This is a genomic window from Ruegeria sp. BF6 (assembly GCF_056538665.1).
Genome location: NZ_JBQFTN010000005.1, coordinates 1 through 113467, shown reverse-complemented (window position 1 = coordinate 113467; position 113467 = coordinate 1). Strand labels below are relative to the sequence as shown.

The window sequence follows — 113467 nt, the reverse complement described above, 5'->3', positions numbered from 1 at the left end:
GCCGGATCGAGATTTCTTCGGCCAAGGCCATCGAAAAGGACGTGGTCGACGCCAAAGCCGTGAACTGAGGCCGTTGACCAACAGGCGACAGTCCCGCCTCTCTGGGCTGTCGCAGACTGCACGCCCCGCGCACCTCCAGGCGCGGGGCGTTGTTTATTGCGGCAGAAAGCGTCCGCTTTGCACAACAAAACTGACGTTTTAGATGCAAGAAAGATGTTGGCCTTTTTCTACGGCTCAGGTGCGCGTCCTACGCGGATTACACCTTCATCTGCATTTCGGACAAAATACTGCACCAGATTTCCGCTCGGACCAAACAGCAGTGCCTTATCTCCGAAAAGACCGGAACCGCCAAACCGGGCAGTGACGGTTTTTGTTTCAGGTCCGGGAATATCATTTGCCTCAGTACGCTGCCCGCCTGCTATGCAGCTGACATAGGTGATCAGAGCCCTACCGGATGAGTCGATGGGGACATCCATTTTTGTCGGCGTTGCAAACGATTTGTCAAAACCGGGCCCGCGTACCGTGCAATTTGCGGCAATCTGTACGCCGTTGTCCTCAGCGCTGAAGGCAATCGCGCGTGTTTTGACTGCGGCTGGTGGTGACGTGACATCCAAAGGTTCTGTCTCAGGAGAAGTCGGACCCGTTGTAGTGTTGCATGCGGCCAGTGCAAGGCAGCCAAAAAGAAAGAGAGCGCGCATTAATTAATCCATTTCCAATGCTTTAGAGATGACTAATACGGTGTGATCCCAGAGTTCAAGGTCGATTTTGCCCATACTGGAAACCGTTCTGAAACCCAAAAAACCCCACGCAGTTCTTACGCGGGGTTTTTCGCACGAAAGGACAAAACTCAGTTCCCGGCTGTCACCGATCCGATCGACCAGAACATCGTCTCGCCCGAGGCATCGTCGACGCCGTCATTGTCGGTCATCACGAACGCCTCGCCCGAGGGCAGGATGGCCAGACCTTCGATCTTGTCCAGAACATAGCCTCCGGTTGAGGTCAGGTCGGGCAGCAGGTCGCGGACCTCTTGCTTACTGACCACCGGCAGTTCGCCACCCAGCGGGGCCGGGGTCATTTTCGATAGCGGGATGCGGTAGATTTTCTTGGTAACGGCGCGGTGGTCGTGCTGGTTGTCGCGCTCGATGACATAGACATGGTCCCCGAATGCCACGATCTCCGACAGTCCAACCCAGCCTTTTTCCGGGTCGGCTTTGGGATAGTGCACGGCACCCCACTCCTTGGTGTCCAGATTGTAGGCGACCAGTTTCACGTGGTTCTCCGGATCGTCCTTCCATTCGCGCTGAACGGCCATCCAAAGGGTGTCGCCGACCTTGGTGATGCCTTCGAACCCAAAGCGTTTCTCAACCGCCATCAGTTCCGGCGGCAAGCCGATCTCGCCCTTGCGGTCCTTGATCAGGCCATCGGCCGAGACGTGGTAGATCGCGTGCGGGATGACGCGGTCTGTGCGACCTTCGGAGGCGACGTAGAAGCCACCCTTGCCGTCCAGCGTGATGCCCTCAAGGTCCAGCTTCTGCGCCGGGTTGCCGTCCTGACGGTGGATGCGGATCACGTCCACGATGCGGGCGGGTTGCTGGCTGGGATCGATCTTGAAGATCGACGGCTGGAAGCCATAAAAGCTGTCATTGACCGCATAGATCATGCCGTCTTCATCCGCGGCCAGACCGGACAGAGCACCCCATCCGATCAGTTCATCCGCGCCTTCCGAGGTCAGATGCGGATAGGTGGCTGGGGCGTCCTGAAATTCAAAGATGCTGACATGCGCCCGTGGGCCGCCATCTTCGATCAGGTCTTTTTCATTGGCCGAGATCAGCAGGTTCCGCTCGGGGATTGCCACATAGCCTTCCGGACCAACGCCCGAGGGCAGCAGTTGTTTCAGAACCGGGCTCGCAGGGTCGGTGGCATCATAAACCCCCACGACCGAGGCGCGCTCGGCCCCCACAAAGATCATCGGAGTACCGCCAAAGGTGGCTGCGGTCACGCTTTCGGGCTCGACCCCTTTGCTGTCCGAGCGTTTGTCGGGGTAGTGGCCGATCTGAATGATGGCCTTTTCGAAATCGGTGCCGTTTTCGTAAACAACGGTGCCGTCCTTGTGGAAGATCGTCCAACCACGCGAGCCGCCCTCATAGTCGCCTTCATTGGCGGTGGCGAAGTGGTTGTCGTCGATCCATTTCACCGCGTCCGGTTCACGCAGGCGGCCCGGCTGGCTTTCGGTGAAGATCAGCGCGCCGCGCTCGTCGGTGGCGTCGATGCCATCCAAGTCAACGCTACCTGCCGAGAAATGGCTGAACACGTTGCCGTCTTTGTCGACGACCGCGATGTGGTTGTTTTCCTGCAGAGTGACGACAGTTTCGCCCAGACTATTGATATCCACGAACTCGGGTTCGGGGTCGGTTGGGGCAACGTCTGCCAGACCTGTAAGCGAGGCCATTTTCATACCTGCGCAATCCAGTGCGCCGTCTTTCAGCGGCACCAGAGCCAGCGACCCGGCGGGCAGCTGCGGGATTATGCCGTCGTTCAGGTCTTCGTCACGTTCATTCTCGATGGCGACGGCGACAAAGCTTCCATCCGGAGCGATGGCGACGCTGTCGGGCTGGCCGCCCAAGTCACAGGCCCCGGTTTCCGCCTTGCCCGCGATATCGGCAGAGATCAGCTTGCCCGACGGTGCGGTATAGCTTTCGGATGTATTGACACCCACAAAGGCCGTCGCGCCAAGGATCCCCACGGATGTCGGCTCACCACCCACGTCCATCGTACCCAAAGGTGCCGGGTTCGCAGGATTGGTTATGTCAACCATGCCGATCACGCCCAGCGGGCTGTCGGTGTAGACCAGCGTCATTCCATCCGCAGTCGCAGCGATAATCTCGGGCGAGGTCTCACGGGTGGTATCGGCCCCTTCGGCCATGTTCTTGACGACCGGGAAGGACGCAATTCGGTTGAAGTTCATCTCTGCCGTGGCCTGACCGGCGGTCAGGGCAAGGGCAGATGTCAGGCAGACAAGGCGCAATGACATCGGTAGGTATCCCCTTCTTACTTGGATGCGAGAGGGATGACCGCCGTTGATTGCGCTTTTGTGACGGTTGTGATTCAGTTTGATGACAAGCGCATTAAGAATGGCCACCGCCCGAAAGCGGTGGCCGGATCGGATCAGACCGACATGCAGATGTATTTCATCTCAAGATAATCTTCCATGCCGTGATGGCTGCCTTCACGGCCCAGGCCGGACTGTTTGACGCCGCCGAACGGCCCAAGCTCGGTCGAGATGATGCCGGTGTTCACGCCGACGATCCCATATTCCAGCGCCTCGGCCACCTTGTAGACGCGGCTCAGGTCCTTGGCATAGAAGTACGAGGCCAGACCAAAGATCGTGTCATTGGCCATCGCGATAACGTCATCTTCGTCCTCGAATTTGAACAGCGGGGCCAGCGGGCCAAAGGTTTCGTCCTGTGCGACCATCATGTCCTGAGTCACACCGGTCACGATGGTCGGCTGGAAGAAGGTGCCGCCCAGATCATGGGGCAGTCCGCCGGTCAGAACCGAACCCCCTTTGTCGGTGACGTCCTTGATATGCTCTTCGACCTTGGCGACCGCATCGGCGTTGATCAACGGACCGGTGGTGGTGCCAGAGGTCAGGCCGTCCCCGACTTTCAACGCGTCGACTGCAGCTTTCAGTTTGGCGGCGAATGCGTCATACACCCCGGCCTGAACGTAGATGCGGTTGGCACAGACGCAGGTCTGGCCATTGTTGCGGAACTTGCACAGCATCGCCCCTTCGACGGCGGCATCCAGATCGGCGTCGTCGAACACGATGAACGGCGCGTTTCCACCCAGCTCCATCGAGCACTTCATGACCTGATCGGCGGCTTGGCGCAGCAGGATGCGTCCCACCTCGGTCGATCCGGTGAAGGTCAGTTTGCGCACACCCGGGTTTTCGCAGAATTCCTTGCCGATCTCGCTGGCGCGCGACGACGGCACGACGTTGAACACACCCGCCGGGATGCCGGCCTTTTCGGCCAGAAGGCCAAGAACCAGCGCGGACAGCGGTGTTTCGGCCGCAGGGCGGGCAACAAAGGTACAACCTGCGGCCAGAGCAGGCCCAGCCTTTCGGGTGATCATCGCGTTGGGGAAGTTCCATGGCGTGATCGAGGCCGCCACGCCAATGGGCTGTTTCAGAACCGTTATCCGCTTGTCACGCTGATGGCCGGGGATGGTTTCGCCGTAAACGCGTTTGGCCTCTTCGCCGAAGAACTCGATGAAAGACGCGCCATAGCCGATCTCGCCAACAGCTTCGGCCAACGGTTTGCCCTGTTCGGCGGTCAGGATCTTGCCCAGATCCTCGGCGTTTTCCATCATCAGGTCGTACCAGCGGCGCAGGATCACGGCGCGTTCTTTGCCGGTCAGCTTGGCCCATTCCTTCTGCGCTGCTTCGGCCTGAGCAATGGCCCCGGCCACCTGCGCGCGGCTGACATCGGCGACCTCGGCCACCACATCACCGCGGGCGGGGTTGGTCACCGCAAAGGTACCATTGTCGCCATCCACCCACTGGCCGCCGATATAGGCTTTGGTCACCAGCAGATCGGGATTCTTCAGGATCGATTTCAGGTCGGTTGTTGCGTCCAGCATAGGTCAGCCTCCGGCAGGAATATTGTTCACGCGCACCCAATCAGGTGGGCTTCGGATTGTCTATGTCCACTGTGCCCCGCGGATCAATCCAGATTTGATCAAAAGGCCGGAATTGCAGATGTTCAACACATCGCAACCGGCGGCATCATGGCGCTATCTTTTTTGTGATGAGTTTGCCAAAGTCTGCATGATTTTTGGACCCGAGGGGATGTAAATGAGCATAACATTCCCTATCTTATTGGGTAAATGAACAAAAAAAGGGGATAGTGCAGATGTCGAACCACCAATTTGACGCCTTGATCGAAGAGACTCAGACCAAAGTCCGGGAAAGCCAATCGCAGATTGAAAGCCTGACCAGCCGGATCGAGGCTGCGCGCGCCAAGATTGGCACGGCCGAGGCGGACATCGACATCGAAAATGCCACGCTCGAAGATGTACACGCCCATACCGAGGTGATGAACGCCAATATCGCCGAGCTGATCATGGGTCTGGACGACGTCACCAGCGCCTTTTCCAAGGATTTCGACGAAATGCGCTCGAAATCCGGGTGGGAGACGTTTGTGGGCATCTTCTCGAAGGGAAAATCCGAGTCGATGCGGCAGGAGCGGATGCGCACCGCCAATATCGACGATAAACTGCAGGACTTGATCGCCAAATCCGACGTGATCGTGAAGCTGCTGGAAGGCCAGCTGTCCGTGTTGGAAGAACAGCGCGTGAAAGTCGAGGACAACCTGACCGGCACGCTGGACGACCGCGAGGCCACCGTGGCCGAGCTGGAGGCTCTTCGCGCCGAGATTCAGGGCATGGACCCGACGATCATCACGCTGGAAAACAAGATCAGCGTCGAACAGGACGCCGCCGCGCGGACCCAGCTGGAAACCGAACTGGCCGAGCTGAACAAGCAGTATAACGCCAAGGTTCAGGAAGAGCAGGTCAAGCTGGCCAAAAGCCAGACGCTGGAGCGCTATATCGAAAAGGGCAAGACCTGGGTCGATTCACTGCAAAACCAGGCGGCAACGCAAATGGTGCTGATCAACAAGCTGCAGACAGACACCCAGCAGCGCGTTGTGCTGTACGATGCCCTGACCAAATCGCTGAAAACCGCGCAGCAGCAGGACGTGGCCCACCGCATCAACGAGATCGGCGTGCAAACCGACCAAGAGGCGCAGACGGCCATGGCCGCCATCGGCACCGCGACCAACCAGAAAATGGCCGACATGCTTGAGGCGCACGAGGACCACATGGTCTTTGCCCGCGACGTGCTGGAGAAAAAGGCCAAGGCGGATGAACGCTTTGCCCGCCGGTTTGCCTCGATTGTCGAAAAGCACGATAAGAATTTGTATGGCGGATGAAGCTATCTGAGTTCAGGATAATTGGGTTGCCCAGATCAGTTCCTGAGTGGGTTTTCCAAATGGTCATCGTTACGCTGATCGTACTGGCCGTTATTTGGATGTGGCCCGAAACAACGGCTAAGTGGGTTGGAACTTATTCCGCCGTATGCGTGGGTAGCCTCGCCAACTTGTACATCTTGGTCAGAAAGAACAAAAAATCAGAAGAACGCCCAGAGGATGACTAACCCCACCCAAGATCATGTCGGCCTGACCGACACCTTCGCTTCGCGCCGCTATTTTCGAAAATTCGAGGTGATCACCGTCCACCTCTTGCGTGTGGCCGCGACGATGGAGGCTGAGGGCGCGATCTCGAAACAAGAGGTGCGGATCGTGTCGCGTTACCTCTCGGGGCTGCTCTACACCTTCCGTGCGCTTTCCATGAAATACCTGCTGGTCGGGCGCGATACGGGGCGGTTCTTTGGTAGCCTTGCGATGGACAAGCGTGACAGTGGGTTTCCGGTGGCGGCCGAGCTGCTGACCATGGCCAATGACGCGCAGCAGGCGCAGGTGCATTTGGCGAATATGCCCTCGGAAGATGATCTGAAAACCGACATGGTGCGGACGATCATTGGCGACCAGGAAATCCCCACCAAACTGCAATTCGCGCTGTCCCAAAGGCTCTATTACGAAGAATTGCTGAAAGGTCAGCTGTTCTGGGCGCGCAACGATCCTGAATGCCACTGGATCGGGAATGAGGGTGATCGGCGCAAGTTCATGATCCATTGGGCGGTCTATGACAGCCAGATCAACCTGCCGGTCATCTACCTGATGCAGCTAGAGGACAGCGGCAAAACCGCCCTACCCAAGGACCAACGCCGCTGGCCCGAGGTGCAGGCGCATCTGATGGCGCAGTCCTTGGGTGGCCTGAAACTGGTGACCATCGCCAAGGGCTTCGATCAGGATTTCGACGACCTGCACCCAAAGCATCTGCGCCGCATCCATGTGGGCCCGATGTATTCCTCGGCCTATACCGAGCAATCCGGCCCTCTGCGGCAGGTTCTGGAGGATGCGCAATCTCCCCAAGGTCAGGATTGGGCACTGGCTTGGACCACAGAAGAGCTGGAAAGCGAAGAGGTGATCGAAGAGCGTGCCGGGTGGTTCTCGACCGTCGAACGCGAAGTCTTTGCGCTGGACCCGTTTGGTGGGCAGGGGGCCGAGACCGGGGCCACGCGGACGCAACGATCCATCATCCTGCCCCAGCGCCCGTTTCAGGTTCTGGCCGAACGTAACCCGCCGGGTTTTGCCGATGTGCGCAAGTTCGTCGTCAGCAAGACCGGACAGGTGTTGAGATATTGAAGACAGCAAAGGCGATTTTGAAATGAGTTTGACGTCAGATCAGATGGAATTGCGCGAAGAAGACATTCGCAAACACTATCCGGCTGCGACCGCCTTGCTGAACGGGTTCGAACACGCCCCGCGGATTGCCAAACCCGTCGAGGCCACCATTGAACGGTCCCCGGGCGTGTCTACTGGGCGTCGATTCCGATCCACCACACCGGGGCTTGTGACCCGTCGCACCGTGCGGGCGGATGGGGTGCATCTGGTCGAACGGATCGAAGCCTCGGATGAGGGCGATGCGTTGGTCTCGCCGCCTCAGGCCACCACGCAACAGGCGATACGACGTGCCATCGCAATCGCTCTGGCCGTGGCAGAAGCTTATGCGGAACAGACGCCGCTGGCCGACCTGAAACGCGCTAATCTCGCTGGCGATCTACCTGCTGCCCGCAAGACCGAATTCTCGGAACTCCTGACAGCTGAGGCTCTGATCACGTCGCATACCTTCGGCAATGCGCTGGCCTATCTGATGTCCTCACATCTGGGCGAGACCACGGTCGATATCGGTGAGATCGAAGAGGTCTTGACCGACAACGGCCAACTCGCCCTGCACGGCGCATTGTGGGAGCTGGACCAAACGCTGGCCAAACATGCCCCCGACGACGCCCACCTGATCGCCGCCACCAGCGCCTATGCTGAACAACTGATGGAGAAGGCCGCCCTGCGCGCCCAGTCCGCAGGCCATCTGGCCCCGTTCCAGAACGCCGCATGGCATATCGAGGCTGATGACCTGACAATCCGGGGCTTTGAACCAGCCTCCAAAGCCAAATCCACCACTCTGACCATGACGTTCAAGAAACCGAACGAAGTAGTGGGCAACCATATCGCCAAATATCAGGCGATGAAGCTGGCCAAGATGCTGATGGCCTATGACTTTGACCGCCGCCTGAACCCGTTTGCGGAACTTGGCGGGTTCATCTTTACCTTCATGGGCGACGGCAAACCGGGCACCGGCAAAACCACCCTGATCCAGATGATGGCCGGGCTGATCAACGATTACTGCCAAAACGCGGGCTATCCGTTCCGCTATCAGAACCTGAGCACCGACAATATCGACAGCTATCAGGGCAAATCCGGCCAGAACGCCAAGGCGTTCATCAACACGATCATCGACCCCTCGGTCATCGGTTTTGGCACCATTGACGACATCGATCAACTGGCGGGCAAACGCGGCGACCGGCAGTCGTCGGCCGGGCAACTCGAAATCACCGCCGTGCTGATGGAGAGTTTTGCGGGCGCCAACACCGTCGTGCGCGGGAACTGCACCTTTGGCATGTTCTCGAACTACCCCGAGAATGTGGACGACGCCCTGCGCCAGCGGGCGGGCGCGCGGTTCCTGGTGGACGGGCCGCAAACGCGGGAGGATTACATCGACATCCTGCACCTGTTGATGGGCCGCAACCATGACATCCCGCTGGGCGAGCACGACGCCTATGCCGCGCAGGAGATCAAAAAAGCTGTCGCCGCCAGCTTCGAAAGCCACTCCCGCCCGCATGAGGACGCTTTGCTGCAGGTCTATGATCGGGTGTCCGGTGAGATCGGCCAGATGGACACGATCGCCAAGCTGGGCAGCTACCTCAAGGCGATCCAGCAGGCGGATGAGCGCTTCACTGGCCGCGCGATCAAGAACATCACCGACGCGGTCAAGGTCCGCGCGATGGATTTCGAACTGCCTGACGAATGGATGGAGAACCCCGACCTGTTCCTGTTCCGCGACTACGACACCAAGAAGGCCATGATCGAGGACCTGCGCCAGCCAATCACGGTTGAGATGGTGATGCAAGAGATCAACCGCTACGCCGACAGCGAGTTCCGCTATGCCGACAAGAGCGACGAGGTCGCCATCGAAAACGCGGTGCGTGAGATGGGCCGGATGGAAGAGGCCAAGCGGCGGTTCAGAAAGGAACTGGAATGAATGATGTTCTACCGCTTATTGCGTATTACTCTTTGAGTGTCGCGATTTCGGCGGTCGTGGGTTGGCACGCTGGAAAGCTCCGTTTGAAGAGAGACGAACACACCGGCATGGGAGCGGTATTCGTAAGTTTGTTACTTGTATTCATTGTGGTGCCAATTGGGCCTGCGATTCTGTCATCAATACTATCGGATGGGTTCGGTAGCGTTCCGTTTTTACTGAAATTTTGGGGCTGGCTCCTTCTTCTTTCTACCGGTTCTGAAGGAGGGTCCGAATTCCTACTACTTCTCGTGGTTTCTAGTGTTGTAGTCTGCTTGTTGAACCACGCCCTAGGGCGTCGTGCGGCAGCTGAAGGCATTGATTCGATGCGAGAAACTCAAAGCCGAATAAACGCTCAGAAAAGCCATCTGGAAAAAGCGCGCACGCGGCATTCATTGAAGGATGGTCTGAAATGATCCGCCTCATCGAAAAAGGCCTGATGTTCGGCAACCTCGTCCACATCTCCAGCCCGGCTCTGGTCGAGCGGTATAACCGCGCGCTGCAGCATCTGGCGGGAAAGACCACGGCGCTGACGGATTTCCATGTCGATATCTCCGGCTATTCGCCGGAGGTGGGGATTGAGTTGGAGGACGACCTCTACCTCAACCCCAACGGGGTCAACCGGCAGTTCATCCTGCTGACGACCGAGCAGAAACGCGCGCCGCTGCTGAACGTCAAATTCTCGACCTCGCGCGATATCCTGCGCGAGTTTATCGAGATGAACGAGGCGCAGCTGTTCGCCCTCACCGCGACCGATGCGGTGGCCGGAGAGTTGGTGAACTCGGTGTTCAAACTCACCACGCCGCGCGACCTGCTGAACCTGCGCAAGATCGAGATCGAGGCCGACACGGTCGGTGGCACCCTGCGCAAGGCCGAGCAACTGGCAGGCATGGTCGAACGCTTCAAGTCCGAAGAGGACGCCTGGTTCGACGATGTGCTGATCGCCAGGATGATCGAGACCGCCAAGGAAACCGGCGACGTCACTCGCAACCCCGTCCACCTGCGCCACACGGCGTTCGAGCAGCGCAATTTCTGGACGGCGCATTTCGGCGGGCTCTACCTGTTTCCCGATCTGGATGATCCGGCGGCGATTTGCATGGGCGACCGACCCGATGACATGCCAATCGACCAGGTGTTCGACCCTGCGCAACGGCATCGGATTGCAACCTTCCTGAACGACAACAACCTTGTCGAGACGATCGTCGAGGCGCGCGGTGTGAACTCTGCCGCCGTCCTGCAGCAGAAGATGGACTTTCTGACCGTCCACGCCGCCGCCGACGCGGGTGTCGACCTGACCGGGCTGGACCGCAGCGATATGCGGCGTCTGGCGCGAAACCATGCCGACCGTCTGCCCGAGGCCTTTCACGGACTTTCCCAATTGCTGCGCTGGGCCAGCGAAGGCGGGCCGTGGCCGCGCATCACTTCGGACCATCCGGCATATTTCTACACCCTGCGCGCGGCGGAAACGCCGAACCGTGATCTGGTCAACATGTTGCTGGCCGAGCTGGCCCCACTGGACCCGCGCCAGATGTTCATCTGCCATAAGGAATTGTTCTACAGCACCTATTCCACCTGGCCCGAGGCTAAGAAAGCCTATGTTGCCGACTTTCTGGAACGCGAGTATCAGGTGGACAAAGCAGGCGCCCGCGCCGCGCTGTTCGGCCATGAACCGGACATGAGCGGCACCGACCGGATCAGCGATGACATTATCGCGCGCGTCGGACCCTGGGGTGCTGTTGGGAGAAACTGAATGATCGTCGCAATCCGTTTTCTGATTCCACTGCTGATCATTTTGACGGTGATCTATGTCGGACTGTCGATCTATTCCCGACTGGTGCGGCGGCGCAAGCTGATTGCGCATTGGGAAAAGAAAGGGCTGACCGGGGATCGCGACGCCTTTGTCGCGCGAGGATTGAAGAAATACGACAGCTCCTTTCGCAGGAAACTGCTGCTGGGCGTCTATGTCGTTCCGCTTGGGGCAATAGCCCTGCTGATCTATATTACGAATTTTATGTGAGGACCGGATAGATGGTCTATGTCAAATGGGCGTTCATCATAGTTTTCTGGGGCTTGGTCGCCGCAGTGTTGGAATACACCCTGCCGCAGCAGGATGTGGTTCGGATCGTGAAGACCGAGGTTCGGCGCGTCGATTTTGGTGAGAACTCGATTTTCTGGGCGCAGCAGGATACCGGTCAGGAAGGGGCGCAAACCACCAACCGCGATGTGCGCTTCGTCGAGACCTTCCGCCCCAACGGCAAGCCGCGCGTTTATCGGAACGAGGATACCGGCTGGGGATGGCCGCCCTATTTCAAGCTCGACAGTTCGAATCTGCAGGCGGAGCTGACCAATCTCGTGTCGACAGCTGCGGATCCTCAATGGGTGGTGATACGCCATTATGGCTGGCGCAATCAGCTTATGTCGATCTTTCCCAATGTGGTTTCGGTCCGTCCGGTGGACAGCCCGGATGTGCGGCTGATCCCATGGTTCAACATCATCTTTCTGACGGTTTTCTTTGCCGTCGTCTGGGCGATCTGGGTGCGTTGGCGCAGGTTCCGGCAGCGCCGCATCGACCCGATGCTCGAAAACGTCGAAGACAGCTTCTACGCGGCGGGTGATGCGATTGAAGAAAAGCACACCGGGTTCCGACGTTGGCTAGACAGCTGGAAATCAAAATGACGGTGGTGCAACGGGCCTGATCTGGTCATCCCATTGCGGCCAGATCGTTAGCGGACAATGAACTCAGCGTGAAGCGCCCCGGCAGCCTTGATCGTTTTCAGAATGTCGATCATGTCGCGGGGCGAGACTCCCAGCGCATTCAGACCGGCCACGACCTCGGACAGGGTGGTGGCCTCGGGGATTTCGGCCAGTCCGGTGCCTTCTTCTTCTTCGATCCCGGCGAATGTACGGGGGACAACAACCGTTTCGCCGCGCGCAAACGGGTTGGGCTGGACCGCGATCGGAGATTCCTCGACCGTCAGGGTCAGATTGCCTTGGGATACCGCCACGCGCGAGATGCGGACCTCTTGCCCCATGACGATGGTACCTGAACGCTGATCGACAACTACGCGGGCCTTGGTTTCCGGCTCGACCAGAATGTTTTCGATCCGGCCCAATGCGTGCGCCGTAGATATCGCCTGCGTAGCCGCGATGTTCAGCTCGACCGTCCCGGAATCGCGCATGATCGCCACTGCCCGGTTGAACTCGGTGTTGATCGCAACTTCGATTCGGCTGGCGGTGGTGAAATCCGGCTCGCGCAGGGCCAGCCGCATTTGCGTCAGTGTCGAGAGGTCAAAGTCAATTTCGTGTTCTACACGCGCACCGGATGGGATCACGCCAGAGGTCGGCACACCTTGCACGACCGAGGCAGCCTCGCCCTCGGCCACGGCACCGCCAGCCAGAACCGTGCCCTGCGCCACCGCATAGATCTTCCCGTCGGCGGCATTCAACGGTGTCATGATCAGGGTGCCGCCCAGCAGACTTTTGGAATCGCCAATAGCCGACACCGTCACATCAATCTGCCCGCCGACCCGCGCAAAAGGCGGCAGGCTGGCGGTGACCAATACGGCTGCGACGTTCTTGGGGCGAAAATCCTCTCCGTTCACGTTGACGCCCAGCCGTTCGAGGATGTTCGACATGATCTCTTCGGTGAAGGGCGAGTTTCGCAACCCGTCGCCGGTGCCGTTCAGCCCCACAACCAGACCATATCCCACCAGATCATTGCCCCGCACCCCGTCGAAATCCACAAGGTCTTTCAGGCGGATCGCACCAGCGCAGGCAATTCCGGGCAGCAGCATCAACAGGAAAACAAGGAGTTTCATCTCAGGAAGTTCACCAGCGACAGGTTCGCGTTGCGAACGGTGACGGAATAGAGGCTTTCCAACTGGAACTGCACGGTTTGCAGCTGCGCCGCGGTTTCATAGGGGTCCGCCGCGATCAGCTTGTTCCAGCTGTATTCCAGGCTGGTTTGCGCCGCACTGTTGCGCGTTGCGGCCTGTTCGACCCGCGCCTCGGCCGACCCCACCTGCGCGCGCAGGTTGACGATTTCGTTCTGGGTATTGGCCAGATCGACGCCCAATTGCGTGAACAACGCCGTTCGTTGATTGCGCGGAAGGTTCAGCGCGTCATCCGACACCAGCGCCGCAACGGCAACGTCCCGCAACGCGTCCTTGATTGCAGGGTTCGTCGCAGTGATGGGGAGATGGACGCTTTCATTCTCTGAGATCTGCATTGCCGCCAAAGCGGTGTCCGACCCCTGATAGATCACCGCGTCAAACCCGGCCGGGTCGTTGAACCAATCCTCTGCCGCCTGCCGGATATCAGACGCTGTGGTGTGTCCGGTCAGTTCTACCTCTAATGCAGCCAGCAGCGTGTCGGTTGAGGGCAGGGGGGAAACGTCGGTAGCCACTCCGGAAAACAGGCTGCGCCCGCCGGCTCGCGTGTTCAGCGCAGATATGATTGTGTCCAACTCGTTGCGCGCCTGCACGGACGCGTTTTCATGGCTGACCGCCTGGTTCGACGTACCAAAAGACAGCAGGGACGCGGTGAACTCGCTGACAGATCCGTCAATTGTCGTCAGGCTAAGCTGCATGGCGTCGGTGAATAGTCCGGCTTCGGCAGTCGAGACCCTATAGGCGTCCAGCCGCGACAGGCTGCGATCCAGATCCAGCAGATGTGAGTAATCCCCGTCGAGACGTCCGGACACGTCCTGAACCTTGCCGGTGGACATCTCATAGGACAGGGTTTCGATCTGGCTTTTCAGCTCGGCCGAGCGGGTCTTCAATGTCATGCCCCGCGCCAGATCACCGATAGACGTCAAATTCATCATCACAACCTCAACAGAGTGTTCATCAGTTCATCCACCACCGAGATGACCCGGGCATTGGCGGCATAGGCCTGCTCGATCTCCATCAGGCGCTGCAGTTCCTGATCCGTATCGACGCCATCTTCGGCCTCAATCCGGGCCATTTCCAATTGGGCGCTGTTGGCGAAGGTCAGGCGCTGGCCGGCGGTGTGGGCGTTTGTCCCAGCTTTGGATGAAAGCGCCTCGGTCAGGTCAGAGGCGCGCATGGCACCGGTGCCGAAGGGCGATCCCGCAACTGGGCGCGCGTCGCTGAGAATGGCGCCAAAGGCCTGCAGCTGTGTAGCATCACCTGGATCGCCGGGGGCCACAGCACCCAGCCCGTCGCGCAGCCGCCAGCTGTCGCCGCCATTGTCCGGATCGACAATCGTCTTCAAGCTGATGCGTGAGGCCAGCCCTGCCAGGGCCGTCACATCGAACCGGTTACCTGCATCGGTGAACAGGCCCGCGTCGGTGGGCAGCGAGGTGGGGTCCAGACCGGGGGTTTCGAATCGTTCGATCAGATCCCGTGCGACGGAGTCCAAATTGGCCTGCGCTTCAACCGCCAACTCGTCGCGGATCTGGAACTGCGCCATCAGCGCGCCTCCACGTATTTGGGCAGTTTCGCCACTGGTGCGCACCGGGTTGCCGTTCATCTCCAACCCCGACAGCAGACCGTTGCCCACTGTCATATGGGGCTTAGTGTCGCTCGTGGTGGTAAAGGAAAACTGCGCCGCCGTGCCTTCCAGCAGGATCAGGCCGCCATCGGAATAAAGCGAGACCAGATCGTTCGCCCGTGGCACCGCGTTGACCGGCACCAATTTGTTGACCTGATCGATCAGCACCTGCCGTTGGTCCAGCAAGGCCCCGATGTCACCGCCCGCATGTTTGACCGACGGTATTCTGGCGTTCAGCTTCTCGATATCCTTGAGGGCCTGATTCAGGCTGTCCACCTGTTTGCCAATGGTGCGATCCGCGTCCGTGCGCAGTTGCCGCACGCCTTCGGAGGCGGATTTGATCCTGCTGGCCAGATCGCGACCGGTGCGGGCGACCTGATCCAACCGCTCGGACGAGTCGGGCAGGCTGGCCGCGGTGATCAGGCTGCTGTCGAAATCCGCCAGTTGGGCGGCAAGCGATGACAGATCGTCAGCTGTGCCGATAAAGCCTTCGACGCCAGCATGAAAGCTGGACACGGCGGTTTGGTAGGCAAGACTAGCGTCAGTGGCGCGGCGGTTGGCGGTCAGGACCGGATCCTGGTTGCGCACCACGCCAACCGTTCGCACCCCGTGACCCGAGATCGCATTTGTCGTAAGCTCCAGCGACCGGCGGGCAAAGCCGGGGGTCAGCGCGTTGGCGATATTGTCCGACACAACCGACGTGCCTCGGGCCGCAGCCGTCAGACCGCTTACTGCATTGTTGAATGCCGTCGTCATATTCATTAGACAGCCCCCCTTTCCGGGTCAAAACTCAAATCAGCGTTTGATGTTGGTGGTTTCCTGCAGCATCTCGTCGACCGTTTTGATCACCGTTGCGCTTGAGGAATAGGCGCGTTGGGTCTGAATCAATGAGGTCAGCTCGGTCGCGATGTCGGTGGTCGATTCCTCGCGTGCAAAGGACACCAGATCGCCGGTCGGCCCTTCGCCTGCGTTCCACAGGAAGAAGGTACCGCTTTCACGGGACGGCGCGTAGGTCTGGCTGTCCAGTGCGGTCAAACCGTTGGGGTTGGGTACATCCGCAAGCGGAATCTGGAACATGCGGCGGCTGACACCGGTGTCATAAAACGCGTAGACATAGCCATTCTCATCTACTTGAACGCTGGTCATCGTGCCTACGGCCGACCCATCACGCGTGATCGAAACCGGAGCGAAAGTGTCGGACAGTTGCGTGATGCCATCGGCGTCGCCGATCTGGCCGATATTGACCTCCATCGGGCCACCGGCCACGTTCACCACAAGGCTGCCCGTGGTCGGATCATAAGCCCCACCAGATACGGTCGTCACACTTGCCAGCGTGCCGCCAGCAGTCCGGCTGTCCGTGAAGGTCAGGGTATATTCCCCGATCACCGCCCCACCCGACGCCGAATCGCGCAGGATCATGGTCCATTCATTGCTGCTTCCGGCTGCGGGAACGGTTGGCACAAGCTCGATATCGACGCTTTCGGACTTGCCCAGGTTGTCGAAATACTCAACCGACAGGGGCTGCGTATCACCCGGCGCGCCGGCATCGGTTGCCGTTGCCGGCAGGTTCATGCGCAGGTTCATTGCCGTGGTCGGAGAGCCGGACAACTGATTGACGCTCAGCTGGATGGGTTCCAGTGCCGCCGGAGTGTCCCGTGGCACCGCCGGAATCGTTCCATCCGGATTGGCCCGCCAGCCCAGCAGGACAAGGCCGGATTCGGTAACCAGATACCCTTCTTCATTGGTGCGGAACGATCCGGTGGTGGTCAGCTGCATCTCATTCGATCCGCCTGCGATCTGCGAGCTTGGGCGCACCGGCAACATGCCCCGACCTCGCACGGCCAGATCGGTTGAGTTGTTGGTGGTCACCAGCGATCCGCGCTGGTCGATCAGCCGCTGGCTGGTGGTTCTGACCCCGCCCGCTGAATAGCTGCCGCCCTGGCCCGACGTGACCATCGAATGAAAATCCGTCTCGACTCGCTTGTAGCCGAAGGTCGAAGAGTTCGCGATGTTGTCTGAGATGGTGGCCAGCCGGTTGGCGTTGGCCTTCAATGAGGCCACACCGGCATTCAGCGAGGAGGAAATCGTCATTAGCACGCCCTTCTGTTGCGTCAAACATTGATGCAACAGCTAACGTACTGCCCCTTAACAGCGCGCTAACAGGTAAAATGCCGTGTATCCTCTGGCCTTTAGGTCTCGCGCAGGAAGATGATCTCGATCCTGTTGTTGCGTACGGCCATCGGGTTTTCATTTGACATTTCCCGGTCAGCGTGTCCGGTGACGCGATCCAGCCGCGAAGTCTCAAACCCCTTATCTTCAAGCAATTGGCGCACCACCTGCGCGCGTGAGGTCGATATTTCCCAGGACGGATCGCGCGCCAAAACCACGGGCGAGGCGCTGACATGGCCTTCGACCGCCACGTCATTGGTCACCAGATCCGACGACCGCGCCACCAGCAGCGCCAGCGCTCGCATCATCGGTGTCGGTTCATCCGTACCCGATTCGAACAGCGGCTGATCCTCGGTGTCGAACAGCTCGACCACCAGACCTTCGTCGGTGACGCGCGTGACGATGTGTTTCAGAACCTTGTCCGAGACCATGCTTTCGCCGGTATGTCCCAGAAGCTGAGCCTCGAGCGTCGAGAAATCGTCGGACACTTCTTTGCCACCATCCGGATTAACCCCGATCGACCCGCGTGCCTGCCGGGCGACCGTGGGATGCCGTTTCGCCGCCCCCGAACCATCCATAACCATGGTCTTTTCGGAAAACATGTTGTTGCCACCAAAGGCGCCATCACCGCCACCTGAGACCGGATTCACCGGAATTGTCGGCGAGAAATAGTCCGCCAGCCCTTTGCGTTGTTTTTCTGTCGTTGCGTTCAGCAGCCACATCAACATGAAGAACGCCATCATGGCCGTGACAAAGTCGGCATATGCGACTTTCCACGCGCCACCGTGGTGACCATCGCCACCTGACACACGTTTCTTCTTGATGATGATTGGCGCCGCATTGGATTGCGCACCCATCTCCACCACCTTTTTTATCACCCGAGTACAGGTGTAGCCGGGCAGGTCTTAAGGTGGGCTTAACACTTAAAACTGTCCGGACTTCTCTCGCGCGGCAGGTTGGCGCTGGCCCGCCGCAGGATCAGTTGCAGGCGGTTGAAGCTGTTATTGATTCCATCGGTTTCAGGCTTGCCAAAGAAGGCATCCAGTTCCTCATGTACGCGAACGGCCTGATCCAGAAGCGGGTCTGCGCCCTCGGCATAAAGCCCGGCTTTTATCATCACTTCGGACTGCTCATAGCTTCCGACCAATTTGCGGGTTTCCGAGATCATTTGGTTTTCTTCGTCCGACGCCGCGTCGGGAAGGCTGCGCGAGACTGAGCGGCTGAGGTCGATGGCTGGAAACCTACCACGCTCGGCAATGTCACGGCTGAGCACTATATGGCCGTCCAACACGCCGCGCAGAATGTCGGCGACCGGTTCATCCATGTCCGACCCGGCGACTAGAACGCTGAACACGGCGGTAATGTCCCCCTGATCGGCAGTGCCGGGGCCAGCGCGTTCGCACAGCCCGGCAATCAGCGATGTGACCGACGGGGGAAAGCCGCGCAACGAGGGAGCTTCACCCATCGCGACGGCAATTTCCCGATGTGCCTCGGCAAAGCGGGTCACCGAGTCAGCCAGAAACAGCACGTTCCTCCCCAGATCACGCAGGTACTCGGCCACCGACATCGCCGACCAGGCGCAGCGCCGCCGCGCCAGCGCAGATTGATCCGATGTGGCCGCCACCACGACCGAACGTTTCATCCCTTCGGCCCCCAGCGCTTGCTCGACAAACTCGTTCACCTCGCGCCCGCGTTCGCCCACCAGTGCCACCACGACCGCATCCGCCTGCATCGATTTCGCCAGCGTTGCCAGCATCGTGGATTTGCCGACGCCCGAACCCGCGAACAGGCCAATCCGCTGCCCCTGCACTACGGGCAGCATGGTGTTGAGCATGGCCAGCCCGGTCTCCATCCGTGCACCAAGCGGTTTGCGTGCCACGGCCGGGGGCGGTGCGCGCATGATGTCCTGTTCCTGCGCACCCGACAGCAGGGGCTTACCGTCCAGCGGTTTGCCGAACGGATCGACCACGCGCCCCAGCCAATGCATGCCCGGCGCAAAAGCGGGTGTCTGGTCCAGAATCACCCGGTCGCCCAGACAGACCCCATCGGGGGCGGTAGTCGGCATCATGTGAATCACCTCAGCCTCAACATGCAGCACTTCGCCCGACAGATCTGGCCCGCTGCGCCGCCGCAGCGTCAGGTGGTCGCCGATCCGCGCCTGCCCCTCAAGCCTCTGTATTTCAATGACTCCCCGCGCCACGCCGGACACGCGGCCCATATGGCGCACGGCGGACAGACGGTCGAATTCGCATTTCAGAAGCATCGGGTCGAGATCGGACATCGTGGGTTCTCCAACGGGTTTCTGAAAACGCTTTCTAAAGGAATCGGGGTTAAGCCTTGATTGAAATTGATCGAGGGAGAAGCCCCGATGTTCTATGACCTGAACGTCTTTAAGACAGCGCACGCAATGGCAACTCATGCCGGGCAACGGCAGGCCGTCATCGCGCGCAATATGGCCAATGCGGATACGCCGGGCTACCAGCCGCGCGATATCGAGGCCTTTCAGAAAGCATTCGAAAATTCGGGCCGTGAAGTTGCCATGACAGCCACGCGGGCTGGTCACCTGAATGGTGCCTCGGGCCTTCAGTCCTGGGCCGAGTTGCAGACCGCGCCCTCGGGCGACCCCAACGGTAACGGCGTGTCCATTGAGGAAGAGATGTTCAAAGCGGTCGAGGTCAAGCGCCAGCATGACCGCGCGCTGACCATCTACAAATCCTCGATGAGCATTCTGCGCAGCAGTCTGGGCCGGTTATAAGGAGGCTGAAAGATGAGTGATTTTTCCCATTCCCTCGCCGCCTCGACCAGCGCCCTGCGCGCGCAATCTGCGCGGTTGCGGCATGTGTCCGAGAATATCTCGAACGCCGACACGCCGGGCTATCGCCGCAAAACCGTGCCGTTTGAAACGGTGCAAAAGAACGGGCGCGAAGTTGTGCAGGCCGGGCGCGTCAAGCTGGACCACCGTGACGGGTCTCGGGTCTACGATCCCGGCCACCCGATGGCGGATGAAACCGGCCATTATCGCGGCTCGAATGTCGACCTGATGATCGAAATCGCCGACGCGCGCGAGGCGCAGCGCAGCTACGAAGCCAATCTCAAGATGTTCGACCAGACACGTCAGATGTCGTCGAGCCTTATGGAACTCCTCAGAAAATAAAGGACATCAGAATGGATATCCGATCCCTGACTGCGGCTCAGAACTATGCCGTTGCGCGCCCGGCCACGCAGGCAGATCCCAACCATGCCGGACTGGCGCAGGGGCTGCGCAGCACGTTTCAGGACTTTGCCGCAACGCTGAAACAAAGCGAGCAGGTGTCCCAGGCAGCCATGACCGGGCAGGCCGATCCGCACGCGCTGGTTCAGGCGTTGGCGCAGACCGAGCTGGCCGTGGAAACGGCCGTGGTCGTGCGCAATAAGGTGGTCGAGGCCTATCAGGAAATCCTGCGGATGCCGGTCTGATGTCATGCTGAGCGAAGGTCTCTTCTATGACATCGTGCGTCAGGCGCTTTGGGTCGCGGTGATCACTTCGGTCCCGATCCTTGCAGTGGCGCTGGTGTCGGGCCTGATCGTCGGCCTGTTCCAGGCGCTGACCTCGGTACAGGAGATGACGCTGACCTTCGTGCCCAAGCTGATCGCCATTGTCATCGTGTTCTGGATTTCCATGGGCTTCATGACCCAGACACTTGTGACCTTCTTCACCACAACCCTCATCCCACTGATTGCAGGAGGCCGCTGATGGATACCGCCTATGTCACCCTGTCCCGCCAGTCCGGACTGATGAATGAAATGCGCCTGGTGGCGAACAACATCGCCAATGCCAGCACCACCGGGTACCGCGCGCAGGGTCTGGTGTTCTCCGAATTCGTCCGCGATCTGCCGGGCAACCCGTCCCTGTCGATGAGCCGGGCCGAGGCACGCAATACCTCGCTGCAGCAGGGCCTGTTGACCGAGACCGGAGGCCAGTTCGATTTCGCCATCGAAGGGGACGGATTTTTCATGGTCGAAACTGCGGCGGGCAACCGTCTGACGCGGGCGGGCGCCTTTTCCCCGAGCGCCGATGGCGATCTGGTCACGATGGACGGCCACCGGGTGCTGGATGTGAACGGCGCGCCTGTTTTCATCCCTCCGGATGCTGCCTCAATTGATGTGGGCAGTGACGGCACGCTCAGTATCGAAGGGAAACTTCTGGGGCAGATCGGCGTCTACCGGGTGGTCGACCCCAGCACGCTGGTGCGCGAGGGCAGCACGCATTTCCGCGCCGAGGGTGAGATTGAGCCGGTGGAAAACCCGGTGGTTGTGCACAGGTTCCTCGAAGGATCCAACGTCAACGCCGTTCATCAGGTGACCCGGCTGGTGGAAATCCAACGCGCCTATGAGCTGGGGCAAAGCTTTCTGGAAACCGAAGACGAACGTCTGCGCGGCGCGCTCAAGGCGCTGATGCGCTGATTTGTGAAAAGGAGATTTGAACATGCGGGCTTTGAAAATCGCAGCAACGGGCATGACTGCGCAGCAGATGCGGGTCGAGACGATCTCGAACAATCTGGCGAACACGAACACCACCGGCTACAACGCGCGTCGGGCCGAGTTCGCAGATTTGCATTATCAGCAGATGGCGCGGGCGGGGACGGTGAATGCCAATGACGGCACGGTTCTGCCCACCGGGATTCAGTTGGGTCTGGGCGTGCGTCCGTCGGCCGTCACGGTGCAGCTGGCGCAAGGCGGGTTGTCGGCGACTGGCAATGATCTGGACGTCGCTATCGAAGGGCGCGGCTATCTTGAGGTGACGTTGACCAACGGTCAGTCCGGCTTTACCCGCGATGGTAGTATGAAGCGCTCGGCCGAGGGGCTGATCGTGACGTCGGACGGATACGCAGTAGCGCCCGAGATCACAATTCCCGACGACGCGCACTCGATTTCCATCAACGCCTCGGGCGAGGTCTATGCCTATTTCGACGACGCGCCCGAGGGGCAGCTGTTAGGGGAAATCACGCTGGCCAGTTTTTCGAACGCCAAAGGGCTTGAGGCGATCGGCAGCAACCTGTTCAAGGAAACCGAAGCGTCCGGAGCGCCAGTGGTTGGTACTCCGGGTGAGGACGGGCTTGGCACCTTGCGGCAAGGTTATCTTGAGGACAGCTCGGTCGATGCGATCCGCGAGGTGACCGAACTGATCGAGGCACAGCGCGGATATGAGATGAACGCCCGGGTCATTTCCGCCGTCGATCAGATGATGGGCGCAACGACACAGGTGCGGTGATGCGGTTTCTAATCCTGGTACTGGGGTTGCTGATGCCGGTGTTCGCACTGGCCGATATTGTCGTGCCAACCCGCACCATCCGCGCCAAGGAAATCATCTCGGCCACCGATCTTGAGATCAAGGCACAAAATGTGCCCGGAGCGGTGGCCGACCCCGAATTACTGATCGGGCATGAGGCCCGTGTCGCGCTTTATCCCGGGCGTCCGATCCGCGATGGGGATGTCGGCGCGCCGGCATTGGTGGATCGTAACGATCTGGTCGTCCTGATCTTCGACCGCAATCCGCTGTCGATCACAACAGAAGGTCGCGCGCTGGGGCGCGGGGCCGCCGGGGAGCGCATCCGGGTCATGAACCTGTCCTCCCGTACAACCGTGACTGGTCTTATCCGGCCCGACGGCCAAATCGAGGTGAAATGATGTCAGCTCTTTCGAAATCTCTTTTGCTTACGGTTCTTGCCGTGTCGGCCTGCGGTCGGGTGGATCATCTGGGTAAGCCGCCCAGTTTCACCCCGAATGAGGACTCGCCCGAACATGTCGCCATGTTGTGGCCGGGCCTGCCGTTGCACACGCAACCGCAGCGCAACGTCGACCGGTCCTCGTTGTGGAGTGGTGGCCAGCAATCGCTGCTGGGGGATCAGCGGGCGATCAAGAAGGGTGACATCCTGACGGTTGTGATCGAACTGGACGAGAAAGCCGAGTTCTCGAATGATACGGAACGCTCGCGCTCGGCCTCGGAAAGCCTGGGGATCGTCGGCCTGTTCGGCCTGCCGCAACGCGCGGACAAACACCTGCCGGAAGGCGCATCACTTGCGGATGCGGTCGAGATCGACTCGTCTTCGGAAAGCACGGGCGAAGGATCGGTGAAACGTAAGGAGAAGCTGACCCTGCGGGTGGCCGCCACCGTGGTCGACGTGTTGCCGAACGGAGTGCTGTCGATCTCGGGCTCGCAGGAACTGCGCGTGAATTTCGAACTACGCGAGCTTCTGGTCGCAGGTTATGTGCGGCCGCAGGACATCTCTCGCAAGAATGAGATCACCTATGACAAGATCGCCTCGGCCCGCGTGTCTTATGGTGGGCGAGGACAGATTACCGACGTGCAGCAACCGAGATACGGCCAGCAGATTTTGGATGCCGTGTTGCCGTATTAAGGAGCAATGTGATGAAGAAATTATTGCCCGCCGTTTTTCTGCTGCTCGGTCTTGGAGCCGGTATCGGTGCTGGCGTCATGTTGTCACCTTCGGAAACGAAAGAGATCGCAACGCAGGAAAAGGCGGAAAAACCCAAGGAGAAATCCCCCGAAGCCAAGGATAAAAAGGCGAAAAAAGCCGACGAACCGAGCGACTATGAGTACCTCAAGCTGACCAAGCAGTTTGTAGTTCCGGTTGTTGACTCCGAGCGTATCGAGGCGCTGGTCACCATGTCGCTGAGCCTCGAGATCACCCCCGGCATGACCGAGGCTTTCTACGCGGTCGAGCCAAAGCTGCGCGACGGGTTTCTGCAGGTCATGTTCGACCACGCAAACATGGGCGGTTTCGACGGCGCTTTCACAGAATCCGATAACCTGAAAGTGCTGCGCAAAGCACTGCTTGAGACGGCGCGCCGGGATCTGGGGGATGACGTCTCTCAGGTTCTGATCATGAGTGTCAGTCGTCAGGACGTCTGATCCGGACAGCCCCGTGCCCGGAGACCACTAGACCGACAGTTTCTTGTTCCGCGCGCATTTGCGAGCTTCTTTCCGGGCCGCTGAAAGGTTCGCCACAGCCTGCCGGCGGCCAAATGCCGTGCGCAACGCTGCCATCGCCGCCAGTTTTTGTGCCCGCAGCCGGGCGAGATCCATGTTCAGCTGGCGGCGTGTGGCCGATTCCCATCCATTCCACAGAACGTCCGTGCCGGTGACGCGGTATCCTTCGGCCAAGGCGCTGACCTCGCGGGATTGCTGCACCTGATCATCCAGCCGCGCCAGTTGCTGTTGCACCCTTGCCTCGGCTTCGATCAGCGGGCGCAGGGCGTTGTACTCCTTCTGGAACGCAGCGTCGGTGACTTTTTCAAGGTCTGAAAACTCGTCCTGTCTCATCTGATCTGTCCCTTTGCCCGTTTGCGCATCGCCTCGGCAAACCGGATTGCGGCGGCCACGGGGCGATAGTGTTCTTCGGCGATTTCCTGTCCGATCTCGACGGCTGCATGAAGCGCGCGCGCAGTGGGCGGATCGGAGTGAAGGGGAACTCCGGACTCGGCGGCCCGTGTACGGATCGCGGCGGCCACTTCGTCTACGCCCTTGGCAACGCAGACCGGCGCCGAGTCCGCCGTTCGAGCCCATTTCAACGCCACCGCAAAATGAGTCGGGTTGACGATCACCACATCCGCCGATGGCACATCCGACATCATCTGGTTCGTCGCGATTTCCTGCGCCCGCTGACGGCGTTGCTGTTTCATATGCGGGTCGCCTTCGGCATCTTTGGTTTCGTCCTGAATCTCTTTGCGCGACATCCGGTTTTTGCGCATGTGTTCGGCGTATTGCCACAGGTAGTCCACCACCCCGATCGCCAGAGCCACGGTGATGACAATGAACAAAAAGCGAAACAGCAGGTTCATCATCAGCATCACCGAGGATCGTGCGGGGGCCGCGCTGGCCAACAGGATCTCGCTCAGATTCGCGCGCAGGAATAGGCCCAGGCAGGTGCTGTAGATCGCCAGTTTTAAAAAACTCTTGGCAAACTCGAACAGGCCCCCGCGTCCAAACTTGTTTTTGGCGTTGGACAGGATCGAGATGCGGGACAGCTTCGGTTTCAGTTTGCTGGGCGCAAAGATCAACGCGCGCTGGGCGATCAGGTTCAGCAAAACGGCACTGGCCGGCAAGGCAAACAGGACCGACACGGACAACAAGGCGGTTTTCAGCATCCCACCAACAGGACTGGCCGCCGGGCCGTCGGTCACCAATGGGGCAAGTGTATCAGCCTGATCAATCAGGACGACAAACAGGGTGCCCAAGTTCTGCACGCCGAACTGACCAGCTGCAAACAATGCAATGAGAAATCCGGTGTAGGCAGCCACAACGGACAGGTCGTTGGACTTGGCAACTTCGCCCTTTTCCCGGGCTTTCTGAAGCTTTTGCGGTGTCGGCTCATAAGACTTGTCACTGTCGTCATCTGATCCGCTCATCGTACAACCTCAAGCGGGTTCACCATGTAGGTGAACAGGGCGTCGGACCACACAGACAGGATCAGAGGGGTGCCCGCGAATAGCAGGAACAGCCCCGCAAAGGTGATGGCGGGGGCACCGACAAAGGCCACCATCAGCTGCGGCATCGCTCGGTTGATGACGCCCAGCGCCAGGTTGTAGATCAATGAGGCCATGACAAACGGCATGGCCAGCTCAAAGGCCATGCCGAAACTGCGCGCGATCTGCTGCACGCCCCATTGCGACAGGTCAGGCGCCATCGGGGCCGTACCCGTCGGAAATAGGGTGTAGCTGTGGATCAGAAACTCAGCGACGCGTATGTGCAGGCCCAAAAGCACCGCCAGGGTCAAGCCCGCCAAGGTCAGCAGGTATCCCATCGCAGGGACCGGGTCGGCTGCGGCCCCGCCCAGAATTTGAGACAGCGAAGTCGCCTGCGCCGCGATCGACCCGGCCGTTTGCAGGGCCAGTACGAACATGCGCAGGCCCAGGCCCAATACCACGCCGATCAGAGCCTCAACCACAATCATCCGCGCCATTGGAAACAGGTCGGTTGCCGTGCCCGCAACCTGCACTGCAGGCGCCACGATCAGCGTAAACGCCACTGCGATCCCAAGTTTGACGCGGGTCGGGATGCTGCGCTCTCCGAAAGCCGGCAGCAATGAGACCATGGCGGAGACACGCAGGAAAATGGCAAACAGGTGCCACAGACCCTCGCCCAACTGGGGCAGAAGCTCTGGCGGCAGCGCGATCACGCGGGCACCGTTCCGACCAGCGCAGGGCGTGCCTCGAGCCCGATTTCCTCGAAGGACAGGACCGGGTTGGCGATACCGCGCGCGTGCATGATGGTGCGCAGCAGCCTGCGCCGCCGGGTCGAGGTCACCACCGCCGGAAACACCCCGTGATCGGCAGACTGCGCGACACTGTTGACCACGCCATCGGCCAGCTTGTTAAACAGGTTCGGCGGCAATGCGACGTCCAGACCGGCATTCGGCGCGTCGATCTGATAGGTGGCGAAGGTGTCTTCCCATTCCGGCGCCAGCTGGATCAGGGGGATTGAGCCATCTTCGCGTTTCATCTCGGCCACCAACTGGAACCCCAGCCGTTGCCTGACCAACTCGCAGATACCTTGGGGCTGGGTTGTGGTCAGGCGCGCCTCGGCCACGCTTTCCAGGATCAGGGCCATATTGCGGATTGAAACGCGCTCGTCCAGCAACAGCCGCAGAACTGCGTGCAAAGTGTCGATCGGTACCTTGTCGGGGATCAGCTCGTCCAGCAATTTGCGGTTGGCCTCGGCGCGAACCGTATCGCTGAGCCGCGTCATCTCGGACAACAGGCGGCGCAGGGATTTCAAGGTCAGCAGGCGCGAGAAGTTCTGTTTGATGATCTCCAGTAGGTGGGTCGCCAGAATCTCGGGCGGAGAGACAATAGTTGCCCCGCTCATCGCTGCAGCCTCCTGATCCTTGGGTAGGATCCAGCGGGCCGGGGCACCATAGACCGGCTCGGTCACGTCATTGCCTTCGGGCAGCATATCGCGATCTTCCTGCACCAGTGCCAGCACCAGATCAGGGTTCAACACGCCACGCGCCTGCTCGACCCCCTGCACCTTGACCACATAGGTGCCCATAGGCAGATCCGCGCGGTCGGTCAGGCGGATATCGGGCAGGATCAACCCGAAACTTGAGGCGACATAGGTCCGCATATTGGCGATCCGCGCGTCCAGACCGGTGCCGGGGTTCAGGACCATGCTTACCAGATCAGGGGCAAACTCCAGATGCACGTCGTCCAGATCCAGAATGTCGCCGATGGCCTGCGAGATCGGCGTTTCATCCCGCGGCGCGGGGTCCATCGCAGCCTCTTCCCCGGCCTTTTGTTTGCGGTGCACGTTGAAGGCGGCGTAGCCCAGCACGCCCGCGCCCAGAATGAACGGCAGAAAGGGCAGGCCGGGCACCAGAGCAAACAGCACCATCAGGATCGCAACCGTTCCCAGCGCCGCCGGGTGTTTTCCCAACTGCGAGAAAATCGCGTTGTCGGTAGCCCCTTGGGTGCCGCCGCGCGCCAGCAGCAGGGCGGAAGCGATGGAAATGATCACTGCCGGGATTTGCGACACCAGCCCATCGCCAACGGTCAGGATGGCATAGGTCTCGAATGCCGAAGAGATCGGCATCCCGTGCACGATCACGCCCATGATCAGACCCATGACAAGGTTCAGCAGGGTGATTAGAAGCCCGGCCACCGCATCGCCCTTGACGAATTTCGATGCGCCATCGAGCGAACCGAAAAAGGTCGTCTCCTGCTGTTCGCGCTCGCGCCGTTCCTTGGCTTGCTGGTGGTCGATGGCGCCTGCCGACATGTCGCTGTCGATGGCCAGTTGCTTGCCGGGCATACCGTCCAAGGCGAACCGCGCGCCAACCTCGGCCATGCGGGCGGCCCCTTTGGTGATGACCATGAAGTTCACGATCAGCAGCACGCCGAACACCACGAGCCCCAGAAAGATACTGCCGCTCATGACGAAATCGGCAAACCCTTCAATCACGTCCCCGGCAGCGTTGGGTCCGGTGTGACCCTGACCAATGATTAGTTTGGTCGAGGATACGTTCAGCGACAGCCGCAGCATCAGCGAGGCCAGCAGGATCGTCGGGAAAGACGAAAAATCCAGCGGCCGTTCGATGAATAGCGTCAGGGTAAAAATCAGGATCGCCAGCGCGAAGGACGCCGCCAGCCCCACATCCAGCACCCAGGCGGGCATTGGCAGGATCATCATCACGATGACCGTCATCAGCGCCAGCGCGAGCAGAACGGTAGGGGAGAACAGGGAACGGGCGTCGATCTTTGGCACGCGGGTCTCCTAGTTGAACGAAATAAATGCGGTAGCGGTGCCGGAGGGTGGGACCAGCGACCCCAAAACGCTGCCGGATTGCGGCAGGTTGACCGGGAACAGTGGGGTCGCGTCGGTGGTGAACGGGTCACGTGCCACCCTTTCCGGGGTGACGGGCAGGGTCCGGTCCAGTTGCGCCAGTACGATCAGGAATCGGTCGGAATAGGCGTTTGCCAGCGACGGTGTGCGCGAATGATAGGCTCCGACAGCGGCGGGCCATGAGCCCAGTTCGGCATAAAGGTCTTTCAGGAATCGGGCTGCGTAGGTGGCGTTTTCATCCGGGTCGAACATGGCGTCGATCGACCGGAACGCTTTGCCATGCCAGCGGTAATTGATCTGAAAGCAGCCGATGTCAAAGCTGCGCTTGCCTGCCTTGAAGATGCTGAAAACGTAGGACTTGGCCTCAGATTCTGAGGTGAACCAGAACCCCTGCCCTTCGACATTGATGGTCCAGGGCCAGGGCTCCAGACGCTCGTTCCGCAGGCGCCCGGTTTCCACCCGTGCAATTGCGCGCAGAACGTTCAGCGGTATGCCTTCAGACTGCGCGGCCCGTCGCGCGGCTGAGTCGCAAACCCCAGCCACGCGGGCATCGGGCATGGCAAAACCCTGTTGCGTCACGCAGAGCGCAAGAAAACTCAGGCCAAGGATCAAACGATGGGGCATTCTGCCGGTCCGGGATTCTGATCAGTCCCGGCCAAGCTAGACCCGCTCCTGTTTACAGAGGGTTATCAGCCACCTATTTTCGGTCGATCCGGCGACCGAAGACAACGCTGGTATTGGTACGCAGAACTCCGGGTATCTTGGCCAGGTCATCGACCAGGATGTCCAGATCCTCGATCCTTGGGGCCTCGGCCGATAGCAGGAGGTCGAACTCGCCATTGATCGACAGGCAAAGCTTGACCTCGGGATAGGCCTCGAGCCTTTTGATGATGCGCGTTGTCTCCTTTTGCTGCACTTCCAGCAGCACGACAACCTGAACGCGGGGGGCATCCTCGGAGCTGTTCAGGATCACCGAGTATCCGGCAATCACACCGCTTTCTTCCATCCGGCGAATACGCTCATGCACGGTGGTCCGGGCCACGCCCAGTTTCGCGGCGACTTTCGAGGTCGTTTCGCGGGCGTTGTGTTGCAATGCGGCGATGATGCGGCGGTCTAGCTGATCCATGATCCCCAAGGTGTAATGCACAGGAGCCGGGGGGCTCAAGGCGTGTCAGCGCGTTCTTTTGACATAGCTTTCCGGCCAGGACGCGGCCAGATCAGGGTAACAGCCACAAGTCCCGGCGATGCGATCAGAGCCATGCAGACAAGTGTGATAGCGGCACTGAATGTCGTCATCATCCAGCCCGCGAACGGATACAGCACCAACCAACAGGCGTGGGACAGCGTGAACTGGGCGGCGAACACTGCCGGTCTGTCCTCGGAGCTGGCGGAGCGGGTCAGAAGACGGCCCGAAGGGGTCAGCGTTGCGGAATAACCGAAACCGACACAGGCCCAAAGCACCGTCAGTACGGGCAGCGAGACCTCGGTGAAGGCAAAAAAACCTGCAGCTATTCCCATGGCGAAGGTCCCGAATGTGGCTCCGGTCAGCATGATGCTGCGGTCTTCGTAGGTGTTCAGCGCCTTGGGCAGGACGAACGCGGCCAGCATCGAGCCGCCGCCAAACCCGGCCAGCGCAATGGCCACCGCGCTTTCGGACAAGCCCAAATCGGCGCGGACGAGTACCACGGTGTTGACGATGATCATCGCGCTGAGCGCTGCCGCTGTCCATGTCAGGGCCAGCAACCCGCGCAGACGGGGCGTGTTCAGATAAAGGCGTATGCCATGTGTTGTGCGGTCATAGATTCCCCGGCGTTGCGTTGGTTTGGGGGAAGGCAGGGCGACCGAAACCACAAGAAGGGCCGAGGCGATGAATCCCATACCGGTTCCCCAGAACAGGCTGTCAAAGCTGACGACCAGCAGCAGCGCGGCGGCCAGCGCCGGGCTCAGAAGGCTTTCCAGATCATAGGCAAGCCGCGACAGGGACAGGGCCTTGGTATAATCCTGTTCATCGGTCAGCACGTCCGGAATGGTGGCCTGAAAGGCAGGGGTGAATCCGGCCGATGCTGATTGCAGAAGGAAGATCAGCACATAGACCTGCCAGATCTCGGTCACAAAGGGCAAACAGATCGCAACCAGCGCGCGTATCAGATCCAGCGCCACCAGCAACCGGCGGCGATCCAGCCGTTCGGCAAAGGCCGCCGCGATGGGGGCGATGGTCACATAGGCGACCATCTTGATCGTCAATGCCGTGCCCAGAACCATACCCGCCGCGTCTCCGGCCAGATCATAAGCCAGCAGGCCCAGCGCCACCGTCGCCAGTCCGGTGCCGGTGAGAGCAACCAGTTGGGCCGCCAGCAGGTGACGATACGTTTGATTTCGCAGAACACTCAGCATCAGCCGGTTGGACCTTTTGATAGTTTGGGCCCGCCCCGGAGCCCCATGTGACCCGAAGTGTTGCGCCCGAATCCATTTTCCCGTCAATACCTTCGGGGTCAAGAAATCCGCGCAACTTGGCCGCATTCTATTGATAGCGTTGAGTTCGGGGATCAAACCTCCTATCTCGGGAGCAATACCGGACAAAGGAAGACCCGCGTGGCAAACCATCTCTATAAAAACGACCTGCCAGACGGGTTGGACTTGGGCCCTGTTGTGGCTATTGATTGCGAAACCATGGGGCTGAACCCGCATCGCGACCGCCTCTGCGTGATCCAGATGTCAGGCGGCGACGGCAACAGCCATATCGTGCAGGTTGAAAAGGGTCAGGCGCAGGCGCCGAATCTGTGCGCCATGCTGGAAAACCCCGATGTGCTGAAGCTGTTCCATTTCGGCCGGTTTGACATTGCCGCAATGTACCACACCTTTGGCGCATTGGCCGCGCCGGTTTATTGCACCAAGATCGCCAGCCGCTTGGTACGCACCTATACCGACCGCCACGGTCTAAAAAACCTGTGCCAAGAGCTGATCGGGGTCGATATATCGAAGCAGCAGCAGATGAGCGACTGGGGCGCCGAGACCCTGACCGACGCACAGCTGGACTATGCCGCTTCGGACGTACTGTACCTGCACCAATTGCGCGAAGCGCTGGATGGGCGTCTGGCCCGCGAAGGTCGCACTGAAATGGCGCAGGCGTGTTTTGACTTCCTGCCGACGCGTGCGAAACTCGACCTCGCAGGCTGGCCCGAAACGGATATTTTTGCGCACTCATGACCGATATCGAAGCATTCCTGAGAACCGCCCGGCAGGTCGTCACCGACGAGGCCCGCGCGCTGGACGTTCTGGCAGACAGTCTGGACGAGCACTTTGCCGAGGCCGTGCAACTGATCCTGCAGGCCCCGGGACGGATTATCATCAGTGGCATCGGCAAGTCTGGCCATATCGGCCACAAGATTGCCGCGACCCTGGCCAGCACCGGCACACCTGCCTATTTCGTGCACCCGGCTGAGGCCAGCCATGGCGATCTGGGGATGGTGTCGAAAGGCGATGTGGTTCTGGCGATATCGAATTCGGGCGAGGCACCGGAACTGGTGAACCTTCTGGCCTTTACCCGCCGTTTCGGTATCCCGCTGATCGGATTGTCCAGCAAGCCGGAAAGCACGCTGATGAAGCAAGCGGATGTGCATCTGCTGATCCCATCGCTGGGTGAAGCCTGCGGGTTTGGCATGGTGCCCTCGATTTCGACCACGCTGACACTGGCAATGGGCGACGCGCTTGCGATTGCCCTTATGAAGTATCGCGATTTCAAACCCGAGGATTTCCGCGCCTTCCATCCCGGCGGCAAACTGGGGGCGCAGCTTTCCACCGTGCGAGACCTGATGCACGCCGATCTGCCCGTGGTATCCGCCGGTACCCCCATGAGCGAGGCGCTGCTGGTCATGAGTCAGAAGAGCTTTGGCGTCGTCGGTGTGACTGATGAGGCGGGCCGCCTGATGGGGATCGTCACCGATGGCGACTTGCGCCGGAACATGGAAGGGTTGTTGAACAAGACCACCGACGAGGTCATGACCCGCAACCCGCTGACCATCGCGCCCAACGCCATGGCGGAAGAGGCTGTGGCGATCATGAACGACCGCAAGATCACGTCGCTGTTCGTGGTCGACCCCGAAACGCAGGGCCCGGCGCAGGGGCTGCTGCATATACATGACTGCCTGCGCGTCGGTCTGGGCTAGGTGGAGGGTCGCACGGTGGACGGACATTCACGCATGGTTCAGTTCTTCAAGGTGGTGCTGCCTTTGGTAGCCATCCTGATGCTGTCCACCGTTTTCCTTCTGTCGCGCAGTATCGAAACCAATGTCAGTGTCCCGTTTACTCAGCAGGACATTGATGAACGGTTAGCCGATCAGGTGGTGACGCAGCCGAATTATCGCGGCACCACCCGCAAGGGCGAAGAGGTTCAGATCGAGGCGATCCGGGCAACGCAGGGAAGGGAAGGCTCAATTCCGACCGCAGCCGAGTTCCGTGGTCGCATGAACCTGTCCAGTGGCGGCGTTATTACGCTGGATTCCAACTCGGGCATGATCCGGCCCGACAAGAACACGGCCACCTTTGTCGGTGATGTCGTCATCACTTCGACCGACGGCACGGAAATCACGACCGACCTGCTGAACACTTCACTGGACGAGATCCGGGGTGACGCGCCAGGGCAGGTCAACGGAACCGGGATTATCGGTAATTTCACTGCGGGAAGCATGACTTTTGGTACCGAAAAAACCGACGGACCAGTGCATATTCTTTTTACAGATGGCGTGAAGCTGGTATACGAGCCTGAAAAAGCAGAAAGATAACCGGTGTTCGATTTACGATTTGCCCCACTTTGCCTCTTATTGACGCTTGGCGCCTTTTCAGCGGCGGCGCAGGAGACACAGGTTGCGTTTGGCGCGACCCAGGCCGATCCGAGCCTGCCGGTTGAGGTGACTTCGGAAAAGCTGAATGTCAATCAAGAGGATGGATCGGCCGAGTTTCTGGGCAATGTGATCGTCATTCAGGGCGAAATGCGCCTGACCGCTGAACGGGTGCTGGTGATTTACAATCAGGATCGCTCGGGCATCGAGCGGATGGAAGCGACCGAGGATGTGGTTCTGGTCAGCCCGCCCGACGCGGCCGAGGGCGACTGGGCCGAATACACCATCGATTCCGGTGTAATCGTGATGAAGGGCAACGTGCTTTTGAACCAAGGCCCCAGCACCATTAGCGGTGATCAGATGAATGCCGACCTGACCGCAGGTACCGCGACGATGACCGGCAACGTCAAAACCATCCTGCAACAGGGCAACAACTGATGGCGCGCCCCGAACTGACCGTGGCCGAGGGCAATTCCGGTCTCAGGATCGAAAGGCTGCGGAAATCCTACCGCAAGAAAACGGTGATCCGGGATGTGTCGATGACGCTGGGCCGGTCCGAAGTTGTGGCGCTGCTGGGTCCGAACGGGTCGGGCAAGACGACCACATTCTACTCGGTCGCCGGGCTTGTCTTCCCCGAAGCTGGAACGGTCACGATCGACGGGCAGGTGGTGACAACATTGCCGATGTATCGCCGTGCGCGTTTGGGTATCGGCTATCTGCCGCAGGAGATGTCGATCTTTCGCGGCATGAGCGTCGAGGACAACATCGCCGCCGTTCTGGATATTACGGTGCGTCACGCCCATCGTCGCAAGGAACGGCTGGAAGAGCTGTTGTCGGATTTTTCGATTGAACACCTGCGTCGGGCGCCAGCCCTGGCCCTGTCGGGGGGTGAGCGCCGCCGCGTCGAGATTGCCCGCTGTCTGGCTGCAGATCCGAAATATCTACTTTTGGATGAACCTTTTGCGGGTGTTGATCCGATCAGCGTCGGCGATATCCGCCACCTTGTCGCGGATCTGAAAAAGCGGGGCATCGGCGTCCTGATCACCGACCATAACGTGCGGGAAACGCTGGATATTGTGGACCGGGCCTATATCCTGCATGACGGGCAGGTGTTGATGTCCGGAACTCCGGACGAAGTGGTCGAAAACGAGAACGTCCGCCGTGTCTATCTGGGCGAAAATTTCCGGATTTCATGAGCTTGCGCAGGAATGCGCCGAATGCATGACGGAAATCACGTATATACACGTCTGTTTTGATTGACTCTTCCGCCGTCTCTTGCCTCAATTGGGTCATGGCATTTCTTCGGTTCCCGTCTGGATCAGGATGCCCCTTCATCGAAGGGGAAACGGTGCGGCTACCGCAGGAAATGTCTCTACCCCCCACCCGATAAAAAACAAGCGCGTCGCGTTACGTGACGTCAGAATGGGTGTGAATTGTGAAGGAGATCACATGCGTTACCAAATCAGCGGAAAACAGATCGACATCGGCGAAGCACTTCAGACCCATGTGCAGACCGAACTGGGCGAGGTCGTGGGCAAATATGCCCAGCGTCCGACCGATGCCAATGTCGTCTTTTCCCGTTCTGCGCATGAATATGTATGCGAAACCACCGTACATCTTTCCACTGGCCTGACGGCGCAGGCCAAGGCCCACGCAACCGAAATCTACGCAGCGTTTGAGGGCTGCTGCGACAAGATGGAAACCCAATTGCGCCGCTACAAACGCCGTCTCAAGGATCACCACAAGGATCGGTCCGAGCCGGTTGAACTCTTTGGCGCTTCCTCATATATCCTCGCCTCTGACGAGTCGGAGTCTGCAGCGGAACCGGATTCTCTGCAGCCGATGATCGTGGCTGAGATGGAAACCAAGATCCCATCGCTGAGTGTTGGTGAAGCCGTTATGCAGATGGAACTGGCCGGCGCCCCGGTGCTGGTGTTCCGGAATGAAAACAAGGACGGATTGAATGTCGTGTACCGCCGGGATGACGGCAACATCGGCTGGATCGATCCGTAACAGGCAAGAATAGCAAAGGCACGCCCCTGCGACCTGCGGGGGCCTCGCCATGGAGCGTAATCATGGAGCTTTCGAGCATACTGAAGCCCGAAGCAGTGCGTGTATTGTCCGCCGCATCCAGCAAGAAACGGCTGTTTCAGGAAATTGCCGATGTGGCCGAGGCGACATTGGGTCTTGGGGCCCAGATCGTTGTTGACGGTCTACTGGAGCGGGAAAGCCTGGGGCCCACCGGTGTGGGCCATGGCGTGGCGCTGCCGCACGCCCGAATGGCCGAGCTTGAGGCTGTTGCCGGCGTCTTCGTAATGCTGGAAAAACCAATCGATTTTGGCTCGGTCGACCGTCAACCGGTTGATATCGCCTTTGCGCTGTTCGCGCCGGAAGAAGCCGGGGTGGATCACCTGAAGGCGCTGGCGCTGGTGTCACGAACCCTGCGCGACACCTCGGTATGCACGAAATTGCGGGCCAATCCTGATCCGGTCAAACTGTATGCCATTCTGACCGAAGCGCAGTCCATGCAAGCGGCCTAAGTCTCTGTGGGCAAGAAATAGGCCCTTGGTTCTCCGTGACGCATTTCGTGCGGTGGGAATTTGACAAGGTGCTCCGTATCGAAGGGGCGTAGGCTGCCAGCCTTAGGGAAAGATACTTACCGGAGGAGTCGGGTAAGACTTTCGCTCACTTGATCATCGACAGAATAGCAACCCGCAGAAACCTGTCGGGCGCTGTTGTTCGCGATGTCGGCTGTGCGCAACGACGCTGCCCTTCGCTGCACCACGCACAAAGGCCTGCTTCATCCCGTATGCTTTTGTTACAGGTCGAATATGGATCGGCCATGAAACAAACTCATATGTCAGTATCGGCTTGTTCAGCCTTGCCAAGTTTTTTGTGTGGAACATTCGGCGTAGATGCCAACGCCCACTTCAACTAGAAGATCACTTCCACGAACGGCGCAGCGCTGGTTAGCCTCCGCGAGGTGGTTCTTCGACGGTTCAGCCGCCCCGGCCGATGACAAGGAACCAGTCGAAGACCAGTACAGTGGCAAGCGGCGGGAGCTGACTTGCCCAGATTGTTCGATTCAGCGCATCCTGACAGTATTATGTCTCAAGGGTCTGACAACGTTGAACGGCATCTCGAGCGTATCCGAACGCTGACACAGGCAGCGCGTGGTATCTGGTTCAAATATCTCAGTGTCCTCACCTTGGTCGGCATTTCGCTTCTTGGCCTCGACGACGCCAATTTCTTTGCGCTTGACCGAAACGTCGATCTACCGATTGTCGGTGTCGCTTTGCCCGTGATCCCCTTTCTGTTCTTTGGTTCGGCGCTGGTCACGATGACTTATGCCTACATGCACATTACGCCGGAGCAGTTGTAGGCAGCGCTGGGTCAGGTGCGGACGCAGATCGACGGTGAGCCACTGACGACCCGCGTGCCGCCTTGGTTGGTGGTCGGCGCGGCGCTTTTAGTGCGTCGACGGCTTCGCCGCGAGGAGCTTTCGCCCGCAGGGGTGGGAATGCTGGGCAGGGTGGGAATGGTGGCGGCCTGCCTTACATTTACTGTGTCGCTGGTGCGGACGCAGTGGGATCCGTTCGATCCTAAAGTTACCCGGTATCCCGATGACCCGACGGCCATACAGCGGGTCGGGAATTGGTTTCGACCTGCTGTGGCCGATTTGTCGGGTGTCCGGCTGACGACAATGAGGACGGCCTGGCGACGTCACGACAAGGCGCTCAGAAAATTCCGGCGGGACTGGTGCGCTGACGTGCCCGATCCCGGTTGCCTTGGGCAAGGCTTGGAGAATGAAGAGCTGAACGGAGCCTTCGACGCCGCACGTGCGCAGGAGATTGCGGTAATGACGAAGCCCGAGCTAAGCGGACGGCATATGGATCATGCCAACTTTGTCACCGCGTTCCTGCCCGGACTGATAATTCGAGATTTGGAACGCCGCAGCGGTTTCCCTGAGGGCAGTCTCCATAAGGTCGATGATAAACGCCTCGGTCACCTTCTGCGCATCCGTTGCTGGGTCGAAGCGCCCGGCAAACATGCCGTTGTTTTTGAGCTGCTCCCGCGCCTCGCGGTATTCCCTCACTTTGCCGAACTTCTCCGGCTTACCCCAGACATCAGATTGTGCGTTGGTCGGACCAGTCATGCGGATCGATCTGGTAAGCAAATACGCGAGAGACACGGCGGTGATTCCTGTCGGCGCCGGCGAGTTTGCAGGCACCCGGCCCATGCATTTCAACGAGATTAAAATGTTCCGGCGTCAGGTCCGGTCACCTTTTGTCGTATCTGGACTTGTGTGTGCCACGATCGGTTGGCGGCTGTCCGATGTTCGAACGGTTCGGGCTTCCCGCACGAGTTGATGCGTTGTTGTCCCGCGCTCGGTTAGAGCTGCGAAGGCTTGATGTTGAATGTTGCCATGCCTGCCATCAAAACCTCGGATATCCGCGGTTCTGCTTTGAGCCGTTTTCCGACCAAAAACCAGAAGAGCCATATAGGTTGAAGTCTATACGGACATTTGCCCGCGATCTCCGCCCTGTTCGAAGGTAAAGCTCGTGATCAAAGGATATTGGTTGTATTCCTGAGAACAGAAAAAGAAATGTCTGAGATTTTGGGTTTTCTTCGTTCAAGCGGGTAGGTCTCAAATCCGAGAAAAAAATTTCTCGGATGTCCGGTATCTGTCTCCGCCTTTGACTACCGCGATTTTTGGAACAAAAGAAAATTCCTGCCGCGCGTCGAGCGACAGGGTTGTGTCTTCCAGACTCCCACCGCAGGGACTGCGTCAGGTTCTCCGGGGGTTTTTGTGTTTTCGGATGGTGCTGCGGTTACCCGCCCGCGCCCATTTCCAGTGTCCACCAGATTTTACCGCCACCCTCCTGATGCCAGGCAAAGCCCATCTGCGAAGCCTTGGGGTCCATGATCACCGAACGCGGGCCGGGTTCCTGCATCCAGGCGGCCAGAGTTTCGGTCTCGGTTTCATAGGTTTCGGAAATCGCTTCGCCGAGGAAAGTGCCGTAATAGCCGACGCGCTGAGCCCGATCGATCGGCGATGAGCCATCCGACCCAAAGTGCCAGGGGCGGTTCTGGCGCGCCATGTCCTTGGCATGCGTGGCCGCAGCGGCGTTTAGTTGCGAATTCAGCTGCACCGCCTGCAACCCCTGTGCCTGGCGCAGCGCGTTGACCGAATCAAGCATGCGGAACTGCAGCTTTTCGGGGTTGCCCCGAATTTTGTAGACCGTCGGCAGCGGCCGCCCGTCAGATCCATATGTCGGAGTGCTGCCGGGGGTACATGCGGACAGCGCGACAAAGCAGGCAATTAGTAAAGAAAGGATACGCGTCATGATCGACCTGATGATTAGTTTAAACTAGGGCATAGCGCGACAGACCGCCTTGGGCAAACGCGCAATAGCCCAGTTCCGCATGATTCTGCCGGTTTGATTTGCGACTGAAGCATTCTGGCCATAAAATAAGCCTGAAATTCAGACTGGCCTTAGAAAAGGACCGCCCGCCATGGTCAAAAAAATCAATTTCGCGCCTTCCCGCCGGGAATTTCTGGCCGGAGCGTCAGCTCTGCTGGCCTCGCCTGCGGTTGCCCAGTACATTCCCGGCGACCCGCTGCGCCCTGCACCCGAACCGGAACCAGATGTGCGCCGCAATATCTCGGGGTTCCGTGCCTTGGACTGGCAGCCCTATTTTTCGAACACAAACAACGGGGCCATTCTGGTCGATACCGTATCGCGCGCCCTGCACTATTGGTCCGATGATCAGCGGGTGTACAAATTATATCCATCTTCGGTGCCTTTGACCGAAGAGCTGACCCGCCGTGGCCGTACCAGTGTGGTTCGCAAGGTCGAAGGGCCCAGCTGGTCACCGACGCCGTCGATGAAAAAGCGCAACCCGGAATGGCCGGACTATATCCCGCCGGGACCGGATAACCCGTTGGGAACACACGCTTTGTATCTGGGTTGGAAATACTATCGCATCCATGGCACCCACGATACGCGCAAAATCGGGCGCCGCTCGTCAAACGGCTGCATCGGCCTTTTCAATGAGGATATCGCGGAATTGTTCTCGATGGCGCAGGTCGGCACGCAAGTGTTGCTTATTTGACGACATTTTCGCGCACGAACCCGCTTGCGGCGCAAGTTGCAATTGCATTCCAGTTGGATAGCTGATTAGAAAAAACCTACGAGGTAAGTCTTGGATGTGCGGTTTCGCTATTTGGAACCGTGCAAATTCTGGAGGTTAATATGAAGAAACTCGTTCTCGCCGCTGCACTGACCGCTGCTGCTTCGACCGCTTATGCCGGTAACCTGGAAGAGCCGGTTGTTGAAGCGCCGGTTGTTGTTGAGGAGACTCAAGGTTCGTCGCAGGGCATCATCCTGCCGCTGATCCTGCTGGTCGTAGTTGCCGCAGCTGTTGCAGCAAGCTAATTCGACAGAACTATCTAGAGAAAAGGCGGTGGAGCAATCCACCGCCTTTTTTCATGCCAGTTTGATTGGGTCTGATTGAAGGGGCCGATCAGTCCAGCCAGCCCTTCAGATTGTCTTCGATCACCTTGCCCAAAGCCGTGATGTGCGAATCATCGTCATTGAGGCAAGGGATATAAGTGAAACTCTCGCCGCCTGCTTCCTCGAAGCTTTCCTTGATCTCTTCGTTGATCTCTTCCAGCGTTTCGATGCAATCGGCAGAAAACGCCGGGGCGATCACCGCGATGTTCTTTTTACCCTGCTTTGCCAGCTCGGCCACGTGGTCAACCGTATAGGGCTTTAGCCATTCCTCGGGGCCGAATCGGGACTGGAAGGTTGAGACAAGCTGATTGTCCGACCAGCCTAGCCGCTCTTTCAGCAACCGCGAGGTTTTAGCGCATTGGCAGTGATAAGGGTCACCCTGCTGCAGATAGCGCTCCGGCATTCCGTGGTACGAGACGACCAGAATGTCCGGCTTTGTCTCCATCGCCGCAAAGGTCTTTTCCACCGATCCGGCCAAAGCGTCGATATAAGCCGGCTCATCAAAATAGGCCGGCACGGTGCGGGTGGCCGGTTGCCAGACTTCCTCCATCAGTGCGCGGAAGAACTGGTCGTTGGCGGTGGCCGTCGTCGCGCCCGCGTATTGCGGATAAAGCGGGAAGAACAGGATACGGTCGCAACCTGCGGCCACCATCTTTCGTACTTTGGACTTGGTCGAGGGGTTACCGTAACGCATGCAGAAATCGACCATGACCTTGTCGCCATAACGGGCCTGCATCGCATCGCGCAGCTTGGCGGTCTGATCCTTGGTGATCGTCATCAGCGGGCTTTCGCCCTTGTCGTGGTTCCAGATCGACTTGTAAGCCTCGCCCGAGCTGAAGGGGCGCTTGGTCAGGATGATACCCTGAAGGATCGGCTGCCACTTCCATTTCGGATAGTCGATGACGCGCTGATCCGACAGAAACTCGTTCAGATAGCGACGCATCGGCCAATAGCTGTAATCGTCCGGCGTGCCCAGATTGGCCAGCAGAATGCCGACGCGGCCCATCTTGACCTTGGGGTGGTCTTCGGGGGCATGGGATGGGCGAGTGGCGTCAAACATGTCGAGCTTCCTGAGATTTCTCTGTGCCAAGCTGAGATAACCGGAAAAACCCGGTCGTCAATCGGGCAGTTTGCCTTCTTTTGCACCCAGAGCATCGGCAAGACGTGCTTTGGCCGATCCCGGGCGTAGGGGTTTCTGTTGGCTTTCGTCGGGTGACCAGCCGGTCAGGCAGATCAGCTCGAACGTGGCGGCCAGACGGCCCTGAGGGGTGGTGAAGTGGTCGGCATAGATCTGCTGCGCCCGGGCAAAGACCTGCCGTCTTGTGGGGTGTCTTACGCGGCCAGACAGGCTGTTGGTCTCTCCCATCGCCCGAAGATCGCGCATCAGGTGGGTCAGGTCGCGGTATTCCGCCGTCAGACGCGCGGTGTCGGCCACCGGCAGCGCAAGGCCTGCTCGTTGCAGCAAACCGCCCAGATCGCGCAGTTCGGCCATCGGTGCGATGCGCGGGCTGAGACCTCCGGAGACTTCGATCTCGGCCTGCCCAAGGGCGGCGCGCAGTTCGTGCAGGGTTTCACCACCCAGGCAGACCACCAGCAGCAGCCCGTCAGGTCGCAAGGCGCGGTGGCACTGGATCAACTGGCCCACTGGGTCATTCGCCCAATGCAGCGCCATAGCGTGAATCACCAGATCATGTGCCCCAGGGGTGAGAGCCAGAACTTCGTCATCCGCGATGATCAGTGCCCCAGGCAGCTCATCCTGCCAAATCTGCGCAAACGGCGTCACCACTGCGGGTGCCGTAAAGGTTTTGTTAACCATAGAGAGCCGATCCTGCATCTCGTCCACGGCAGCATGGTGCAGAAACAACGCGTCATCCAGCGCGCGGGCGCGGTGCCGGGTCAGGGCCGGGCGGTCGAACAGAGAGGGTGCGTTGGAGTCAGGCAGCTTCATAAGGCGCAATTACCGCATGTGGCAGCGGATTCAAACCGGTGTTCAGCTGATCTATCCGCCGCGCTGTCTGGGATGCGGCGAGTTGACCGAAGCGGATTTCGGCCTGTGTGGCCAATGCTGGCGCGACACACCATTTATCGGCGGGGTGGTGTGCGAAAGCTGCGGCGTGCCGCTGCCGGGCGAGGCGGACGGTCACCGGATCGAATGTGACGACTGCATGAAAACGCCACGCCCGTGGCAGGATGGGCGTGCGGCGCTATTGTACGACGGCAAGGCGCGGTCCTTGATTCTAGCACTGAAACACGGGGACAGGCCGGAACTGGCGAAGCCGGCGGCCCGCTGGATGGCGCAGGCCGGGCGGAGTTTGTTTCGCGACGACATGCTGATCGCACCGGTGCCCCTGCATTGGTCGCGGCTGTTGAAACGGCGCTATAACCAGTCGGCCCTGCTGGCGCAGAATTTGGGGCATCAGACAGGGTTGGATGTCTGCCCGGACTTGCTGGTGCGACGGGTGCGGACTCCGGTGTTGGATGGCAAAAACGCTGCCGAACGGGCTAAAACGCTGTCGGACGCCATTGTGGCGCACCCCAAACGGGGTCAACGGATGCAGGGGCGGGATGTGCTGCTGGTGGATGACGTCATGACCTCGGGCGCAACGCTGGCCGCCTGCGCGCGCGTTTGTCTTGCCGCCGGGGCAAATCATATTTTCGTGTTGGCTCTGGCGCGCGTTGCCAAGGATGCCTAATTCGCTCAGGATTGTGCGAAACCCGAAGGGACGGAATATGAAGCCGGTTGAACTCTACACCTCGCCGCTATGCGGTTATTGCCACGCGGCCAAGCGGTTGCTGAAACAGAAAGGCGTCGAATTCAAAGAGATCGACGTCTTGCTGCACCCCAAACGCAAGCCCGAGATGATTCAGCGCGCGGGCGGCAAACGGACCGTACCGCAGATATTCATTGGGACCGAGCATGTGGGCGGCTGCGATGATCTGTATGAGCTGGAGCGTCAGGGCAAGCTGGATCGTCTGCTGGCGGCCTGATGAAAACCGCGCTGCTGCAACTCACCTCGTCGGATGATCCGGCCGAAAACCTGGCAACCGTCCGCGCCATGATGGTCGAGGCCGCCGGGCAGGGTGCGCGGTTCATCCTGACGCCCGAGGTGACGAACTGCGTATCCACCAGCACGACACGTCAGCGTGAGGTTTTGCAGCATGAAGAAGATGACCTGACGCTGGCGGGCCTGCGGGATCAGGCCGCTGCGCTGGGCGTCTGGTTGCTGATTGGCTCATTGGGGATCAAGACCCGCGATTCTGAAGGGCGATTCGCCAACCGCTCTTTCATGATCGGCCCACAGGGACAGATCGTGGCGCGGTACGACAAGATTCACATGTTCGACGTGCAGGTCTCAGATTCCGAGACTTTCCGCGAATCCAAAAACTATCGTCCCGGGAACAGGGCGGTGATGGCTCAGACCGATTTCGGCGCGGTCGGAATGACGATCTGTTATGATATCCGGTTTCCGCAGCTCTATTCGGCTTTGGCGCAGGCGGGGGCGCGTATTCTGACGGTCCCGTCGGCGTTTTCGCCGGTCACCGGTGCGGCCCATTGGCAATCGCTGCTGCGGGCGCGGGCGATTGAAAACGGCTGTTGGGTACTGGCCCCGGCGCAGACCGGCGCGCACCCGAAGACGCGCGGCAGAACCCGCCACACCTACGGGCACAGCATGGTGGTGGCCCCGTGGGGAGAGGTCGTCATCGACGCAGGAACCGATCCGGGCATTCACTTTTTCGATTTGGATGATAGTTCTGTGGCAGAGGCGCGCCGTCGCGTGCCCTCGCTGACTCACATGCGGCCTTTCGACGGGCCCTGATCCAGAACCGAGACATGACTGACGAACACAATGCCCTTGCGGTCGCGCTGTTCAGCGAGATCCTGACCGCCGACCAGCTATTGCGGAACCGGCTCAGCCGGGTGCTGCCCAAGGGCATGGAAATCTCGCATTTCTCGGTGCTGAACCATTTGGTGTTTGTCGGCGACGAGCGGACCCCGGCGCAACTGGCCAGCACCTTCCACGTCACACGCGGAGCGATGACTAACACCTTGGCCAAGCTGGAATGGGCCGGATACATCCACATCCGCCCCGACTGGGACGACGCCCGCCGCAAGATGGTCGCGATCAGCCCCGCCGGTCGCCGGGCGCGCGATCAGGCGATTTCGTCGATCGCGCCGCTAATCAACCGTGTCGTCGGAGAGCTGGGGCTGGAGCGGGTCCGCAGCACACTGCCCGTGCTGCGGGATTTGCGGTTGCAGTTGGAGGGGGAGTAGGGGCTAGACGCTCAGTCTTGGCGCCTATCGAAATCTCCACGGGCACGAGACAATACTCTAGTCCCCAACTTTATAGCGGCTCCGAATAGGGCGCCCCTCAATCCCCAGAAGGTTATAGATTCCGAGTGATTTCCACAGGGACTCGTTCGCTAAAAAAATCACCATCGTCAAAGGTTTGAGCAACATGACGAAAAAGGGAGTTAGAGCGAAAATCACTACGAGTGTTGGAAAACCAGCAAGTTCTTTCATAGCGACGGTAAAGGAACCAATTACAACAAATGCGAAGACAACGCAGGCCAAGCCCAAAATGCTCCCGAAAAACGGGTTTCGGTCATAGAACGGGAGAAACCACTTCTTGGTCCATCTATTCATCAATTGGGTGTACCAGCTAAACTTGAGTTCTGATTGCACATAGGATGGTTGTTAGCGCAATTCGGTCGCTTAGGTCACTCTGGCTTCACGCTCGCCGTCACATAATTCACGCTCAGATCGCGATCCGAGATCGACCAGCTCCACAGGATTGGGTTGAACACGAACCCCTTGCGGTCCACCGGCTCCATCCCGGCCTGACGCAGCAGGTCGAACAATTCGTCGGGGGTGATGAACTTGTTCCATTCGTGCGTGCCGCGCGGCAGCCAGCGCATGACGACCTCGGCCCCGAAAATCGCCATCGCATAGGATTTCGGGTTGCGGTTGATGGTTGAACAGATCAGCAAGCCGCCCGGTTTCAGCAATTGCTGCGACGCAGTCAGAAAACCCGCCGGGTCGGCCACATGCTCGACCACTTCCATGTTCAGCACCACATCGAATTGCTCACCCGCCGCGGCCATGTCCTCGGCGGTGGTGTGGCGATAGTCGATCACAAGCCCCGATTGCTCGGCATGGATGCGCGCGACGGGCAGGTTGCCCTCGGCAGCATCGGCGCCGACCACCGTGGCCCCAAGACGCGCCATCGGTTCACTAAGCAGTCCGCCACCGCAGCCGATATCCAGAAGGCGTAGGCCTTCGAACGGGCGCGGGGCCTTCAGATCACGGTCAAATTCGCCTGCGATCTGTTGTGTGATATAGTCCAAGCGGCACGGATTCAGCATGTGCAGAGGCTTGAATTTCCCATGAGGGTCCCACCACTCCGCCGCCATCGCTTCGAATTTTGCGATCTCGGATGGGTCCACCGTGTTCGGATGCGCTTGCATTCCTGTCTCCGTATGCTCTTTTACGTTTAAGGACTATATAGGGCCATAATGGACAAGTACCCGGACCAAAAGCGCGCAGTTCAATATCTGTACCCGCCGATCGATCCTTTCGATCAGCGCATGGTCGATGTCGGCGACGGGCACCGTATCTATATGGAGCAATGCGGCAATCCCGATGGGCTGCCGGTTGTCGTGCTGCATGGCGGTCCCGGAGGCGGCTGCAGCCCCGCGATGCGGCGGTACTTCGATCCGACGGTTTATCGTGTGATTCTGTTTGATCAACGCGGATGTGGCCGGTCGCGGCCCCATGCCTCGGTGACCGACAACACGACGTGGCATCTGGTCGCTGATATCGAGCGGTTGCGGACCTTGCTCGATATCGACGACTGGACGGTGTTCGGTGGCAGCTGGGGGGCGACTCTGGCACTGATCTACGCGCAAACCCATCCTGACCGGGTGAACCGTCTGGTGCTGCGCGGTGTGTTTCTGGCCACCAAGGCTGAGCTGGACTGGTTCTATGGCGGTGGCGCGGGCAAGTTCTGGCCCGAGCCATGGGCGAAATTCACCGCTCTGCTGACCGAGGCAGAGCTGTCCGATACCATCGGGGCCTATAACAAGCGACTATTCTCGGGGGATCGCGCAACGGAGATTCTGTATGCGCGGGCGTGGTCGGCATGGGAAAACGCGCTGGCGTCGATCCACACCAACGGTGCGACAGGGGAAAGCCCTGGCGAATATGCGCGTGCCTTTGCGCGGCTCGAGAATCACTATTTCATCAATGCGGCCTTCCTTGAGAAAGACGGGCAGATTCTGAATCAGGTCGAGAAGATCGCCCATATCCCCGGCCATATCGTGCAGGGGCGCTATGACATGATCTGCCCACCACAGGCCGCTTGGAATCTTGCCGAACGCTGGCCCAACGCCGAGCTGAAAATGGTACGCAACGCAGGTCACGCCCTCTCTGAGCCCGGTATCAGCGCCGAGCTGGTCCGCATCATGGACCGCGTGGCCGAGGGGGTGGCATGACCCGGATTGACCGCCGTGCTCTGTTTGCCTCGGGTGCTGCTGCCGCGTTGCTGGCGGCCACGGGGGCTTCGTTGGCGGATACGCCGAAGGCTGGTGGTATACTGCGGCTGGCGGTGCCGCGCGATGACAGTCTGGAACAGGTGGCCCGTGGCGCCGTTTTCGACACCCTGACCGAGATTGCGCCCGACGGCACCTTGCGGGGCGAATTGGCGATTGGCTGGCAAACCGAATCCGACGCGCGCGTCTGGCATTTTGATCTGCGCACCGATGTGGCGTTCCACGATGGTGCGTCTCTGGAAGTGGCCGACGTAGTCTCGGTGTTGCGCGAGGTCGGGCAGGCCGAGGCGCTGACGGCGGATTCGGTGCGGCTGGAACTGGCTGAGCCCAACCCCGGACTGCCCTTCCTGCTGGCCAACAGCCGATTTGTCATTACGCGCAACGGGCAGGGCGTAACACCTCTGCACGCGGCCAATGGCACCGGGTGTTACCGCGTCGAACGGGCCGAGGATGATCGCCATTTCCTGGGTTCCAAGGTAGCCGCGCACTACAAGGACGGTACCGCCGGGTGGGCCGACACCTTTGAGATCATCGTGATCCCGGACGCCCGCGTCCGGGCCGAGGCTTTGCGGGATGGATATGTGGATGTGGCGGCCCTGCCCGAAGGCGATGATCTGAAGGGTCACCGCGGTCTGCGCTATCACCCCAGCGAATCGGATATGGCGCTGGCCGTAGCTCCGCACGTGGGTATGCCGCGCCAGATCGGGGCAAGGCGCGCGCTGGATGACGGGCGCATCGCCGAGCGGTGGTGGCGGGTGTAAATCCGTTCACGAATCCTGCCGGGGGTTGCAGTTTCGACAAACCCTGCGTATATGCAGTTTCAACAGCGGCGTGTCGGGCTTCGGTCCGGGGCTCCACCGGAAATTTCGACGGGCCGCGCGCCCGTTTTTTTGTGCCCGTTCGAAGGGTAGAGCACCAGATGACAAACGACCTTATTGCCAAAGCTGCTATCGACCGGCGACTGGCCGAGATCATCACCCCCGTGATCGAAGATCTGGGGTATGAGCTGGTCCGCATCCGCCTGATGAGCGGCAAGCAGACCACGCTGCAGATTATGGCTGACAAGCCAGATGGTGGCATCGAAGTGGATGATTGCGCCGAGATTTCCAACGCGGTCAGCGCCACGCTGGACGTTGAGGACCCGATTCTTGACGCCTATACGCTGGAAGTGTCCAGCCCTGGCATCGACCGCCCTCTGACCCGTCTCAAGGATTTCGAGATGTTCGAAGGGTATGAGGCCAAGATCGAAACCGCCGAATTGATCGATGGTCGCCGCCGCTTCAAAGGCGAACTGGCCGGGATCGAAGGGGATGAGGTTCTGATCAATATCCCGGAAGGGGACGAGACGATTACCATCGGTCTTCAATTCGACTGGCTGAGTGATGCCAAGCTGGTCCTGACCGATGACCTGATCAAGGAAATGCTGCGCCAGCGCAAAGACGCCGGTGCCCTGAACGAAAACGCTTTCGACGAGATTGAGACCGAAGGGTCCGAAGAGGAGACGAACTGATGGCAATCACCTCAGCCAACCAGCTGGAGCTGCTGCAGACCGCCGAGGCCGTGGCCCGCGAAAAGATGATCGACCCCGGTCTGGTTGTCGAAGCGATGGAGGAATCGCTCGCCCGCGCCGCCAAGAGCCGCTACGGCGCGGAAATGGACATCCGCGTTTCCATCGACCGCAAGACCGGAAAGGCGACCTTCACCCGCGTCCGCACCGTGGTTGAGGATGAAGAGCTGGAGAACTATCAGTCCGAGATGACCGTCGAGCAAGCCAAGCAGTACATGGAAGCTCCCGAAGTTGGCGATGTCTTCGTCGAAGAGGTTCCGCCGGTTGAAATGGGCCGTATTGCTGCTCAATCCGCCAAGCAGGTGATCCTGCAGAAGGTCCGCGAAGCCGAGCGTGATCGTCAATACGAAGAATTCAAGGATCGCGCGGGCACCATCATCAACGGCGCAGTCAAGCGCGAAGAATTTGGTAATGTCATCGTCGATCTGGGCGGTGCCGAGGCTGTTCTGCGCCGCAATGACAAGATCGGTCGCGAAAGCTATCGCCCGAATGACCGCGTGCGTGCGTACATCAAGGAAGTCCGCCGCGAAGTGCGTGGCCACCAGATCTTCCTGTCGCGCACCGCGCCGGAATTCATGGCCGAGCTGTTCAAGATGGAAGTGCCGGAAATTTATGACGGCATCATTGAGGTCAAAGCTGTGGCCCGTGACCCCGGCTCGCGCGCGAAGATCGCTGTAATTTCTTATGATGGCTCGATCGACCCCGTCGGTGCCTGTGTAGGTATGCGCGGCAGCCGCGTGCAGGCCGTTGTGAACGAGCTGCAGGGTGAAAAGATCGACATCATCCCGTGGAACGAAGATCAGCCGACCTTCCTGGTGAACGCGCTGCAGCCCGCCGAGGTCTCCAAGGTGGTTCTGGACGAAGAAGCTGGCAAGATCGAAGTGGTTGTACCCGAGGAGCAACTGAGCCTCGCCATCGGCCGCCGCGGTCAGAACGTGCGTCTGGCCAGCCAGTTGACCGGCCTGGATATCGACATCATGACCGAGGCCGAGGAATCGGCCCGCCGTCAGAAAGAATTCGAAGCCCGCACCAAGCTGTTCATGGACAGCCTTGATCTGGACGAATTCTTCGCGCAGTTGCTGGTGTCGGAAGGTTTCACCAATCTGGAAGAGGTGGCCTATGTCGAGATCGACGAACTGCTGGTGATCGATGGTGTTGACGAAGGCACTGCGCAGGAACTGCAAACCCGCGCACGCGAATTCCTGGAAGCCCAGGCCAAGGCGGCGCTGGACGCAGCCCGCGCTTTGGGCGCTGAGGACAGCCTTATTGATTTCGAAGGTCTGACACCCCAAATGGTAGAAGCTCTGGCAAAGGACGACGTGAAGACGTTGGAAGACTTTGCCACTTGCGCCGACTGGGAACTGGCTGGTGGCTGGACCACGGTCGACGGTGAGCGTATCAAGGATGACGGTGTGCTTGAGCCTTTTGGCGTAACGCTGGAAGAGGCGCAGGATCTGGTCATGACTGCCCGCATCATGCTGGGTTGGGTTGATCCGGCCGAGCTGGAGCAAGCCGAAGAAGACAGCGAAGTCGCTGAAGAGGAGGCCGAGGCCTGATCTCAGGGCCTCGGGGTGCGCACATGAGTCGCGGTGGCGTTCATAAGGATCGGTCTGACGGACCTGAGCGCAAGTGCATCGCCACGGGCGAGGTTCAGCCAAAATACGGGTTGATCCGCTTTGTGACGGGGCCGGACGGACAGGTTTACCCGGATGTCGCGGCGAAACTGCCGGGGCGCGGGGTCTATGTCGCGGCGGACCGCGCTGCGCTGGACAAGGCGGTGGGCAAGAAACTGTTTGCCCGTGGGTTCAAGGCGCAGGTGAACGTGTCAAAGGACCTGGTGAGCGAAGTCGAGAAACAGGTTACGCGCCGGGTGATCGAATTGTTGAGCCTTGCGCGCAAGTCCGGTGACGCGGTCGCCGGGTACGAAAAGGTCAAGACGTGGCTGGACCGGGAAGAGGCCCAGGTGCTGATTCAGGCCACAGATGGATCGGGGCGCGGCAAGTCGAAACTCAGCACGCCGCACTTCGGCAAATACATCGGGTGGCTCACTGCGGACGAGTTAGGACAGGCATTTGGGCGCCAAACGGTGATTCATGCGGCCTTGGCCTCTGGTGGACTCGCCAAACGTGTTGTAGAGGAAGCGCAGCGCCTGCGTGGCTTGCGCGAAACGGATGACGGCGGCAGGGGCCGCGCGGAAGGGTAAGAAGCTTTATGAGCGATAATGACGGCAAAAAGACATTGGGTCTTCGTGGCGGGGCACGCCCCGGAAATGTGAAACAGAGTTTCAGCCACGGACGTACCAAGAATGTCGTGGTGGAAACCAAACGCAAACGCGTGGTGGTTCCCAAGCCGGGCGCCGGCAAACCGGGTGGCGGAGCAACGCCCTCGGGTGATCCGTCGCGCCGCCCTGCCGGGATTTCCGATGCGGAAATGGCACGCCGGATGAAGGCACTGCAGGCCGCCAAGGCCCGCGAGGTCGAAGAGGCCGCCGCCCGTGAGGCAGCGGAAAAGGCGCGTGAGGAAGAACGCGCCCGTCGCCGGGCCGAGCAGGAAGCCAAGGAACGCGAACAGCGTGAGGCTGAAGAGCGCGCACGTCAAAAGGCCGAAGATGAAGAGCGCAAGCGCAAAGAGGCAGAAGAAGCTGCCAAACGCGCTGCTGCCGCTCCGGCCCCCGAAGAACCCAAAGCCGCCCGTGCACCGGCCAGCAAGCCGGCACCCGCGGCGACCCCGCGCAAACAGGATCGTGAACGGGAACAGCGCGGCCGTGGCAAAGGACGCGATGACAACCGCCGTTCGGGCAAGCTGACATTGGGTCAGGCCACCGGTGGCGAAGGCAACCGCCAACGCTCGATGGCGTCGATGAAGCGCAAGCAAGAGCGTGCGCGTCAAAAAGCCATGGGCGGCCCGGTCGAGCGGGAAAAGGTTATCCGCGACGTTCAGTTGCCCGAGGCGATCGTGGTCTCGGAACTGGCGAACCGTATGGCCGAGCGTGTGGCTGACGTTGTCAAATCTCTTATGAACATGGGCATGATGGTTACCCAGAACCAGACCATCGACGCAGACACCGCCGAACTGATCATCGAAGAGTTTGGCCACAAGGTCACCCGCGTCTCTGATTCGGATGTTGAAGACGTCATCAAAGAGGTCGAAGACAGCGACGAAGACCTGCAGCCCCGTCCGCCGGTCATCACCATTATGGGTCACGTTGACCACGGTAAGACCTCGCTTCTGGATGCGATTCGTGACGCACGTGTTGTGGCCGGTGAAGCAGGTGGTATCACTCAGCACATCGGTGCCTATCAGGTGAAAACCGATGGCGGTACGACGCTGACCTTCCTGGACACGCCGGGCCACGCGGCCTTTACCTCGATGCGCTCGCGCGGGGCCCAGGTCACGGATATCGTGGTTCTGGTGGTTGCCGCCGACGACGCAGTGATGCCGCAGACGATCGAGGCGATCAACCACGCCAAAGCGGCCGAAGTGCCGATGATCGTGGCGATCAACAAGGTCGACAAGCCGGACGCAAACCCGGACAAGGTTCGCACCGATCTGCTGCAGCACGAAGTGATCGTCGAGAAAATGTCCGGTGAGGTTCAGGACGTCGAAGTGTCCGCCATCACCGGTCAGGGCCTGGACGAGTTGCTGGAAGCTATCGCGCTGCAGGCCGAGATTCTTGAACTGAAAGCCAACCCGAACCGCGCAGCTCAGGGTGCCGTCATCGAGGCACAGCTGGATGTGGGCCGCGGACCTGTGGCCACTGTTCTGGTTCAGAACGGCACGTTGCGTCAGGGTGATATCTTCGTTGTGGGTGAGCAATACGGTAAAGTCCGCGCGCTGATCAACGACAAGGGGGATCGCGTCAAGGAAGCAGGCCCCTCGGTTCCGGTCGAGGTTCTGGGTCTGAACGGCACGCCCGAGGCCGGTGACGTTCTGAACGTGACCGAGACCGAAGCGCAAGCCCGCGAGATCGCCGAATATCGCGAACAGGCCGCCAAGGACAAACGCGCCGCCGCCGGTGCCGCGACCACCCTTGAGCAGCTGATGCAGAAGGCCAAGGAAGACGAAAACGTCACCGAACTGCCGATTCTGATGAAAGCGGACGTGCAGGGTTCTGCCGAAGCCATCGTTCAGGCGATGGAAAAAATCGGCAACGAGGAAGTGCGCGTGCGCGTGTTGCATTCGGGCGTTGGCGCAATCACTGAAACCGATGTCGGCCTGGCCGAAGCTTCGGGTGCCCCGATCTTTGGCTTCAACGTACGAGCGAATGCTTCGGCACGGAACACGGCGAACCAGAAGGGTGTTGAGATCCGTTATTACTCGGTGATCTATGACCTCGTCGACGACGTGAAAGCGGCCGCTTCGGGCCTGCTGAGCGCTGAGATCCGCGAGAAGTTCATCGGTTACGCCGAGATTCGCGAAGTGTTCAAGGTCACTGGTGTGGGCAAGGTTGCCGGCTGTCTGGTCACCGAAGGTGTTGCCCGCCGCTCCGCGGGCGTCCGCCTGCTGCGCGACAACGTGGTGATCCACGAAGGCACGCTGAAGACGCTGAAACGCTTCAAGGATGAAGTGGCCGAGGTTCAGTCGGGTCAGGAATGCGGCATGGCGTTCGAGAACTACGACGATATCCGCGCAGGCGACGTGATCGAAATCTTCGAGCGCGAAGAAGTCACCCGCACACTGGACTGATCCGGCATGGTTTAGAAATAGAAAACAGCGGCCCATTTGGGCCGCTGTTTTTTTTGGAAGGTCGCGGGACTTCGATCGTTTGTGCGAGATTTCCCGATTCCAGCCAGTGCCGCGCGTCTTACAATTCTGTCCTGTATAAGAGGTGAGTCTGGGTTAACGTCGGCTGTGCGGACTCAGATGCCGTTGGCTGTTTGGATTACTCGGCTATCATGAAATATTTGTGCAACGTATCTGTAATCTCCCAGATACATTTTGCTCCCTTGGAGATAAAAAACGTATCCCCGGCAGAAAATGTGTGCGGTGTGCCTTTATCATCGGTGATTGTTACAGACCCAGAAATAACCGTCATTAGCTCGTTCACCGGATAAGCATCAATTTCTTCTCGACACGGGGCGCATTTCCAAACCCCTGACGAAATTCCCGAATTTTCATCCAGATGGGCGTAGTGGATAAGTTCCGTCGTGTCGCTTGTTGTAAACGCCTCTTTCGGTACAAGATCAGAAGGTTCAAGCTGATCTCCCGCAGGATTTAATCTGTGAATACCCATGAAACTTATTCCCCGCATTTCTTCTGATGTTGAATCCAAAAATCGCCAGTAGTGTAACCGCCGCGTATTTTTGGTCAATTCGAGCACTGCACCTAGCCAAAAAGCAATGTTCGTAACGGGCTCGAACCGGACATTCGAGGCTCGGTTAAAAAAGTAGGGTTTGTATTGGTTGTGTTGGCTTTTTGAGGCAAAGGCCAGATCTGTCTAACGCTCAATACTCTTTACTATCGCCACGTGGCCAAAAACGTCTCGGGGTGCATTATGATGTCGAAATGCTGCATGCCCATTTTAAGATCGAAACTGACCGAATGCCCGCCCTTGCGTAGCAGTTCGGCATAGTCGCGGCTTTGGCGAATGAACTCGGGCGTGTCCCGTTCGGCCACGGTCACGTGGTAGCGTGGGCCGGGTCTGGGCAGATGGCGAATGGGTGACAGGTCGTTCACTTCGACCGGGGTCAGTTGCAGCGGATCATTGACGGGGGTCAGGCTGATCGGCTCCAGATCGTAAATACCGCTGATCAGGATCACATCGCGCACGCGCATCCCGGCACGGGCCAGCGCATCGGCCGAACCCGCCATGACCATGCTTGCCAGATGCGCACCGGCACTGTGGCCGGACAGGGTGACGCGGGATGGATCGAAGCCCAGACTGAACGCGTTCACCGCCAGCCAGAGCAGGGCATTGCGGCATTCCTCGATCATGTCCCCGATACGCGCGTCCGGGGCGAGCGTGTAATTGAGGGTGGCAAATGATTGCTCGGCCTCCACCAGCGCCGGGGCCATCATGGCCGACTCGCGCTGGCTGAGCGCCTGCCAATAACCCCCATGGATAAACACATGTAGCGGTGCGCCTGCTCCTTTGGCAGGAAAGAAGTCCAGCACCTGCGCCGGGCTTTCGCCAAAAGCCAGGTTCTCTTTCACCTTCATGCGCGCCCGGTGCTGTGCGCTGAGCGCGGCGTAGCTGTCGACATAGGGGGTCAGGTCACCGCCGATCATCGACCGGGGCGAGTATTCCTGATCCAGTTCGTCCTGAGTGAAACCCCGGTACAGCATCGTTTACTCCTGCTCGGTATACATCAGTTCGGTCCGCATGTCGTAGAGATCATGGAAAAAGCGCAAATCCAAGGCCTTGCGCAGAAAGGCCACACCGCTGGACCCACCGGTGCCGGGTTGATTACCGATCACCCGTTCAACCGCAGTGACGTGATCGAACCGCCAGCGCTGAAACAGGGATTCCACGTCCATCAATTTCTCGGCCAGTGCATAGAGGTCCCAATAACGATCCGTGTCACGGAACACCTGCACCCAGATTTTCACCACACGCGGGTTGCCGGAATAGGGCAGCGCATAGTCGCGATCAAGAAGGTCCTGCGGAACATCAAACCCTTGGCGCGCCAGCATAAACAGCACCTCATCATAGAGTGACGGTTTGCTCAGCGCGTCATTCAGCAACGCCATGACCTCGGGGTCATGTTCATGCACTTTCAGGGTCGAGGCATCCTTGTTGCCCAGAATGAACTCGATCTGGCGGTAACCATAGCTTTGAAATCCTGACGAATTCCCCAGCGCCTGCCGGAAGGTCAGGTAATCGGCAGGGGTCATAGTCAGCAGCGTTTCCCAGGCTGCGATCAGCTGTCGCTGGATCGCCTTGACCCGGTCGAGGTTCTTCATCGCCGGGCCGAACTCGTCCTTTTGTAGAAAACGGCGCACCTCGACCAACTGGTGATGCATCAGTTTCAACCACAGCTCACTGACCTGATGGATGATGATGAACAGCATCTCATCGGGTTGGGCGGGGTCCTGAAAGGTTTTTTGCAGGTTCAGCAGGGTCTTGAGCTGTAGGAAATCGCCATAGCTCTTGCGATGGGTCTGCGCGAAGTCCGTGACTAGCGAGTCCTCGATCCCGCGTTCCAGATACCTGTCTTTTTCGCCCATGTGCTCCTCCAAACGCGCGGGTTCTTCCCTGTTTAGGATCATATCCCGCGCGGTGCCAGAGCGTTAGGTCCAGTCGAGCACCACCTTGCCGGACCGACCCGATTTCATCGCGGCAAAGCCTTCGGCGAACTCGTCGACCTTCATCTCGTGCGTGATCACCCGGCTGACGTCCAGACCGTTCTGCAACATGGCGATCATCTTGTACCAGGTCTCGAACATCTCGCGCCCATAGACGCCCTTGATGGTGATGGCCTTGAACACGATGCGCGACCAGTCGACCGGAGATTTCCCGGGCGGGATACCCAGCAGGGCGATCTTGCCGCCCATCACCAGCGCCTCGACCATCTGGTCCAGCGCGATTTGGGAACCGGACATTTCGAGGCCCACATCGAAGCCTTCCTTCATGCCCAGTTCGGTGATGACATCCTGCAACTCTTCTTTGGAGACATCGACGGTGCGGACGGCCGGCACCACATGCTCGGCCAGTTTCAGGCGATCCGGGTTGATATCCGTGATCACCACATGCCGGGCGCCCGCATGGCGCGCGACGGCCGCCGCCATGATGCCGATGGGGCCTGCGCCTGTGATCAGAACATCCTCGCCCAGCAGATCGAAACTTAGCGCTGTGTGCACGGCGTTGCCCAGAGGGTCGAGGATTGCGCCGATCTCATCCGGGACATCATCCGGCAGAGGCACCACGTTGAAGGCAGGCAATTTCAGGTATTGGGCAAATGCCCCTTGTTCGTTCACCCCGATCCCGCGTGTGCCGGGGTCCAGATGGAACTTGCCCGCACGACTCTGACGGCTGTCGGTGGTGATCAGGTGGCCTTCGCCGGAACAGCGCTGACCGATTTCAAGCCCGGTCACGTTGCGCCCGAGTTCGACGATCTCACCGGCGAACTCATGGCCCGTGATCATTGGAATCGGCACGGTCGCGGCGGCCCACTCATCCCAGTTCCAGATATGGATGTCGGTGCCGCAGATACCGGTCTTGTTGACGCGGATCAAAACCTCTTCCGGGCCGATTTCGGGCACCGGGGCCTGTACCATCCAGAGGCCCTCTTCGGGCTTGGATTTCTCAAGTGCTTTCATAGTGTTCGATCGCATGAGTTTACTCCCACAAATCGGTGGACAGGTATTTGAGACCGCTGTCACACATCACAATCGCTACGCAGCCGCCTTTTTCCGGACCGCGCAACAGGTCGACGGCCGCAGCGAGGTTGGCTCCTGCCGAAAATCCCGCAAAAATGCCTTCGGTCCGGGCCAGCAACCGCGCCCCGTCCCGAGCCGCGTCGCCTGAAACCGACAGATGTCCGGCCAGGGTCGTTCCGTTCAGGTGGATCAGATCTCCCATGGCATAGCCGCCGCCCTGAATTGGGTGGTCCGGGTTGCTGATGGCTTCTCCGGCGATTGCCCGCGCGCCTTCGGGCTCGACCGCATAGCAGCGCACACCCAACGGGGTCAGGTATTCCGCGGCCCCGGCCAGAGTACCGCCGGATCCTGCAAAGTCGCAGAATGCCGTCACGGACCCGCCAGACTGGTCCCAGATTTCCGGCCCCGTGCCGGTAGCATGGGCTTTGGGGTTGCCTGAATGACCGAATTGGTCGGCGCGAAACGCATTGCGTTCGGCGGTGATGCGCTGTGCGGCCTCATCCACCAATGCCAGATCAGCCCCGGACACTTCACCGGGTTTGCTGCCTTCGGCTTGCGGGACGATCACGACTTCAGCCCCCAGAGCCCGCATCATGCGCGCGCGCTCGACCGAGTTTCCAGCGCTCATGACCGCGACGAAGGGATGGCCCAGAATGCCGCAGACAATTGCCAGACCGGTGCCCATATTGCCCGATGTCAGTTCAACGACCGTCTGCCCCGGTGACAATGTGCCGTCGGCGCGCGCCAGTTCGATGATGGATCGGGCTGCCCGGTCCTTTTTTGAAAACCCCGGCAGCAGGTAATCCAGTTTGGCTACAATACGCCCGTTCAGGTTCAAGTTCGCGCACAGGCGCGACAGCTCAACCAAAGGTGTGTTGCCAATGGTGTCGATAACCGACGGCAGGATCATTCGATGACACCGAGTTCTTTGCCGACCTTGCCAAAGGCCGCCAGCGCGCGGTCCAGTTCATCCTTGGTCAGAGCCGCATTCATCTGCGTTCTGATCCGTGCCTGTCCGCGCGGGACGACAGGGAAGAAGAAGCCCGAGACATAGACGCCCTCGTCAAACAACCGTGAGGCCATCTTTTGCGCCAGTTTCGCTTCACCCAGCATCACCGGTATGATCGGGTGTTCCCCCGGCAAAAGGTCAAAGCCCAGCTTCTCAAGCCCCGCGCGCCAGTATTTGGCGTTGCCGAACAGTTGCGCGCGCAGCATGTCGCCCTCTTCGACCAGACGGATCGCTTCCAGACCGGCAGCGACGATGGAGGGTGGCAGCGAGTTCGAGAACAGATAGGGCCGCGCCCGCTGCCGCAGCAGATCAATCACCGGCTGCGGCCCGGCGATGTAACCGCCGATTGCCCCCCCAAGTGCCTTGCCCAAAGTTCCCGTCAGAATGTCCATGTCGACGCCGAAATGATCCGGCGTGCCTGCACCGTTCGGCCCCATAAAGCCGGTCGCGTGGCAGTCGTCGACCATGACGATGGCGTCGTACTTGTCGGCCAGTTCGCGAATCTTCGGCAGATTGGCCAGATAACCATCCATCGAGAACACACCGTCGGTGGCGATCATGATATGCCGCGCCCCGTCTTCGCGCGCCTGTTTCAGCCAGGCTTCGAGGTCATTCATGTCGTTGTTCATGTAACGGTAGCGCTTGGCCTTGCACAGCCGCACGCCATCAATGATCGAAGCGTGGTTCAGGCTGTCCGAGATGATGGCGTCTTCCGGCCCTAACAAAGGCTCAAACAGCCCGCCATTGGCATCGAAACAGGCGGCGAACAGGATCGCATCGTCCTTGTTCAGGAACTTGGCCAGCTTCTGCTCCAGCTCGCGGTGAATATCCTGTGTGCCGCAGATGAACCGGACCGAGGCCATACCGAACCCCTTGGGTTCCATAGCGCCCTTGGCGGCGTCGATCAGGGCGGGGTGATCGGCCAGACCCAGATAGTTGTTGGCGCACAGATTGATCACCTGCTTGTCGCCCACCGTTATCTCACCGCCCTGAGGCGAGGTGATCATTCGTTCGCGTTTGTACAGGCCTTCGGATTCGATCTGCGCGAGGGTGTCCGTGATATGGGACAGGAATGCATCTGCCATGGCGGTCTCCGTTTATGTGAGTCGCATATCTAACATAACGGATGTAATTCCCAAATGGGGGAATTACAATATAAAAGAAAAAAATCCGCAAAAACGGAAGGGCTGACCTCAGGCGTTCTTAACAATCAGGAACACGCGGGCCGGGCCGCCGGCGACAATCGAATGCGCCACATCCGCCGCGTAACGGGCCGTGTCGCCCTGTTGCAGTTCACGGGACGCGGTGCCCGAGGACACACGGACCGCGCCTTCCAACACCGTCAGTTGCTCCCTTGCGCCGCGGGTATGGGGCTGGCTTGTCAAAGCGCCACCCGTGTCGAACTCGATATCATAGACCTCATGTCCGCCCGCCTCTTCGGGCGGCGAGAGGATGCGGATACGGCAATTCTGACCCATATTGTCGATGCTGGGCACTTCGGCTTTGCGCAGGACCTCGATCTGGTCGGCGGTGTCGGCTTCCTCCAATAAGCCCGCGAAATCGACCTGCAGGGCGCGGGTCAGGTTCCACAGGGTCGAGATGGTTGGGCTGCTTTCCCCCCGTTCGATCTGGCTGACCATCGAGCGGGACACGCCGCTGAGATTGGCCACGGCTTCAAGCGACAGGCCCTTGGCCCGGCGCGCCTCTTTCAGGCGGGCGGGCAGGCGTGTCAGGATATCGTCAGTATTGTCCGTCATGACGGAATTTCTTGCGCCTTGAAGGGGTAGATGTCAATTCCAACCGTGACGGGACGTCCCATAGGACATGTGTATGCTGCAGGTGCATACTGGCACCGAATCCCGGAGGAGACTGACATGACCGATATCGTATTGCTGGACGGTGCCCGCACCGCAATTGGAACCTTTGGCGGCGCGCTGGCCTCGACCGCGCCCATCGATCTTGCAACCGTCGCCACAGAAGCCGCGCTGGAGCGGTCGGGTGTGGAAGGTGCCCAAATTGGGCATGTTGTATTCGGTCATGTGATCAATACCGAGCCACGCGACATGTACCTGTCGCGCGTTGCTGCAATGCAGGCGGGGATACCGAACGGGACACCTGCGATGAATGTGAACCGGTTGTGTGGATCGGGCGCGCAGGCGATTGTCTCTGCTGTGCAGTCCCTGATGCTGGGTGATGCCGAGTTTGCCGTGGCGGGCGGGGCCGAGAGCATGTCGCGCAGCCCGTATATCGTGCCGCAGGCGCGGTGGGGGGCGAAGATGGGCGATGTGTCCTCGCTGGACATGATGCTGGGGGCGCTGAACTGCCCTTTCGGCACCGGTCATATGGGCGTGACTGCCGAGAATGTCGCCGATGAGCATCAGATCAGCCGCGAGCAAATGGACAATTTTGCAATGACCAGCCAGACCCGCGCGGCGGCGGCGATCGAGGCGGGATATTTCGACAGCCAGATCGCGCCCGTACAAGTTAAGGTCAAGCGGGACATGGTGGACTTCAAGGTTGACGAACACCCCAAGGCCACCACGGCCGAGGCTTTGGCCGGGTTGCGGCCGGTGTTCAAGAAGGACGGTCGTGTGACGGCGGGCAATGCCTCGGGCATCAATGATGGCGCGGCGGCGATGGTTCTGGCCACGGCAGAAGCGGCCGAGAAGGCCGGGTTGAAACCCAAGGCGCGCATTCTGGGTTATGCGCATGCCGGAGTCCGCCCCGAGGTGATGGGGATTGGGCCCGTTCCGGCGGTGCGGAACCTGATGGACAAGACCGGTCTGTCGGTAGACGATTTCGATGTGATCGAAAGCAATGAGGCGTTTGCGGCGCAGGCTCTGGCGGTGAATCAGGATCTTGGGCTGGATGCGTCGAAGGTGAATCCGAATGGCGGGGCGATTGCTCTGGGGCACCCGGTTGGGGCAACCGGGGCGATCATCACGCTGAAGGCGCTGTATGAACTGGAGCGCACAGGCGGGACCAAAGGGCTGGTGACCATGTGCATCGGTGGCGGGCAAGGGATTGCAATCGCCATCGAGCGACTCTGAACACGGGGTCGTGCCGGGAGGCTGTCTGCCCTCCATCGCGAGGGGTGCGATTCCCCACGCTAGTATTTCTGGCCAGATGAAGCGGGCGAGTTGGTGCTAACTGAGCGCGTTGAGCAAGAGAACAAGCGCGGCACCTGCTGCTACCCCGATACCGGCGGGCAGGGCGGCGGACCACAGAGGTGATTTCTCTGGCTCGTCCTTCTGCGTCTGGGCGATCAGGGCGTTTTCGACCAAACCCGGCAGGCGCGGGCCGAAACGCGCCAGAACCCACGCAGTTTTGCTGAAATCGCGCAGGGCCGCACGCGGGCCAATGGATTGCTTGATGTAATCCTCTACCACAGGGCGGGCGACCTCCCAGATGTTCGTATGTGGATCGAGTGATCGTGCGACGCCCTCGACCACCACCATCGTGCGTTGCAGCAGGATCAGTTCGGTCCGGGTTTCCATGCCGAACCGTTCTGTGACTTCGAACAGGTAGTTCAGCAGGCGTCCCATCGAGATATGGGTGGCGTCCATGCCGAAGATCGGTTCACCCACCGCGCGCAGGGCCCGGGCGAATTCATCGACATCCTGATTGGCGGGGACATACCCGGCCTCGAAATGCACTTCGGCCACGCGTTTATAGTCGCGGCGGATGAAGCCAAAGAGAATCTCGGCATAGACCCGGCGGGTGTATTCGTCGATATGGCCCATGATGCCGTAGTCATAGGCAATGATATCACCATTTGCCGCGACCTTGAGGTTGCCCTGGTGCATGTCAGCGTGGAAATAGCCGTCGCGCAGCGCGTGCAGCAGGAACAGGCGCAGAACCCGTTCCGCCAGATCGCGGCGGTTGTGTCCGGCGGCGTCGAGGGCTTCGTTTTCGCCCAGCGGAATTCCGTCAGCCCAACTGAGCGTCATCACCCGGCGGGCGGATAGGGACCACACCACGGGGGGCAGCCAGAACCCGGCGTCATCCTTGGTGTTGGCGGCGTATTCCGAGGCGGCGGCGCTTTCCAGACGCAGGTCCAACTCACCGCGCACGACACCATCGAAATGCTCGATCACGTCCATCGGGCGCAGGCGGCGCGCGCCGGGGGCGAACAACTGGACGATACGGGCGGCGAAATAGAATGCATCCACGTCCTTGCGGAACGCGCGTTCGATGCCGGGGCGGAGTACTTTAACCGCGACGTCCTCGCCGGTGCTGCTCAGCTTGGCCTTGTGAACTTGCGCAATAGAGGCTGCGGCGATGGGTTCGCTGAATTCCGAGAACACCTCATCTACCGGCTGCCCCAGTTCCTTGGTCACTTCGGCCATGGCCTCGGCACGGGAAAAGGGCGGCAGTTTGTCCTGCAGCACGCGCAACTGGGCCGCCAGTTCATTACCCACCACGTCGGGGCGGGTCGAGAGGACTTGCCCAAACTTGATATAGGCCGGGCCCAGCGCCGTTAGCGCCCGTGTGGCAGGCGGCATATTGGGGTCGCCTTTGTAGCCAAGCCACTGAAAAGGCTTGCCCAAGGCATGGGCCACGAAACGCAGGGCGCGCGGTGCCTCAAAAGCGTCCAGCACCACGTTCATGGCGCCTGTGCGTTCGAGTGTTGCGCCTGTGCGAACCAGGCGAATGATGTTGTGAGGGCCACGCATGAGTCAGATCTTCCAGCCGGAATGCAGCGCGGCGATACCCATGCTGAGATTGCGGTATTTGGCGTTCTCGAACCCGGCAGCGCGGACCATGTTCAGAAACGTCTCCTGATCCGGGAACTTGCGGATCGATTCCACCAAATACTGATAGCTGTCGTAATCGTTGGCAATCAGCTTGCCCATCCGGGGGATGACGTTGAAACTGTAGAGGTCATAGAGTTTTTGCAGTCCGTCATTCGGCAGTTGGCTGAATTCCAGAACCATCAGGCGGCCACCGGGTTTCAGCACGCGGAACGCCTCGTTTAGCGCCTCTTGCGGGCGGGTCACGTTTCGGATGCCGAACGAGATGGTGTAAACGTCAAACGTGTTGTCCTCGAATGGCAGAGCCATCGCATCACCCACCACCCAGTTCAGACTGTCGGCCATCTGGTCGGCCTCGGCACGTTGGCGGCCTTCGATTAGCATCGGCTCGGTCAGGTCCAGAACGGTGGCATGGCCATAGCCCGCGCGCTTGAGGAACCGGAACGAAATATCGCCGGTGCCGCCCGCCACGTCCAGCAGACGTTGACCGGGGCGCGGCGCCAACCAGTCCATCATCGCGTCTTTCCAGACCCGGTGGATGCCCATCGACATGACGTCGTTCATCACGTCGTATTTCGAGGCGACCGAGTTAAACACGCCCTGCACACGCCCGGCCTTGTCAGCCTCGCGTACGGTTTCGAACCCGAAATGTGTGGTCTTGTCGCTATTGTCGGACATGAAAGGACGCCTTTGCCTGTGTTGCTCATCCTTATAGGCCCCCGCGCCGGGAAGACAATCGCGCGAAAAGGTAGCAGGGGAGACGAATTGAAGGGCGCGTCACAGATTTTCCTTAGTCCCGGCCTATGACGGGATCAGGTGTTCCAGACCTCGGAGATGTCCTGTTGGCAAGCATTCTCGCAGCTTTGCTGTCCATAGTTTTAGTGATTTTGTTTTTTGGCTGGCGGATCAGGGCTGTCTTTTGCACGATCCTGCGGGTGTACCGTGCCGAAAGGCTGGGAGGCAAGGTGGATGCACTGGCCCGGCACTATCCAAATGACGTTGTTCACGAGGCTATGCTGCGCGCGGGCAGCGATAGACCGGCGCAACAGACTCTGACGCGCAAAACCTTTCGCACGGCTCCCGGCGCGATAGTGGTGACGATCCTGGTTCTAACCATCTATTTCTATGTGGGTTTTGTGCGGCCCGATCTGGGAGAATTCGAAGAGGCCATCCCGTTTCAAAACCCCGAAGCGATTGTGGCGGTCAAGCTTACCCTGTTGGCTTTGGTGATCTACACGCTGATCTTTCATCTTGCCAATGTCATCACGATTGACGGGGGTGAACTGGTCATGATGGCTCCGCTGTTTCAGCGGCGGCATTTTGACCTGACAAAGCTGACCAAAATCAGCCTTCGCCACCGCGGAACCTATGTGCTGCGTTTTTCAGATGGGAAGACGGCGCGGATTCTGAAATATGTAACCGGACATGATGAAATGGTGCGGGCGTTTGAGGATGCGCTTGCGGCAAATCAGGAGAGCACATGCCGGAACTTCCCGAAGTCGAAACGGTCCGCCGCGGGCTGACGCCTGCGATGGAGGGTGTGGTGATCGAACGGGCGGATGTAAACCGTCCCGATTTGCGCTGGCCCTTCCCCGACCGCATGGCCGAACGGCTGACCGGGCAGCAGGTGGATCGGCTGCGGCGACGCTCGAAATACATCCTGGCCGATCTCAGTAGTGGTGAGACCTTGCTGATCCATCTGGGCATGTCCGGGCGCATGACGGTGTCGGGCGATCCTCTTGGACAGTTTGTGCATGAACATCCGATGCCCGAGAAACATGACCACGTGATTTTCCACATGGCCAATGGCGCGCGGGTGACTTTCAACGATCCGCGTCGGTTCGGCGCGATGGACCTGCTGCCGACGGCGACCGCCGAGCAGCATAAGCTTTTGTCGGTTCTGGGGCCCGAGCCGCTGGGCAATGATTTCCACGAGCAGCATCTGATCGACGCATTCCGGGGCAAGAACTCCCCGGTTAAATCGGCGCTGCTGGATCAGGGAATCGTTGCCGGATTGGGCAATATCTACGTTTGCGAGGCGCTTTATCGCGCGGGTGTGTCGCCACGTCGCAAAGCCGGGCAGATTTCTGCGGCACGGGTCGCGGCTCTGGTTCCGATCATCCGACAGGTGCTGCAGGATGCCATCGAGGCGGGCGGTTCATCCCTGCGCGATTTCCGCCAAGCCGATGGAGAACTTGGATATTTTCAGCACAACTTTGACGTTTATGGCCGCGAGGGCGAGACCTGCCGCACCGAAGGCTGCGACGCGGTCGTCAAAAGAATCACCCAGTCCGGTCGCTCATCCTTCTATTGCGCGCAATGCCAAAGATAACTTGATCCAGCTTCCTCGCGTGATAAGGAATCGTATCTGAACGGAACAACCGGAAGCTTACACCTCATGGCTTTTGAGACGATCATCGTCGAAATCGAAGACCACGTCGCACTTATCAAGCTCGACAGACCCGATGCAATGAATGCGCTGAACTCACAGCTCACGCAGGAGCTTTGCTCGGCGCTTGAAGATGCGGACCAGAATGACAAGGTGCGTTGCATCATCATCACCGGCTCGGACAAAGCCTTTGCGGCTGGCGCGGATATCAAAGAGATGTCCACGATGAGTTTTGTCGACGTCTACGCGTCCAATCTGTTCGGTGATTTCAATGATCGAATCTGTGCGATCCGCAAGCCGATCATTGCCGCCGTTTCCGGTTACGCGCTGGGCGGCGGGTGCGAGCTGGCGATGCTGTGCGACTTCATCATTGCCGCTGACACGGCCAAGTTCGGCCAGCCTGAAATCAATCTGGGCGTCATTGCCGGGTTGGGGGGCACGCAGCGCCTGACCCGCTTTGTCGGCAAGTCCAAAGCGATGGACATGAACCTGACCGGCCGTTTCATGGATGCCGAAGAAGCCGAACGTGCCGGGCTGGTCAGCCGGGTGGTTCCGGCCAAGAAGCTTGTGGAAGAAGCGATTGGGGCAGCCCATAAGATCGCCGAGAAATCCCAGCTGAGCACAATGGCCGCCAAAGAAGCCGTCAACCGCAGCTATGAAGTCACGCTAAGCGAGGGCCTGTTGTTCGAACGCCGCGTCTTTCATTCCATGTTCGCAACCGAAGACCAGAAAGAAGGCATGGCCGCGTTTCAGGAAAAACGCGCCGCCCAGTTCCGCGATAAGTAAGGCGCACGCGGGGGATCGGAACAGGCGGGCTAGGCCCGCCTTTTTCATGCCCGCTATGCACAACAAAAGAATCGGCTTGGCAATGCCTGCAATCTTGGGTAACAAGCGCCGCTATACATGCGCGTGCGGCCCGCTTGGCCCGACTCACACCCGTGACTCTGATCCGGTGCGGATAATCCGTGACGCGTAACCGAATATAACCGTACCGAACGAAGGTCAGAAACACATGGCAAATTCGCCCCAGGCTAAAAAACGCGCGCGTCAGAACGACAAGCGCTTCGCAATCAACAAAGCACGTCGCTCGCGCATCCGCACCTACCTGCGCAAAGTCGAAGAAGCGATCGCGTCCGGTGACAAGGACGCAGCAACCGCAGCTCTGCGTGCGGCTCAGCCCGAACTGATGCGCGGCGTCACCAAAGGCGTCTTCCACAAGAACACCGCCTCGCGCAAAATGTCGCGTCTGTCGGCCCGGGTAAAAGCGCTGGGCTAAACTCGTGGGTTGACCCTGGGTCAACATTTCACGGTTGAATTGTTCTCAAAAGCGCCACAATTCGTGGCGCTTTTTTTGTGCTGTTGCCGGAAAGCCGCGTCTTCACGAAGTCGAGAGATTCTTTCGGCGAAAGACCCGAGTCAACATCAGAGTTTCGTTGCCGTACGCCTTGGCCTCTTGCTACCACTAAGTCAGCGATTCACTCGCTTGGGGGGACAGGCTGTTTCATTGACCAAACTGACGGGCATCAGGAGGGTCGTGAAACGAATGTTGGCAAACGGACAATGCCCGTTTGTTGATCTGCTAAAGGTCTTTGGGTGACCGAAGATCCGAGCCCTGTCTAAAATATTGTTTGCGATGCGCAACCCGGCACACGGGGCGCCCTGTATCTGGGTGTCCACATGTCAGGCTGTGCTGACTTTCTGGGGACGGCCTCGCCAGACCAGCGTGGTTCGGCGTGTGGGTACCCTATTGCGAGTGAAAGCAAAATAACCGGGTAACCGGAACTGGGTAATAAGGCCGGCAGGCCAATAAAGAATGGGATGCGTGAGGCGCTTGATGACACAAGAGAAATGGGGACAACTGCGTAACAAATTGCTCAAGGCGGTCGGCAAGAACAACTACACCACCTGGATCGAACCTCTTGAATTCCAAGAGCTACAGGATGGCGTGGCGGTGTTCTCGGTACCGACCAATTTCATGGGCAACTATGTGAGCCAGAATTTTGCGGATCTCATTCTGTATGAGATGAACACCGCCGGGGAATCGGTGCAACGGCTGGCCTTTCGCGTCGCCGCTAATTCGCCGGTGCGACCGTCCAACGAACCGAAAGCCGCATCCGCGACCGCTCAGGACACACCGCAACCCCAATCTCTGTCGCAGCAGGCCGAGTCGACAAATGACGCATTGGAATCGCTGCAGGCTGCGCCATTGGACGCCCGTTTCACATTTGACAGCTTTGTGGTCGGCAAGCCCAACGAACTGGCCCACGCTGCGGCGCGCCGTGTCTCGGAAGGTGGTCCCGTCACATTCAATCCGCTGGTTCTGTATGGCGGTGTCGGACTGGGTAAAACCCACCTGATGCATGCCATCGCATGGGAGCTGAAGACCAAGCGGCCCGAGTTGAACGTGCTGTATCTGTCGGCAGAGCAGTTCATGTATCGCTTTGTGCGAGCCCTGCGTGAACGCCGGATGATGGACTTCAAACACCTGTTCCGCTCGGTCGACGTTCTGATGGTCGATGACGTGCAGTTCATCGCCGGCAAAGACTCGACCCAGGAAGAGTTCTTTCACACTTTCAACGCGCTGGTGGACCAGAACAAGCAGATCATTATCTCGGCGGACCGCGCCCCGGGCGAGATTAAGGATCTGGAAGAGCGCGTGAAGTCGCGCCTGCAATGCGGTTTGGTTGTGGACCTGCACCCGACCGATTACGAGCTGCGTCTGGGCATCCTGCAAAACAAGGTGCAGCATTACAGCAGCACCTATCCCGACCTGACAATTGCCGACGGCGTACTGGAGTTTCTTGCTCAACGCATCTCGACCAACGTGCGCGTGCTGGAAGGCGCGCTGACGCGTCTGTTCGCATTTGCCTCGCTGGTGGGGCGTGAGATCGACATGGAGCTGACACAGGATTGTCTGGCCGACGTGCTGCGTGCGTCCGAGCGCAAGATCACCGTCGAAGAGATTCAGCGTAAAGTGTCGGACTATTACAATATTCGCCTGTCAGACATCATTGGCCCCAAACGCCTGCGGTCTTATGCCCGCCCGCGTCAGGTGGCGATGTATCTGTGCAAGCAATTGACCAGCCGCTCGCTGCCCGAGATCGGCCGTCGCTTTGGCGGGCGTGACCACACCACTGTCATGCATGGTGTCAAACGCATCGAAGAGTTGAAAACCACCGACGGCCAGATTGCCGAAGACGTGGAAATGCTGCGCCGCGCGCTGGAAGCCTGAGACTTACCTCAAGCCCCTCAGGAAACGCCCCGGACCTTCGTGCCCGGGGCTTTTTTGTGCGCTGTAGCCCACGGTTGCGCGTCAACTGTGCCCGCACGGCCACGGGCCCCTTGACGCTTTGGCCGTTCCGACCCAGAAAACCGTAAAAAATCCTTGTACCTCAGGGTGGAACCGCTAACGTGCCAGTCCCGCCCATGTCGGTACGCAAGTCAGAGGAACTGAGGGTATGAAGATCAGCATCGAACGCGGCACCCTTCTCAAGGCCGTTTCCCAGGCCCAATCTGTTGTCGAACGTCGCAACACCATCCCCATACTTGCCAACGTGTTGATCGAGGCTGAAGGCGATCAGGCCATGTTCCGTGCCACCGATCTGGATATCGAAGTGGTCGACAAGGCCCCGGCGCAAGTTGAGAAGGCAGGTGCTACAACCGTGGCGGCAACGACGTTGCATGAGATTGTGCGCAAATTGCCGGACGGAGCGCTGGTGACTCTGACCGCTGACAGTGCCGCTGGGCGTCTGACGGTTGAAGCGGGCCGGTCGAACTTCTCGCTGGCGACGCTGCCGAAAGAGGATTTCCCGGTGATGGCGTCCTCGGAATATCAGTCGAACTTTTCTGCCTCGGCCGCGCTGCTGCGGCGGCTGTTCGACAAGTCGAAATTTGCCATCTCGACCGAGGAGACACGGTATTACCTGAACGGTGTCTATATGCATGTGGCCGATGGTTCCGAAGGCGGCAAGGTGCTGCGCTGCGTAGCCACTGATGGCCACCGTCTGGCCCGTATCGACGCCGATCTTCCGGATGGCGCGGCGGATATGCCTGGCGTGATCGTGCCGCGCAAGACCGTGGGCGAGCTGCGCAAGCTGCTGGACGATGATGAGATGGATATTGCCGTTTCCGTCAGCGAAACCAAGGTGCGTTTCGCGACGCCCGATATCACCCTGACCTCGAAAGTGATCGATGGCACCTTCCCCGACTACACGCGCGTGATCCCGCAGGGCAACACGCGCCAGTTGGAAGTGGACGCCGCCGAATTCGCGCAGGCCGTTGACCGGGTTGCGACCGTTTCGTCCGAGCGCTCGCGCGCGGTGAAGCTTCAACTAGACGCTGACAAGCTGGTCTTGTCGGTCAATGCACCTGATAGCGGGGCCGCTGAGGAAGAACTGGCTGTTGCCTATGGCGACGAACGGCTCGAGATTGGATTTAACGCAAAATATCTGCTGGAGATCGCCAGCCAGGTGGATCGTGAGAACGCGGTGTTCCTGTTCAACTCGGCAGGCGATCCGACCCTGATGCGCGAAGGCAATGATCAAAGCGCGGTTTACGTTGTCATGCCGATGCGCGTCTGATCGACCCTTCGGGGTGATCCTTAACGAAAGGGAGGGGTCATGAGTTTGGCCCTGACCGATCTTACGGTCTCACATTTCCGATCGCACAAGCTGGCGCGGTTGTCCTTGGACGGGCGGCCAGTGGTGATTCATGGGCCGAACGGGGCCGGTAAGACCAATATCCTGGAAGCGGTCTCTCTGTTCTCGCCTGGTCGCGGGATGCGACGGGCAAGTGCGGCCGAGATGACCCGGCGGCCAGAGGCGCTGGGCTGGAAACTGTCAGGGCTGCTGAACGTTCAGGGCCAGAACTATGAGATCGAAACGTGGTCCGAGGGCGGCGCAGCGCGTCAGGTTCGGATTGACGGCAAGGCCGCGAGCCAGATTGATCTGGGCAAACTGGCGCGAATGGTCTGGCTGATCCCCTCGATGGACCGTCTGTGGATCGAAGGAGCCGAAGGGCGGCGGCGGTTTCTGGACCGCATTGCGCTGAGCTTTGATCCCACCCATGCCGAGGCGTCTCTGACCTATGAAAAATCCATGCGCGAACGGAATCGCTTGCTAAAAGAGCAGGTGCGGGATGCGCATTGGTATGCGGCGCTTGAGGGGCAGATGGCTGAAACCGGCCATCGCATTCATACTGCGCGTTTGGCGGCGTTGGATCACCTGCACGCGGCGCAGGAGCAGGCGGAAACTGCCTTTCCTTCGGCGGATCTGGAATTGGTGCAGACCGAAGGTGCGATGCCTGAGTCGGCAGACGAGCTGCGCGAGGCGCTGAGTCAAAACCGTTTCCGAGATCTGGCCGCAGGGCGCACGCTGGTCGGGCCGCACCGGTCGGACTTACATGGGATATTCGCTGCGAAAGGGGTTCCGGCAAAGGATTGCTCGACCGGAGAACAGAAGGCGCTGCTTGTTTCCCTGATCCTGTCAAATGCACGGGCACTGGCCGGAATGGTAGGTGCGCCGCCGATCGTGTTGCTGGATGAGGTGGCTGCGCATTTGGACGCCGGGCGACGTGCCGCGCTTTATGATGAGATTTGCGCGTTGGGGGCTCAGGCCTGGATGACGGGCACCGGGCCTGAACTTTTTGCGGAATTGGGGGGGCGAGCCCAAACGCTGATCGTTACCGAAGGCGCTGAGGGCTCGGTCGTGACCGCTTAGGCTGGTTCGCTGACTTTGCGTTCCCACAAGAAGCCGCGCATGACCTCATCCACCGGTGTTTTTGCCATGTGGTTGACGTAGTTCGACATGGTTTTTTGCGCCAAACCCAGCACCACGTCCAGAACTGCGCGGTGCGAGTAACCGACGTCAAAGAACGCCTGCAACTGTTCCTCGGTCGGGTTGCCGCGGGTCTCCATCACTTGCAGGGTGAAGGTGCGGAGCGCTTCGAGCTTGGCGCTCGGCAGCGGAGTTTCATTGCGCAAGGCCTCGGTGATCTCGTCCGAGACCTTCATCATTTTGGCGATGCCGGTGTGGGCGGGCACACAGTAGTGGCACTCGTTTTCCACGTTTATGGTCTGCCAGACGACGGTTTTTTCCTCATTGTCGAAATCGGTCTGCATGAACAGGCCGTGCAGAACCTGATAGCCTTCCAGATGCTGCGGGCTTTCGGCCATCACCTTGTGCAGGCCGGGCAGGCGGCCGAATGCGGCCTGAGATTTCTCGAGCAGCGGTTTGGAACCATCGGGGGCGGATTCGAGGTCATGAGACGGGAAATTGGCCATGTCGGAACTCCTGTTTCTGGCGTGATGAGTTGTATTTAGGGTTTCTTGAGTGATCGCTCAAGTATATATTTGAGCGAACGTTCAAGAATTGGTGAAGACAATGCCCCGCAAACCTTCTTATGACCGCGAAGCACTGATCGCGCAGGCCCGTGATATCTTCTGGCGTCACGGCTGGGCCGGAACGTCACTGAAAGATCTGGAGCATGAGCTGAAACTGAAGCCGGGCAGCTTCTACGCAGCGTTCGGGTCGAAAGATGCGCTCTATGGGTTGGCGTTGGAACGGTATGCGCAGGACGGGGTCGCAAATATGATGGCATTGGCAGAGGAACTGGGTCCGCTTGGTGCGCTTAAGGCTCAGCCGCGTCGTGTGGTCGAGGCGTCGTGCCTGCCGACCAAAGCCTGCATGTTGGCCAAGACCTATGCCGAATTGCAGGCCAAAGATCATGATCTGGCCGGTCAGGCGCGCGCCTATATGGTCGCGATGAAAACCTGTTTCGCAGACCTGTTTCGTCGCGCGCAAGAGGCCGGTGAGATTGGGCCGGATCACAACCCGGGTCGTCTTGCCGCGCGGTACCAATCCGACCTTCTGGGCCTGCGATTGTCAGCCGAACGCGACGATGTGAACGCGGTAGAAATCGCCGAGGATATCGCAGCAGACCTTGATCGGCTTTGATCGGCAAATAAAGCCGGTCAGAACCACAAAATATTGGGGGAGCGCGTGACATTCCCCACCAGAAAACGTATAAGTTACCAAAATAATATAGGTACTAACGGCATGTCCGAAGACGCACAGGCACCACAAGAATACGGCGCTGATTCCATTAAAGTTCTCAAAGGCTTAGAGGCGGTTCGCAAACGCCCTGGTATGTATATCGGGGACACGGATGATGGCTCGGGTCTGCACCATATGGTGTATGAGGTCGTGGACAACGGAATTGACGAGGCGCTGGCCGGTCACGCCGACCATGTGACTGTGAAAATTCACGCAGATTCCAGCGTCTCGGTCAGTGATAATGGGCGCGGAATTCCGGTGGACATTCACCCGGAAGAGGGTGTCTCGGCCGCCGAGGTCATCATGACCCAGCTGCATGCTGGTGGTAAGTTCGACAGCAACTCTTACAAGGTATCGGGTGGTCTGCACGGCGTGGGTGTGTCGGTGGTAAATGCGCTATCGAATTGGCTGGAACTCCGTATCTGGCGCGCTGGCAAGGAACACGTCGCGCGTTTTGAGGGCGGTGAGACGGCAGAACATCTAAAAGTCGTCGGAGAATGCGGTGACCGCACCGGGACCGAGGTACGGTTTCTGGCCTCGACCGACACGTTCTCGAACCTCGAATTCTCGTTTGAGACGCTGGAAAAACGCCTGCGCGAGCTGGCCTTCCTAAACTCGGGTGTCCGGATCATCCTCATTGATGAACGCCCCGCTGAGCGGCTGGAAACCGAACTGTTTTATGAAGGCGGCGTCAAGGAATTCGTCAAATACCTCGACCGGTCCAAGACCCCTGCGATGCCCGAGCCGATCTATATAAAGGGTGAACGCGACGATATCGGCGTGGAAATCGCGATGTGGTGGAATGACAGCTATCATGAGACGGTGCTGCCCTTCACCAACAATATCCCACAGCGCGATGGTGGTACCCACGTGGCCGGTTTTCGCGGCGCCCTGACCCGGACGATCAACAACTACGCGCAATCCAGCGGTATTGCGAAAAAGGAAAAGGTCAGTTTTACCGGCGACGATGCGCGCGAGGGGCTGACCTGCGTATTGTCGGTCAAGGTACCCGATCCGAAATTCTCGTCCCAGACCAAGGACAAGCTGGTGTCCTCCGAGGTACGTCCGGCGGTCGAAGGTCTGATGAACGAAAAACTGGCCGAGTGGTTCGAGGAAAATCCGAACGAGGCCAAGGCCATCGTCGGCAAGATCATCGAGGCTGCTCTGGCCCGTGAAGCTGCCCGCAAGGCGCGCGAACTGACCCGCCGCAAGACCGCGATGGATGTGAACTATCTGGCCGGCAAGCTGAAGGACTGCTCTGAAAAAGACCCGTCCAAGACCGAAGTCTTCCTGGTCGAGGGAGACTCAGCCGGTGGGTCGGCGCAGACGGGTCGGGACCGGCTGACACAGGCTGTTTTGCCCCTGCGCGGCAAGATCCTGAACGTCGAACGGGCGCGGTTTGACCGGATGCTGTCGAGCCAGGAAATCGGCAACCTCGTGATGGCGCTGGGCACCGGCATTGGCCGCGATGAGTTCAACATCGAAAAGCTGCGCTACCACAAGATCGTCATCATGACCGACGCCGACGTGGATGGCGCACATATCCGGACGCTGCTGCTGACTTTCTTCTATCGGCAGATGCCGGAGCTGATTGAAGGTGGATTTCTCTATATTGCCCAGCCTCCGCTTTATAAAGTTTCGCGTGGCAAATCAGAAGTTTACCTGAAGGATCAGGCGGCGTTGGACGATTACCTGATCAATCAGGGTGTTGAAGGCGCAGTGCTGAAGCTCGGCTCGGGCGAAGAGATTATCGGTCAGGATCTGACCCGTGTGGTCGACGAGGCACGGCAGCTGAAGCGCGTGCTGGATGCCTTCCCAACCCACTACCCGCGCCACATTCTGGAACAGGCCGCCGTGGCAGGGGCCTTCGTGCCCGGCGCGGTCGATGCCGATTTGCAAGGCGTGGCCGACAAGGTCGCTGCCCGTCTCGATCTGATCGCGCTGGAATACGAGCGCGGCTGGCAAGGGCGGATCACGCAAGATCACGGTATCCGCCTGGCCCGTATTCTGCGCGGTGTGGAAGAGGTCCGCACGCTGGACGGCCCGATGCTCCGTTCGGGTGAAGCGCGCAAGACAGGCAGTTTCACTCAGAGCCTACAAGAGGTTTACAACACCCCTGCGACACTGGTCCGTCGCGATCGGTCTCAGGTCATTCACGGCCCGCTGGATCTGTTGCGGGCCATTCTGGAAGAAGGCGAAAAGGGTCTGTCACTGCAGCGGTATAAAGGGCTGGGTGAAATGAATCCTGATCAGCTGTGGGAAACCACTCTGGACCCAGATGCCCGCACGCTGTTGCAGGTGCGAGTGGATGATATGGTCGAGGCTGACGATCTGTTCACCAAATTGATGGGTGACGTGGTGGAACCGCGCCGTGAGTTCATCCAGCAAAACGCATTGAGCGTCGAAAACCTGGATTTCTAGCCTGTTGTAGGGACGCGCACAAACCTTCACGCACCCCATAAGTTTGCACGATTTGCCCATAAGTTTGCACTGTTTCGCGATAATAGTGCAGAAGAAAGCAAGTAAATCGCCTTATGCGGGTGTCGAAGGATAGATTTCAGTTTCTCAAGGATTGAACACCTGATCGCGATGCCAGATCAGGTTCTCCTTGTGCCCAGCAGTTAGACCAGAGATCTGCTTGGAATGTCCGGACAACGAGCTCATTGCCGGCTCGGATAGTTTACTCGAAAACTTAGGTGTCCCGTCGTCCTTGAAAGTCACCAGACCCTTGTCGAATGCTGCGTCCCATAATGCTGACAACAATATCCCGTTGTGGATGTCCAACCGCTCAGCATCGGTTTCGCAGTCTTTCCACGGCTTAATGTGTGAGGCCCTAAGGAGTTCAGTGTCAGAAATGTCCGAAATCGGGCAGCGCCCCTGCCAATAAGAGATTAAACGATTTCTGAAGATATCCTGACCAATCCGTTGCTTTACAAGCCGCTCAGCTTCGGTTGTTTCCGGCAATCCTTTCGTAGCAACCTGGAACTCTTCCAGAGGACCGTCTGGAAGGCTCACTGACAGCTCATAGATGCGTTCCAGAACCGGATACAGCTCGGACATCCGAGAGGCACTGTAAACTGCTATACCTGGGGAGTTAATTGCAGATTTCGGAAAGGGTAACTCAGCCGCGACGCCGGCGTGGTCGATGGCAACAAACCATGGGCCTTGCTCATTCTCGGCTGCTAGAAAGACAGCTCCCTTGGCCGTCGTGGAACCAAATTTCGCCCAACCATTTTCTTGGCCGAGCTTCTTTCTGAAGCCGTTCTTCCAAGCGGCTTGTTCACACTCGGAGTAAACAAAGAAACTCTGCTTAGCTGGAATCATTGAAGATCCTATTTTTCTGATTGCCAGTGGGCGCATCCAAAAACGAGAAAAGACCAGATCTTGTTGTGAACATCAATCAACTTTGAGCCCCCTCTTCTCGTTCCATAGCTTCTGCGCAGATAGGCCCATCGCGGTTTCTATTGCATTTGCGGTTCGCGTCACCGCGTAGAGGTTCAGATCTTCAAATGCCCCTTTGTAGTTTGATAGGTAACTCTCGCTCCTTGGCTTGAGCCCGTTGCGCATCGCCACCAAATAGGCTGCCATTTCGGCCTCGATCTCCATCAACTCGTACGGCGTGTCGCTCCGATTCGGAACGCGGCGCCCGTTGTCCGCACCAAGGTGGCCGAGATAAAGATGCGCCAACTCATGGGCGACTGTCACAAAACGCGTCGGTGCTGGATGGTTTCGGTTGTAGGCTAGCTGGTAAAAGTTCTTTCCCTTGTCGCTCTTCGAGCGGCCCAACAGCCGAATCCAGCCTGCCTGACCATCGCCGGCGTCCAATTGGACGAGATCGATCTTTTCCTTCCCGACAGCGCGCATGAACTCGGCGAAGCGGTTGTCACTCAGATTACCGAAGGTCGGGAAGGAGAACGCATCGACCGGCAGCTCCTTGCCTTCGGTATCCTGCACGTCGAATACGAAATCGACCGGCCCTTTCATTCGTAGAACCAGGAGCGGTCGTGCGCCCTTCTTCGGCACCCGGCCGAACCGTTGCCACCAATCATGGGCTGTCGCCGCGTGCGTGAGGCCGGGCTTCTGTATGTGCAGCAGCATCGCGTTGAAGGGAGCAAATTCACGAAGGCGAACCGTAAAGGCAAACAGCTCTTGTATTGCTTGGCTGTTGTCATACAGCTTCGTCGCTGCGATCAGCTGATCGATCAAGGCTCGCTCGGCTGAGTTGTCCTCTGTAGGACGTTCCGAAAACAGGTCCTTCTGATACGGGGTGAAGACCGGGTTTGGAGTAGGCTCAAGACCAGAAAGATAGGGTCCTTTGGGGAATGGGTCGATCAGACCATCCCGAACTTCCTGCACGAACAAAGTGACGTAGGGCTTGAGCTCCTCGATGTCATTGCGGTTGTACGATGCTTCTACAAGATGATTGACGATGGCATGCATCATAGCCGCTATACCCGCTCGTGGTTCCGTGCGGGTTTTTACTGCGTCCAGAAAGATCGGCTGGAACTTGGTGTAGGTTTCCGCGTTGATAACGGACATGTCTTACATTCCCATGGCCTTGAACTCACCATTCGCTTCCATCCGATCCCATGCCTCAAGGACGAGGCGGCGGGTGCAGTATTCGCCGTGTTGGCGGATTTCCTTTTCCTTGAGGACGCGAAAGGTTTCTGAGGGGTAGTCGCGGCCCTTCACGTCGGCAGCGTCGAGGATGAAACGCAGCTCATCGCGGGTCAGGCCGTAAGCGCGGGCGTAGTAGGTATCGAGATTGGCACGCAGGGCGGCGCGGCGGTACTCGCCTGAAGTTGTGGGTGGTCCGCTGGTTTCAGCGGAGTATTTCAAGTGAAAGAACGGGCACGAGTCTACAAGCAGCATGGCTGATTGCCTTTCTTGCGTCCGAAATGGCCACCCACGGTCAGAGACTCAGAAAACTACTTCAATTTTGCCCTAAATGACGGCCGCGTGCGACAAGTTCCCAAAAGAGCTCCTCGTCGTTAATCCTGTATGCACGTTCTGAGCCATAGCCTGTCGTCCTCGCCTCAACATTGAAACCGGCGTCTTTGAATCCATCAATAACGTCCATTGTTGCGTCAAAATACATGCGGTATTCGACCCCCCATTTGTTATTCTGAGTTTGCATGAATGACTCGTCAGGTGCGTGGCCGGCCGCAGCTTGGTAGCGAGTTCGGAATCTCGCCTTTCGACTGTCCGGCATCTCGCATTCGATCAAGAGATTTTGCATAGCATCAATTAGTTGTTCCATTTATCGCCCTTTCTGGCTGTGCATTTGTCCAAGATAGGAAGAGAATTCTCCACCTAAACCATACGATTGGTTAACTACTTCGTTTATTTGCTCCCATTCGGCCGTGCCGAGCTCGCCCGAGTCTTCGGAAACAACATTTTCAAGTTTCTCAAATAGGCCAGCGGGGACTGAAGGTAGCTTCGCAAGAATATAATTGTCGAAATGCATTGTTCGGACGGCTCGATTGAAGCCGCCGACGTATACGAACCAGCAAATGAAGTCAGACATCAAATAGGCCGCAACTGAGCGAGCACTGTAATTGAGAGGGTGATGAATGACGTTGACGGTGTCTAGTGGAGCCATCGGTCGATCCGTTACGGCGCCAATCAGTCGGATGTGGTCCGTAGGGTTGAGCAGATGGGCTACGATATTCTGAAATACCGTCGCACCCGTTGGCAAGACGAACCGGTCTTCTATTTGATTCCTGTTTATGAAGCGCCAAGGTCCTCGCAGTTGCATTGGGGCAATGTTTTTTCCAGCTAGCAGCTCAGTATCACCCTCATTATTCGCCAACCTTTGGAGGCCTTTGCCGCGAGATGTGGAAAGCTCTGGTACTCTGTTTGGTTTTAGGAATTTCCGAATTCTCGTGAGCACCGCCTGATCATTTTCATTCATCCCAGTAGGGATAATCCCTAACCCCTCGGCCAACTCGCGCGAAATCGGCATATTGGGTGCGTTTAGGCCCCTGAAAAGCCGAAGTTGGGATGTATACTGTAATTCTTTTGAGCAAAACAGCAGAACCATCTCCAGCGCAACATTGGGCCAAGCTTGCCCAATATCAATGGTTGAAACCAAGCGAGGTACAACAATTTCTCGCACTCCACGCCACGCATTCGAGTACGTCACTGACTTTGGGACGACTAACCCAAACCTGCCTTGCTCGGACATTATACCCATAGCCAGGCTAATGAAATCGGCACATGTGTTGGATGCGCCCGATGTTTGAGAATGCGTACTTTTGATACACTCTTTTGAACGTTTTTCGACTTCGGCGCCGTAGGGTGGGTTGCCTACTACTACGTCAAATCCACCGTTCTGCATCACATCGGGGAACTCCAAGGGCCAATGGAACGCCCGAGCGCGGCGAGCAGCCTTGGGCGCATCCAGCATCGATTGCCGCATCTTGCCCTGATTGAGCGCCATCCACAGTTCCTCAGTCGTCGGCACGGTGCGGGCCGAGAGACCAGCGGGCGCACCGCCTACCTTGGGCAGCAGGAAGGCCGCAACATAGAGGTTTGCCGCGGCCGTCGCCCTTACAAACCCCTGCTTCTTGCGCAGGTCTTTGTACCGTTTGGCCTTGGTCCCGATCTGTTCCACCGTATCCTCTGGTAAATCGCGGAAGCCTGAGAAATCCAGCGCCATCGGCTTCATCTCGGGCATGGCGACTTGCCCAGTGCCGAAGTCGAACCCGCCTTGGCCCTTCATCGCATCTTGATTGGCCTTTTTATAGTATTTGGCTGTGTCCTTGTCGTCGCCGGTCAGCGGCTTGTAGGCGGCATCGGGAATGCCGTCCTCGAACTCCTTCAAGTCGAAGACCCCGAGCAGCGCGTCGCCGCAACGGATCTGCGCATCGAAGAAGCCGAGGGGAAGGCCGGGATCCACTGTCTCAATCCACAGCGCGACCTTGGTCAGTTCCACTGCCATCGGGTTGCGGTCCACCCCGTGAATACAACAACGCGCGACATCGCGCAGCGCATGGCGGAAGTCGGCAAGCGAGGGCGTGCCCTCGGCCCGAATGCGCGCTAGCCGTGTGGCGATGCGGCGGGCGGCGGCCAGAAGAAAGTGGCCCGAGCCGCAGGCGGGGTCGATGACTGAGAGCTTAAGAAGCGCCTTGGCGGGATCATCCGTCTCGGCCTCGGTCTTGTCGAGCACAGGGTCGAGCGCGGTGTCGAGCAGCGCCTGAACGAGGCTGTCGGGCGTGTAGTAGGAGCCGGTGGTCTTTCGCTGGTTGCCCTTCTGCTCTGCGGCTTCCGAGGCAAAACGCAGTTCTCTGCCGTCGTCGGATAACTGAGGCTGGAGTTCCAACAGAGACTCATAAACGGACCCAAGTTCTTCGGTCTCCATAGCGCGCCAGTTCACCGGCACAATGCCGGACTTGTCACTGAGCCACGCAAGTCGGTACAGAGCTTCCATAAAGGCCTTATTGCGGAGTTTCGCAGTGTCGAGGCGAGAGGCCTTACTCTGTGCAAAAAGGCCACCTAATGCCGGCAGAGCCAGCTTGGACTCACCTTGCGTCAAGGCATTGAAAACCACTTTGAGACCCTCATAGCGGTCGTAATGCCGATCCCAACTGGAACGTCGAATGCACTGTGACCGCAGATGTGCCAGGCTATAGCCTTCCACGTAGAGTTTACGTGCGTCCTTGTTGGCATTGGGCGAATGAAGCAAGTTGCGGTCTTCGGCCACCATCAGGAAAATAAGCCGATAAACCAGTTGGAGCAGTTCGTTAAACCAGTCGGTCAGAGGCACCTCGCCGGACTTCAGCTGGTTCTGGAGATCCGGGTTTGCTTCCAGAAACCCTGACCCTAGTGATTTCAGAGCCAATTGAACTTGGTCCGCCAATCGGTCTCGAGCAGCTTCACCTTCTTTTGACCCGGCTTCGCGCCACCGCTCCAACGCGCAATCCGTCGCCGGGGTTTCAGCTTTACCAAAGCGGGATCGATGGATGAGCAGCCAGAGTACCGCGAAGGAGGCTATGTCCTCGTTTGAAAAGATCTGCTCCAGATCTGCTTCTACGTAGGCAGGACGGGTCAGCGAAGCATTATCGCGCATGAGCCTTAGCGACTTACCATTCGTGACGAGACCCCAAAGGGCGTCTTCTTGTTGGTTTAGGTAGTCTTGCAGCGCAAACGTAGGTGAGAGAGACCGTTCGACTGAAAGCGTCGGGCTCCGCTTATCGAGTTCTTCTTCTGGCGGAACGATCACGACTGGTGCGCGCTCTCCAGCGATCTGCGAAACCGGCGCCAGCGCCGCAACCATGTCGTCAAATCCGAAGGCTTCTTTCAACAAACCCTGCACAAACCAACGCGTTGCTTCAGTTGATGGAGTTTCAGATTTTTGGAAATCGTCGAAATGCGATTGCCCCACTCGGAAAGCCAATGAAATCTCTTCCCGAATGCTCAGACCTTTTCTGACGCCATAGTCTTCTTCGGCTTGCTCAGAGGCTCCGCGCTGGTCGACCTTGGCGACCATTGCTGGTGCAATGATGTTGCCTTCCAGAGTGAGGGATGGCCAAGACGAAAGATCAACAACCTGTTTTCTAGCCATTATTCTTCCTCGCTTGGCATCAAAACAAACAGTCCGATGACATCAGGCGGGAGCAGCGGCTCCACTGTAACTTTCGATCCGGAACCGGTTGCAGCACGGATTCTTGCATGGTCGCCGACAAGCTCATCTGCGCGCTCGGCAACGTATTTCGCGATTGGACCATCAAGTAATCCGGGTAGTTGCGCCTGTGCTTGTTTGACAAATCTTTCACGCGCAACCGGTGCTAAGTTTCCGGAAGCCGTCGCGCTCAAAAGCTCGCGTGCATCGTCACCGCTGCAAACCAATTGATCGCCTTGGAGTGCGACCAACGCGGCCTCTTCGGCAAGCAACAACCGCTCTCTTCGCGCATGAACCCGAAGCTTGTAACGAATTCTCAGTAAGGCGAGCCTCGTGACCTTTTCGACCTTGGACGTTGGCCAAGCACCTAGCCTCCCAATACCAAGGTCGTACAATGAGGCTGGATCCAATGACGCTTCGACCAGTGTTTCCGCGAGTGTTGCCGTAAGCGGGTGCGTTCGGGTCAATAGAGCTGTACCAGATGGAGCCGGTTCAGACAGGGCCAGCTTAATTGTTCCAGTCAGAGCCTTTTGTTCCAAACGCTCCTTCAGTGGAAGATCAAGCGCATGAACGTGAGCGCGTACGAGTGATTTCTTTTCTTCGAGCGGTACACCAAACCGAGACATGGAGCGTTCGAGAAAGGTTCTCGCATCTTCTGGAGATCCAAGCAGGTTTGCGACTTTTTCCCATTCCGGAGCCACTTCGTTCGGTTTCATTGCATTTTGAGCGAAACGTGCACGTGACGCCTTTTCTTTCTCGGACGCATCTCTCCAAACTGCTTCCATTATTTGGGTTCCGTCATCGAGGCGCAGATCAAAAGCTAGTTGTCGGGTTCCACCCTTTTTGAGCATCATCGCGGCCATGAGCGCGTCGGTAACGGGAGCCCGGTCGTCGGGCAGTGGAACAGTTACCCCTGTCGCTTTTCGGATTTCTTCCGCTTTTCGGAGAATTACGTCTAGCACGGCTCCATCAATGGCGCTGTCGGGAGAGAACATCATGATGGACCGCACCAATTCGGCCGGCTGGCCAAAACGATCTACGCGACCTTCTCGTTGTTGATGTCGAGTTGGGTTCCAACTGAGATCGTAGTGAACAACCGCATCAAAAATTTGCTGGAGGTTGATCCCCTCAGAGAGGCAGTCCGTCGCAACAAGAATTCGTTGAGGTGGAATTTCGTCGTCATCCTCAGGGGCCATGTCTGCAACGCGATCACGCCGTTCATCAGGCGTCAGTACTCCGGTGACAGCCTCAACCGTCAATTTGGGGAAGGCTTTTCTCAAACCATCCCTGACATGTTCCGCCGTTGCCAGGTATCGACAGAACACAACCGGATTGGCTCCATCCTTTATCATTGGTTTCAGAATGCCAATTAGCGCTTCTAGCTTTGGGTCTTTGGCCGCTACCAAGTCTTCCGCGCTCTGAATGAGATCGGCTAATGCTTCATCCACGGAGAAAGATGCGCTGGGCTCAACATCCACCGCGTCTTCATCATCGCCGTCCTCATCAAAAACCTGTGGTTCCAACCGATCTGCCTCGTTGGACATCCGGTTTCTCAAAGCGCTCAATGCAGCCGCTGGCGACGAGCCGACACAACGCATCAGCGCAAGCGTGCCCCAAAATGCCAATCGCCTGTCTCGTTGGGCTTCTCCAGCTCTTTCGACAACACCGAGGCAATAGTCCAAAACCTGTTCTTGGAAGTCCAAATGCTCTTGGGTCAGCCGATAGGGCGCTTCCGTCGTTTCATGCTTTGGAAACGCGCGATCTTCTCCCCAGTCCTTTGAAACAAGATCGATTCTACGGCGTTGAACAAAGTGGCGTGCCAGTCTTTCACGATACCGAGCATCATCAAATGCCAACGAGGCAAAGGCAAGATCGATGAGTGAAAGCAACCGTGAGAACGCTTCCTCGTCTCCCGAATGCGGGGTTGCAGTCAGCATAATGATCCGTCGTTCAGGATCCTTTGCGAGACCAGACAATAGTTCAAAGCGCTGCTGCTTGCCTTTATGCGTCCCAACACACGCGTGCGCTTCATCAACAATCACGAAATCCGGGCAAGCCTTAGCAAATCCGTCTCGGCGTTTGTCGGCTTTGATATAATCCAAGCTGACGACCGTGAACGGATATGCGTCAAAGAGAGATTGCGCCAGCGGCAGGCCTCGCTCAAGCCGCGCAGCAGAGCTAGATGTGACGGCGACAGCTTCGATCCCAAACCTGGAGTTCAATTCCATGATCCATTGATCAACAAGATGGGGAGGGCAAAGGACCGAAAAAGTGTCAACTTCTCCACGATCCATCAGCTCCCGAAGAATAAGTCCGGCTTCGACCGTCTTGCCGATACCAACATCATCAGCAATCAATAGCCTTGGCACTGGCATGCGCATTGCCATGAGCAGAGGAACTAGCTGATAAATCCGGGGTTCGAAGGCGAGATTTGCCGCTGAACGAAAGGGTCCAGCGCCGCGCCTCAGAGTAAGCCGAAGTGCGTCCGACAACAGAGCGGCTTTCGATTGTACCGTTACAGCAGCGTCATCCGGCAAATCAAAGCGCGCGGCTTCAACGCTTTCCAACTCCAGGGTTGGATCAAGAACGACAGTATCTTTCTCGTTTCCAGTGAGTGGTCTGAGCGCGAGAAGACCTTCTTTTGGAGGAGGTAGTGCGACCCATTCACGACCGCGGGCCCGTACCAAGTCTCCGGGTGAGAATGCTTCAGTCATGATATGCTCCGCCAAGTAATTCGATCAGTTCCGTGGGAACACCTTCATTCGGCTCAGCAGGCAGTGACACAATTGTCCAACCTTTCTCGGCGGCAATATCATTTGCTTGCTCGGAAGCCTGCCCGATTGCTGCTGCAACGTAGTGATCCCGCCAGGCGAATTGCGCCTGCTGCTCGCCAAACATGATCGGTTTTGCATCTGGAGATGGCAATTCCGCTTGAGTAAATGCACTAATCCAAGCTTCGGCAGAAGAGCTTGTTCCTGAAGTCGCGGAAGTGGTCAATTCGCCCCTTGCAAGATCCACCAAGAGTTGCTTGGCCTCGTCGCTTACTCGGTCAATCAACTCATGATCTGGTTGGTTAAAGTAAGACAGCAAGCATCGGTAGCAGCCGCGGACACATGCATCGTCCGCATCTTTGAGTAACGATGCATCACCGTCCGCGACGGCCGCATCTACTTCCTTGAAGTGCATCAAATTCAGAGCTGCGAGCGCAACCCGGCGCAGCGCGTTCTCGTCTTCTACAAGGCGACTTAGGACGCCGGCGCCCCCTTCTGTTGCTTCATACGCCAGAATCGTGCGCCGATCATCGCGTTTTGGTAACGGCTCACCAAGTATCTCCCCTTCTTCAAGCTGAAACACGACTTCGATGCCGCGCATCAGTGCATGTTGAACGGTCGCCAAGGTCTCTGGTTCATAGAAATCTGGGCGATGAAACCTGAACAAGAGAGCGTTCTTATGATCGCGTACGATTGGCACGATCCGGACTGGTTGCACAGCGTCAGGTGGGGGATCTGTATCTGCATCTTCGTCTGGTGTTTTCGCCCAGTACCCCGTCCGCGGGTCGATCAGGAAGCCAAGAACAGTCTGGTCCTTGCGGCGTCGTAACCCTTTGTTAATTCGGCTGATCTCCGCGCTGTTCGCGTATTGAAGATCGAGCAGGCGCTTACCTCCGGCAAGGTACTGCGCTTCAGTGATGTTGGATTTTCCAGCCTTTTGCGGCCATGAGAACACAGTTTGAATTTCGAAACCTTGCCGGACACGCTCTTCGTCATTTGCAGTGATACGCTCCGCAGGGGCCGCCTCAACGTTGTCAATTCTGAGAGTTCTCTTAACGGGCAGCTCACCAGCCATAGAGTGATCACAGGCATGGCAACGTTCGACTTCCTCTTCATGCGAGGCGCCACAGTTTGGGCAGATCGTGATTTCTTTTGTTGCCAGTTCTTGCCCATCGGCAGTCCGTGTTTCCGGCGGCAGTTTTGCTTTCATGACCCGGAATGCGCGGCCCTCATGGTATATTAGGCTTCTTGGTCCAAACTCTGCGATTGCAAGAAACCTTGCGCGCTGTAAGTAAGCCCCGCTTTTCCCCTCACCGGGCACGAACGCATAGAGAGGAAGCCTCGGGAAATTGTATCCCGGTAGGAAACCTTCCGTGGCAAGATAGCGGTAAGAATAAAAGTCGGACCCGTTTGACGCCTTTCCTTGCTCAAGGATTGTGATTTGGTCGTTGGCCTGGGCTTGCGCGGCCCTGATCTTTCGCCTGTCAGAAGCGGACAAGCCAGCCTGCTGGGACTTCTTGTTGGCTTCAATCAGTTGTGTTCTCGCAGAATTGTAAAGTTCTCTCCATCGGTTGAATGCTTTGTCGAACTCGCGCGGTGCTTCCGCTGCAACCTCTGCCACAAACTCTTCTGGGGACGTCAGCCATTTCGGCATTTCCCCACCGAGAGAATGGAGAATTTGTGCTAGCACGCGACCCATCGGCGCCTTGGACCGCTCCAGTAGGCTTGATGCCTGCACAACGGTTAAGATCTCTGGTTTGAGTGGATAGTCTTCATTCTCAAGGTCCAGGATCAGCGGAATATCTGGTGACAGTGCGAGTTTCGCTTCTGCTAACCACACCGCGTGTAAGTGGGAAGTGACCAAATCACGATTGGTGATATCGAGTGCCGGTGGTTTGACGATACCAGAGACCATGTCGTTCCGACGTTCGAAGAAGTACTGATCATGTGGTGATTGCGCTGCACAATAAGTGAAGACGACAGCTGCCTGACCTGAACGACCGGCGCGTCCAGCGCGTTGCGCGTAGTTCGCAGGCGTCGGGGGTACGTTTCTCAGGTAAACCGCGTTCAGTGCAGATATATCGACACCCAGCTCCATTGTAGGTGAGCAGAACATTGCTGGCAAAAACTGGACTGACTCTCCGCTTTCTTTGATTTGGAGAGCATGCTCCTCGAGCTTGGCAATATCATCATCCTCAAACCGGAAGCGCCACTCTCTCCACTCTCGCTGTAGCTGAGTAACCTGTGCCGTGTGTTCGCGGCTCTCGAGGCCCCAATAACTGCTGTGTCCGCCTTTGAGATCTGCTGCGATGCTGGTGTAAAGATCGTGAAAGTAGGCGTTTCCACGGAATTGGGCGTCATTCACCGCAGCGCCAGGCACCAATCGGACAGCTGACGGTGAAAGTTGCCAACCCTGATGGTCGTCATCCAGGCTCACTGGGGTCAGCAGCCCTTCTTCGCTCAGGTACGAAAGGACTTCTTCCATCACCCTCAGGTAGTCGTCCTTGCCTAGTTTGACGCCGAGCATGCTGCGCTTATTGATTAGCTTGGCAATTCTGGAGTTATGGCCAGCACGTAGAATTGTTTTTTCTTCCCTAAGGCCGATGTTGCCGCGCCTTGGAGGCTGTAAGTACAAAATTGACTGCCCTTGAAGACTTTCCTTCTGATCAATCGACCAAGGAGATCGCAGCAGGCTTCTCGAATTCTGGGCGGTCGTGTCGAGTATGGGTAGTTCGAGTGCCTCTGTCCGGACGGCCAAACCTTCGATCATGGCTTCGAGGAACGTGCGCAGAACCTCGCGTCTGTCTTGCGTAGGTAAAGCACCGAACTCCGGAAGAATTGCAGTAAAGCGTTCCTGGTCTCCTGCAATTTCATCGAGGCCAACAAAGTCTAAGGCGACGAGATTCAAGATCGACAGACTTGGATTTGTAAAACGCCAGCCGCGTCGAAGATCTGTCCAAACGCGATGTGCCATGACCTTCGCAAGTGCGCGCTCTGCATCTTCTCTGATGACAGTACCCGCCGTCGGATCCAGCATCCAGTGAACGCGTGCATCTTTGTTGTTGGCTGTGAACCCGAGAGCACGAACGACGCGCAGTCCAAATTCTTCCTCGCGCAACCCGTAGGACCCTTCGTCCAACACGGCCCGAAGAATTGCTCCCCGCAGCAAGCTTACAAACAAGAAATCGTTGAAATGCCCAGCTTGTAGTGCTGCGTCCTGCCGATTGTCTGTAAAGCCAAGAAGCTTGCGTTTGTCTTTCGGGACATTGCTGCTTGGAGCGTTTAACCATTCAAGCGCGGTTGAGACCAGCAATGTTGTCGCAGAGCTTCTGCCCTCGCCTGAAAGGCCGGCCAATTTGCTTCTTTCGCGCATGCCAGTTGATGGTTCATGCAGGCAGCAGGTGCAAAAACCGAATTTTCCAGGCAAGAACCAAAAGTCCATTCCGCTTGAACCTACGCGGCCGTCAGCGCCAACCGTAACGGGCTGAGGGGCGCGTGCGCGTCTATAAGAACGCAATCGTTCAACACCGCGGTGCTCTTCAACCCAGGTTTCAGGATAGCTTTCGATTTCCCCTGAAAAACGGTAATCCGCGTCGCCTTCGCCAGTAGGGGTTAGGTATCCGGCAATGTCTTCTTCTTCATCGTCGTCGATGGGGGTGTCATCGATGTTTCGAGGAATGAAACTGGTTCGGCCGTCTCGTTCCACTTTTGTGACGACGTGATATTCTTGACCGCACTCGCGACAAAACCGCGTCGGGTACATTCTGTGGCCAGGGTTGTTCGGATCCTCCAGTTGGCCATCTAAAAGAACAGTTCTCGGGTGATCGGTTAGGGTGGTGAAAAACTCACCAGCACCGGAAACAAACCGATGCAGCTTGAATGCGAGAAATGCGGCATCACCTGATCCGCCTCTGTCCTTTTCGGGCAGACTGACGAGAGTGAGAAAGGTTTCCAACACCTGCTGACACTGATCTTGGCTCTCTCCGGAGGCTTTCTTTAGCTCTTGAACAGCTTCACCAAATGGAATTGGTCGCTTGCGCTTAAGGTCCTTGCCGTCGTCCAAACCGAGTGCCAGCTCACACCAAACAGCTAAAGGATGTTTCTTAAGCTGGTCGTCAGTGAGTTCTGATGGGATGCCTTGGTTTATTGTTGCTCCAAGAGCGGGGATGACATCCGCAATCTCGATAGAATCGTCAGTTGAACGCCGAAGCGCCTCGTCAATAACGGCGTCGGGACCGATGCTGGCACCGAACAGTCGCGAAGCAACCTGTGAGACAGCCAGAGCCCGCCCATCGTCGCTTCCTTCGCTGGCCATTGTTGCAGACGTGCCGATACAAATCGGTGCTTTTTCGCCCGCACACCGATCTCTCAATCTCCGTACCAGAATAGCTACATCAGCACCTTGTCGTCCGCGGTAGGTGTGAAGTTCATCAAGAACGATAAACTCCAGGCCCTTTGTGTTCTCGACGACTCGGGTGTCCTGCTCGTCTTGACGGGTTAGCAAAAGCTCCGCCATCATGAAGTTTGTTAGCAAGATGTCGGGGGGATTGGCCGCGATGCGTTGTCGCTCCTCCTGACCTTCCTGACCCGTGTAGCGGGCGACAGTTGGGAGGAGCTCCTTTGGTAGGCCAGACTGAGAAATAAACTTTTCGATTTCTTTAATCTGGCTATTTGCGAGAGCGTTCATCGGATAGACAATGATGGCTCTTGTTCGCCGAGATTTATCCGCTTTTTTTGCCCTTACGATAGCGTCGACGATTGGAACAAAGAAGCAGAGAGACTTACCAGATCCCGTACCTGTCGTGACGACAAAACTTTGACCTGCACGCGCTTTAGCGATGGCTTGAGCTTGATGCCGGTGGAACCGAAGTGGCTCAGCTCCGAACCGGAAAATTTCACCGGTAGCTTTATCCAAATCTCCAGTAGAAATGAGTTCGGCAGTTGTCGGGCCTTCTTCATAGCGTGGGTTCAATGACAAGAGCGGGTCCGGCCAGAAATGGCCGTCTTGATAGAGTGCTTCGACCTGCGACTTTAGATCTGTCGCGCGTAAGGCGCTGAACGATTGCGAAAAGTGTGCGTAGTTCTCAATGAGACTGCTGTCGAATTCGAATGCTTTCATTTCAATCTTACTGCCTGCAAATAGCTTTATTCGGTTACCCTAAGGTCTGTAGCTCGTTCAGCTCTCTTTTCGGGCAATGTCGCAAAGCGAATACCCTTTAAGGAGAGTTTGTCGCGCAAATCATTCATCCTACGCAAGTCATATGCGCTTCCTTCGGGCACAATCATGAGAATTTCGGGCACAAGTTTTTGAATTAACGCCAATTGCCCCAGTATACCGATAATATCGCGGCGGTTGACTTGACTACGATATGACTTTGTTTCGATTGCAAACCGGCGTCCGTCTGCACAGTCCACGACAAGATCGGGTTTGACCGGTTCGATAACTTTGCCTGAGAGAATGGTGACATGACTGGTGTTGAACAACTTCGCCCCAAAGCGTTCGAAGTAGTCGGTCACGATGGTTTCGAACTGCTGAGCTCTTTCTGGTGCAGAAATCGCAGTACTGGTGACTGAATTAGGCGCCTGCTTTCTCTTTTTTCGTAGTTCGTCATACTTTTTCTTGAGCGCAACCTGACCGGAATGGCCCGCAAAGACTTCGGCGGCCGATTTTTTGGCTTCCGAAGGGTCCAATTCATTCATTTTCATCAGGAACATCACCAGGGTCATGCCGAGCCATGGAGGTCTCGCGGCAAAGATATCCGGGTAATTTTGCTTTAACCAAGCGCTTACATTCACAGTTTTCTTTAAGCTATCCGATTGTTTTCCTTTGATATTAGCTACACGTTGGAGAACTTCGCTCGAAGTTCGGAGCCCGTAGAGTTCTGGTTGACTCATTGCCTCTGAAAGAGCTTCGCCAAGCTCGATCCAGTTTTCTCTTTTTGCCACGCCTTCAAGGCTGCCGGATTTTTCCGCCATTTTTTTCCTTGTATTCTGTATCCGAATATCCTATTCGGGTAATCCCATCAAGGATAGTACAAGATCTACCAGTGAAAAAAGACCCCAAGTCACACCCAACATCCCGCATCGTAAGAAAAGCGGGGCAAAAAAAGAGAGCAAATTACGTCAGTGTTCCGAAATGTGCTGGATACATCCAATTGGAGAGCACATTGGAGGCCACGACTGCTTTTGCGCTGGCGTTGGATCCGCGTGTAGCCAGTTTCCGGCCCCAACCTTGCACATATGATCTTCTATCGGGAAGGTCTTATGCGAAAAAAGAGAATCTTATCGATGAGTTTGTCGGAAAGCGCTATCGCCCCAAGCCTTACACACCCGACTTCCTCGTCAGAATGTGGGATGGTCGAGCAGCTTTCGTTGAAACCAAAGCTGAAAGTCGGGTCAACGAGGACCTCCATCGGGATTTTTTGCCAAAGTTTTTCAAATCTGTTGGCCATCACTGGACACTGATTACAGACGAAACGCTGACGGAAACCGTGGCTCACAACGTCCGCACGCTGAAGGCTGTTATTGACAGGCCACCAACTGAGAAAACTCTAGAGATCCTTGCTGAAGTGCCAAACGAAAGTGTCCGTCTTGGTCAGCTGATCTCCGAGTTTGATCTTGGTTCGGACGAACTACTTTGCGCTATCCTTTCCGGGTTTCTTGCAGTGGATCTTCATAGTCGACGTCTTGGGCCGGCTTCGTTTGCGTGTTTGTCGCCAACTCCCAAAACCAATCATCTGGAGATCATCGAGTTATGACAAACGTTGAGCGACAGTATGTTGGCTGGCATGTTCTGATCGAAGAACAGACCTTCACCGTAGAAGAAGTTGGTGTGCGCGACGGTTCAGTCTCCCTGACTGACAAGGACGGTGTTTATTCGCACATCAGCTTTGAGAGATTCAGAGAACTCATTCACTCCGAGATGGCGTTCGATCCGAACGCAGATGCCAGGTCACTGCGCCGAATGCTTAATGCTTCTGAGCAGAAAGAACTAAGCTTCAAAAAACGTGTTATCACAGCGATCAGAGTGCATCGAGGAGGTGGTCTCACTTGGCAGGCAGCTTACAATCGACTTGTACTAGACTTCTTGGATGACAAATACACGTCTGTCCGAGCTAATGGTTTTCCCTCACTAAGGACTGTTCAATCCTGGGATAAGCTGGACCGTTCAAAAGGCGATGCAGGGCTTCGACCCAAACACACGAACAAAGGCAACCGAGCGCCCAGATACGACTTCTTGTTTGAAGAAGTCACTTACGATCTGCTCGAAGAACGGTTTCTGACTTCGGATCGCATGACGGTTACGTCTCTCGCAAGGCTTGCCAAAGCAAAGTATCAGAAAAAATGTGAAGAACTGGATCTCAAGCCCGGGCCATGCGGTAGCAAATGCGTAAACGCAATTATTCAACTATTGCCACATGCAGATGTTGTGAAACTTAGGCTCGGCAGTGCGGAAGCAAGAAAACAATACTTGCTCGCGATGAATCTCCAGAAAGTAGAAGTTCCATTCGAACGTCTCGAGACGGACTCCACCACTTTGGACATGTGGTGCGTGGATGATGACGGAGATCCAGTAGGACGTCCAACAGTGTGTGCGGTCATCGATTGCGCAACGGGCCTGATTCTGGGCCTTCAAGTGTCTTGGGGTGCTCCATCATCCAGTCTGACCGCGAGAACCATGAAGGAGGATTTCGTACCCAAAACGGATGCGTTCTTTGATCGCTACAAAATCCAAAATAGGTTTCAGGCCGTCGGTACGCCACAATTGACGGTATCAGACCAAGGTTCAGAAAACTCAGGCGATATTATTGGGTCAGTTCTGTCAGCTTCGGCACAAGACTGGTTGAAGTGCGTTCCAGGCCAGCCAGATAAAAAGCCATTCATTGAGAGGTTTTTCCGAGAACTGAGTCGATTTATTACCCAGTTTCAGGGGGCCTCCCAAACGTCAGAAATTGGCGCGAAAAAACGCACAAAAATCGCTGAAGCAGAAGCTGTCTATACCATTCGCGAAGTTGAAGAAATGCTTCAAAGGTGGCGGTATGACACTTACGCTCAAAAGCAAAGACGGCGGGTGCAAAACATCCTGCGGACCAACGAGTCTCCGATTGCCGCATGGAACAGACTGAGTAGACGCCACTTTATTCCCCCCGCGCCATCTCCGATTCAAGTCAGAGAAATGTTTATGGTTGAAGACGCAGTTCGTGTCGCTGAACGAGATGGTATCATGTTCAAGAACATTCGGTACGCTTCGTACGAGCTGAAGAACTATCTTGAGCGCGTTGGAGTAAGAAACAAGGTTCAGATCCGATACGACCCAAATGACATCCGAGAAATCGCTGTCTGGGACGAACTGGCTCACGAACATTTTTTTGTTCCTACGAAGAGAGAAAACTGCCCCGCGTTGTCATTTGCCCAGTTGGATGCCGCACGAAAAGCGTTGCGCACGCCTGACGTGGAGGAAATCGAAACGCAGGCAATTCTAGCCGAGCTGCAAATCTATGAAGACTTCAAAGACAAGGCCGACAAACTTACGTCAAAAAAGCGCCGGGCAAAGCAGATCGCAGCGACCCGCAACAAAGAGCTAATTGAACGTTCGGATCGCCTACCCGGTGAAGATCCCACCAACTCAGCCAAACGCAAACGGATCAAGCCGACAGTTAGCTTGCCCGGGAACATGCCGAAGAAATCAACCCGGAGGCACAGTTGAGTCACCAGAACTACAGTCACGTCCTGAAACAAGCCGTCTATCACGCCTTGTATCAACAAACGCGCAGTGAACTGATTGAAGCCATTAGCCTTGCACAGCGGCTCGGTGGGTCAATCGTGCCCTTCCTCGGGCCAACAAGATGCGGAAAAAGCCGGATGCTTGAGGATCTGCGGGATACTATCGGTAAGCCAACAACTGAATACCAGGGATGGGTCTATGACAGCGATTTTGTCATCGGTTCCATCCCCAACAAGCCAAATGATAAAATGCTTGTTCGATCCATGCTGGCTTCGCTGGAGCTGAGCGGTAAGAGAGGGTCATCTGCGTCAGAGATCGAGGCACAGCTATACAAGGAAATCACGAGCAAGGGCATTCGTGTCATTGCGATGGACGAGTGCAATCACTGCGCCGAACGTGGTGAACGGCTGTCAAAGCGTGGCGTTACCGACCATTTCAAACGCCTCGTGGACAACACAGGTGTGACGCTGGTCCTCTGCGGGTTGCCCAAGTTTCAGAGAATTCTGGATGAGAACGAACAGTGCCGTGATCGGGCAATGAAATCCACTTACATGTTGCCCTATTCCTGGTCCGTTGAAGAGGAAAAGACCAACTTCGCCGGCGCTATCGCAACGCCACTCAACAGCTTGCAAGAAGCCGGCCTAGAGTTTGACTTTGAACCTCATGACATTGTGGTGCGCCTTTACGGAGTGTCTGGCGGCCGCGTTGGGATCGTCATGCGAGTCTTGCACGGGGCAATCGCCTACATCGAGAACGACGTATTGAGCTACGCCAGCCTCGCCAAGGCAGCGAACTCCGTTCTCCAAGCCCAACACCGTCCAGATTTTTTCTTTGAATCTGATGATATCGAAGAACTGGATTTGGTCCGTTCGTTCGTAAACGTCATGAAAGAAGCTGACCTTGAGCTTGCACCTTCCACGACGGAAGAATTTTCAGTGTTGGAACACTATTGATGCTGGCTAGAACAACATTTCCACAGCCGAATGAAAGCCTCCTCGGCTTCCTTCGCAGATTGTCCGCTTTCAACGCGTTCATCGACACGGGGGATTTCTTCTCGGAGCTTGGTATCAGGTACGGACGCCCTCTGATCGAGAGCATTGGCGACTTGGAGCGCAAATGTGGATTACCTGCGGGCGAGCTCGCGGCAATCGCACCGGAAGCCAAGTCAAATGACGCATGCCGCGAGTGGCAATTTGACCGGCGCTGGTCTGACCCAGTGTGCCCTATGTGTATCGCAGACGGTAAGGTCTATCACCAAAGCTGGCGTCACACTTTGGTAACTGCGTGCCCTGAGCACAAGTGCAGATTGGAAGATACCTGCCCGCGATGCTCAGAGCCTCTTACGCCCGAAAATGGAGGGCACGGAAAATGTTCTTGCGGAACGGATCTGTCGAGACTTCCAGTGCAGCCAGCGCCGCGACATGAGGTTCTAATCTCGCAGTTGATTTCGGGCATTCCATCAAGTGAAGTCTCAGGTCTTCCGACGCAGTTGGTGTCCAGTCCTCCAGCAGATATCGGCCGTTTTGTTCATTTCCTAGCCTCGTCCTTCTCAACAAATCGAACGGGCAAGGCTCTTAAGACCAAATTGCCGAAAACAGTAGAGGAGGCTGTTGTGCTGCTTAAGCCGGTTGCTTCGCTTTTGGAAAATTGGCCAAACGGTTTTGAAGATCACGTTCGCGAACGTCTGTTTAAAGCTGACCCGGCATTGAACTCCGCGCCTGCAAGATTGGGCAATTGGTATCAGCGGTTCATGCAATTCAAAGATCCTGCATATGAACCAGTTCGCAAGGCTTTGGGTGGAGCTGTTTCAAAAGAGTTCAGCGGAACCTTTCTCGGTTCATTGCAAGTCAATGAATCAAGAGAATGGGTGTCTGCCAAGGAAGCTGCTCAAGAGATTGGGATCACGTCGCAGAGGCTGGTTGAGGCGGTTCAAAAGAAACAGATTGCCGGCAAGCAAAGCCGGAGCGGATATGGGCACACTCATACTGTTATTCCTCGGCTGGAAGTTCATAACATCCTCGCTGATCGAGAAAGATACTGCGACGGCACTACAATCCGAAACCTACTTGGAGTTTCACGGAAGCAGCTTGAGCTTTTGCGTGAAGCTGCTGTGGTTAGCGAAATTGCTTTGGAAGATCGTCCCCCGTTGATTGACGGTGGCTTTGACAGAATTGCCCTTGCAGATCGGCTGGCTCGTATCAGTGCCTCCGCGGTCCAACGGGATGGTGAGACGATCAGTTTTGTGGATCTAAATCTTCGCAGAACAACGGATCGTTCGGTGCTCCTCCAAATTTTTCAGCGCATCTTTGATTGTGAGATCGTGCCTGTAAACGCGAATAGCGAAGTCTTGTTAGGTAAGTTCCAGTATCTGAAAAGCGACGTGGAAAGAGAACTGAGTAAAGGGCGTTTCTCAAAAGACTGGACAGCTCAGGATGTTGCCAGGATCACTGGTTGGAAACCTCAATCAGTCGTGCACTGGTGCAAGCTTGGTCTGCTCGAAGCTCGCGAAGTTTCGCATGGTCCGAACAAGGGTTATTTGATCTCGCCGGAACAGCTGGCGCGGTTCCAATCTACTTTCGTGCCTGTCGCAGTACTTGCTGGGTCACGCCGCACAACATCGCGCCGCTTGCTCGGCCTTCTCGCGAAGAGCCAGATCGAGACTTTTGGTGCACAAAAGGAAGCCCAAACAAGCAGAGGCCATCTAGTACGCCTGTCAGACCTCATGACTTTAGCCAATTCCGGAGGACTTCCATCTCTGGATACCGAAAGCTGTACGGCAAGTCTGAGAAGCCATGAGGTGAAGATGGCTCGTAGCCGAGTCCACCCCAACTGACTTCCCTATCAAAAAGGAACATCTGATGAGTAAACATCTCAGACATGCCGAACTTTTCACTGGAGATACGCGCAACCAAGGGTGCCAAGACCGTTTTTCCTTCACGCTTTTCAATAAATCGGAGCGTGTAGTCCTCGATGTCTTTGCCGCAAAATACTCAGGAGAGGTCATCGCGTCGATTTCTCCGTCTTCGAGCTTTTGCTCTGCTAGTTCTTTCCTGGAGAACTGTGTTCTTCCAGTTTACGAGGTTAGGAACATCAGGCTTCAGTCAATTCATACTGACCTGGGGAAGGAATTCGCGGGGAAAGAATATAGGGACTTGTTGAGCCGCGAGAAGATTACTCAAGACCACTTTCTTTGGAACGGGGTCAATGAGTGTGAAAATTTTGCTGACGCGTTCCATTCGGAATTCTGCAAGATGGGTGCGATCAATTCCTTTTATCGCTCCGCGATGGATCTCAAAGGAGACTTTGCTACTTGGCTCAACTTGTACAATCGTCAGCGCCGGTAGGCCCGTTTACTGAATCGGGCTTTTAGCACTCGCAATGGCATCTCCCAGTAAGTTCGTGCTGGAATGCGCAAAGGCCACACCATCGCGGTTTCGGCACGACAAATTTCAATACCTCGACTTTTCGCGGCCATGCCGGTCGCAGTACGGTGTACCTTCAGATAGGACGCGTTGATCATCACGGTCTTTCTTTCTCCGTGTTCGGCCGCCAGGCCGATCATCTTCTGGGCGAAGATACCTTTCACGCTGAAACGTTTCCATCGGCTGTAGAGCGCTTGGTGTGGCTCGTATTCTTTAGGAGCCTCTCGCCATCGCAATCCGTTGCGATTGATGAATATAAAGCCGCCAATTACCCTTTTGTCATCAACCCCTGGCTTGCATGCGACCGCGGGAGGAAAGGGGAAAACTTGGCTATCTTCTCGTCGGTCAGCCAGAAGAGGTCGCTCATATCACCGCTCCGTTTTCTGAGCCGTGAATCATGTAACGTTTTAAAAAGCAACGTATCCTGACTAAAAAACCGGTTTTCAACGCATAAAATTAAGGCTTTTTCAAAGAGCTTAGGAAGCTATGTGATCAAGAGAGTTCGATCATTGCAGGCACCTGTACGATGGTCCAAGCCTTTCTGCGGAAGCTCACGGAACTGACAGATTAGTCAATAACTGACTGTGGCAGTAATGAATGAGCTTGAAGAATATACTCCATCGCCCACTCAATCTCCTCGTCATCTACAACCGAGATTAAGATTCCTGCATCATAATTTGAATTGGTGATGAAACTATAATTCGCCGTGTCTTGGATATCCCCTTCGTCATCAGCGGCTTCATTGTAGTCCAATGCGATTAGCAAACTAAGCTCGTACTTTCTTGGAATAACTTCCAAGAAGAAATCGAGGTCATGGTAGCTCACAGATTTTTTTTCAGCCATTTCTATATGGTTAGGAAATGCGGTTGTGAGTTTCTCCCGAAGGCTTGTGAATAGACGTGCAGCATCATCAGTCATTGGAACCGCATCCACGTTCCGCCGCGTCGCCAACGCCCGTTTTTCTGCTGCTTCCATTTCCCGAACAACCTTATGGTCGGCTTCAAGAGCTGGCCATAGTTTTAGCGCTCTTTTCGCTAACCGCTTGCCACGTGCCGATATCTCATCTGCCCCCCACCTTTCGGCGTCTCTGATATCTTTGTTTAGGCGGACAGAGCTATCAGCAAACCCTCCTTCAATTTTTTGTTTTCTACCGAAAGGTTTATCGCTGTAGCGGGAATTATAACCTGTAAGTGTCAGGTTACCGAGGCGGTGAAGCCACTTTTTTTGGACGTCCTGCCATTCCTTTCCCAACATGGAGCGCCACTCGGGTCCGAGGTTTTCATTCTGTGGCAAGACATGTTCAATACTGTATTTCGAGGTGTCTGTTTGCTCTCTGCTGCCGCGGTTTTCCAGCGCATCGAGGAAATGAAAGCAGATTCGTTTACCGTACACGTCACCGTCAAGCAGGGCTGCTTTGAATTCAGGATCGCTTGGAAAGGCGTAATTGGCGGGAAGCTTTGCCATTCCAGCTTTCAAAGATGCCAAAGGTCTCTTTGTTTCAATCTTATAGGCTAGCTTGGCAAATTCAGTGCCATAGCCTCGTGACTGCGCTCCAATGAATGTTCTTCGAAGTAGATAACTTTCCAGAAGGTAAATAGCTTCGATGAATTCATTTTCGCTAAGCGTTTTGTCCTCTGAATAGGTTTGGTGAAGACGCATAACCGTTATTGCAGGAACGTCTGCATTGCGTCTAAGGCTTGTGAAGGCCCTACCTAGCTCAGTATCCGGACTCCGAACTGCAAATGCAGCGTAGTACCTCGCTTTCTTCAGAAGGTCCGACAGCAGGTCTTCTAATTGTTGTAGATCATTTGCTGTTTTGGAAAATTGACTCCGAAATGCCGAGTATACTCTGTCTGTGCGCTCAAGTTTCGGAGACTTATTGCGTAGACCAAGAATATCGCGAATGAAGTTGTCAAAAACCCGCTCACTTCCCTTGAACAAAGCTTCGATTTTGCCCCAGTATTGATCATACAGACGGGTTTGCTCCCGTTCGTCCAGGCCCATCAAAACGAAGTTTCGAATAAGGTCTGAAGGACTTAAATCTACTCCGGTGGAGTTCAGACTCTCAAATACAAGCTGTGGATTGTCGATGCCTCTTTCTAGAGATACATCAACAACCACGAGACGATTAAAACCTGCATACACGACCTCGGGATCAGTATCCGAGAGCAGTTCATAGAACAGCTCATAGTTTTCCTTAATACCCTTTGAAGCAGGGCTAGGAATTTCAGTGCCATCGATAAGTGCCTGCAAGGTTGCATCATCGTTTCGACGCAAGCGTAGCTTGGTTTCCCTATCACCTTCCTCTTCGGTGTTTTTGAGAAAATATGCATTTATCTTTTTTGCGGTAGGCCCATCATCGGAGCCCTTCCACCCTGTTGATTTTATGTAATCCCGCAGCGCGATCATCAGTAGTGTGAGCGTAGTGACGCGCTGTTGACCGTCTATAAGCAACCAACGGGTAAAACCCGCTGAGCTATCATTGGTCGCAATGTACACTACCGACCCCATGAAGTGATGACGCTTTCCAGTATCTCCGGCAATGTCGAGGATATCTTTCCAAAGCTGGCGGCAGTTTTCTTCTGACCAGCTGTAGTCCCTTTGGAAAACTGGAATAACGAACTGAGAAGCACCATTGATGATTTTAGAGTAAGCTCTGTTGATTGCTTGCATTTTCTTACGTGTTCCGAAAATTCAAAGACTTGAATATAGCAAAATCCCGTAGAGCGAAGCGCCTACGTCTATTCTGATCTCTTATATCCACATGCCACTGCGCATCAATCCTGAAGTCTGCATTGGGCTTGGGCAAATGAGCGGATACTGGGCAACCATCGCAGGTCGAACGTAGTCTCAGGTATAAGAATAGCGGACTTTGCCCCCGATCCAGAGACTGTTTGGGATTTAACATAAGTCGCAATTATGGAGCGGTTGCAGCCCTTGCGCCTTTGTCAGCCAACCGCCGGCTAATCCGAACTTCGGACACTCGTGAACATCCCTTCAGCGGTAATCGTGAGCACAAAGTTCAAAGAGCTTCCTCGAACTCAAAGGTCAGCGATGCGCAGAAAGCTGACTTTGCAAAGCTAGGCGAAGTGTCTCTTGCAACGAATTTGAGCACACTGAGAAAGAATTCTGACAATCAGCCATCAATGGCGCACCACGTATTGGGTGTTTGGTTCGTCCATTTTCAACGCTGGTTGCGTTCGTCGACCGACACAGCCTCAAACGAAAAAGAAGGAAGTCGCTTAAGCTTGGCAACAGGTTAGATGCACAGTTTCCGAGTTCAGGCCAGGTCACGTCAGACCAAGGTCTGTGGTGCGATAGCAGATTGTAGTTCATAGTCGATTTCACGATGAGAGCGAAAGTAACTGACCTGACGATTGGCAATTGGTCGTTGTCGCGAGTGTTTCTTGCGGCCAGTATTTTCGTGATGGGTACTGCTACCGCAATCGTTGGGGTCTGGGTGTCAAATCGAATCCAGAACGCTGTCGTGCAAAACTCCGCCAACTCCGCAGCGCTGTATATGGAAAGCGTAGTATCCCCGCTCAGCCAGGAATTGGCACATGGCGACCGCCTTTCTGAGCAGGCGAGCCTGGCGCTGGACGAGATTTTTATGACCCAGCCAATGCGTGACCGCATTGTCTCCTACAAGTTCTGGAAGCAAGGCGGTGTGATTGCGCATGCCTCGGATACAGACATCATTGGAAGCCGTTTCAATCCAACGGATGACTTAAGGCGGGCGTGGAGCGGTGATATCTCCGGCTCGTTCGAAGAGCTTGATCATGCCGAGAGCGCCGCCGAGGCGGCATTGGGGATACCATTACTTGAAGTTTACAGCCCTATCCGCGAACTCTGGTCCGGTGAAATCATCGCAGTTGCGGAGTTCTACGAAAGAGCTGACCAGCTGGAGCTAGACATAGCCAAGGCCAGGCGAACAAGTTGGTTGGTCGTCGGTTCCGCATTTCTTGCAAGTACTATTGTTCTGTATTCCATTGTCGCAATCGGCGACAAAACAATTCGACGACAGGGGACTCTTCTTAAACAGCGCCTGAAAGAAAGTGAGAGGATGGCTGAGCAGAATGTCCAGCTGCGGTCGCGTGTTGTCGAGGCGTCAGAAAGATATGCCACGCAAACAGATCGGTTCCTCAAGAATCTTGGTGCCGAGCTACATGATGGTCCTGCGCAATACCTGTCGCTCGCCGCCCTTAGACTGGAGGCGGCGTTTTCCAAAGGTTCCGAACAGCCCAAGGAGGCAGAGGAAATTCAGCAGTCTCTGCAAAAGTCACTGGCTGAAATTCGTGCTATATCGCGAGGACTGTCCGCACCAGATATCGACAGCCTATCACTCGTCGATGTTGTGAAGAGAGCCGTAGAAGATCACTCTGAACACAGCCCGTTGCGACCCGATATTTCGTTTCAGGGCAGCCGAACTCCAGAGCTGTCATTGTCCGACAAACTATGTGTGTTTCGGTTCCTCCAGGAAACGCTTTCCAACGCCGCGAGATATGCCCCAGCTTCCAAGTGCACAGTTATCTCTGAGGTGCAGAACGACCGCATAGTCATAAAGGTCAAAGACGACGGACCTGGATTTGACAGGTCAGAAGAAACCGCGTTGCGAGACGATGGTGGCCAGGGGCTTATGGGCTTGCGAGATCGGGTCGAGAGTATTGGTGGCAGGTTCGAAGTCGCATCGAGACTGGGCGAAGGCACCACCATTGCTATGACACTGTTATTCAGAAAGATGAGTGCATCATGACAACATCTGTAATTATAGCGGATGATCATCCAATTTTCAGGGATGGATTGCAACGCACGTTGGATGAAGCTGATGGTTTTGAAGTTTTAGCCGCTGGGTCCAGCGCTGAAGAGGCAGTATCGCTGGTCGGCACGCATCAGCCAGACATAGTCATTCTTGACCTGTCGATGCCCGGTGGCGGGATAAGCGCGACACAAAAAATTGCGGCAATGGCAAACCCGCCCTTCATTGCAATCTTGACGGTCTCTGAGAACAGCAGCGATGTCGCGGACGCCTTGGAGGCGGGAGCGATTGGGTACATTGTGAAAGGAGTATCCGCGAGCGAACTAACCGCTTCCTTACGCAGCATCGCCGCAGGTGAAGGGTTCGTTTCTCCGGGCTTGGCGTCGCGTGTACTACTTCAAATCAACACTGACAGCGGCATCTCTAAGAACGGCAGCCTTCTCGATGACCTTACGCATCGTGAGGAAGAAATACTTCGACGTGTGGCCAAAGGTCTGAGTAATCGTGAAATAGCTGACGAGTTAGACCTTCAGGAAAAGACCGTGAAGCACTACATGACGGCAATACTGTCCAAGCTCCACGCGCGAAATCGGGTAGAGGCCGCGCTCATTGCCCATGATGTTTGGAATAAAGGAGGTTAACCACAGTCTTTTTGACGGAGATGGCGGCCCCTCACCAAAAGAAGCCGCCAACGGATTATTGACTGGAGTTGTTGTTCAGTTGGCAACCGATTGTAACCTCCGGCGATCAGAGGTCGTTGCGTTTCTCTCAACGACTGTCCGGTTGTACGGGTCTTTCAACTCGTAGCGCCCAAACTCGATCTCCTCTTTCCACCCATTGGCATAGTTCACTTCGATATTATTGCCCTGGCGTTCGATTTTCGTGGGTCGACTTCCAGCAGTGCCGCCTTGCCCAGAAGTACGCACGTTGTCGATTGAGATACCATTCGCCAAAGACCGAAGCCTAGAGACGTCAGCACCGGTCGCGGGGCGTTCCTCAACAGTTCGGTTCTGAGCATTCTTTCTCTCATACCGCCCGTTTTCGATCTCCTCCTTGGTTCCGTCCGCGTAACGCACTTCAATGCCGTTAGCGTTTGTTTCGACCTTCGTTATCCCGGCCGAACCCGACGGTTTGCCCCCTGCTTGAGACCGATCCTTCTTTCCGCTGCCTCTATTGGAGCGTTTGGAGTCATCATCATCATCATCATCATCGTCGTCGCGACCACTTTTTCCTGACCCCGAATTGTCGTCACGGTCATCATCTCTGTCGTCGTCGCCATCATCGTCTCTATCATCATCGCGGTCGCCACCACGGCCGCTATTGCCAGACCCCGAGTTATCATCCCGATCGTCGTCTCGATCATCATCCCGATCGTCGTCACGACCATCCCCGTCTTTCCCCTTGCCGCTTTTGGCAAAGGCATATGACGGTTCAAAATGTAGGCGACCATCAGCATCAAACGCTGGCACATAAGGCGTGGCCGCAATCAACGAAGCCAACGCCGCGGTACTAAAAAGTTGACCCAGCTTTCTTTGAATTTTCATTTTCGCCTCCAATTCTGATCGTCACGCTTCGCGACGTTGGAGACAGGTTACTATTGGTCCGGCTTTCCCACATCGGGCTTTGGTCTGATAAATTTCAAGCCGAACGTCTTAGCCAGATCAGTCAAACCGATAGTGTTTTTACACTGCTAATTGACAAGTTTAGTGGGAGTTAACCCCGACACCCTTCAACTCGTCATCAGGTTCGAGGTGAATGACAAAGACGGAACCCGGATACAAACGCTCCAATTCTTCCTCGATGTCATTGCATATATCGTGCGCGGCGCTGACTGGCATTGCGCCGTCCACAACAAGATGAAACTCCACGAAAATGACATTTGCGGATCTACGCCCTTTGAGGTCGTGGTATTCTAATGCTGCGCCGAGATTTGACTCGATAGCGTTAGAGACAATTTGCAAGTCATGGTCCGACAGGGTCACATCCATCAGGCCATCGACGGAGGCTCGAATAACTTTCCATCCCTCCCACAAGATGTTCAGTGCAACAAGAATTGCCAGGATCGGGTCGAGGATTAGCCAGCCAGTGACAAGGGCAAGTATCAGTCCCGCGACGACACCAACTGAAGTCATGACATCTGTGAAAACGTGCCTGGAGCTTGCCTCCAATGCAGGCGAACCCTCGCGCCTGCCGATTTTGAGCAATAGGTAGGCCCATGCGCCATTTACGCCCGTTGCAATGACATTGATGGCGATTCCAAGAAGTGGTGTATCCTCAAGATGCGGGTTTGGGAGCGCCAGCACAGCTTCTCTGATGATCAAGAACGCCGCCAGCACAATAAGTACGCCCTCGATGACAGCAGAAAGATACTCAGCTTTTTTGTGACCAAAGGGGTGGTTTTCATCAGGGGGCTTGTTTGCAACCCGAATTGCGAAATAGGCCAGCAGCGCCGCAACGACATTCACGGTTGATTCCATCGCGTCTGACAACAATGCCACCGAGCCTGTCAGCCACCAAGCCAGCAGTTTCAGGGTCAGTACCGCAATGGATATTGGAATAGACCAAAGAGCGATTTTTTGTGTCATTTGGCCACGACCTTCAATCAGTTATGAACAGACACTCGGGCGATTGCAAAGTTCCGGTGTTCAAAACGTAAAACAGTTGTTTGGTAAAAAGGAAATAGGCCTTACGGCTTCCTATTTGCGACCGGCGACAGCATATGGTTTTCGCTGCATGGCGCCAAACGACTGTTACTCCGATGGCAGCCCTGTCGATAACGCAGGTACAGTTTTGAGATAGGCAGCAATCGCCAAACGGTCCTCATCCGTGAGGCGGGATGTGTTCTCGATCACATCTACCATCTCACCACCTGCACTGTCATAATCCGGTGTGAAACCGGATTTTAGGTACTCGGCAATGTCAGCCTCGGACCAATCAAGCTGGTCTGAGGTCAGGCCGGGAATGCGACCTTTACCGTTTGGATTTGGAGCACCTGTAAGCCAGATATCGCGTTTCAGACCCCCTAAGCCGTTGCGCGGCGTATGGCATTCAGCGCAGTGGCCAAGCGCCTCCACCAAATACCGTCCATGTCTTTGTTGGTCGGTCAGATCACCTTTGATCACCCAGCCGGGCGACATGAACAAAAGCTTCCAGCCACCCAAACCGCGTCGAACGTTGAAGGGAAAGCCAACTTCATGGGCTGCGCTTTGGTCTGGTGACGCTGGAAGAGTGCCGAGGAATGCATGGAGCGAAACAACGTCCTCGGCCGACATGTTGGCGTAAGATGAATATGGAAAGGCTGGAAAATAGTGCTGCCCTTCGGGTCCGGTTCCATGTATCAGAGCATTGGCAAGATCCAGGGCAGACCAGGACCCAATACCAGCGTCTGGGTCACTGGAAATGTTGGGGGCAATGAACGTGCCGAACACCGTCTCAAACCGGCGACCTCCAGAGAGCATGAGCTTTTCTTCGCCAACCGCTTCCGGCGCTGCGTGGCAAGAGGCACATCCCGCTGCGTAGAAAACGACTTCACCTCTGGCGAGATCGGGAGTAATGCCTTCGAGACGAACCTGATCCACTCTTTGTGGTCGGGTCAGCAACAATCCAGCCAACCCAACCAAAAGAGCAGCGAAAGCGGTGAAAAGGAAAAACCGCTTCACAGCTATCTACCAATTAGTCTTTCGGCGCTCTGTACGCTTTGTGACATGCCGAACAGCTTCCACCCAGATCGCCCATCGCTGCTTTCAGGGCATCAACATCTTGTCCAGCTGCGGCCTGCATCGCAACAGCAGCGTCAGCCAAGGCCTGCCCCTTTGCACCAACGTCAAGGAAGTTTTCCCAGATTGCGGGCAAAGCACGTGTCGAGGGATCGGACACATTATCCGATCCCGGAGGCCACATCGCGGATTGGTCGATCTGCGTAAGAACAACAAGGTTATTCGCGGCCTTTGTTGCAGCCTCGGCATCATAGTCGATCTCTCCCTTAGCCATACCGCCAAGCGTACCAAGATTGAAGGCATAGAGCTGCATGATTGAGGTCCGAGCTTTCACAGCCGGATTTTCGCTTTCATGGGCAATGGCTGCGCCAATAACTGCTGCAGACAATAGGCCAGCCGCGACGACCGAGAATTTCTTCATCATGATGTCTCTCACTGTTGAATATGCTTAATTTTAACTTGAACGAATATTATTGTAATTGTTTGTTATTTGCCTTTTCTTGTTAATTTATGAACAATCAAAACTGGGATGATATTCGGTACGCACTAGCCGTAAGCAAATACGGTTCGTTGAACGCGGCGGCGACGGCCATGGGCGTAACGCACGCTACAGTCCTGCGCAGGGTGGCCGCATTCGAAGAGCGCAATGGCTGCGTGATTTTTCATAAAAGCCCGTCAGGATATTCCGTTCTCCCCGAAGCCAGAACAATTCTCTCGGCTATGGAAAACGTGGAAGATGCGGTGCTGTCAGTAGAGAGGGCAATTGTGGGGGCAAACCGCTCTCCAGCAGGTCATGTGCGTATCACGTCCACTGATAGTCTTTGTCAGATGGTTTTGCCTCAGATTGTGAATGAAATCTCCAAAGAGTACCCAAGTTTGGAGCTGACTCTGTTGAGTAGCAACAGTCACCATGATCTATCCCGGCTGACTGCGGATATTGCTGTGCGCCCATCGATAAAACTTGAAGACGGCTTGGTTGGAGAAAGATCAGGCGTATTGTCGTTCGGGGTTTACGATGATGGTTCCCCAAATCAAAAATGGTTGAGGCTTGATGGCGCGTTGAGCCGCTCTCTCCCTGCCAGGTGGCTAGAAGAAAACGTGGATGCTGAACAAACGACCAACGGAGCAGACAGTTTTTTGGTGCTTCAGCAGATGGCTGCGTCCGGAGTGGGCAAGACGTTTTTGCCTGAGTTCATTGGTGATGCTGACCCCCGTCTTCATAACTCAAAAGGCACAAGTCCAGATCTAGTGGTTCCTCTTTGGGTGGTGACATTGGAGGAAATCGCGCAAACACCAAGGTTTGCCGTCGTGCAACGGGCTTTAGTTGAGCGCATAACCATGGCTCTGTCCAATTGAACTCATCAAAAAAGAGAGCAACCCGTCGCTAATTCGGCAGATCAACATCAGAGGCTTAGCATTTCAAGTGTCGCCGTATTCCTTGCAAGGCAACTATCGCAACTACCTTTTTTGCCTGCAAGCGGGCGTTGAACGCAAGCACGCGAAGGCCCGCTAGTCAGACTTCGACGTGACGTGCGCAGCATGGTATGTAATTTTGGATGAGTAGGGCATCCCGCAGGGGAAAGGACACGCTATGAAGCCGAATGATAAATCCCGCCGTAACCTTCTCAGCGGTATTGCAGGGCTAATGGGCATCAGTTCCTTGGGTGCAAAAGCCACTGCGGCTGTGCTTACACCAGGTGCCGCAGAAGGGCCATATTATCCGACGCCGGCCATGCGAACACCTGACATAGATAATGACCTCGTTAAGATCAGAGGGCGTGTTGAAGAAGCCGGTGGTGAAGTCTTTACACTGCGTGGGACGCTGATTGACACCGACGGACAACCCCTTGCCAGGCATCGCATCGAAATCTGGCAATGCGACATGGACGGTAACTATATGCACCCGCGCGACCGTCGCAGTTTTGGCTTTGATCAGGCCTTCCAAGGCTTTGGCCATAACGTAACTGACAACGGCGGGAACTACGTGTTTCGCACAATTAAGCCCACGATCTACCCAGGGCGCACACCACATATTCATGTAAAGGTGTTTGATGGAAATCGCGAACTGTTGACAACGCAGTTTTACATCAAAGGCCATCCGAACAATTCCCGCGATGGGTTGTTTAACCGTATGTCCGAGGCAGAGGCCAATGCAGTGTCTATGGAATTTGCGCAGGGTGCAACTGGCCTTGAAGCGACCATCAATGTTGTTGTCTAAAGAGGAAGCTTCACTCCCAAAAGCCGGAATCGCAACGTCTTGTTGTGAATGTCCGCTTTGGGCTGGTTGCGGTCAACCATGCTCATAGTAGAGACTGGTGGTACATAGTTCCGCAGAGCAGTGCTGGGGAAATGCTTATCCGTGGCGCTTTGGTTCCTAGCAGGAGAGGCGCTTAGAAGAAGCACGCACTACTACGACGACAGTCGCCATAGACTTCTTATGTCAAATATTGGTTAAGGGCGGCAGGTACGCTGTACTAGCGGTCTGGGTCTGTATCGAGTTTGCCCCAGAGATCATCAACCATATCTGAGAAGCCATCATTCGAGGCCTCCTTGGGCAGTAGACCAGCTCTTCGCCGGCGTTCGACCTCGGCCATTAGTTCTTCCTCTGTGGCTGTCTCAACCACATCACATCGAAGAGCTTCAATCTCGTCCGCTGTCCACGACTCAAATTTGTCAGCGTAGAAGCCTAGGGAATTCGGCTCGTCATCAGAAATCTGCTTGATCACAGCATTCCAATCTTCGCTTTGGTTCGTTTCCTTTTCGACCCTCTCATCTAGTTCGCGGATTGACTTGCGGATCATCGGCAGCAGTTCTGCCTCAACGCTTTCTTCGCCCGCGCCGGTCCCCGCAAGCCAAAGGTCTGCGATCTTGCGGACGAGCCTCCAGACCGTCTGATCTCGAGGGTGGCCTTTAATCCGGCCGCCAAGGCCTTTTTCCTGAATGCCCAGCTGTTCAGCGGCCCGTTCGCTCATTCGAATATTGTAATCAGACACGTCCGAGAGCTCTGAATCGTTCTCAGATACAGCTCGAGCGACTTCTTGATCACCGACGTAAACAACCACCTTCAACATCCCGCTAGCCCTTCCTTCGCAGGTTCATCACCCGGTCCAGGTGGCTGTAGTCCAGATCTCGCATGATCTTCTTCACTCGCTCTGGATCGACTTCGCGATCTTTTCCAGCAGTGTGGACGATGTGTCTGACGTAGATCGTCAAAGCGACAATGATCACGGCGGATAAGATCAAGCTGAAATGCTCGGCCCCCATCACCAAGTCTTCTTCCTTGGGTCTTCGATCCCGAGGTCGTCGAACACGTTGCCGCTACCATCAGTGATCTCGACATCATGGTCTTCAGTCACTAGATCCCAGGTGTTCTCTTTGACCCATTCATCCCGCCATTTGGGCGCATCGGCCGGACGCTGTGCAAAATAGGCGATTTGCTCGAGAATCATTTTGCGCAATGCAAGCCAGACCTCCGGACCCTCTCTGCGACGAGCTTGCAACTCTGCGATCAAGGCATCCAGAGGAACATCCTGTAACGGGCGCCCGAAGATCTCTTCTTCTGAAAAATCATCTGTCATCACTCAACATCCTCGACACTGATCGTCAAGACTAAGATCTTGTTTGGTTTTACAGTGACTTCTTTTCCTTCAATCGCTCGAAGTTGGCCGTTCACCAAAGTCTCGTAGATTACGAAAATTGGGATTTCCTCTTCTGTAGTCTTGTCACTCATCTGGCTTACCCTTCGGATCAGGCACCTTTCGCGACCGGATCTCATCCGAGGTAATCGGCTTGGTTAGTTTTGCTCGACCGGCCGCAATTTCAGCCTCCCGAAGTCTAAGCAAACGCAAGGTTTGTTCATCCAGCTCAACGTCGTCGTCATCACCCATCAGACTTCTCCCGAGTACAGTAACAGTGAGAACAGAGTACTTGAGACCCTTCGGCTGTCCGAACGATGTCACCAACGTGGCCACACTTTTCACACGTCACACCGCATCGAAATTCCATCCAGACAGCGTACTCCTGAATGAGATCGTGGTATCGACTGAAACCGATGCAAATCTTGCCATCCTGGCCTTTCTTAATGTCCGAAATCTGAATAGTTCCAGGGTCCAGTGCCCTGAAATCCTGACTGAAGGAAAGCTTGTGGAGTGCTTGCGAAATCAAGACGAGCCAGCCCTTTCCGACAGCAGGAACAAGATATGTGCAATCCCGAGAAACGAGGTCTGGATAGTTTTCCACAATGTCCAGCTTCAGGCTGTCGGGCCAGGATTCTTCGGCGCCCTCAAATCGCCGCCGCAGAGCATCGTTGTAGCACCAGCTGCAAAGTGTCGCCACATACCCAAGGATGTTCTGGCGTTGGGCAGAATTAGAACAACCTTCACAAGTTTGCTCAATCTGATCGACACGCCATTGAATTTCTTCACTCGTAGCCTGGTTGCAGCCCGGGCCCTCATAGACGCGCAAGCCTCCCCATTTCTGTTTGATCTGAACGATGGACGGGCGTTCATCGCCAAACAGCTCGGGCTGCTCGTCGATCAACCTCTTCACTTTCTCAAGTGCAAGCGTAAGCTGCTCCGCCCACCCGGCACGATGCTCACCAAGCTGCTTAAAGACGCTTCCATGAATATCATTCCAGTCGACAACACTGCTCATCACTGACCTCCGGGCCCGCGCCTCATTGAGATCGTGTAAAACCTCCGCCATAGCAGTCATCATACGGTCGACCACTTCGCGGTCATCACACTCGACATGCAGACCCTCGGTCGACCATGTTACGTCAGAGACGTGCGGAGCTGGGTAGTTGTGCGCCATTACCAACCGCATCTCCTCGCTGTACCAGACGTCAAAAGATCGTAGATCATCTGGCGCTCCATGGTCCTCGATCACACCTCGGACCTTTTCCCGGAATTCCTTCCAGCTCTTTTCGACATCATCCATCATTTACACTCTCCAGAACTTGGCCCCGTTGAGTTGGAATACACCTCCCGGGATCTGGCAAAGCGCAATCGGCGGGACATGGCCAGTAGACAGCGAGCCCGTGTTCATGAGCTTCCGGGCGTAGTCCTCATCATCGTAGTCTTCCAAAATCTTATTGAAGATCACTTGTTGTTCTGCCGTCATCACCACCCCTTTCCCACGCAAGCAGGACAACGTCCGCGCTCATCCGTTCGGTCGATCTGGCCGAAATAGCCGCAAACACTGCATGTCATTCGATCTCGAGCAGGCTTTTTTCGAACGCAAAAGAACCTTTTCCGATCAGGATGGCGTTTGCTCGCGACATCGTGCGCACACCAACAACAAAGGGTTGTGTACCAGCCGTCTAAGAGTTGGGTCTCGGCGGCGTTTGAGCATCGCTCACAGGTACGATTCGCTCGTGCAATTGTGGCGGTGATCATCGACTGGATGTGTCGATCATCACACCGGTGGTAAATGCGGAGCTCTCCTAGTTTCTCTTTGATCTGGAGGATGAAAGGGTAGGTGGCATCCTTTAGATCGCAGTATACTCTGACCTTTGTGAAGAGCGTCGTGACCAAACCGGACCAGCCTTCGGGGGTGCGGCCGAGGCTCTCCTCGACCGATTGCTTGATGTCGTTGAAATCAATTGCGTTCGTGACGTCGTCCGCCATGTCGGACACCTCCTGAGGATGGTAGGAGGCGTCGGAATCGAACCGACTCGTGCACTCTAATCTGGAGCAATTACAAGGATATAAGCCTCGCCCGCATACCAATGCTGCCTCCCACGGAATTCGCGTGGGTTATCGACCTCAGGCCGATATTCGATGGCAGTGGATGCGTGTGTACGTCATGACCGGAAGCTGAACCAGTTCGTATAACCATGTCAAGACGGAGCGTGCTGTACTTAGAAATTCACCGCGTAGTTCTGGGAACCTTCTAGCTTAGCGTGTGCCCGATACACTGATGCATGTTATTTTGCGGGTCAGTACAGCGTCGGGTAGCTCTCAGACAGCGAAGCGATTCGATACCCTGTGATCAGGACTCGAACTTAGAAACTCCGTCGATAGTTCGCTCTGAACCGACGCGCGTCTTTTGATCTGCGTCTTATGCGCTCCATTCTGGAGAAATACAAAAGTCTTGATCTGACCAAACCCCAGCGGCAGCATTGGCCTGCATATTTCGAAAATGGAGATCCCGGTTGCAAGACATTGTAAGTCTCATTCCATTTAGCGTCTCGAGTAATGTGTGATGATAAGTTCCTCTCCTGAACTGCTGGCAGTTTCCAGGCGTTGGTATGAAATACTCAGAACCAAGAAGAATACAGACGAGTTGCAGGATTTTCTGTCGAAAGCAGATGAACTAAGGTTCGTTGGGACAGGCGAAGGTGAGTTTTGGAGCGGGCAAGCAGTTCGCGATGGGGTTAGCGGATTTTTTGCGGAGATCCCGGCACCCGTCGTTTTCGAAGAAGTTGAAGCTGAGGCCTTCGAAAACGGAGAAACGGGATGGTCATCCTTCGTCCATAAGATTCAGTTTGTCGGCTTTGATGAAGCCGTCTTTTACCGCACCGTCCTGATTTTTGTCCTGGAGGGAGCGGCCTGGAAGATCATCAATCGCCACGCTTCAGTGCCCACTCCAAATATTGAACTCGTGGGTAAGGAACAGCTGGCCATCCAAAAACTGGTTGACGCTGCGCGTGAAGATGGACCCGAGCTGGTCCAAACCGAAGGTTTGGCTTCGGTACTTTTTACTGATGTGGAGGGCAGCACAACGTTAGCGGAGACGTTGGGCGATCAGCGTTGGTCGGTTCTGATTGAAAACCACTTCCAAGTCTTGGCGGCGATCATTGAGAAGTATCATGGCCAGTTCGTGAAATCCCTTGGAGACGGAACGTTGTCCGTCTTTCCGTCCGCGAAGGAAGCGCTAACGGCCGCTGTCAAGATTCAGAAGGCCATTGCATCGGCTGCCGAGGAGCCGTCTTTCGGTGTCCGGATTGGAATTCACACTGGCGATGTCGTGCAATCTCGTGGAGATTTTTTTGGCACTGTGGTCAACAAAGCTTCACGCATAACCACGGTTGGTGCGGCAGGCGAGATACTCGTTTCAGATGCGACTCGCGCCATGGTCGGAGGACGAACCGATTTCTCATTTTCTGAAATAGAACCCAGACTCCTGAAAGGTCTACGCGGTCACCACGTCTTGTATCGGTTGTATTGGCAAGATTAAGTGTTGGGGGCGCCATAACTCCGGCAAATCGCCTAGTTTCCTAGGGGAGCAGCACCGCCAGTTGTTTTGAGGTTCGCAGCACACCTCACATCGCCAGCAATTCCCGATGAATTGCGACCATCGCCCAGGTGTCGCGCGTGCAATACGCCACAAGATCAGAATAGACCTTCTTGCGCGCTGAATCATCCGGTTCGGTCAGTGTTACGTCCTTCCAAAGGCGAGACACGCTCGCCCCCTCTCTGATGTCCAGATCATCGTATGAAAGTTCTGGCAAAAACGCTGGAAGGACGGCCTTGATAGAGGCGCTTCCCTTGAACGCTGGATCGTTGATCACTTCATCCGCAAACGGCTCCATAAGATCTACAACCCGTGCATTTAGACCTTCCAGAAACTCTGCGTGCTCTGGATAAGTCTCCGCCATTTCCGTATTGCGCGATTTCTCGAACGGCGCATACCAAACCACTAAAGAGCCAACGTCTCCTATGTCCTCACGAAGCCTTTTCAGCAAGGCTGGCATCGGGTTACTGGCGTCTCGGTGGAGATACTCCCTGTGCTCAATTTCTCCGCCAGGCTCATGCTGGACATGCAAGGAATACTGGAAAGCCACTTGCTGATAAGGACGCGTTCCGTCCCAGGGTGGCAGCAAACTCTGAGACGTCTCGTAGTCAAAATAATAAACCGGATAGACAATCTCGCTCAGAAACCTGCTCAACTCCTGATGATCGATTGTGCGCCCACCATTCGCCGTGGCTCTCAAGTAGCGTTGCGTCGACTTGCCCAATACAGATGGATCGCTGATCTCATCAATCTTTGTGATCCCGTCTGCGATGAGTTCTGAGGCTTTTTCCGCGTTCATGAACGGAAGGCGGTGGATGCTGTCCGGCGCGATTGGAGGGTCTAGCTTCTCGCGGATCTCCAGCCATTCACCGTAGGATTTAAGGCGCGCACGTTCGGGGGACGGATCAGGCATCGTACCGCTGGCAACGACGCTCAATGCCTGATCGATACGCGTGCGTGTTTTTTCGAGCTGCTCAGTCACCGCATCCGTGATGTCAGTGATGCTGACAAGCTCTTGCGGATTGATTTCGCCGTTTCTGATGTAATCACGGTTCACATGTGCGACTTCGCATCGCGCAATGGGGAACCCGGCTGCCTCAAGCACGACACGCTGGAAAGCGAGATCAAAAGTGTGTTCGGGCTTTGCAGAAGTCCCGCTCTTGATCTCTGTCAGAACGTACCCATCGCCGCTGCGGCTCACGATGTCGGAGATGCAAGTTATGGTTCCATCTTCATAGCGTCCCTGCGCCACGGCGTCTGCACCGTTCCTCCAAGCTTCTAACGTGCGCGCGGGCAGTGTCTGGTATTCTGCAAAATCTGAAAAACCGAGGCGAACGAGATCACCAAAAAGCTCCTCTGCATAAGGCTCAAACGCGTGCCCCTCGTCAAAGCGCGCTTGCAATGAAGGGTCAATCGGCGGCAACAGGTGCCTGGCGTGTTTCTTGATCCATAGCCAGGCAGGGTGCCTAAGAAACATCATGTAATCTGATTTGGATAGCATCGTTTAATTTGCATCCCAGAATTGATGAAACCAGTGGAAGACCATCATGGTCAGCTATTGAGAGCAACATTTCTTTGGTGCAGTCGGCGTCACCACTCTACCAAAGCCTCATGTAAATCGTACCGAGAGCTCGGTGTCCATCACGCCACCAAAACCAGCTGACCATTCTTCACCCGGAGACACTGGCCATGCGTCTGTCAAAGTACCGGTTGTAACCAGCTCGCCTCCCTGAAGCTGGTCGGCTTGTGAGAGTAGAGACACAAGATGAGCCAGGACTTCAATTGGGCCTCCAAGCGCGTTTTCACCTTTGCCGGACTCGATGGCCTCGGTGCCCTTGAACAATGCTAGTGGCACTTCGGCCAAGCCGTTCAAGACATCATGCGTAGCCGCGATTTTGTCGCCAAGAACAAGGCAGCCGTGCAATCCTTGTGCAGCGATTGAGTCTTCGACCGAGAATTTCCAGTTGGGATAAATCGATTGAACAATTTCAAATCCCGGAGCAACCCACTCCACGCAACCTGCCAGCTGCTCATTGTTCATTTCAGCCGTCGGGGCATTGCCAAGGCCTAGTACGATTTCTGGTTCGATTCTCGGTTCTGAATACCTTGCCAAGTTTACCGGCTGATCAGTCGAAAACAGCCCATCTGCGTGAACCTCTCCCCAAATGGGCTGATCCACTCCGTAAACAGGCCAAATCATGCGGTTCGTGAAGCCGACCTTCCGGCCAATTTTCTTTTTGCCCTGAAGTTCTCGGACGCGACTTGCAACCGAATAAGCGTCATCCAGCGTCAGCTGTACTGCCTCTGAAGACAGTATGGATATCTGCTGTGCAGAGGTCAGGGCCTCAGCGATTGTCTGAGCCTTAGCTTCAATATCTCTTGTCATATTCGCATTATACCTGCCGACGGCTGGATTGCGATGCAATCGAGGTTTTGAAGGGCCAAAATAGTGATCTCCGCCTAAGTCGTGGTTCAGGACCTATAAAGTGTCTCGAACTAAAACGGCAGTTTCTACCAACAGCGAATGTTCGACATAGTCGGGGCAAAAACTTAGTTGCGGACAAAGTAGCCGTCTGGTTTCACCAACCAGTGACTACCTTTCGGTGAAATTAGCCTAAGACCAAACGATAAGCACTTCTCCATAAGTTGGGGGATGGCCCACTCACAAACCACCCCCCAGCCTAACTGGACTGCAATTGTCCAGCACGGTTGACTAAAACCCTTCAATTGCGGTTTCGACTTGGCCACAAAACTTATCAATATCGCGCTCAAGCATATCGCTTTCTCGGGTGTCCGTCGTCAGGGATTTTGGGACAGATGGCGCTCTGATCTAAGAGAGGATGTGGCCCATCTGATTGGTCTGATTATGCGGCGGATTTGC

109 protein-coding genes, 1 tRNA gene and 2 pseudogenes (1 of these 112 cut by a window edge) are annotated in these 113467 nt (G+C 56.9%); 58 read left to right on the top strand and 54 right to left on the bottom strand.

Going from position 1 to position 113467, the window contains the following annotated elements:
* Positions 1–68 carry the 3' end of an Hsp20 family protein gene (locus ACR0IM_RS14465; protein WP_170405897.1) on the top strand. It extends 400 nt beyond the left edge of the window, so the window shows 68 of its 468 coding nt (coding positions 401–468); the start codon falls outside the window, past its left edge; it ends in the stop codon at positions 66–68.
* A 779-nt stretch (positions 69–847) separates the two neighbouring features.
* On the opposite strand, the gene ACR0IM_RS14460 is transcribed toward ACR0IM_RS14465, so the two are convergent.
* Both ACR0IM_RS14460 and ACR0IM_RS14455 read right to left on the bottom strand, forming a co-directional pair.
* Positions 848–3031, bottom strand: coding sequence for an esterase-like activity of phytase family protein (locus tag ACR0IM_RS14460; RefSeq protein ID WP_480682344.1), 2184 nt, complete (start codon positions 3029–3031; stop codon positions 848–850).
* Positions 3032–3165: 134 nt separating this feature from the next.
* Positions 3166–4641, bottom strand: coding sequence for an NAD-dependent succinate-semialdehyde dehydrogenase (locus ACR0IM_RS14455; protein ID WP_480682343.1), 1476 nt, complete (start codon positions 4639–4641; stop codon positions 3166–3168).
* A gap of 272 nt (positions 4642–4913) precedes the next feature.
* Between ACR0IM_RS14455 and ACR0IM_RS14450 the strand changes: the two genes are divergently transcribed.
* The 7 genes from ACR0IM_RS14450 (at position 4914) to ACR0IM_RS14420 (ending at position 11994) form a co-directional block, all read left to right on the top strand.
* Positions 4914–5993, top strand: coding sequence for a hypothetical protein (locus tag ACR0IM_RS14450; protein WP_480641912.1), 1080 nt, complete (start codon positions 4914–4916; stop codon positions 5991–5993).
* 216 nt (positions 5994–6209) lie between these two features.
* Positions 6210–7328: a hypothetical protein gene (locus ACR0IM_RS14445; protein ID WP_480682342.1), complete on the top strand. Its 1119-nt coding sequence runs from the start codon at positions 6210–6212 to the stop codon at positions 7326–7328.
* A gap of 22 nt (positions 7329–7350) precedes the next feature.
* Positions 7351–9282, top strand: coding sequence for an AAA family ATPase (locus ACR0IM_RS14440; protein WP_480682341.1), 1932 nt, complete (start codon positions 7351–7353; stop codon positions 9280–9282).
* Positions 9279–9734 (top strand): hypothetical protein, encoded by a 456-nt coding sequence (locus ACR0IM_RS14435; protein ID WP_480594414.1) that lies wholly within the window; start codon positions 9279–9281, stop codon positions 9732–9734. The genes ACR0IM_RS14440 and ACR0IM_RS14435 overlap by 4 nt, the downstream gene beginning before the upstream one ends.
* The gene (locus ACR0IM_RS14430) at positions 9731–11068 is read left to right on the top strand and encodes a DUF6638 family protein (RefSeq protein ID WP_480682339.1); all 1338 of its coding nucleotides are present in this window, start codon (positions 9731–9733) and stop codon (positions 11066–11068) included. The genes ACR0IM_RS14435 and ACR0IM_RS14430 overlap by 4 nt, the downstream gene beginning before the upstream one ends.
* Positions 11069–11335, top strand: a complete 267-nt coding sequence (locus ACR0IM_RS14425; protein ID WP_480594416.1) for a hypothetical protein — start codon at positions 11069–11071, stop codon at positions 11333–11335.
* Between the two features lie 11 nt (positions 11336–11346).
* Complete coding sequence (locus tag ACR0IM_RS14420) at positions 11347–11994, top strand: DUF1523 family protein (RefSeq protein ID WP_480641917.1); 648 nt, start codon at positions 11347–11349, stop codon at positions 11992–11994.
* A gap of 47 nt (positions 11995–12041) precedes the next feature.
* Here ACR0IM_RS14420 and ACR0IM_RS14415 read toward each other — a convergent pair whose 3' ends face one another.
* From ACR0IM_RS14415 to ACR0IM_RS14390, 6 genes are all read right to left on the bottom strand, one after another.
* Complete coding sequence (locus tag ACR0IM_RS14415) at positions 12042–13136, bottom strand: flagellar basal body P-ring protein FlgI (protein ID WP_480682338.1); 1095 nt, start codon at positions 13134–13136, stop codon at positions 12042–12044.
* Entirely contained in the window at positions 13133–14143 is a 1011-nt protein-coding gene (locus ACR0IM_RS14410) for a flagellin (protein WP_480682337.1), read from the bottom strand. The genes ACR0IM_RS14415 and ACR0IM_RS14410 overlap by 4 nt, the downstream gene beginning before the upstream one ends.
* On the bottom strand, positions 14143–15594 hold the full coding sequence (flgK, locus tag ACR0IM_RS14405; protein WP_480682336.1) for a flagellar hook-associated protein FlgK: 1452 nt from the start codon (positions 15592–15594) through the stop codon (positions 14143–14145). The genes ACR0IM_RS14410 and flgK overlap by 1 nt, the downstream gene beginning before the upstream one ends.
* A 33-nt stretch (positions 15595–15627) precedes the next feature.
* Complete coding sequence (locus ACR0IM_RS14400; protein ID WP_170327825.1) at positions 15628–16923, bottom strand: flagellar hook protein FlgE; 1296 nt, start codon at positions 16921–16923, stop codon at positions 15628–15630.
* 98 nt (positions 16924–17021) lie between these two features.
* Positions 17022–17858, bottom strand: a complete 837-nt coding sequence (locus ACR0IM_RS14395; protein WP_480682335.1) for a flagellar motor protein MotB — start codon at positions 17856–17858, stop codon at positions 17022–17024.
* Between the two features lie 59 nt (positions 17859–17917).
* The gene (locus ACR0IM_RS14390) at positions 17918–19282 is read right to left on the bottom strand and encodes a FliI/YscN family ATPase (RefSeq protein WP_480682334.1); all 1365 of its coding nucleotides are present in this window, start codon (positions 19280–19282) and stop codon (positions 17918–17920) included.
* 87 nt (positions 19283–19369) lie between these two features.
* Here ACR0IM_RS14390 and ACR0IM_RS14385 point away from each other — a divergent pair, with 87 nt between their 5' ends.
* The 9 genes from ACR0IM_RS14385 to ACR0IM_RS14345 are packed head-to-tail and all read left to right on the top strand — an operon-like array spanning position 19370 to position 23914.
* Positions 19370–19756 carry a FlgB family protein gene (locus tag ACR0IM_RS14385; protein ID WP_480641923.1) on the top strand — a complete coding sequence of 129 codons (387 nt, stop codon included), beginning with the start codon at positions 19370–19372 and terminating at the stop codon, positions 19754–19756.
* 12 nt (positions 19757–19768) lie between these two features.
* Positions 19769–20155: a flagellar basal body rod protein FlgC gene (gene flgC, locus ACR0IM_RS14380; protein ID WP_480641924.1), complete on the top strand. Its 387-nt coding sequence runs from the start codon at positions 19769–19771 to the stop codon at positions 20153–20155.
* 11 nt (positions 20156–20166) lie between these two features.
* Entirely contained in the window at positions 20167–20457 is a 291-nt protein-coding gene (fliE, locus tag ACR0IM_RS14375) for a flagellar hook-basal body complex protein FliE (RefSeq protein WP_480641925.1), read from the top strand.
* A 4-nt stretch (positions 20458–20461) separates the two neighbouring features.
* Positions 20462–20734, top strand: coding sequence for a flagellar biosynthetic protein FliQ (locus ACR0IM_RS14370; RefSeq protein ID WP_058282142.1), 273 nt, complete (start codon positions 20462–20464; stop codon positions 20732–20734).
* Complete coding sequence (locus ACR0IM_RS14365) at positions 20734–21444, top strand: flagellar hook-basal body complex protein (RefSeq protein ID WP_480641926.1); 711 nt, start codon at positions 20734–20736, stop codon at positions 21442–21444. The genes ACR0IM_RS14370 and ACR0IM_RS14365 overlap by 1 nt, the downstream gene beginning before the upstream one ends.
* 22 nt (positions 21445–21466) lie before the next feature.
* A complete protein-coding gene (gene flgG / locus ACR0IM_RS14360) occupies positions 21467–22252 on the top strand; it encodes a flagellar basal-body rod protein FlgG (protein ID WP_480641927.1) in 786 nt (261 codons plus the stop codon).
* Positions 22252–22668: a flagellar basal body P-ring formation chaperone FlgA gene (gene flgA, locus ACR0IM_RS14355; protein ID WP_480594429.1), complete on the top strand. Its 417-nt coding sequence runs from the start codon at positions 22252–22254 to the stop codon at positions 22666–22668. The genes flgG and flgA overlap by 1 nt, the downstream gene beginning before the upstream one ends.
* Positions 22668–23399, top strand: a complete 732-nt coding sequence (gene flgH / locus ACR0IM_RS14350) for a flagellar basal body L-ring protein FlgH (protein ID WP_480642042.1) — start codon at positions 22668–22670, stop codon at positions 23397–23399. Before flgA ends, flgH begins: the two co-directional genes overlap by 1 nt.
* 8 nt (positions 23400–23407) lie before the next feature.
* On the top strand, positions 23408–23914 hold the full coding sequence (locus ACR0IM_RS14345) for a flagellar basal body-associated protein FliL (RefSeq protein ID WP_480641928.1): 507 nt from the start codon (positions 23408–23410) through the stop codon (positions 23912–23914).
* 27 nt (positions 23915–23941) lie between these two features.
* Here ACR0IM_RS14345 and ACR0IM_RS14340 read toward each other — a convergent pair whose 3' ends face one another.
* The 7 genes from ACR0IM_RS14340 to ACR0IM_RS14310 form a co-directional block, all read right to left on the bottom strand.
* Positions 23942–24325 (bottom strand): hypothetical protein, encoded by a 384-nt coding sequence (locus ACR0IM_RS14340; RefSeq protein WP_480682332.1) that lies wholly within the window; start codon positions 24323–24325, stop codon positions 23942–23944.
* A complete protein-coding gene (flhB, locus tag ACR0IM_RS14335) occupies positions 24322–25410 on the bottom strand; it encodes a flagellar type III secretion system protein FlhB (RefSeq protein ID WP_480682331.1) in 1089 nt (362 codons plus the stop codon). The genes ACR0IM_RS14340 and flhB overlap by 4 nt, the downstream gene beginning before the upstream one ends.
* Positions 25407–26180 (bottom strand): flagellar biosynthetic protein FliR, encoded by a 774-nt coding sequence (locus ACR0IM_RS14330; protein WP_480682330.1) that lies wholly within the window; start codon positions 26178–26180, stop codon positions 25407–25409. The genes flhB and ACR0IM_RS14330 overlap by 4 nt, the downstream gene beginning before the upstream one ends.
* Positions 26177–28204 (bottom strand): flagellar biosynthesis protein FlhA, encoded by a 2028-nt coding sequence (gene flhA, locus ACR0IM_RS14325; protein WP_480682373.1) that lies wholly within the window; start codon positions 28202–28204, stop codon positions 26177–26179. The genes ACR0IM_RS14330 and flhA overlap by 4 nt, the downstream gene beginning before the upstream one ends.
* A 69-nt stretch (positions 28205–28273) precedes the next feature.
* Positions 28274–28966 (bottom strand): lytic transglycosylase domain-containing protein, encoded by a 693-nt coding sequence (locus ACR0IM_RS14320; protein ID WP_480682328.1) that lies wholly within the window; start codon positions 28964–28966, stop codon positions 28274–28276.
* A 73-nt stretch (positions 28967–29039) separates the two neighbouring features.
* Complete coding sequence (locus ACR0IM_RS14315; protein ID WP_480594436.1) at positions 29040–29468, bottom strand: Lrp/AsnC family transcriptional regulator; 429 nt, start codon at positions 29466–29468, stop codon at positions 29040–29042.
* A 35-nt stretch (positions 29469–29503) separates the two neighbouring features.
* On the bottom strand, positions 29504–30736 hold the full coding sequence (locus ACR0IM_RS14310) for an MFS transporter (RefSeq protein ID WP_480682326.1): 1233 nt from the start codon (positions 30734–30736) through the stop codon (positions 29504–29506).
* A 198-nt stretch (positions 30737–30934) separates the two neighbouring features.
* On the opposite strand from ACR0IM_RS14310, the gene ACR0IM_RS14305 reads away from it, so the two are divergent.
* The 8 genes from ACR0IM_RS14305 (at position 30935) to ACR0IM_RS14270 (ending at position 36562) form a co-directional block, all read left to right on the top strand.
* Positions 30935–31549: a ribonuclease D gene (locus ACR0IM_RS14305; protein WP_480594438.1), complete on the top strand. Its 615-nt coding sequence runs from the start codon at positions 30935–30937 to the stop codon at positions 31547–31549.
* Positions 31546–32508 carry a KpsF/GutQ family sugar-phosphate isomerase gene (locus ACR0IM_RS14300; RefSeq protein ID WP_480641933.1) on the top strand — a complete coding sequence of 321 codons (963 nt, stop codon included), beginning with the start codon at positions 31546–31548 and terminating at the stop codon, positions 32506–32508. Before ACR0IM_RS14305 ends, ACR0IM_RS14300 begins: the two co-directional genes overlap by 4 nt.
* Positions 32509–32523: 15 nt before the next feature.
* Positions 32524–33123: an LPS export ABC transporter periplasmic protein LptC gene (locus ACR0IM_RS14295; RefSeq protein WP_480594440.1), complete on the top strand. Its 600-nt coding sequence runs from the start codon at positions 32524–32526 to the stop codon at positions 33121–33123.
* Positions 33124–33126: 3 nt separating this feature from the next.
* On the top strand, positions 33127–33618 hold the full coding sequence (locus ACR0IM_RS14290) for an LptA/OstA family protein (RefSeq protein WP_480594441.1): 492 nt from the start codon (positions 33127–33129) through the stop codon (positions 33616–33618).
* A complete protein-coding gene (gene lptB, locus ACR0IM_RS14285; protein WP_480594442.1) occupies positions 33618–34376 on the top strand; it encodes an LPS export ABC transporter ATP-binding protein in 759 nt (252 codons plus the stop codon). Before ACR0IM_RS14290 ends, lptB begins: the two co-directional genes overlap by 1 nt.
* Positions 34377–34629: 253 nt before the next feature.
* Positions 34630–35193: a ribosome hibernation-promoting factor, HPF/YfiA family gene (hpf, locus tag ACR0IM_RS14280; protein ID WP_480594443.1), complete on the top strand. Its 564-nt coding sequence runs from the start codon at positions 34630–34632 to the stop codon at positions 35191–35193.
* A gap of 62 nt (positions 35194–35255) precedes the next feature.
* Positions 35256–35720: a PTS sugar transporter subunit IIA gene (locus tag ACR0IM_RS14275; RefSeq protein WP_480594444.1), complete on the top strand. Its 465-nt coding sequence runs from the start codon at positions 35256–35258 to the stop codon at positions 35718–35720.
* A 566-nt stretch (positions 35721–36286) separates the two neighbouring features.
* A complete protein-coding gene (locus tag ACR0IM_RS14270; RefSeq protein ID WP_480682325.1) occupies positions 36287–36562 on the top strand; it encodes a hypothetical protein in 276 nt (91 codons plus the stop codon).
* A 492-nt stretch (positions 36563–37054) separates the two neighbouring features.
* On the opposite strand, the gene ACR0IM_RS14265 is transcribed toward ACR0IM_RS14270, so the two are convergent.
* Both ACR0IM_RS14265 and dalA read right to left on the bottom strand, forming a co-directional pair.
* On the bottom strand, positions 37055–37336 hold the full coding sequence (locus ACR0IM_RS14265) for a hypothetical protein (protein ID WP_480594447.1): 282 nt from the start codon (positions 37334–37336) through the stop codon (positions 37055–37057).
* 676 nt (positions 37337–38012) lie between these two features.
* On the bottom strand, positions 38013–38528 hold the full coding sequence (gene dalA, locus ACR0IM_RS14260) for a divisome-associated lipoprotein DalA (RefSeq protein WP_480594448.1): 516 nt from the start codon (positions 38526–38528) through the stop codon (positions 38013–38015).
* A gap of 169 nt (positions 38529–38697) precedes the next feature.
* Here dalA and ACR0IM_RS14255 point away from each other — a divergent pair, with 169 nt between their 5' ends.
* Together ACR0IM_RS14255 and ACR0IM_RS14250 are read left to right on the top strand one after the other, a co-directional pair.
* Complete coding sequence (locus ACR0IM_RS14255; protein WP_480641935.1) at positions 38698–39297, top strand: L,D-transpeptidase; 600 nt, start codon at positions 38698–38700, stop codon at positions 39295–39297.
* Between the two features lie 140 nt (positions 39298–39437).
* Entirely contained in the window at positions 39438–39620 is a 183-nt protein-coding gene (locus ACR0IM_RS14250) for a hypothetical protein (RefSeq protein ID WP_010442520.1), read from the top strand.
* 88 nt (positions 39621–39708) lie between these two features.
* Here ACR0IM_RS14250 and hemH read toward each other — a convergent pair whose 3' ends face one another.
* Positions 39709–40758, bottom strand: a complete 1050-nt coding sequence (gene hemH, locus ACR0IM_RS14245; protein WP_480682324.1) for a ferrochelatase — start codon at positions 40756–40758, stop codon at positions 39709–39711.
* Positions 40759–40815: 57 nt separating this feature from the next.
* Positions 40816–41646, bottom strand: coding sequence for a methyltransferase domain-containing protein (locus ACR0IM_RS14240; RefSeq protein WP_480682323.1), 831 nt, complete (start codon positions 41644–41646; stop codon positions 40816–40818).
* 16 nt (positions 41647–41662) lie between these two features.
* Between ACR0IM_RS14240 and ACR0IM_RS14235 the strand changes: the two genes are divergently transcribed.
* Genes ACR0IM_RS14235 through ACR0IM_RS14220 form a run of 4 tightly spaced genes read left to right on the top strand, consistent with a single transcriptional unit; the run spans position 41663 to position 43971 of the window.
* Entirely contained in the window at positions 41663–42391 is a 729-nt protein-coding gene (locus ACR0IM_RS14235; protein WP_480682322.1) for a double zinc ribbon domain-containing protein, read from the top strand.
* A gap of 37 nt (positions 42392–42428) precedes the next feature.
* Positions 42429–42686 (top strand): glutaredoxin 3, encoded by a 258-nt coding sequence (gene grxC, locus ACR0IM_RS14230; protein ID WP_170327797.1) that lies wholly within the window; start codon positions 42429–42431, stop codon positions 42684–42686.
* Positions 42686–43516 carry a carbon-nitrogen hydrolase family protein gene (locus ACR0IM_RS14225; protein WP_480682321.1) on the top strand — a complete coding sequence of 277 codons (831 nt, stop codon included), beginning with the start codon at positions 42686–42688 and terminating at the stop codon, positions 43514–43516. The genes grxC and ACR0IM_RS14225 overlap by 1 nt, the downstream gene beginning before the upstream one ends.
* A gap of 14 nt (positions 43517–43530) precedes the next feature.
* Positions 43531–43971 (top strand): MarR family winged helix-turn-helix transcriptional regulator, encoded by a 441-nt coding sequence (locus tag ACR0IM_RS14220; RefSeq protein WP_475212401.1) that lies wholly within the window; start codon positions 43531–43533, stop codon positions 43969–43971.
* A gap of 446 nt (positions 43972–44417) precedes the next feature.
* Here ACR0IM_RS14220 and ubiG read toward each other — a convergent pair whose 3' ends face one another.
* Complete coding sequence (ubiG, locus tag ACR0IM_RS14215) at positions 44418–45164, bottom strand: bifunctional 2-polyprenyl-6-hydroxyphenol methylase/3-demethylubiquinol 3-O-methyltransferase UbiG (RefSeq protein ID WP_480594454.1); 747 nt, start codon at positions 45162–45164, stop codon at positions 44418–44420.
* Positions 45165–45212: 48 nt separating this feature from the next.
* Here ubiG and pip point away from each other — a divergent pair, with 48 nt between their 5' ends.
* From pip to infB, 6 genes are all read left to right on the top strand, one after another.
* Positions 45213–46190, top strand: coding sequence for a prolyl aminopeptidase (gene pip / locus ACR0IM_RS14210; protein ID WP_480594455.1), 978 nt, complete (start codon positions 45213–45215; stop codon positions 46188–46190).
* The gene (locus tag ACR0IM_RS14205; RefSeq protein ID WP_480682320.1) at positions 46187–47008 is read left to right on the top strand and encodes an ABC transporter substrate-binding protein; all 822 of its coding nucleotides are present in this window, start codon (positions 46187–46189) and stop codon (positions 47006–47008) included. Before pip ends, ACR0IM_RS14205 begins: the two co-directional genes overlap by 4 nt.
* Positions 47009–47166: 158 nt before the next feature.
* On the top strand, positions 47167–47757 hold the full coding sequence (gene rimP / locus ACR0IM_RS14200) for a ribosome maturation factor RimP (protein WP_424832006.1): 591 nt from the start codon (positions 47167–47169) through the stop codon (positions 47755–47757).
* Entirely contained in the window at positions 47757–49370 is a 1614-nt protein-coding gene (gene nusA / locus ACR0IM_RS14195) for a transcription termination factor NusA (RefSeq protein WP_480641942.1), read from the top strand. The genes rimP and nusA overlap by 1 nt, the downstream gene beginning before the upstream one ends.
* Positions 49371–49393: 23 nt before the next feature.
* Positions 49394–50017 (top strand): RNA-binding protein, encoded by a 624-nt coding sequence (locus tag ACR0IM_RS14190; protein ID WP_480641943.1) that lies wholly within the window; start codon positions 49394–49396, stop codon positions 50015–50017.
* A gap of 8 nt (positions 50018–50025) precedes the next feature.
* Entirely contained in the window at positions 50026–52500 is a 2475-nt protein-coding gene (gene infB, locus ACR0IM_RS14185) for a translation initiation factor IF-2 (RefSeq protein WP_480641944.1), read from the top strand.
* Positions 52501–52696: 196 nt separating this feature from the next.
* Here infB and ACR0IM_RS14180 read toward each other — a convergent pair whose 3' ends face one another.
* The 7 genes from ACR0IM_RS14180 to ACR0IM_RS14150 all read right to left on the bottom strand — a co-directional run bounded on the left by ACR0IM_RS14180 (position 52697) and on the right by ACR0IM_RS14150 (position 58899).
* Positions 52697–53047 carry a cupin domain-containing protein gene (locus ACR0IM_RS14180; RefSeq protein ID WP_480682319.1) on the bottom strand — a complete coding sequence of 117 codons (351 nt, stop codon included), beginning with the start codon at positions 53045–53047 and terminating at the stop codon, positions 52697–52699.
* A gap of 224 nt (positions 53048–53271) precedes the next feature.
* Positions 53272–54099: an alpha/beta hydrolase gene (locus ACR0IM_RS14175; protein ID WP_480682318.1), complete on the bottom strand. Its 828-nt coding sequence runs from the start codon at positions 54097–54099 to the stop codon at positions 53272–53274.
* A 3-nt stretch (positions 54100–54102) separates the two neighbouring features.
* Complete coding sequence (locus ACR0IM_RS14170) at positions 54103–54981, bottom strand: tryptophan 2,3-dioxygenase (protein WP_480682317.1); 879 nt, start codon at positions 54979–54981, stop codon at positions 54103–54105.
* Between the two features lie 63 nt (positions 54982–55044).
* On the bottom strand, positions 55045–56073 hold the full coding sequence (gene tdh, locus ACR0IM_RS14165; protein ID WP_480682371.1) for an L-threonine 3-dehydrogenase: 1029 nt from the start codon (positions 56071–56073) through the stop codon (positions 55045–55047).
* Between the two features lie 19 nt (positions 56074–56092).
* A complete protein-coding gene (locus ACR0IM_RS14160) occupies positions 56093–57043 on the bottom strand; it encodes a PLP-dependent cysteine synthase family protein (RefSeq protein WP_480594464.1) in 951 nt (316 codons plus the stop codon).
* Complete coding sequence (locus ACR0IM_RS14155) at positions 57040–58227, bottom strand: glycine C-acetyltransferase (RefSeq protein WP_480682316.1); 1188 nt, start codon at positions 58225–58227, stop codon at positions 57040–57042. Before ACR0IM_RS14155 ends, ACR0IM_RS14160 begins: the two co-directional genes overlap by 4 nt.
* Before the next feature lie 108 nt (positions 58228–58335).
* Positions 58336–58899, bottom strand: a complete 564-nt coding sequence (locus tag ACR0IM_RS14150) for a helix-turn-helix domain-containing protein (protein WP_480682315.1) — start codon at positions 58897–58899, stop codon at positions 58336–58338.
* Between the two features lie 117 nt (positions 58900–59016).
* Here ACR0IM_RS14150 and ACR0IM_RS14145 point away from each other — a divergent pair, with 117 nt between their 5' ends.
* On the top strand, positions 59017–60192 hold the full coding sequence (locus tag ACR0IM_RS14145; protein ID WP_480682314.1) for an acetyl-CoA C-acyltransferase family protein: 1176 nt from the start codon (positions 59017–59019) through the stop codon (positions 60190–60192).
* 96 nt (positions 60193–60288) lie between these two features.
* Here the strand turns inward: ACR0IM_RS14145 and ubiB are convergent, their stop codons facing one another.
* Together ubiB and ubiE are read right to left on the bottom strand one after the other, a co-directional pair.
* Positions 60289–61818, bottom strand: a complete 1530-nt coding sequence (gene ubiB, locus ACR0IM_RS14140; protein WP_480682313.1) for a 2-polyprenylphenol 6-hydroxylase — start codon at positions 61816–61818, stop codon at positions 60289–60291.
* A gap of 3 nt (positions 61819–61821) precedes the next feature.
* Positions 61822–62574 carry a bifunctional demethylmenaquinone methyltransferase/2-methoxy-6-polyprenyl-1,4-benzoquinol methylase UbiE gene (ubiE, locus tag ACR0IM_RS14135; protein ID WP_480682312.1) on the bottom strand — a complete coding sequence of 251 codons (753 nt, stop codon included), beginning with the start codon at positions 62572–62574 and terminating at the stop codon, positions 61822–61824.
* Between the two features lie 164 nt (positions 62575–62738).
* Here ubiE and ACR0IM_RS14130 point away from each other — a divergent pair, with 164 nt between their 5' ends.
* The 7 genes from ACR0IM_RS14130 (at position 62739) to recF (ending at position 70002) form a co-directional block, all read left to right on the top strand.
* Positions 62739–63419 carry a hypothetical protein gene (locus ACR0IM_RS14130; RefSeq protein ID WP_480682311.1) on the top strand — a complete coding sequence of 227 codons (681 nt, stop codon included), beginning with the start codon at positions 62739–62741 and terminating at the stop codon, positions 63417–63419.
* Complete coding sequence (gene mutM / locus ACR0IM_RS14125) at positions 63377–64228, top strand: bifunctional DNA-formamidopyrimidine glycosylase/DNA-(apurinic or apyrimidinic site) lyase (protein WP_480682310.1); 852 nt, start codon at positions 63377–63379, stop codon at positions 64226–64228. The genes ACR0IM_RS14130 and mutM overlap by 43 nt, the downstream gene beginning before the upstream one ends.
* A gap of 66 nt (positions 64229–64294) precedes the next feature.
* Positions 64295–65071: an enoyl-CoA hydratase gene (locus tag ACR0IM_RS14120; protein WP_480594472.1), complete on the top strand. Its 777-nt coding sequence runs from the start codon at positions 64295–64297 to the stop codon at positions 65069–65071.
* 226 nt (positions 65072–65297) lie between these two features.
* Positions 65298–65561, top strand: coding sequence for a 30S ribosomal protein S20 (gene rpsT, locus ACR0IM_RS14115; protein WP_058282200.1), 264 nt, complete (start codon positions 65298–65300; stop codon positions 65559–65561).
* Positions 65562–66119: 558 nt separating this feature from the next.
* Entirely contained in the window at positions 66120–67517 is a 1398-nt protein-coding gene (gene dnaA / locus ACR0IM_RS14110; protein WP_480641956.1) for a chromosomal replication initiator protein DnaA, read from the top strand.
* Between the two features lie 226 nt (positions 67518–67743).
* Positions 67744–68865, top strand: coding sequence for a DNA polymerase III subunit beta (gene dnaN, locus ACR0IM_RS14105; RefSeq protein ID WP_480594474.1), 1122 nt, complete (start codon positions 67744–67746; stop codon positions 68863–68865).
* Between the two features lie 39 nt (positions 68866–68904).
* A complete protein-coding gene (gene recF / locus ACR0IM_RS14100) occupies positions 68905–70002 on the top strand; it encodes a DNA replication/repair protein RecF (RefSeq protein WP_480682309.1) in 1098 nt (365 codons plus the stop codon).
* On the opposite strand, the gene ACR0IM_RS14095 is transcribed toward recF, so the two are convergent.
* Positions 69999–70565, bottom strand: a complete 567-nt coding sequence (locus ACR0IM_RS14095) for a carboxymuconolactone decarboxylase family protein (RefSeq protein ID WP_480594476.1) — start codon at positions 70563–70565, stop codon at positions 69999–70001. The genes recF and ACR0IM_RS14095 overlap by 4 nt on opposite strands.
* Positions 70566–70665: 100 nt before the next feature.
* Here ACR0IM_RS14095 and ACR0IM_RS14090 point away from each other — a divergent pair, with 100 nt between their 5' ends.
* Both ACR0IM_RS14090 and gyrB read left to right on the top strand, forming a co-directional pair.
* Complete coding sequence (locus tag ACR0IM_RS14090; RefSeq protein WP_480594477.1) at positions 70666–71238, top strand: TetR/AcrR family transcriptional regulator; 573 nt, start codon at positions 70666–70668, stop codon at positions 71236–71238.
* 102 nt (positions 71239–71340) lie between these two features.
* Positions 71341–73758 (top strand): DNA topoisomerase (ATP-hydrolyzing) subunit B, encoded by a 2418-nt coding sequence (gene gyrB / locus ACR0IM_RS14085; RefSeq protein ID WP_480641960.1) that lies wholly within the window; start codon positions 71341–71343, stop codon positions 73756–73758.
* A 144-nt stretch (positions 73759–73902) separates the two neighbouring features.
* Here the strand turns inward: gyrB and ACR0IM_RS14080 are convergent, their stop codons facing one another.
* The 8 genes from ACR0IM_RS14080 to ACR0IM_RS14045 form a co-directional block, all read right to left on the bottom strand.
* On the bottom strand, positions 73903–74661 hold the full coding sequence (locus ACR0IM_RS14080) for an HNH endonuclease (protein ID WP_480682308.1): 759 nt from the start codon (positions 74659–74661) through the stop codon (positions 73903–73905).
* 72 nt (positions 74662–74733) lie between these two features.
* Positions 74734–75876 (bottom strand): ImmA/IrrE family metallo-endopeptidase, encoded by a 1143-nt coding sequence (locus ACR0IM_RS14075; RefSeq protein WP_480682307.1) that lies wholly within the window; start codon positions 75874–75876, stop codon positions 74734–74736.
* Between the two features lie 3 nt (positions 75877–75879).
* The gene (locus ACR0IM_RS14070; RefSeq protein WP_480682306.1) at positions 75880–76209 is read right to left on the bottom strand and encodes a hypothetical protein; all 330 of its coding nucleotides are present in this window, start codon (positions 76207–76209) and stop codon (positions 75880–75882) included.
* Between the two features lie 61 nt (positions 76210–76270).
* Positions 76271–76597 carry a hypothetical protein gene (locus tag ACR0IM_RS14065; protein WP_480682305.1) on the bottom strand — a complete coding sequence of 109 codons (327 nt, stop codon included), beginning with the start codon at positions 76595–76597 and terminating at the stop codon, positions 76271–76273.
* On the bottom strand, positions 76598–79903 hold the full coding sequence (locus tag ACR0IM_RS14060; protein WP_480682304.1) for an Eco57I restriction-modification methylase domain-containing protein: 3306 nt from the start codon (positions 79901–79903) through the stop codon (positions 76598–76600). It abuts the gene before it with no gap.
* Positions 79903–82674: a helicase-related protein gene (locus ACR0IM_RS14055; protein WP_480682303.1), complete on the bottom strand. Its 2772-nt coding sequence runs from the start codon at positions 82672–82674 to the stop codon at positions 79903–79905. The genes ACR0IM_RS14060 and ACR0IM_RS14055 overlap by 1 nt, the downstream gene beginning before the upstream one ends.
* Positions 82667–87850, bottom strand: a complete 5184-nt coding sequence (locus ACR0IM_RS14050) for a DEAD/DEAH box helicase (protein ID WP_480682302.1) — start codon at positions 87848–87850, stop codon at positions 82667–82669. Before ACR0IM_RS14050 ends, ACR0IM_RS14055 begins: the two co-directional genes overlap by 8 nt.
* A 26-nt stretch (positions 87851–87876) precedes the next feature.
* The gene (locus ACR0IM_RS14045; RefSeq protein ID WP_170803269.1) at positions 87877–88707 is read right to left on the bottom strand and encodes a hypothetical protein; all 831 of its coding nucleotides are present in this window, start codon (positions 88705–88707) and stop codon (positions 87877–87879) included.
* A 71-nt stretch (positions 88708–88778) separates the two neighbouring features.
* Here ACR0IM_RS14045 and ACR0IM_RS14040 point away from each other — a divergent pair, with 71 nt between their 5' ends.
* From ACR0IM_RS14040 to ACR0IM_RS14015, 6 genes and pseudogenes are all read left to right on the top strand, one after another.
* Complete coding sequence (locus tag ACR0IM_RS14040; RefSeq protein WP_480682301.1) at positions 88779–89489, top strand: hypothetical protein; 711 nt, start codon at positions 88779–88781, stop codon at positions 89487–89489.
* A complete protein-coding gene (locus ACR0IM_RS14035) occupies positions 89486–91438 on the top strand; it encodes a Mu transposase C-terminal domain-containing protein (protein WP_480682299.1) in 1953 nt (650 codons plus the stop codon). Before ACR0IM_RS14040 ends, ACR0IM_RS14035 begins: the two co-directional genes overlap by 4 nt.
* Positions 91435–92409: a TniB family NTP-binding protein gene (locus tag ACR0IM_RS14030; RefSeq protein WP_480682298.1), complete on the top strand. Its 975-nt coding sequence runs from the start codon at positions 91435–91437 to the stop codon at positions 92407–92409. Before ACR0IM_RS14035 ends, ACR0IM_RS14030 begins: the two co-directional genes overlap by 4 nt.
* Positions 92409–92753: pseudogene (locus tag ACR0IM_RS14025) on the top strand (TniQ family protein); the annotation flags it as partial. The gene ACR0IM_RS14030 and the pseudogene ACR0IM_RS14025, both read left to right, overlap by 1 nt.
* Positions 92754–92858: 105 nt before the next feature.
* A complete protein-coding gene (locus tag ACR0IM_RS14020; protein ID WP_480682377.1) occupies positions 92859–94289 on the top strand; it encodes a hypothetical protein in 1431 nt (476 codons plus the stop codon).
* Between the two features lie 25 nt (positions 94290–94314).
* Complete coding sequence (locus ACR0IM_RS14015; protein WP_480682297.1) at positions 94315–94800, top strand: hypothetical protein; 486 nt, start codon at positions 94315–94317, stop codon at positions 94798–94800.
* Positions 94801–94910: 110 nt separating this feature from the next.
* Here the strand turns inward: ACR0IM_RS14015 and ACR0IM_RS14010 are convergent.
* Positions 94911–95245: pseudogene (locus ACR0IM_RS14010) on the bottom strand (transposase); the annotation flags it as partial.
* A gap of 200 nt (positions 95246–95445) precedes the next feature.
* Positions 95446–97551 carry a DUF262 domain-containing protein gene (locus tag ACR0IM_RS14005; RefSeq protein WP_480682296.1) on the bottom strand — a complete coding sequence of 702 codons (2106 nt, stop codon included), beginning with the start codon at positions 97549–97551 and terminating at the stop codon, positions 95446–95448.
* Positions 97552–98227: 676 nt separating this feature from the next.
* Between ACR0IM_RS14005 and ACR0IM_RS14000 the strand changes: the two genes are divergently transcribed.
* On the top strand, positions 98228–99631 hold the full coding sequence (locus ACR0IM_RS14000) for a sensor histidine kinase (protein ID WP_480682295.1): 1404 nt from the start codon (positions 98228–98230) through the stop codon (positions 99629–99631).
* Entirely contained in the window at positions 99628–100275 is a 648-nt protein-coding gene (locus ACR0IM_RS13995) for a response regulator (RefSeq protein ID WP_480594780.1), read from the top strand. The genes ACR0IM_RS14000 and ACR0IM_RS13995 overlap by 4 nt, the downstream gene beginning before the upstream one ends.
* Before the next feature lie 75 nt (positions 100276–100350).
* Here the strand turns inward: ACR0IM_RS13995 and ACR0IM_RS13990 are convergent, their stop codons facing one another.
* The 4 genes from ACR0IM_RS13990 to ACR0IM_RS13975 all read right to left on the bottom strand — a co-directional run bounded on the left by ACR0IM_RS13990 (position 100351) and on the right by ACR0IM_RS13975 (position 103774).
* Positions 100351–101178, bottom strand: a complete 828-nt coding sequence (locus ACR0IM_RS13990; protein WP_480682293.1) for a hypothetical protein — start codon at positions 101176–101178, stop codon at positions 100351–100353.
* A gap of 159 nt (positions 101179–101337) precedes the next feature.
* The gene (locus ACR0IM_RS13985) at positions 101338–102219 is read right to left on the bottom strand and encodes a cation diffusion facilitator family transporter (RefSeq protein ID WP_480682292.1); all 882 of its coding nucleotides are present in this window, start codon (positions 102217–102219) and stop codon (positions 101338–101340) included.
* A gap of 165 nt (positions 102220–102384) precedes the next feature.
* Positions 102385–103293, bottom strand: a complete 909-nt coding sequence (locus ACR0IM_RS13980; protein ID WP_480682291.1) for a cytochrome c — start codon at positions 103291–103293, stop codon at positions 102385–102387.
* Between the two features lie 13 nt (positions 103294–103306).
* Positions 103307–103774: a c-type cytochrome gene (locus ACR0IM_RS13975; RefSeq protein ID WP_480594776.1), complete on the bottom strand. Its 468-nt coding sequence runs from the start codon at positions 103772–103774 to the stop codon at positions 103307–103309.
* Positions 103775–103860: 86 nt separating this feature from the next.
* Between ACR0IM_RS13975 and ACR0IM_RS13970 the strand changes: the two genes are divergently transcribed.
* Together ACR0IM_RS13970 and ACR0IM_RS13965 are read left to right on the top strand one after the other, a co-directional pair.
* Positions 103861–104706 (top strand): LysR family transcriptional regulator, encoded by an 846-nt coding sequence (locus ACR0IM_RS13970; RefSeq protein ID WP_480682290.1) that lies wholly within the window; start codon positions 103861–103863, stop codon positions 104704–104706.
* A 235-nt stretch (positions 104707–104941) separates the two neighbouring features.
* Positions 104942–105568 carry a dioxygenase family protein gene (locus ACR0IM_RS13965; RefSeq protein ID WP_480682288.1) on the top strand — a complete coding sequence of 209 codons (627 nt, stop codon included), beginning with the start codon at positions 104942–104944 and terminating at the stop codon, positions 105566–105568.
* 256 nt (positions 105569–105824) lie between these two features.
* On the opposite strand, the gene ACR0IM_RS13960 is transcribed toward ACR0IM_RS13965, so the two are convergent.
* The 8 genes from ACR0IM_RS13960 to ACR0IM_RS13925 all read right to left on the bottom strand — a co-directional run bounded on the left by ACR0IM_RS13960 (position 105825) and on the right by ACR0IM_RS13925 (position 109090).
* Entirely contained in the window at positions 105825–106421 is a 597-nt protein-coding gene (locus ACR0IM_RS13960) for a hypothetical protein (protein ID WP_480682287.1), read from the bottom strand.
* A gap of 4 nt (positions 106422–106425) precedes the next feature.
* Positions 106426–106614: a hypothetical protein gene (locus ACR0IM_RS13955; RefSeq protein WP_170567573.1), complete on the bottom strand. Its 189-nt coding sequence runs from the start codon at positions 106612–106614 to the stop codon at positions 106426–106428.
* Positions 106614–106928, bottom strand: a complete 315-nt coding sequence (locus ACR0IM_RS13950) for a hypothetical protein (protein ID WP_480682286.1) — start codon at positions 106926–106928, stop codon at positions 106614–106616. Before ACR0IM_RS13950 ends, ACR0IM_RS13955 begins: the two co-directional genes overlap by 1 nt.
* Positions 106928–107080, bottom strand: a complete 153-nt coding sequence (locus tag ACR0IM_RS13945; protein ID WP_480682285.1) for a hypothetical protein — start codon at positions 107078–107080, stop codon at positions 106928–106930. The genes ACR0IM_RS13950 and ACR0IM_RS13945 overlap by 1 nt, the downstream gene beginning before the upstream one ends.
* Positions 107073–107237, bottom strand: coding sequence for a hypothetical protein (locus ACR0IM_RS13940; RefSeq protein WP_170334772.1), 165 nt, complete (start codon positions 107235–107237; stop codon positions 107073–107075). Before ACR0IM_RS13940 ends, ACR0IM_RS13945 begins: the two co-directional genes overlap by 8 nt.
* Positions 107230–108291 carry a hypothetical protein gene (locus ACR0IM_RS13935; RefSeq protein WP_480682284.1) on the bottom strand — a complete coding sequence of 354 codons (1062 nt, stop codon included), beginning with the start codon at positions 108289–108291 and terminating at the stop codon, positions 107230–107232. Before ACR0IM_RS13935 ends, ACR0IM_RS13940 begins: the two co-directional genes overlap by 8 nt.
* Positions 108292–108470: 179 nt before the next feature.
* On the bottom strand, positions 108471–108977 hold the full coding sequence (locus ACR0IM_RS13930; protein WP_480682283.1) for a hypothetical protein: 507 nt from the start codon (positions 108975–108977) through the stop codon (positions 108471–108473).
* 19 nt (positions 108978–108996) lie between these two features.
* Positions 108997–109090, bottom strand: a tRNA-OTHER gene (locus ACR0IM_RS13925).
* 464 nt (positions 109091–109554) lie between these two features.
* Here ACR0IM_RS13925 and ACR0IM_RS13920 point away from each other — a divergent pair.
* Complete coding sequence (locus tag ACR0IM_RS13920) at positions 109555–110529, top strand: adenylate/guanylate cyclase domain-containing protein (protein ID WP_480682370.1); 975 nt, start codon at positions 109555–109557, stop codon at positions 110527–110529.
* Positions 110530–110614: 85 nt separating this feature from the next.
* Here ACR0IM_RS13920 and ACR0IM_RS13915 read toward each other — a convergent pair whose 3' ends face one another.
* Entirely contained in the window at positions 110615–112087 is a 1473-nt protein-coding gene (locus ACR0IM_RS13915; protein WP_480682282.1) for a DUF2779 domain-containing protein, read from the bottom strand.
* A 108-nt stretch (positions 112088–112195) separates the two neighbouring features.
* Positions 112196–112972 carry a fumarylacetoacetate hydrolase family protein gene (locus ACR0IM_RS13910; RefSeq protein ID WP_170567582.1) on the bottom strand — a complete coding sequence of 259 codons (777 nt, stop codon included), beginning with the start codon at positions 112970–112972 and terminating at the stop codon, positions 112196–112198.
* Positions 112973–113467 lie beyond the last annotated feature (495 nt).

Excerpts from the sequence above, each read along its gene's own strand:
- ACR0IM_RS14460 (WP_480682344.1), bottom strand. The coding sequence starts at position 3,031 with ATGTCATTGCGCCTTGTCTGCCTGACATCTGCCCTTGCCCTGACCGCC.
- ACR0IM_RS14455 (WP_480682343.1), bottom strand. The coding sequence starts at position 4,641 with ATGCTGGACGCAACAACCGACCTGAAATCGATCCTGAAGAATCCCGAT.
- ACR0IM_RS14450 (WP_480641912.1), top strand. The coding sequence starts at position 4,914 with ATGTCGAACCACCAATTTGACGCCTTGATCGAAGAGACTCAGACCAAA.
- ACR0IM_RS14445 (WP_480682342.1), top strand. The coding sequence starts at position 6,210 with ATGACTAACCCCACCCAAGATCATGTCGGCCTGACCGACACCTTCGCT.
- ACR0IM_RS14440 (WP_480682341.1), top strand. The coding sequence starts at position 7,351 with ATGAGTTTGACGTCAGATCAGATGGAATTGCGCGAAGAAGACATTCGC.
- ACR0IM_RS14435 (WP_480594414.1), top strand. The coding sequence starts at position 9,279 with ATGAATGATGTTCTACCGCTTATTGCGTATTACTCTTTGAGTGTCGCG.
- ACR0IM_RS14430 (WP_480682339.1), top strand. The coding sequence starts at position 9,731 with ATGATCCGCCTCATCGAAAAAGGCCTGATGTTCGGCAACCTCGTCCAC.
- ACR0IM_RS14425 (WP_480594416.1), top strand. The coding sequence starts at position 11,069 with ATGATCGTCGCAATCCGTTTTCTGATTCCACTGCTGATCATTTTGACG.
- ACR0IM_RS14420 (WP_480641917.1), top strand. The coding sequence starts at position 11,347 with ATGGTCTATGTCAAATGGGCGTTCATCATAGTTTTCTGGGGCTTGGTC.
- ACR0IM_RS14415 (WP_480682338.1), bottom strand. The coding sequence starts at position 13,136 with ATGAAACTCCTTGTTTTCCTGTTGATGCTGCTGCCCGGAATTGCCTGC.
- ACR0IM_RS14410 (WP_480682337.1), bottom strand. The coding sequence starts at position 14,143 with ATGATGAATTTGACGTCTATCGGTGATCTGGCGCGGGGCATGACATTG.
- flgK (WP_480682336.1), bottom strand. The coding sequence starts at position 15,594 with ATGAATATGACGACGGCATTCAACAATGCAGTAAGCGGTCTGACGGCT.
- ACR0IM_RS14400 (WP_170327825.1), bottom strand. The coding sequence starts at position 16,923 with ATGACGATTTCCTCCTCGCTGAATGCCGGTGTGGCCTCATTGAAGGCC.
- ACR0IM_RS14395 (WP_480682335.1), bottom strand. The coding sequence starts at position 17,858 with ATGGGTGCGCAATCCAATGCGGCGCCAATCATCATCAAGAAGAAACGT.
- ACR0IM_RS14390 (WP_480682334.1), bottom strand. The coding sequence starts at position 19,282 with ATGTCCGATCTCGACCCGATGCTTCTGAAATGCGAATTCGACCGTCTG.
- ACR0IM_RS14385 (WP_480641923.1), top strand. The coding sequence starts at position 19,370 with ATGTTCTATGACCTGAACGTCTTTAAGACAGCGCACGCAATGGCAACT.
- flgC (WP_480641924.1), top strand. The coding sequence starts at position 19,769 with ATGAGTGATTTTTCCCATTCCCTCGCCGCCTCGACCAGCGCCCTGCGC.
- fliE (WP_480641925.1), top strand. The coding sequence starts at position 20,167 with ATGGATATCCGATCCCTGACTGCGGCTCAGAACTATGCCGTTGCGCGC.
- ACR0IM_RS14370 (WP_058282142.1), top strand. The coding sequence starts at position 20,462 with ATGCTGAGCGAAGGTCTCTTCTATGACATCGTGCGTCAGGCGCTTTGG.
- ACR0IM_RS14365 (WP_480641926.1), top strand. The coding sequence starts at position 20,734 with ATGGATACCGCCTATGTCACCCTGTCCCGCCAGTCCGGACTGATGAAT.
- flgG (WP_480641927.1), top strand. The coding sequence starts at position 21,467 with ATGCGGGCTTTGAAAATCGCAGCAACGGGCATGACTGCGCAGCAGATG.
- flgA (WP_480594429.1), top strand. The coding sequence starts at position 22,252 with ATGCGGTTTCTAATCCTGGTACTGGGGTTGCTGATGCCGGTGTTCGCA.
- flgH (WP_480642042.1), top strand. The coding sequence starts at position 22,668 with ATGTCAGCTCTTTCGAAATCTCTTTTGCTTACGGTTCTTGCCGTGTCG.
- ACR0IM_RS14340 (WP_480682332.1), bottom strand. The coding sequence starts at position 24,325 with ATGAGACAGGACGAGTTTTCAGACCTTGAAAAAGTCACCGACGCTGCG.
- flhB (WP_480682331.1), bottom strand. The coding sequence starts at position 25,410 with ATGAGCGGATCAGATGACGACAGTGACAAGTCTTATGAGCCGACACCG.
- flhA (WP_480682373.1), bottom strand. The coding sequence starts at position 28,204 with ATGACGGTCATCGTGATGATGATCCTGCCAATGCCCGCCTGGGTGCTG.
- ACR0IM_RS14320 (WP_480682328.1), bottom strand. The coding sequence starts at position 28,966 with ATGCCCCATCGTTTGATCCTTGGCCTGAGTTTTCTTGCGCTCTGCGTG.
- ACR0IM_RS14315 (WP_480594436.1), bottom strand. The coding sequence starts at position 29,468 with ATGGATCAGCTAGACCGCCGCATCATCGCCGCATTGCAACACAACGCC.
- ACR0IM_RS14310 (WP_480682326.1), bottom strand. The coding sequence starts at position 30,736 with ATGCTGAGTGTTCTGCGAAATCAAACGTATCGTCACCTGCTGGCGGCC.
- ACR0IM_RS14300 (WP_480641933.1), top strand. The coding sequence starts at position 31,546 with ATGACCGATATCGAAGCATTCCTGAGAACCGCCCGGCAGGTCGTCACC.
- lptB (WP_480594442.1), top strand. The coding sequence starts at position 33,618 with ATGGCGCGCCCCGAACTGACCGTGGCCGAGGGCAATTCCGGTCTCAGG.
- hpf (WP_480594443.1), top strand. The coding sequence starts at position 34,630 with ATGCGTTACCAAATCAGCGGAAAACAGATCGACATCGGCGAAGCACTT.
- ACR0IM_RS14275 (WP_480594444.1), top strand. The coding sequence starts at position 35,256 with ATGGAGCTTTCGAGCATACTGAAGCCCGAAGCAGTGCGTGTATTGTCC.
- ACR0IM_RS14270 (WP_480682325.1), top strand. The coding sequence starts at position 36,287 with ATGTCTCAAGGGTCTGACAACGTTGAACGGCATCTCGAGCGTATCCGA.
- ACR0IM_RS14265 (WP_480594447.1), bottom strand. The coding sequence starts at position 37,336 with ATGACTGGTCCGACCAACGCACAATCTGATGTCTGGGGTAAGCCGGAG.
- dalA (WP_480594448.1), bottom strand. The coding sequence starts at position 38,528 with ATGACGCGTATCCTTTCTTTACTAATTGCCTGCTTTGTCGCGCTGTCC.
- ACR0IM_RS14255 (WP_480641935.1), top strand. The coding sequence starts at position 38,698 with ATGGTCAAAAAAATCAATTTCGCGCCTTCCCGCCGGGAATTTCTGGCC.
- ACR0IM_RS14250 (WP_010442520.1), top strand. The coding sequence starts at position 39,438 with ATGAAGAAACTCGTTCTCGCCGCTGCACTGACCGCTGCTGCTTCGACC.
- hemH (WP_480682324.1), bottom strand. The coding sequence starts at position 40,758 with ATGTTTGACGCCACTCGCCCATCCCATGCCCCCGAAGACCACCCCAAG.
- ACR0IM_RS14240 (WP_480682323.1), bottom strand. The coding sequence starts at position 41,646 with ATGAAGCTGCCTGACTCCAACGCACCCTCTCTGTTCGACCGCCCGGCC.
- ACR0IM_RS14235 (WP_480682322.1), top strand. The coding sequence starts at position 41,663 with ATGTGGCAGCGGATTCAAACCGGTGTTCAGCTGATCTATCCGCCGCGC.
- grxC (WP_170327797.1), top strand. The coding sequence starts at position 42,429 with ATGAAGCCGGTTGAACTCTACACCTCGCCGCTATGCGGTTATTGCCAC.
- ACR0IM_RS14225 (WP_480682321.1), top strand. The coding sequence starts at position 42,686 with ATGAAAACCGCGCTGCTGCAACTCACCTCGTCGGATGATCCGGCCGAA.
- ACR0IM_RS14220 (WP_475212401.1), top strand. The coding sequence starts at position 43,531 with ATGACTGACGAACACAATGCCCTTGCGGTCGCGCTGTTCAGCGAGATC.
- ubiG (WP_480594454.1), bottom strand. The coding sequence starts at position 45,164 with ATGCAAGCGCATCCGAACACGGTGGACCCATCCGAGATCGCAAAATTC.
- pip (WP_480594455.1), top strand. The coding sequence starts at position 45,213 with ATGGACAAGTACCCGGACCAAAAGCGCGCAGTTCAATATCTGTACCCG.
- ACR0IM_RS14205 (WP_480682320.1), top strand. The coding sequence starts at position 46,187 with ATGACCCGGATTGACCGCCGTGCTCTGTTTGCCTCGGGTGCTGCTGCC.
- rimP (WP_424832006.1), top strand. The coding sequence starts at position 47,167 with ATGACAAACGACCTTATTGCCAAAGCTGCTATCGACCGGCGACTGGCC.
- nusA (WP_480641942.1), top strand. The coding sequence starts at position 47,757 with ATGGCAATCACCTCAGCCAACCAGCTGGAGCTGCTGCAGACCGCCGAG.
- ACR0IM_RS14190 (WP_480641943.1), top strand. The coding sequence starts at position 49,394 with ATGAGTCGCGGTGGCGTTCATAAGGATCGGTCTGACGGACCTGAGCGC.
- infB (WP_480641944.1), top strand. The coding sequence starts at position 50,026 with ATGAGCGATAATGACGGCAAAAAGACATTGGGTCTTCGTGGCGGGGCA.
- ACR0IM_RS14180 (WP_480682319.1), bottom strand. The coding sequence starts at position 53,047 with ATGGGTATTCACAGATTAAATCCTGCGGGAGATCAGCTTGAACCTTCT.
- ACR0IM_RS14175 (WP_480682318.1), bottom strand. The coding sequence starts at position 54,099 with ATGCTGTACCGGGGTTTCACTCAGGACGAACTGGATCAGGAATACTCG.
- ACR0IM_RS14170 (WP_480682317.1), bottom strand. The coding sequence starts at position 54,981 with ATGGGCGAAAAAGACAGGTATCTGGAACGCGGGATCGAGGACTCGCTA.
- tdh (WP_480682371.1), bottom strand. The coding sequence starts at position 56,073 with ATGAAAGCACTTGAGAAATCCAAGCCCGAAGAGGGCCTCTGGATGGTA.
- ACR0IM_RS14160 (WP_480594464.1), bottom strand. The coding sequence starts at position 57,043 with ATGATCCTGCCGTCGGTTATCGACACCATTGGCAACACACCTTTGGTT.
- ACR0IM_RS14155 (WP_480682316.1), bottom strand. The coding sequence starts at position 58,227 with ATGGCAGATGCATTCCTGTCCCATATCACGGACACCCTCGCGCAGATC.
- ACR0IM_RS14150 (WP_480682315.1), bottom strand. The coding sequence starts at position 58,899 with ATGACGGACAATACTGACGATATCCTGACACGCCTGCCCGCCCGCCTG.
- ACR0IM_RS14145 (WP_480682314.1), top strand. The coding sequence starts at position 59,017 with ATGACCGATATCGTATTGCTGGACGGTGCCCGCACCGCAATTGGAACC.
- ubiB (WP_480682313.1), bottom strand. The coding sequence starts at position 61,818 with ATGCGTGGCCCTCACAACATCATTCGCCTGGTTCGCACAGGCGCAACA.
- ubiE (WP_480682312.1), bottom strand. The coding sequence starts at position 62,574 with ATGTCCGACAATAGCGACAAGACCACACATTTCGGGTTCGAAACCGTA.
- mutM (WP_480682310.1), top strand. The coding sequence starts at position 63,377 with ATGCCGGAACTTCCCGAAGTCGAAACGGTCCGCCGCGGGCTGACGCCT.
- ACR0IM_RS14120 (WP_480594472.1), top strand. The coding sequence starts at position 64,295 with ATGGCTTTTGAGACGATCATCGTCGAAATCGAAGACCACGTCGCACTT.
- rpsT (WP_058282200.1), top strand. The coding sequence starts at position 65,298 with ATGGCAAATTCGCCCCAGGCTAAAAAACGCGCGCGTCAGAACGACAAG.
- dnaA (WP_480641956.1), top strand. The coding sequence starts at position 66,120 with ATGACACAAGAGAAATGGGGACAACTGCGTAACAAATTGCTCAAGGCG.
- dnaN (WP_480594474.1), top strand. The coding sequence starts at position 67,744 with ATGAAGATCAGCATCGAACGCGGCACCCTTCTCAAGGCCGTTTCCCAG.
- recF (WP_480682309.1), top strand. The coding sequence starts at position 68,905 with ATGAGTTTGGCCCTGACCGATCTTACGGTCTCACATTTCCGATCGCAC.
- ACR0IM_RS14095 (WP_480594476.1), bottom strand. The coding sequence starts at position 70,565 with ATGGCCAATTTCCCGTCTCATGACCTCGAATCCGCCCCCGATGGTTCC.
- ACR0IM_RS14090 (WP_480594477.1), top strand. The coding sequence starts at position 70,666 with ATGCCCCGCAAACCTTCTTATGACCGCGAAGCACTGATCGCGCAGGCC.
- gyrB (WP_480641960.1), top strand. The coding sequence starts at position 71,341 with ATGTCCGAAGACGCACAGGCACCACAAGAATACGGCGCTGATTCCATT.
- ACR0IM_RS14080 (WP_480682308.1), bottom strand. The coding sequence starts at position 74,661 with ATGATTCCAGCTAAGCAGAGTTTCTTTGTTTACTCCGAGTGTGAACAA.
- ACR0IM_RS14075 (WP_480682307.1), bottom strand. The coding sequence starts at position 75,876 with ATGTCCGTTATCAACGCGGAAACCTACACCAAGTTCCAGCCGATCTTT.
- ACR0IM_RS14070 (WP_480682306.1), bottom strand. The coding sequence starts at position 76,209 with ATGCTGCTTGTAGACTCGTGCCCGTTCTTTCACTTGAAATACTCCGCT.
- ACR0IM_RS14065 (WP_480682305.1), bottom strand. The coding sequence starts at position 76,597 with ATGGAACAACTAATTGATGCTATGCAAAATCTCTTGATCGAATGCGAG.
- ACR0IM_RS14060 (WP_480682304.1), bottom strand. The coding sequence starts at position 79,903 with ATGGCTAGAAAACAGGTTGTTGATCTTTCGTCTTGGCCATCCCTCACT.
- ACR0IM_RS14055 (WP_480682303.1), bottom strand. The coding sequence starts at position 82,674 with ATGACTGAAGCATTCTCACCCGGAGACTTGGTACGGGCCCGCGGTCGT.
- ACR0IM_RS14050 (WP_480682302.1), bottom strand. The coding sequence starts at position 87,850 with ATGAAAGCATTCGAATTCGACAGCAGTCTCATTGAGAACTACGCACAC.
- ACR0IM_RS14045 (WP_170803269.1), bottom strand. The coding sequence starts at position 88,707 with ATGGCGGAAAAATCCGGCAGCCTTGAAGGCGTGGCAAAAAGAGAAAAC.
- ACR0IM_RS14035 (WP_480682299.1), top strand. The coding sequence starts at position 89,486 with ATGACAAACGTTGAGCGACAGTATGTTGGCTGGCATGTTCTGATCGAA.
- ACR0IM_RS14015 (WP_480682297.1), top strand. The coding sequence starts at position 94,315 with ATGAGTAAACATCTCAGACATGCCGAACTTTTCACTGGAGATACGCGC.
- ACR0IM_RS14005 (WP_480682296.1), bottom strand. The coding sequence starts at position 97,551 with ATGCAAGCAATCAACAGAGCTTACTCTAAAATCATCAATGGTGCTTCT.
- ACR0IM_RS14000 (WP_480682295.1), top strand. The coding sequence starts at position 98,228 with ATGAGAGCGAAAGTAACTGACCTGACGATTGGCAATTGGTCGTTGTCG.
- ACR0IM_RS13995 (WP_480594780.1), top strand. The coding sequence starts at position 99,628 with ATGACAACATCTGTAATTATAGCGGATGATCATCCAATTTTCAGGGAT.
- ACR0IM_RS13990 (WP_480682293.1), bottom strand. The coding sequence starts at position 101,178 with ATGAAAATTCAAAGAAAGCTGGGTCAACTTTTTAGTACCGCGGCGTTG.
- ACR0IM_RS13985 (WP_480682292.1), bottom strand. The coding sequence starts at position 102,219 with ATGACACAAAAAATCGCTCTTTGGTCTATTCCAATATCCATTGCGGTA.
- ACR0IM_RS13975 (WP_480594776.1), bottom strand. The coding sequence starts at position 103,774 with ATGATGAAGAAATTCTCGGTCGTCGCGGCTGGCCTATTGTCTGCAGCA.
- ACR0IM_RS13970 (WP_480682290.1), top strand. The coding sequence starts at position 103,861 with ATGAACAATCAAAACTGGGATGATATTCGGTACGCACTAGCCGTAAGC.
- ACR0IM_RS13965 (WP_480682288.1), top strand. The coding sequence starts at position 104,942 with ATGAAGCCGAATGATAAATCCCGCCGTAACCTTCTCAGCGGTATTGCA.
- ACR0IM_RS13960 (WP_480682287.1), bottom strand. The coding sequence starts at position 106,421 with ATGTTGAAGGTGGTTGTTTACGTCGGTGATCAAGAAGTCGCTCGAGCT.
- ACR0IM_RS13955 (WP_170567573.1), bottom strand. The coding sequence starts at position 106,614 with ATGGGGGCCGAGCATTTCAGCTTGATCTTATCCGCCGTGATCATTGTC.
- ACR0IM_RS13950 (WP_480682286.1), bottom strand. The coding sequence starts at position 106,928 with ATGACAGATGATTTTTCAGAAGAAGAGATCTTCGGGCGCCCGTTACAG.
- ACR0IM_RS13945 (WP_480682285.1), bottom strand. The coding sequence starts at position 107,080 with ATGAGTGACAAGACTACAGAAGAGGAAATCCCAATTTTCGTAATCTAC.
- ACR0IM_RS13940 (WP_170334772.1), bottom strand. The coding sequence starts at position 107,237 with ATGGGTGATGACGACGACGTTGAGCTGGATGAACAAACCTTGCGTTTG.
- ACR0IM_RS13935 (WP_480682284.1), bottom strand. The coding sequence starts at position 108,291 with ATGATGGATGATGTCGAAAAGAGCTGGAAGGAATTCCGGGAAAAGGTC.
- ACR0IM_RS13930 (WP_480682283.1), bottom strand. The coding sequence starts at position 108,977 with ATGGCGGACGACGTCACGAACGCAATTGATTTCAACGACATCAAGCAA.
- ACR0IM_RS13920 (WP_480682370.1), top strand. The coding sequence starts at position 109,555 with ATGATAAGTTCCTCTCCTGAACTGCTGGCAGTTTCCAGGCGTTGGTAT.
- ACR0IM_RS13915 (WP_480682282.1), bottom strand. The coding sequence starts at position 112,087 with ATGCTATCCAAATCAGATTACATGATGTTTCTTAGGCACCCTGCCTGG.
- ACR0IM_RS13910 (WP_170567582.1), bottom strand. The coding sequence starts at position 112,972 with ATGACAAGAGATATTGAAGCTAAGGCTCAGACAATCGCTGAGGCCCTG.